Genomic DNA, 112541 nt, shown 5'->3' with positions numbered 1-112541 from the left:
GCGTTTGGCCGCCCACGGCGACATAATGGTGCCGAGATAGCGGGTAGGGACGCCATACTCTTTCTGAAGGATCTGCGCATCCTCCTGCGGATTGAACAGGCACAGCGGGTGATCGTTAACCGGGCTGCGCTCGCCGTTGGCGCTCAGCACATAGATAGGCACGCGCTGCATCAGGGCTTTCAGCCGTTCAGCCAGCGATGATTTACCACCGCCCACCGGTCCCAGCAGATAGAGGATCTGTTTCTTCTCTTCCAGCCCCTGGGCGGCATGCTTGAGGTAGGAAACGATCTGCTCAATAGCGTCTTCCATACCGTAAAACTCTTCAAACGCCGGATAGCGTGCGATGACCCGGTTTGAAAAGAGACGGGATAGCCGCGGCTCGAGAGCCGTATCAACCATGACGGGTTCACCAATGGCCATCAACAGACGTTCTGCCGCATTGGCATAGGCACTGCGATCTTGCCGGCAGATGGTAAGAAACTCCTGCAGTGTGAACTCTTCGTCCTTGGCAGCTTCATAGCGCTGGCGATAGTGATCGAATATATTCATGGCATGCCGTCCTTTCGTTTTTTAGCACAGGTTGAGAGCCGTTCATATGAATAGTGGGGGCCCCCGGAAGACATAAGCTGAACATCGCTCTCCTGGTATCCAGCAACCCTTATGCCAGGTTGCGGGTGGGGTAGCGTGAATGTGCCCTGCAATTACACCTTCTAAATTTAAGCGTAGATGCATTTAGAAATCTTGCATGCCGCAGAAAATCAATTTCAATGACATATCAATAACTCATCCTGAAAAAGACGCTTTTTGATTCGCCGGGACGTGAAGCTGTCATCGGGCTGTCACCAGATGGTAAGAGAAGGGTGGGAAAGTGAACGATTTGTGTCATATCGGGTAAAGAATTTGAGGCATGAGACCTACGACGGTAAACTGCACGGGCTGATTATTTGACAACGGGAATATGGATTGTGACTAAAATCAAACTTCTGGCACTCGGCGTGCTGATTGCGACCTCCGCCAGCGCGGCGCATGCCGATGGGAAGTTCACGCTTGGGGCTGGCGTCGGCATCGTTGAGCATCCGTACAAGCAGTATGATGCGGATGTTTATCCGGTGCCGGTCATTAGTTATGAGAGCGATAACTTCTGGTTCCACGGTCTGGGCGGGGGTTACTACCTGTGGAATGATACCAACGATAAGCTGTCGATAACGGCCTACTGGTCGCCGATGTACTTCAAGCCGGGCGACAGCGATAGCGAACAAATGCGTCGCCTGGATAAACGTAAATCGACCGTGATGGCCGGTCTTTCTTATGTCCACAACACGCCCTATGGCTTCCTGCGCACGACGATTGCCGGCGATACGCTGGATAACAGCAACGGTATCAACTGGGATCTCGCCTGGCTGTACCGCTACACCAACGGGAACCTGACGCTGACGCCGGGCATTGGCGTCGAGTGGAACAGCGACAATCAGAACGAATACTACTATGGCGTCTCGCAGCATGAGTCCCGTCGCAGCGGGATGCGCAGCTACGATCCGGACAGCAGCTGGAACCCGTATCTGGAGCTGGCGGCCAACTATCGCTTCCTCGGCGACTGGAGCGTATACGGTATTGCGCGCTACACGCGTCTGTCGGATGAAATCACCGATAGCCCGATGGTGGACAAATCCTGGAGCGGTCTGATCTCAACCGGGATCACCTACACCTTCTGATTGTGCATTATTACAGTGCGCTTTATGCATCAAAACAGGGCTTCGCGCCCTGTTTTGCTTTATGGTGGTGCAGGGCGCGAAGAAGGAGACGATGGTGAAAAAAACAGTATGCTTTGGCGAGCAGGCGGCAGTTCCGGCCATCGGGCTGGGAACCTGGTATATGGGCGAGAACGCGGCGCAGCGTCAGCAGGAGGTGGCTGCACTGCGCGCGGGCATCGACCATGGCCTGACGGTAATCGATACCGCGGAGATGTATGCCGACGGCGGGGCGGAGGAGGTAGTGGGCCAGGCGATCCGCGGCCTGCGCGACCGGGTGACGCTGGTCTCTAAAGTCTATCCCTGGCACGCCGGCGGAGCGGCGATGCGCCGCGCCTGTGAAAACAGTCTGCGCCGGCTGCAGACCGACTATCTGGATATATATCTCCTGCACTGGCGGGGCGATATCCCCCTGCAGGAGACGGTCGAGGCGATGGAAAGGCTGGTGGCCGAGGGCAAAATCCGCCGTTGGGGCGTCTCCAATCTGGACACCGACGATATGCAGGCGCTGTGGCGCACGGCGGGCGGCGAACGCTGCGCCACCAACCAGGTGCTCTATCATCTCGCGTCGCGGGGCATTGAATACGATCTTCTGCCCTGGTGTCAGCAGCACACCCTGCCGGTGATGGCCTATTGCCCGCTGGCGCAGGCGGGGCGCTTACGCGATGGACTTTTTCAGCATACCGATATCATCAATATGGCTAACGCGCGGGGCGTGACGGTGGCGCAGCTGCTGCTGGCCTGGGTGATTCGTCATCCGGGAATGCTGGCGATCCCGAAAGCGGCGACTATCGAGCATGTGGTGCAGAATGCCGCCGCGCTTGATATCGTTCTCAGCCCGCAAGAGCTTGCGCAGCTGGACCGCCTCTATCCGCCGCCGCCGCGGAAAACCCGGTTGGATATGGTTTAACCCACAGCGCATCCAGGTGGAGAAGAGAAAAAGCCCCGTGATAAACGGGGCTTTTTGCGGTTAGCGTTTTTTCACGCTGATGGTTTGCGCCAGGCGAGACGGGGTCTCTTCACTGGCTTTCTGCGGCTGGGTCACGCAGCAGGTTTCGACGCAAACGAAGGTTTTATAGCCATCGTCCGGCATGTCGCCCATGCTGACGGACAGCGCCGGGCCCGGGTTCCAGGCCACCACGTTGTGCTGATGATGATGCACCACGTCGATCGTGCGGCTGAGCGCGTCGTCGTGGATCACGCTGCAGCCTTCGGCGTCGAGATAGACGCGGTCGGTACGATCCGGGAAGGTCTGCACGCCGTTGTTCAGAACGCCTTCTTCGGCGTTCTTCACTTTATCGATATAGCGCTCGCCAAGACCGCTCACTTTCACCGCCGCGATATCGCCAACGTTGAAGTAGCTGTGCAGGGCAGAGGTGGTCTCGAATTCGCCGTGGGCTTCCAGCTCGATTTCGCAGGTCTTGCCCAGCTTGAAGCGGGCATAGAGGGTGAACTCATGCGGCCACAGCTTCATGGTTTCAGCGCTGTTCTGCAGCGCAAAGGTCAACATCACGCCGCTGTCGTCTTCATCATGCCCTTCCAGGGTCCACGGCAGGTTGCGGGCAAAGCCGTGCGACGGCAGGCCCTGCTGCGCCGATGGGCCAAACCACGGCCAGCAAATCGGCACGCCGCCGCGCAGGGCGACGCCCTGTTTAAATGGGGTGTTGTTGCTCAGCCACAGGACTTCTTCTTCACCGGCGGGTTTCCAGGAGAGCAGGTGCGCCCCCTGCAGCGCCACAGAGGCTTTCACCTGCGGATGGTCGATGACAATCAGCTCCAGGTCGTCCAGCTGGCGACGGGAGATAACGGGCGAAATGGTTTCATTCACCGGGAGAGCAAAAATTTTATTTATCATTGTGCAATCCTATCTCTGCAGACAAAAAAAAGAGCGACCGAAGTCGCTCTTACAGATTACTTTTTCATCTCAACTTATTTGGAGATGTGGGCAATCAGGTCCAGAACTTTGTTGGAGTAGCCAGTTTCGTTGTCGTACCAGGAAACCAGTTTAACGAAGTTGTCGTTCAGTGCGATACCTGCTTTAGCATCGAACACGGAAGTGCAAACTTCGCCGTTGAAGTCGGTAGAAACAACGTCGTCTTCGGTGTAACCCAGAACGCCTTTCATTGCGCCTTCAGAAGCGGCTTTGATAGCTTTCTTGATTTCTTCGTAGGACGCTGCTTTTTCCAGACGAACGGTCAGGTCAACAACGGATACGTTCGGAGTCGGAACGCGGAACGCCATACCGGTCAGTTTGCCGTTCAGTTCTGGCAGTACTTTACCTACTGCTTTAGCAGCGCCGGTAGAGGACGGGATGATGTTCTGAGCTGCGCCGCGGCCGCCGCGCCAGTCTTTGTGAGACGGGCCATCAACGGTTTTCTGAGTAGCGGTGGTTGCGTGGACGGTGGTCATCAGGCCTTCAACGATACCGAAGTTGTCGTTGATGACTTTAGCCAGCGGTGCCAGGCAGTTGGTGGTGCAGGATGCGTTGGAAACGATGTCCTGGCCAGCGTAAGTGTCGAAGTTAGCGCCGCGAACGAACATCGGGGTGTTGTCTTTGGACGGGCCAGTCAGAACGACTTTTTTCGCGCCAGCGGTGATGTGTTTACGAGCGGTTTCGTCGGTCAGGAAGATACCGGTTGCTTCAGCAACAACGTCAACACCAACTTCGTCCCACTTCAGGTTAGCCGGGTCACGTTCAGCGGTAACACGGATTTTTTTACCGTTAACGACCAGATGACCGTCTTTCACTTCAACGGTGCCGTCGAAACGACCGTGAGTGGAGTCATACTTCAGCATGTAAGCCATGTACTCTGCGTCTAACAGGTCGTTGATTGCAACGATCTCGATGTCAGAACGTTTCTGAGCAGCACGGAAAACAATGCGACCGATACGGCCAAAACCGTTGATACCTACTTTGATAGTCATATATTCCACCAGCTATTTGTTAGTGAATAAAAGGTTGCCTGTAAAATTACAAAAACCTTACGCAGCGTCAAGCGGAATCGTGTCAATCATTGCGACAAATCAATCCTGAGCACACCTTGCGCGATTGATTTGCCTCACTCTCCCTTTGAGCCCAATTCCATATGGGGGCTGCGCGCGGAATTTTAAAGGGCATTTAAGATAAAAACGTGATTTAAGTCACAATTATCTGGCTGCCTGTGGGCACCGGATAAGTTTAGAACAAAAGTGTACGCTTCATTGTTAATGTTTTGTTAGAATTGGGGCGAAAGTTGTCCATTGCAAAGCGAGATGTAAGCCCATGGCAAATAAACCCTCCCCGGAAGAGCTGAAAAACGGCTTGAGCGAAATGCAGTTTTACGTAACCCAACATCATGGCACCGAACCGCCTTTCACCGGACGGCTGCTGCACAACAAGAAAAATGGCGTGTATCACTGCCTGGTGTGCGATGCGCCGCTGTTCAACTCCCAGACCAAATACGACTCCGGCTGCGGCTGGCCGAGCTTCTACGAGCCGGTAAGCGAAGAGGCCATTCGCTATCTGGACGACAGCTCCCACGGCATGCAGCGCATTGAGATCCGCTGCGGAAATTGTGATGCCCATCTCGGTCACGTGTTTCCGGATGGCCCGCAGCCGACCGGCGAGCGCTATTGTGTCAATTCGGCGTCGCTCTGCTTCACCGATGAGCAGAACGGCGAGCAGATCAAGGGTTGAAGAAACGATTCAGCAAATTATTCCAGGTGGAGGTGAGCGGAAGATGGATATTGAGCAAATTATCGACAGCATGACCCCGGAAGTGTATCAGCGTCTGGCGACGGCGGTAGAGCTGGGAAAATGGCCGGATGGCGTGGCGCTGACGCCGGAGCAGAAGGAAAACAGCCTGCAGCTGGTGATGCTGTGGCAGGCCCGGTATAACACCGACGCCCAGCATATGACCATCGACACCCGCGGGCAGATGGTGATGAAGAGCAAACAGCAGCTGAAGGAAGATTTCGGCATCGTGCCGAAGCCGATCGCCACCGTGAAGTTGCAATAAACCGCCGGCCGGCGGGGAGACGTTCCGGCGTCGGGTGATCCGGCGCCGGACAAGGGTAGCGTCAACGACCGCGCCCGGCGGTCAGTCGCTTCGCTTACTTTTTATTCATCATCGCTTTCAGGTCGGCAAACGGGTTGTAGGTGGCCTCGCCGACGCTCTTTTGCGCATCTTCGCCCGCTACCACCGTGGAGCCATACTGATCGGCTTCGGTGTACTTGGAGTGTTCGTGATCGTGACAGTAAAGGCACAACATCTCCCAGTTGCTGCCATCTTCCGGGTTATTGGAGTGGTCGTGATCGATATGGTGCACCGTCAGCTCGCGCAGATTGGAGTAGACAAACTCCCGTGAGCAGCGTCCGCATACCCAGGGAAAGAGCTTGAGCGCCTTTTCGCGGTAACCCACTTCCAGACGTGCGTAATTTTTGGGGATATAGGCCATGGCCCCCTGCCTCCTGTCAAACGGTTAAGCTGCGCCAGCCCCTGGCGCAGCGGATAACAGGCATCATAACCTATCCCGGGCGGCGCGATATACCTGCATTGCCGGCGATGCTGCCTGCGTCACGCCGCCCGGCGGCGGCGATGCGGCGGAACAGCCGCGATTAGTGTTTGATCCCCAGCGATTCCGCCAGCTGGCGGGCCAGCTGGTTCTGGTCATCGGCGCCATACTCCCAGAACATCGCTCCGGCGAGGCCTTTCGCCTTGATGTAGTCCGCTTTAATGGCCACCGAGCGCGGGTTCTCATAGGAGAGGGCGAACAGCGGCTTGCCCTCCGCGGACTGCACCGACAGCCACGGGACTTTCGCCTCATCGTCCCAGTGCTCGGTAAAGCGTTTCTGCGGATCGTTGAGCAATTTGCCCACGATATCATTGTATTTCACGTAAGTGTCTTTGCTCAGGTCATAGCCCAGCGAGGCAAACAGCGCGATCTGCTGTGGACCAAAATAGGGTTGGGTGACCGGGTTCTTTTGCGCATCCGCTTTACTCCAGTCAATCCCCGGCTCGACCGCCCGTTTCGGCACCCGGCCATAAAAACCAATCCCGAGGTTCATCTGGCTGGGTTTAAGCCCGGCGGCCAGGTAATTGTTGACCACAAAATCGGCGCTGTATTTATCCGCCGCGGCGACCGTCGGCCAGTGGCTGGAGTCATACAGGTTCGAGTTGAAGTACTGCGTGCCGTAGGCCATGTCGTAGGTCATCAGGTTGATGTAGTCGAGCGATGACGCAATCGCTTTAACGTCCACCCAGCTTTTCGGGCTTTCGGCGTTGGCGCCCACGGCGATAGTGACCAGTTTCCTGGTACCAAACGCTGCGCGCAGCTCTTTTAACAGCGCGGTAAAGTTATCGCGATCGGCCGGTTGACTGGCAACCAGCCCCCAGGCGCCGTTGACCGGAAACTCCCAGTCGAGGTCAATCCCATCCAGACCATATTTTTCAACAATTTCCTGCGCAGACTGAATAAACACCTTCCGGGTTTCTTTGCTTGCCGCCGCGCCGGAGAAACCGCGCGCCCCCCAGCCGCCGACCGACAGCAGGACTTTGAGGTCCGGGTTCTGTTTACGCAGAGCCGGGAGCTTTTGCAGATCCGCCTGCACCTTCGGCGACAGCCAGATCTCATGCAAATGAGCAGGATCCTTCAGGGCTGCGTTGGTCTCGTCTTTTTCATCGTTATAGATAAGGCCAAACGAGTAGTTGAGATGGGTGATCTGCCGGACGTCCAGCTTGTCGATATCCCCGCCCGGCCCGGCAGTGACATCGCCGCCGCCGTTGAAATAGCCGACGGACATCAGCGGTTGGGCAGAGAGCGCGGAAGCGCAAAGCAGGGGCAAGGCTGCCAGCAAGGGCAAACGTTTCATAGTGGTTCCTCTTTGACATAAAAAAATAACCGCGCCACGGAAATGGCGTGGCGAAAAAACAGCCTTGCCAGACTACCAGCAATAACCTGTTGAAACTGCGAGAGAGTTCAATTTATGGACGATAACGAAGCGGCAGAAGAAGCCCCCGGCGCGGACGCGCCGGGGGAGGGATCAGGCGTGGGTTTCCCGCCAGTCGTCGAGGGTATAGAGCGTGGCGCCTGCGGCGGCCATCTCCATAAACGCCTGGCTGCTGTCCTGCGGCTGAAGATTCACCCCGCGGCAGCCGTCGGTGATGACGTTGACCGCGTAGCCCAGCGCCAGGGCATCCAGCACGGTGAACTTAACGCAGTAATCGGTGGCGAGGCCGAGCACGGTCAGCTCCACGATCCCCTGACCACGCAGCCAGCCGTCCAGTTCAGTTTTCTGCCGGTGACCGTTGTCAAAAAAAGCGCTGTAGCTGTCGATGACCCGGTTTTGCCCTTTGTGGAACACGGCGGCGATGGCCTGCTGCTTGAGCAGGGGATGCAGCGCCGCGCCTTCGCTGTGCTGAACGCAGTGATCCGGCCAGAAAGTTTGCGCCAGGCCATCCAGGTCGCCCTGGGTGTAGGGTTCCACCTGGTGCTGGCTGGCGAAGCTGCCGTGATCCGCCGGGTGCCAGTCCTGGCTGGCGACGATGGGCTCGCCGCGCGCCAGACTCCAGTCGATAAGCGCATTGGCCACCTCGACGGTGCTGTCGCCTTCGGGAACCGCCAGCGCGCCGCCGGCGCAGAAGTCGTTCTGCAAATCAACCAGTAACAGCGCTCGATGCGCCATACGTCCTCCTTAAGCTTCGTCAGGGGTCAGTTCGCCACGCAGATTCTGCTGCATCGCCGCGCGAATGGCGTCAACGTCCAGCTGCTGGCTCAGCAGATAGTGTAGCTTGGTCAGCGTCGCTTCCACCGTCATATCGAAACCACTGATGACTCCCGCCTGGGCGAGGGCATTGCCGGTGGCATAGCCGCCCATGTTCACTTTACCGGACATACACTGCGTCAAGTTGACCACCACAATGCCGCGCTGGCTGGCTTCCGCCAGCACCTGAATAAACTCGCCATTCTGCGGCGCATTGCCGACGCCGTAGGAGCGGAGGATCAGCGCTTTCACCGGCTGGCGCAGGAAATTACGCACCACGTCGGCGGAGATGCCGGGGTAAATCGTCACCACGCCAATCGGCTGCGGGGTGATGGGGTGCACGATAAGCTCTCCGCAGCCCTGCGGCGCCGGCGGGGTACCGAGACGGCGGATATGGATCCCGGCCTCCAGCAGCGGCGCGAGGTTTGGCGAGGCGAAGGCGTCAAAGCCGTCGGCATGGGCTTTAGTGGTACGGTTGCCGCGGAACAGCCGATTGTTGAAGAACAGCGCCACTTCGTTAATCGGATAGTTGGCGGCGACGTACAGGGCATTGAGCAGGTTGATCTGGCCGTCGGAGCGCAGCTCGGCCAGTGGGATTTGTGACCCTGTCACAATCACCGGTTTGCCGAGGTTTTCCAGCATGAACGACAGCGCAGAGGCGGTAAACGCCATGGTGTCGGTACCGTGGAGGATCACAAAGCCATCATACTCCTCGTAATGGCTGCGGATATCGTCGGCGATGTGCTGCCAGTCCTCAGGGGTCATATCGGATGAATCCATCAGCGGATGGTATTCATGGATCGTGAAGTCCGGCATCTCCGGGCGATGGAACTCAGGCATCAGCGCCAGCTGACGCTGGAGATGGCCGGAAACGGGTACATAGCCGTGTTCAGAGCGCTGCATACCGATGGTCCCACCGGTGTAGGCAACGTAAATCGATTTTTTTTGCATAGCATCGCTTAGGTTGGTCGTAGACAGGCGCAGTATAAAGAGACGGAGGAAAAAATACAGTGTTGGCCGCTCGCTTTGTGGCGGCGCTGGCAGGTGCGGAAAAAAGGCTGCCCCGGGAGACGGGGCAGCCGCTGCGTATTAACGGATGTTGGCGCAGGTCAGGCAGAAGGCATAGCGGTTCTGCGGGTCGTTAAACGCCGCCAGCTTGTCGCTTTCGGCTTTCACCGTCTCGGCTGCCGCGGCCACCGGCGCAGGCAGCCAGGCCTGAATGGCGGCCGGCAGCGAGGCGCGTACCGAACCGGTCAGGCTGTCCAGCACCATCGAGAAGAAGGTGGGCTCTTCCTGATAGTAGTTGAGGTGCCAGGTTTTCAGCTTCGCCAGCTCGGCGGCCTTGGCCACCGCGTCGTCGAAGTCGCCGAGGCTGTCGACAAGACCGTTGGCTTTGGCATCTTCCCCGGTCCAGACGTGGCCCTGGGCAATCTGGTCGATTTTCTCCGGCGTGCTCTTACGCGCGTTAGCCACCAGGGTGATAAAGCGTTGATAGCCGTTCTCAATGCTCAACTGCATCAGCTGCTGCACTTCCGGCGGCAGCGCTTTGGTGCTGGAGATATCCGCCAGCGGCGATGTGGCGACGCCGTCGGTATGGACGCCAATCGACCCAAGGGTGTTTTCCACGGTGTTGATCACCCCAAAGATGCCGATGGAGCCAGTGAGGGTGCTTGGGTTCGCGACAATGTAGTCCGCCGGCGTGGAGATCCAGTAGCCGCCAGAGGCCGCCATGCCGCCCATTGAAACGACCACCGGTTTACCCGCGGCTTTGGCTGCCGCCAGCTCTTCGCGAATGATTTCCGAGGCGGTCACGCTGCCGCCCGGGCTGTTGACGCGCAGGACGATGGCCTTAATTTTCGGGTCGAGGCGCGCATCGCGAATTTGCGCGGCGGTGGTGTCGCCGCCGACGTTGCCCGGGGTCTCCTCGCCGTCCATGATGGCGCCGTTGGCGAAGATCACCGCGATGGCGGAACCCTGGTCAGACGGTGTCTTCACGTTGTAGTCGTAATAGCTGATCGCCCGGTAATTGTTATCCGCTTTGCTCCAGCCAAACTGTTTGGTCAGCGCCTTTTCCACTTCCGTGGAGGTCGCCAGCTCATCCACCAGCTTATTGTCCAGCGCATATTTCGCCGTATCGCCGCCCACCTTACGCAGGCCATCGATAATGCCCTGGGCGCCCGGGAAGAGCTGCTGGGCGGTGATCTGCCGGTTGGCGGCGATGGTGTTGAGGTAGTTCTGCCACAGTTCGCCAATCCAGCGGCTGTCCGCTTCGCGGGCGGCAGGGGACATGTCATCGCGAATGAAAGGCTCGACGGCGGATTTATAGGTGCCGACGCGGAAGACATGGGTGGAGACTTTCAGCTTATCCAGCAGCGACTTGTAGTACAGCCCGTTGGTGGCGAAGCCGTGCAGGTCCACCTCCCCCTGCGGAGAGAGCCAGATTTTGTTGGCAAAGCTCGCCAGGTAGTACTGGCCCTGGCTGTAGCTGCTGCCGACGGCATACACCGGTTTGCCGCTGTCGCGGAATTCGCGCAGCGCTTTACCGATGTACTGCATGGAGGGCTGATCGCCGCCGACGAAGTTTTTCAGATCCAGCACAATACCGGTGATATTACGGTCATCCTTCGCCTGACGGATGGTCTGCACGATATCGAACAGAGAATTCTCCTGCAGACGGTCCGAGCTGGCGCCAAACAGCTGGCGGCCAATTACGCCGAGCTTGCTGCTGGCGGACGGTTTATCCACCACCACGCCGGTAATATCCAGCAGCAGCGCGCCGCGCGCGGCATGTTCGCTGGTGGTGCTGCTGAACTGGCTCCAGATGCCGATACACACCAGCACCAGCACCAGGAAGATCGCATTGAGGGCCAGTTTGCGAATAAAGTTGAGTATCCGCCACGTCCATTTAAAAAAGCTGGCAATCAGTCGCCAAAGGGTTCGCATGTATTCTCCCTAACGTTATCTAAAAATGGGCAGGCCGCAGGGGCCGCCGCGTCTGGCTATCCTAAAGAGTGAGCCGTCGGTTGTCAGCAGGAATCACCGACCGCGCTGTAACAAAATCCTTGTGCATGTTAATTTTATGAAAAATGACATCACAGGAGTTATACAGATGGATGCTCTCGACCTACTGCTTAATCGCCGCAGCGCTTCCCGCCTGGCGGAACCGGCCCCGGCCGGCGAACAGCTGGAAAACATTCTGCGCGCCGGGCTGCGCGCCCCGGATCATGGCGCCCTGCAGCCGTGGCGCTTTTTCATTATCGCCGATGACGGCCGCGAACGCTTTAGTCAGCTGCTGGAAAAGGGGGCCCGGGAGGCCGGCCAGGATGAGAAGGGCATAGAGAAAGCCCGCAATGCGCCGTTTCGCACGCCGCTGATCATTACCGTAGTGGCGCGCTGTGAAGACCACCCGAAGGTGCCGCGCTGGGAGCAGGAGATGTCCGCTGGCTGCGCGGTGATGGCGATGCAGATGGCGGCCCTGGCCCAGGGATTCAACGGCATCTGGCGCAGCGGAGCATTGACCGAGAGCCCGGTGGTGCGGGCCGGCTTCGGGTGCCGCGAGCAGGATAAAATCGTCGGCTTCCTCTATCTGGGCACGCCGCAGCTGAAAGCCTCAACCACCATTGCCCTGCCGGATACCGCGCCGTTTGTGACGCGATTCTGAGTCAGCGCGTGTTACGCCGGGTGGCGGCTGCGCCTTACCCGGCCTACATTCGTACGACCTGTCGTTAATTTTTTCACCATTGTTGCTGAAACTGCCGGTGCTGGCCGGAGCCCGGGGGTACAGGGGGCGGCGGCGACTGGCCGCCCCCTGTGCGCTCCCTGCGCCATGCCAGACATAACGCAGAAGATATATCGGGAGCGCCATCTGCCCGGACATAACACAGGAGTGGTAGCCCTGCTAAGCGCAGCGCGAGCAGGGAAATTTACGATTGTGCCGTTATTTCGCCGGGTGGCGGCTGCGCCTTACCCGGCCTACATAACCATCCTTATATCAGACGGATACCCCTTAATGTAGGCCCGCGCAAGCACAGCGCCGCCGGGCGATGGCAGCAGGCTCGGAGCCGCATCTATGCCGGGCGGCGGCGTGCGCCGGACCCGGCCTGCAGCCCCAAAGGTAGCCCGGATAAGGCGCGCCAGGCGCCGTATCCGGGAGTTCAACGGCGGTGACGTTACTTCTGCGTTTTGGCGAATTCGTCTTTGGCTTTCTGCAACTGCTGCTGGAAGGCCGGGTTGGTGTGCAGCGTGGCGACCACCGCGGAGCCGACGATGCGCGCCGCATCGACATCGCTCTGCCAGTGATAGCCGCAGATCACCCGGCTCTCGCCGAGCTCATAGCCGCGCTTCAAAATTTCGTTCTGCCGCTGCGGGTTGATCTCCGCCAGCACCAGGGCGGTGGCCCAGCCGATGGAGGTATGCCCGGATGGGTAAGAGCCGTTTTTCGCCAGCTTGTCCTGCTCGGTGGTGTTGCAGGTGGAGACACCGTAGAAGGCAAACGGGCGAATGCGCATATACTTCTCTTTCGCGCCGCGGGTCGCCAGATCGCCGGCGTCTTCAATCATATTGGTCAACAGCTTATGGAGCTGCGGCGCGTCCTTTTCGGTGATCGGCGAGCCAAAGGCGCTGGAGAAGGCGTTAGCCACGCCGCCCGCGCTGAGGTTGGCATCCTCTGCCGCCAGCTTCCCGCGCTCGGTGTTGCGCAGCAGGCGCCCCTGCTCATACATCGCCTGATCGTTTAAGAACGCGATACTGCCCACCGCCGGCGGCGGCGGCAACAGCGCCAGGCTGTCGATAGCCTGGGCATTGGTCAGATAGTAGAGATCGGGCTTGGTGGTGACATCGTTACCGGGGGGAACCAGCGCGAAGGCGTTAACGGAGAAGAAACTGGCCAGGCAAAGGGCAAGAACACGCTTTTTCATTAGAATTTCCTTACGTCATAATCATTCCAGAGAAGACAGTCCTGGGTTGTCACATTTCTGTCATCTTTAAGTAAAAGTGAAAATGGTCGGGAAAAAATTGCCGCGTCTCGCAAAAACGGCTTTTTGTCTGCTTAATGAGCAACCATACGCGATTTCAGACTGTCGTACTTACCACCCTGACGTTTGGGCGCTAACATAGCGGGATTGCAATGACAGGAGATGTCCATGAGCGAGCAAGCCATTCGTTTAACGCAATACAGCCACGGAGCCGGTTGTGGTTGTAAAATTTCCCCGAAAGTGCTGGAAACCATCCTGCATAGCGAGCAGGCGAAGTTTGTCGACCCGAACCTGCTTGTCGGCAACGAAACCAGCGATGATGCCGCCGTTTACGATCTTGGTAATGGCACGTCAATCGTCAGCACCACCGACTTCTTTATGCCGATTGTCGATAATCCGTTCGACTTTGGCCGCATTGCCGCCACCAACGCCATCAGCGATATTTTCGCCATGGGCGGGAAACCGATTATGGCGATTGCCATTCTCGGCTGGCCGATCAACACCCTGGCGCCGGAAATCGCCCGCGACGTGGTGGAGGGCGGGCGCTTTGCCTGCCAGCAGGCCGGGATCGCGCTGGCGGGCGGCCACTCCATTGACGCTCCTGAGCCGATCTTTGGTCTGGCGGTCACCGGCGTGGTGCCCACCGAGCGCATCAAGAAAAACAGCACCGCGCAGGCGGGCTGCAAACTGTATCTCACCAAACCGCTGGGGATCGGCGTGCTGACCACCGCGGAGAAAAAATCGCTGCTCAAGCCAGAGCATCAGGGGCTGGCGACGGAGACCATGTGCCAGATGAACCTCGCCGGCGCCGCGTTTGCCGCTATCGACGGGGTGAAGGCGATGACCGACGTCACCGGCTTTGGCCTGCTCGGCCACCTCAGCGAGGTGTGCCGCGGGGCCGGCGTGCAGGCGCAACTGCGCTATGCCGATATCCCGAAACTGCCGGGGGTGGAGGAGTATATCGCCGCCGGCGCGGTGCCGGGCGGCACCGGGCGCAACTTCGCCAGCTACGGCCATTTGATGGGCGAGATGCCGACGGCGTGGCGCGATCTGCTGTGCGACCCACAGACCTCAGGCGGTCTGCTGCTGGCGGTGACCCCGGAGGCGGAGGCGGAAGTCCAGGCCGCCGCGGCGGAGTTCGGTATTAAGCTGGCCGCCATCGGCGAGCTGGTGACCGCCCGCGGCGGGCGACCGATGATCGAGATCCGTTGATTCGATGCGGTTGTTTATTGCAGAAAAACCGAGTCTCGGTCGGGCTATCGCCGATGTGTTGCCTAAACCGCACCGCAAAGGCGATGGCTATATTGAGTGCGGCAACGGGCAGGTGGTCACCTGGTGTATCGGTCACCTGCTGGAGCAGGCGCAGCCGGACGTCTATGACAGCCGCTATGCCCGCTGGAATCTCACCGACCTGCCGATTGTGCCGGAGAAATGGCAGCTGCAGCCCAAACCTTCGGTCACCAAACAGCTGAATGTGATCAAGCGCCTGCTCGGCGACGCCGAGGAGGTTATCCACGCTGGCGACCCCGACCGTGAAGGGCAACTGCTGGTGGACGAGGTCCTCGACTACCTGCAGCTGGCGCCGGAGAAGCGCCAGCAGGTGCAGCGCTGTCTGATAAACGATCTCAACTCGCAGGCGGTGGAGCGGGCGATCAACCGCCTGCGCGCCAACAGCGAGTTTGTGCCGCTTTGCGTGTCGGCGCTGGCGCGGGCGCGCGCCGACTGGCTGTACGGCATCAATATGACCCGGGCCTATACTCTGCTGGGGCGCAACGCTGGCTATCAGGGGGTGCTCTCCGTGGGACGGGTGCAGACCCCGGTGCTCGGCCTGGTGGTGCGCCGCGATGAAGAGATTGAAAACTTCGTCGCCAAAGATTTCTTCGACGTCAAAGCGCATATCGTCACGCCGCAGGAGGAGCGCTTTGTCGCGACCTGGGTGCCGAGCGAAGCCTGCGAACCTTACCAGGATGAAGAAGGGCGCCTGCTGCATCGTCCGCTGGCCGAGCACGTGGTTAAGCGTATCGAAGGCCAGCCGGCGCTGGTGACCGGCTATAACGATAAGCGCGATTCCGAACCCGCGCCGCTGCCGTTTTCGCTGTCGGCGCTGCAGATTGAGGCGGCCAAACGTTTCGGCTTCAGCGCGCAAAACGTGCTGGATATCTGCCAGAAGCTGTATGAAACCCACAAGCTCATCACCTATCCGCGTTCGGACAGCCGCTACCTGCCGGAAGAGCATTTCGCCGGCCGCCATGCGGTGCTGAATGCGATTGCCGTCCATGCGGCGGATCTGCTGCCGCAGCCAGTGGTGGATCCGGAGATCCGCAACCGCTGCTGGGATGATAAAAAGGTCGACGCGCACCATGCGATTATCCCGACCGCCCGCAGCAGCCAGGTCAAACTCACCGATAACGAAGCGAAGGTCTACACCCTGATCGCCCGGCAGTATCTGATGCAGTTCTGCCCTGACGCGGTGTTCCGTAAATGCCAGATTGACCTTGAGATCGCCAACGGCAAATTTGTCGCCAAAGCGCGTTTTCTGGCCGAGGCGGGCTGGCGGACGCTGCTTGGCAGCAAAGAGCGCGATGAAGAGAACGACGGCACGCCGCTGCCGGTGGTGGCCAAAGGCGATGAACTGCTGTGCGAGAGGGGCGAGGTGGTGGAGCGCCAGACGCAGCCGCCGCGCCACTTTACCGACGCCACGCTGCTGTCGGCGATGACCGGGATTGCCCGCTTCGTGCAGGATAAAGATCTGAAGAAGATCCTCCGCGCCACCGACGGACTCGGCACCGAAGCGACCCGCGCCGGGATTATCGAACTGTTGTTTAAGCGCGGTTTCCTGAGCAAAAAGGGGCGCTATATTCACTCCTCGGAGGCCGGAAGGGCGCTGATTCATTCCCTGCCGGAGATGGCCGGGCGACCGGACATGACCGCCCACTGGGAGTCGGTATTGACGCAAATCAGCGAGAAACAGTGCCGCTATCAGGACTTTATGCAGCCGCTGGTGGGGACGCTGTATCAGCTGATCGAGCAGGCGCGCAGCACGCCGGTGCGCCAGTTCCGCGGTCTGGTGGCGCCTGGCGGGGCGAAAAAATCCTTCAGTAAGGGCAAAGGCAAAGCGAAAGGCAAAAAAGCGGCAGACGATGCCGCGCCGCCGCCGCAATAACCCGTCCGGCGGCCGCGAGGATGCGATTCCCCGCGGCCGCCGTTTCTCCCCCCGCCAGGTCAATGGTCTACACTAAACAGCCGGGAAGGGGTTGACGACCCTCTCAAAACAGGGATGCCCATTGCCCTTCCCGATGCCGTTGCTCATTTCTCTCCCAGGCGATAAGGAGGACCCGTGAAATATATCGCTATCAGCCAACCGGGCGGCCCGGAAGTATTGCAGATCCGCGAAGGTGAGATCCCCACCGTCGGGGAGCATGAGGTGCTCATCGAGGTGAAAGCGGCGGGCGTCAACCGGCCGGATATTCTGCAGCGCCAGGGGCTGTATCCCATGCCTGAGGGCGTCACCCCCGTGCCTGGCCTCGAGGTGGCGGGCGTGGTCGTGAAGGTCGGCGCGCAGGTCACAACCTTTGCCCCCGGGGATCGCGTCTGCGCGCTGACCAACGGCGGCGGGTATGCCGAATACTGCGCCGTCCCGGCAGGCCAGACGCTGCCGATCCCGGCGGGCCTCAGCTTTAGCGAAGCGGCCGCCATTCCGGAAACCTTCTTCACGGTGTGGGCGAACGTTTTCCAGCTCGGTAAGCTGCAGTCCGGCGAGAGCATTCTGATCCACGGCGGCGCCAGCGGGATTGGCACCACCGCGGTCCTGCTGTGTCACGCGCTGGGGATGAGCGTCTATGCCACCGTCGGCCAGGACGAAAAAATTGCCGCGCTGCGACCCTACGCCACGGCGATCAACTACAAAACCGAAGATTTCGCAGAGAAAATTCACCAACTGACCAACGATGAAGGGGTGGATGTCATTCTGGATATCGTGGGCGGCCCTTACTTTAACCGCAACCTGGGGCTACTGAAAAAGGATGGACGGCTGGTGATCATCGGCTTTATGGGCGGGCGAATCGCTCATGAGGTGGATGTTCAGACCCTGATGCTCAAGCGGGCCACCGTCACCGGCTCCACCATGCGCGGCCGGACGGCGGCGGAGAAACAGGAGATTGCCGAGGCGCTGCGGCGCCACGTCTGGCCGCTGCTTGAGGCAGGGAAATGCAAGCCGATGATCTACGCCAGCTACCCGATGGCGGAGATTGCCGAGGCGCATGCCTGTCTGGACAGTGGTCAACATCTGGGGAAAGTGGTGATCACGATGACGTCGTGAGACGCCTCCCGGCGGGCAGCCGCCGGGAGGGCGTCAGGGGAGGTTAAATCACGCCCTGGGCGAGCATGGCATCCGCCACCTTCACGAAACCGGCGATATTGGCGCCGCGCACGTAGTTGGTCTGCTTCGCTTCACCGCCGTACTGCACGCAGGCGTGGTGGATATCCAGCATAATGTGATGCAGGCGGGCATCCACTTTTTCCGCTTTCCAGCCCATGCGCGCGGCGTTCTGCGCCATCTCCAGACCGGACGTCGCCACGCCGCCGGCGTTGGCCGCTTTGCCCGGGGCAAACAGCACGCCAGCTTCAAGGAACAGATCGGTCGCGGCGATGGTGGTCGGCATGTTGGCGCCTTCCGCCACGGCCTTCACGCCGTTGGCAATCAGCTGGCGGGCGGCATCGACGTCCAGTTCGTTCTGAGTGGCGCAAGGCAAGGCGATATCCACTGGCACTGACCATGGCTGCTGGCCTTCGAGATAGGTGAGGCCAAACTCGCGGGCGTAGTCGGCCACCCGGCCGTGGGCACGCTCTTTGATGTCGATCAGGCGGGCCAGTTTTTCTTTGGTGAAGCCCGCCTCGTCAACGACGGTGCCGTTGGAGTCGGAGGCGGTGACCACCCGCGCGCCAAGCTCCATCGCTTTCTCAATGGCGTATTGCGCGACGTTGCCGGAGCCGGAGACCGCCACGCGAGCGCCTTCGAAGCCGAGGCCGTGACGTTTGAGCATTGCTTCGGTGAAGTAGATCAGGCCGTAACCGGTGGCTTCCGGACGGATTAGGCTGCCGCCGAAGGAGAGGCCTTTACCGGTGAAGACGCAGGCGCTGTTGTTAGAGAGTTTGCGCATCATGCCGGCCATAAAGCCGACCTCGCGGCCGCCGACGCCGATATCGCCTGCCGGTACGTCGGTATCCGGGCCAAGATGGCGATAGAGCTCGGTCATCAGCGCCTGGCAGAAGCGCATCACTTCGCCATCGCTCTTGCCCTTAGGATCGAAATCGCTGCCGCCTTTCCCGCCGCCCATCGGCAGGGTGGTCAGGGCGTTTTTGAAGGTCTGCTCGAAGCCAAGGAATTTGAGAATCGACAGATTCACCGACGGATGGAAGCGCATCCCGCCCTTATACGGGCCGATGGCCGAGTTGAACTGCACGCGCCACGCGCGGTTGACCTGGACCTGATTGCAGTCGTCCACCCACACCACGCGGAACTGGATCACGCGCTCCGGTTCCACCAGACGTTCCAGCAAAGCAAGCTGACGATAGCGCGGATTTTCCTCAAGGAAAGGCCACAGGGTGGTCATGACCTCCCGGACGGCTTGAGCAAATTCGGTTTGATGAGGATCGCGCTGTTGAACGCGGGTGAGAAAGCCTTCCAGAGTGCACGTCTGATCCATAGATATAAGTTCCCCTTATGGTTGTGGTTGCGTGTATTTATTATGATTCGGTCCTTGAAAAAACCGATTTTCCGACTATAACACCGCTAATCCTTAGGCAAGCAAGGAAAAATTAAGCCGTCAGCAAAATTTATAATTGTCCGCCCGTCATAACTAAAAACGATGACGAGGCGGCGAGCGGATCAGCGGGGAGAAAGGGACGGGCGCTGGGCGATAAAGGCGTGCAGGAGGGGGATATCGGCCGGGGCGAGATCGAGGGTTAAGGCGTCGGCAGGAAGGCACCAGCGCAGCTGGCTGTGATAGTGGGCCAGCGGCGCGCCCTGAAAGTTCGGTACCCACCAGGCGTGCAGATGGATCTGGCGACCGGAGACTTCCCGCTGATGGCTGGCGATATAGCATGCCGGGTGGGCGATGATGCCCATCTCCTCCCGCAGCTCCCGGGCCAGCGCCTGCGGCTGGCTTTCACCCGGCTCCACTTTGCCGCCGGCGAATTCCCACATTCCCGGCTGGTCGGCGTGGGGCGGGCGCTGCGCCAGCAGAATTTTGCCATCCTGTTCAATAATGGCGGCGACAACTTCAATCATTTTTAGCATAAGCATCAACGTTAATAAGACCAAACTGGCCTATTATCACCGCCATAGACCTTCACTGACAACCGCCAACTCTGCTGGAGACCCCCGTGCTTGATAGCCACCTGCATCCTCGCCTCAAACCTCTGCTTAACACTGCCGCCGGCGCGCTTGACCGCCCGGGCATTTCGCCAGACGGGCTGACGCTGCTCGGTTTTGCCATCGGCGCGCTGGCTCTGCCATTTCTGGCATTAGGGTGGTATGGCGCGGCGCTGGCGGCCATTCTTCTCAACCGCCTGCTGGACGGCCTGGACGGCGCCCTGGCGCGGCGGCGCGGGCTTAGCGACGCCGGCGGTTTTCTCGATATCTCACTGGATTTTCTCTTCTATGCCCTGGTGCCGTTCGGTTTTATCCTGGCGGATCCGCAGAATAACGCGCTGGCGGGGGGCTGGCTGCTGTTTGCCTTTATCGGCACCGGCAGCAGCTTTCTCGCCTTTGCCGCGCTGGCGGCAAAGCACCAGATCGCCAATCCCGGCTATGCCCATAAATCGCTGCACTATCTCGGGGGGCTGACGGAGGGGACGGAGACTATCCTGCTGTTTGTCCTCAGCTGCTTGTTTCCGGCGCATTTCGCCTGGCTGGCGTGGCTGTTTGGCGCGCTATGCTGGCTGACGACGGCGACGCGTATCGCCAGCGGCTACCAGACCTTAAAGCGGGTGGCGTGAGCGGGAAATCGCGCGTCGCCGGCAGGGGACGACGCGCGCGGGTGGGACGCGTTACTGGCTGCTTTCCGGGCCGCGTTCTCCGCGGGCGACCGGATTGTGCGGGTTGCTGCTCCATTCGTACCAGCCGCCGTCATAGACGGCGACGTGCGGCCAGCCCATGGCCCGGGCATACATGAAGGTTTCCGAGGCCCGCCAGCCGGTTCCGCAATAGAACGCCACCTGCTGGTCAGGCAGGATGTTCCACTGGCGCCACAGGGCGGCGATATCGTCGGCGCTGCGCATGGTGCCGTCCGGGTTATGGAAGTCTTCCATGTGCGTGGAGTCGCTTCCGGCATGGCCCCAGCGGGCGCCGGCGATGTCGCCCTTCGGTTTGATATAGCTGTAGCCGCTGGTGGTGCCGATAAACTCCGGCCACGAGCGGACGCTGACCAGCGAGGCGTCCTGGCGGTGCAGCAGACCGCGGGCCTGCCCGGTATCCAGCATCAGCTGCGGCTGGCCGGGGATCGGCGCGCCAAAATCCGGTGCCGGCTGCGGCGTCGGCGGCATGCCGCGCGCCACCGGCAGACCGGCGTCGGACCAGGTCTGCCAGCCGCCGTCCAGCAGGCGCACGTCTTTGACGCCGGCGTACAGCATGATCTGCGCCACCCGCGCCGCGGCGTAGACGTCGCGACCGTAGAGGATCACCGTGGTGTCATGGCGGATGCCGTGCTTCGCCAGCATCGCCTTCAGCTGCGCATCGGACACTTTATTCCAAAGGGGTTCGCTCTCCACCTCATTGGTGTCGATATAGCCCGCGCCCGGGATATGGCTCAGCAGATAGAGCTTCGGCGCTCCCCAGGCGGCCTCAAACACCTTCCAGTCGCCGGCCGGGGCGGCAGCCACGCTTTTCCCTTGCTGCAGATCGTGCAGCCACTGCGGGTAGACCAGCTGTTCAAAGTGCGGCAGCTTTTGCAGACGGTCGCCCTGGCTCAGAGCGTCGCTCAGGACGTTGAGCCGGGTGAAGCCCGCTTGTTTCAGTCGCGCCGCGACGCTGGCGTTATCCTCAGGACTGCCGTACAGCGCGATGGGGGTATCGGGCTGGAGCTGGTGCTGCTTAGCCCAGCCCTGGAGCTGCTCGTCGCTCATGGCGCCGAGCCAGCGGGCGGAAAGGTTCAGCGCCTGCGGCTCATGCCCTTCCGGGCCGTTGACGTGCTGCGGCCAGCCGTTGTAATAAGCGCTCAGGCGGGTGTCGATGGCCACGCCGTGCTGCTGTTGCAGGTGGGAGAGGGTGAGCGCTGGCATGGTTTCAGCGGCGCAGGTGGTGGTAGCAGCAAGCCCCATGAGCAGGGCGAGTGCGGTCAATTGAGAAACACGTTTCATCGAAATGCCCGACGGTAAAAAGTGGAGGGCGTATTCTCCGCTTGCCAGGCGTTGATTTCTTTGCGGTAACGCAGGTTTGCACGCTATTGCGCTTCATTGCCAGCGCTCCATCGCCAGGCACCGCCCCGTCGGCGGACAGTCATCGCGATCGTGGGTCACCAGGATCGCCGGAATGGCCTGGCGGGCCAGTTCCTCAAATACCCAGCGGCGGAACGCGGCGCGCAGGGTGGCATCCAGGCGGCTGAAGGGCTCATCCAGCAGCAGCGCCTCGGGGCGCGCCAGCAGGGCGCGCAGCAGACTCACCCGCGCCCGCTGTCCGCCGGAGAGCGTGGCCGGGTCGCGCGCGGCGAATCCATGCAGCCCGGCGCGACTGAGCGCCTGCTCCACCGCGGCTTTTCGCGCCTCGCCGCGCACGCTTTCCGGTAGCGCCAGCTGTAAATTTTGCCCGACGCTGAAATGGTCGAACAGCAACGGGTCCTGAAACAGGATGCCGATGCGCCGGCGCTCCGTCGGCAGCGTATCGCAGCGCCGATCGTTGAGCCACAGCTCGCCCTCGGCGCGGAAGTCGCCGGCCAGAGCGCCAATCATCCATGCAAACAGCGTCGATTTTCCGCTGCCGGAAGGGCCCATCAGCGTCAGCACTTCACCCGGGGACACCGAGAAGGCGACCTCCCGCAGCAGCGGCTGACGTTTCACGCTCAGAGTCAGATGGTTTACGGTTAGCACTAGCGAAGTCCTCGTCGATAGCGGCCCGCCAGCCAGGCCAGCAGGGACGTCAGGGTAAAGCATACCGCCGGCAGCAGTAATTGCCACAGCGCCTGGGCGGCGAGCGTCTGCGCCTCGCCGCCGCTGCTGAGCGCCACCGCCTGGCTGGTAAGCGTCGGGATACGGCCTGCCCCCAGCCATAGCGTTGGCAGATACTGCGCAATGCTCACCGAGAAACCCACCGCCAGGGCGGTTAGCAGCGGGCGGGTCAGCGAGGGCAGGGTCAGCAGCCAGAAAATACGCGTGGGATCCCAGCCGAGCGTGCGGGCGATCACCGCCATCCGCGGATCGCGCTGGCGCCAGGCCGGGCGCAAAATAAACAGCATCCACGGCACCACCCACAGCAGATGGCCCCACAGGACGGTCCACCATTCGCCGTCTAGCCAGGCGTACAGGGCCAGCCGGTACTGGCCGTCGGCCAGCGGCAGGGCCGGCAGCACCAGCGGCAGCCAGACCCAGCCATCTCTCCGCGCCGGACCGCAGGCCAGCCACAGCAGGCAGACGGCCGCGCCGAGGGCGCAGGCCGCCAGCGCCAGACCAAGGCTGTTAATCAATGCCTCGGTCTGCGGCGGCGCCGAGCGCGCCAGCCCCGCCAGCAATAGCGCGCACAGCAGGCCGCTCAGCGGCAGGGCGCTCGCCAGCAGGCGGCCGGGCAGGGCGTGAGGATGGGGATGCCGAACGCCGCGCAGATCGGGCAGACGTCGACGCTGTAACCGCCATCCGCCCCAGGCGACCAGCGCTAGCCCGCCGAGGATCGCCAGCAGCAGCAGGCTGGCCAGCGCCCCTTTCGCCTGCTGCAGGTCATCGCCCTGGCTTAACCACTGCCACGCCAGCACGGCGAGGGTGGGCGGATTGCCGGGCCCCAGCACCAGGGCGACGTCTACCGTCGACAGGCTCCAGGCCGCGGCGGCCAACAGCACCATGCCGAGGGCGGGCAGCAGCCCAGGCAGCACCAGCCAGCGCAGGCACTGCCAGCGGCCGTAGCCGAGGCTCTTTAGCGCTGTCGCCTGGTCGGCGAGGCGCGCCTCCCCCAGCAGGCCGTAGATCACCCACAGCACAAAGGCGCTCTCTTTCAGGGCCATCGTCAGGCCAAGCCCGATGCCGTACCGGTCAACCGGCGGCGTCAAAAACGGCAGCCGCTGCCAGATCCAGCCGCCTTCGGCAAACAGCAGCAGCGCCGCCGTCGCCAGGGCTAGATGGGGCACCGCCAGCAGCAAGGGCAGGCGGGAAGCTAGTCGCCGCCAGCGGGCCGAAGGCCAGAGGGCGGCGACGATGGTCAGGGCGATCAGTAACGCGCCGCCGACGGACAGCAGCGTGGAAACAAGGGTGGCGGCCAGCGCCTGGCCCAGCTGCGGGTCGGCGAACAGCGCCCGCCAGTGGACCGGGGAGAGCGCCGGCCACACCAGCCCTGCGGCGGCGGGGAATAAGGGCAGATAGATTGCCGCCATCGTCCCCCAGGCCAGCAGGATCAGTGGGTACCGTAGCGGCGCAGCCATTCCTGCTCCAGTGCGTCAACCCACGCCGCGTGCGGCTCGGCAAGCACCGGCGGCAGATCCTGCGGCAGGGTGGCCGCCAGCGCCTGTCGCTGCTTGTCAGGTAGACGCTGCGGGTCCAGGACGCTTGGATCGCCCCAGACGGCGGCATCCGCCTTGCGCAATTGCGCCTCAGGGGAGAGCAGGAAATTGGCCACCACTTTGGCGGCGGCGACGGCGCGCGCGTTGGCCGGAATAGTCACGAAATGGACGTTGCCAAGGGTCCCTCCGGTAAAGCCGAAGCTGTAGCTGTCCGCCGGTAACTCCCCGCTGGCGGCCTTCTGCCGGGCATGGAGCGGATTAAACGTCAGCGACAGGCGGAGGGTGCCCTGGTTGAGCATGGCGTCCATCCGTGCCGGCGACGCCGGGAAATCCTTGCCCGCCCGCCACAGCGTAGGGTGCAGCGCATCGAGATAGCGCCACAGCGGGGCGGTGACCGCCGCGAAAGTCGCCGTCTGCGGCGGCTGGCGCAGGGCGGCAGGCTGGTCGGTGAGGGCGATCAGCAGCTGCTCCAGCAGGGCGGTACCGGTGAAGTCCGGTGGCCGCGGGTAGGTTACGCTGCCCGGATGGGCTCTGGCGAAGGCCAGCAGCGCCTGCGGGCTGGTGGGAGGCTGCGGGGTTTGTTCGCGGCGGGCGATAAACGTCAGCTGGGCGCTGCCCCACGGCGACTCGGCGCCCTCGGTGGCGACAGAAAAATCTTCCTGAACCGGCTTTTGCCGATCGACATAGCGCCAGTTGGGCAGCGATTCGGCCCAGCCGGTGAGCAGCAGGTTGGCCTGTTTTAGGGTGTGAAAGTTTTCGCCGTTGATCCACAGCAAATCCACCGAACCGCCGCGGCGACGGCCAGCCTGCGCCTCAGTCTGGATGCGTTTCACCGCATCGGCGGCGTCGGCGATGGGGACAATACGCAGGTCGATCGCGTAGTGTCGTTTGACCTCCTCGCTGACCCACGTCAGATAGCGGTTAACGGCCGGGTCGCCGCCCCAGGCGTTAAACCAGACGGTCTGGCCACGGGCTTCCGTCTGGGTCTGCCGCCAGCTGTCGTCGGCATTCACCACCAGCGGCCAGAGCAGCAGCAGGTACAGACAGAGGCTGAAATCACGCAAACGGCGCATCGTTACTCCTTATTATGCGGGGAAGAGGGGGGTATCTTGCACAGCCCCTGGGCCGGGATCGCCATCGCGGCGTTGAACCGCGCTGATAAATTTTGCAGGCCAATCAGGGCGGTCAGCTCGGTGAGCGCCCGGGCGTCAAAATGCGCCGCCATCGCGCTGCGCAGGGCATCATCCACCTCCGGCGGCGTCTGACTGGCGGCTTCGGCATAGGTCAGCGCCAGACGCTCTTGCTCGCTAAACAGCGTACTGTTGCGCCAGTCGGCGACCGCCAGCAGTTTGTCGCGACCTCCGCTCCGCGCCGCGAGGGTCATGCTGGTGATATCGATGCAGAATTCGCAGTGGCACAGCTGGGCGATGCGGGCGCTGACCAGCGAGCGCAGCACCGGATCCAGCGGCGAGCGGCGGCGTTCAATATAGCCCACGAACAGCGAGACCAGGTAAAACAGCCACGGGATCCGTCCCCACCAGCGAATGGGGCTCAGCACCTGGCCGTAATGACGACGGTGCAGCCAGGCCTGCGGACGAAGGATCAGGGGGACAGTATCCAGCGGGGGTAAGCTCATGGCGACGATCTCTTATGACGTTCACGGTAAATATTTTTGGCGATGGAGATGACCACCGCCAGGGCAAAAAGCAGCGAAAGGCCAGTGGCCAGCCAGAAGGCGCCTCCGGTCAGCAGGCTCCCGGCCCAGGAATAGACGATGGTCGCCGGCAGCTGTCCCAGGCCGGTGGCCAGCATAAAGGGCCAGAAGCGCAGCGAAGTCAGTCCGGCGGCATAGCTGACCGGATCAAAAGGGACAAACGGCAGCAGGCGACAGACCAGGATCGTCTGCGGGCCAAAGCGGGCAAAATAGCCGTCGACGCTGCGCAGCACCGTGCGGCCGGTGAGTTTCTCCACCACCTCGCGCCCCAGCGCTCTGGCGATGCAGAAACAGAGCCCGGCGCCGACCATGGCGCTGAACCACGACAGCGCGCCGCCCCAGAAGGCGCCGAACAGCGCGGCGTTCGCCAGGGTGATCAGGAAGGCCGGCAGCGGGGCGACGATCGCCTGGAGGATCATCAGCGCAAAAGAGACCAGCGCCGCCTGCGCCCCCCAGGCGGCGATAAAGTCTTTAACATGCTGGGGATCCAGCGACGCTAGCGCCGTCAGGCTGTGCTGCAGAAAGGCTCGCCCGCCGGGGAACCACAGCCAGGCGGCCAGAGCGGCAACGGCCACCACGGCGAGGGCCAGCCGGGCGCGGCGCAGGTGACGGCGATCAGGTCGGGTCATGGCGCACCTCCTCGCCGGGCGTTGCCACACGGCGGGCGCGGGCAAACCGTTTGCCCATCTGCACCAGGGCAAACAGCAGCCCGCCGGCGAGGCTCAGCTTGAGCGCGAAGGCGAAGGTCGCCCCCTCGCGAGCCAGTTCGCTGGCCATCACCGAATAGATCACCAGGCCCGGCAGGGTGGTCACGGCGGAGATCAGGGTAAAAGGCCAGAAGGGGATCGCCGTCAGGCCGTAGGCGTAATTCTGAATGTTGTAGGGAAAGAGCGGCACCAGGCGGGTGAGGATCAGAAAATCGCTGCCGCTGCGGGCGATACCGCGCTCAATGGCCTGGAAGACGGCGGTATGGCCCACATAGCGCTGCAGCAGATCGCGCCCAAGCCAGCGGGCGATCAAAAACGATAGCGAAGAGGCGACAGTGGCGGCGGCAAACGAGAGCAGAGAGCCGGTCAGCGGGCCGAAGAGTATTCCGCCGGCGATCACCAGCAGGCTGCCGGGGATCAGGCACAGGGTGGCAATGATAAACAGCGCTGCATAGACCAGATAGCCCCAGGCGCCCTGATGGCGCAGGGTCTCCTGCAGCAGATGCAGGTGAGTCAGCAGATCGTGGAGACCGACGCGGTGGCTGATAACGGCCAGCGTGGCCGCCAGCGCGATGAGTCCCAGCCCTTTACCAATGGCCGGATGATGGCTTCTTTTTCATGAAGGGGTCTCCTGTACAGCCTGGACGCGGTGGACATTAAAAAGTGCGCGCGACAGTATCCTGTTCAGACGACGGCCACAATGGTTTACCGTCGCTTTGTTGATTTTGCTCAGGAAATTCTGCCCCCCGCGCGGCGGGAGGCAGGTCAGGACGTGGCTTACGGCCGGAAGGTGGCCCACACCGGCGCGTGGTCGGACGGTTTTTCCATCCCGCGGATCTCATAATCGATTCCGGTCTCCACGCAGCGCTGGGCCAGAGGCTGGCTGGCCAGCAGCAGGTCGATGCGCAGCCCGCGGTTATCGTCGAAGCCTTTGGAGCGGTAATCAAACCACGAGAAGTGCTCCTGATTGTCCGGGTTAGCCTGACGCCAGGTATCCACCAGGCCCCAGCCCAGCAGGCGGTCCATCCATTCCCGCTCTTCCGGCAGGAAGGAACATTTGCCGGTGCGCAGCCAGCGTTTGCGGTTCTCTTCACCGATACCGATGTCGAGATCGGTAGGGCTGATGTTCATATCGCCCATGATCAGCACCGGATTCTCTTTATTGAGCTCGGTCTCCAGATAGTTCTGCAGATTCTGATAGAACGCCGCTTTGGCCGGGAATTTGGTCTCATGATCGCGGCTTTCACCTTGCGGGAAATAACCATTAATCACCGTAACGTTACCGAACGGCGACGGGATCTCGGCCATGATGATGCGGCGCTGAGCCTCTTCGCCATCGTCCGGGAAACCGCGGCGGACGGCAATCGGCGTCTCTTTGGTCAGCAGAGCGACGCCATAATGGCCTTTCTGGCCGTGATAAAAGACGTTATAGCCTAGTCTGGCGACCTCTTCGAGAGGGAACATATCGTCGTGAACTTTGGTTTCCTGCAGGCCAATCACGTCCGGCTGGTGCTTTTCGACGATGGCGGCCAGTTGGTGTGGGCGGGCGCGCAGGCCGTTGATATTAAAAGAGACGAATTTCATAGTCGCTGCCACTGTGCAAGGTGAATAGTGCAGGGATGGTAGCAGAAATTCGCCAGGCTGGCTGCCATCCGATGCGTCATTCTGCCAATCGCTGCGTATGAGCGTGCCGTGGGTGCCCCTTTTGCGGGCACGCCGCGCCAAAAAAGGGCAAATAGCTACGATAAATTTCGCAGAAGATCACAATTACAGAATTATATCTTACCTTTGCATAACTTATCTTCTTTAATCACTGTTCATCCCCCTTTATCGGATACTTATTCACTAAGTATGCATTTTATGTGAATCGCGCCAGGTTGTAACTCATTGATATTGCGTTATCTCATCCGGTTTATGCATTTTTATCGCTGGCTGGCACGAACCGTGCAATCTACATTTACAGCGTAATAACTCATATTTATTAACATTATTGCTACTTTTAATTTACCGGAAGAGGTCGATATGTCTCAGTCAATTACGCGTAACCACTTTGATGAATGGATGATGCCGGTCTACGCGCCAGCGGCTTTTATTCCGGTGCGGGGCGCCGGGTCGCGGCTGTGGGATCAGCAGGGCAAAGAGTATATCGATTTTGCCGGAGGCATCGCCGTGAACGCGCTGGGGCATGCGCATCCGCGTCTGGTGCAGGCCCTCACCGATCAGGCTGGCAAGTTCTGGCATACCGGCAATGGCTATACCAATGAGCCAATCCTGCGTCTGGCCAAAATGCTTATCGATGCCACCTTCGCCGACCGGGTCTTCTTCTGTAACTCCGGGGCCGAGGCCAATGAGGCGGCGCTCAAGCTGGCGCGTAAATATGCCCACGATCGCTTTGGCAGCGAGAAAAGCGGCATTGTCGCCTTCCAGAACGCCTTCCACGGGCGGACGCTGTTCACCGTTTCGGCAGGCGGTCAGCCGGCCTACTCCCGGGATTTTGCCCCGCTGCCGCCGCAGATCCAGCATGCGGTGTTTAACGATCTCGCGTCGGCAAAGGCCTTAATCAATGACCAAACCTGCGCGGTGATCGTCGAGCCGGTGCAGGGCGAAGGCGGCGTGGTGCCGGCCAGCGTCGAGTTTTTACGCGGCCTGCGCCAGCTTTGCGACCAGCACAACGCCCTGCTGATTTTCGATGAAGTGCAGACCGGGGTCGGGCGCACCGGCGAACTGTATGCCTATATGCACTACGGCGTGACCCCCGATGTGCTGACCACCGCCAAAGCGCTGGGCGGCGGCTTCCCCATCGGCGCGCTGCTGGCGACAGAGGCCTGCGCCAGCGTGATGACCGTCGGCACCCACGGCACCACCTACGGCGGTAACCCGCTGGCGGGGGCGGTGGCCGGCGAGCTGCTGTCGATCGTCAATACCCCGGAAGTGCTCTCCGGCGTCAGACAGCGCCATCAGTGGTTTTGCGAACGCCTGCAGGCGATCAACGCCCGCTATGGTCTGTTCAAGGAGATCCGCGGCCTGGGGCTGCTGATCGGCTGCGTGCTGAACGACGCCTGGGCCGGGAAGGCGAAAACCCTCAGCAACCTGGCGGCGGAAGAGGGCGTGATGATCCTGATCGCCGGCGCCAACGTGGTGCGTTTCGCGCCGGCGCTGAACGTCAGTGAAGAAGAGGTGAACAGCGGGCTGGATCGCGTTGAGCGGGCCTGCGCGCGATTCCTGGCGGGAGTTTCATCATGATGGTTATTCGACCGGTGGAGCCGGGCGATCTGCCCGGGCTGCTGAAGCTGGCGGCGGAGACCGGCGGCGGGCTGACCTCGCTGCCGGTGGATGAAGCCACCCTCGCGGCGCGGATCGCCCGCTCACAGCAAACCTGGCGCGGCGAGCTGCCGAAAAGCGAGCAGGGCTATGTCTTTGTGCTGGAAGAGAGCGAGAGCGGCGCAGTGGTGGGCATCTGCGCGATAGAGGTGGCGGTGGGGCTCAACGATCCCTGGTACAACTACCGGGTCGGCACCCAGGTCCATGCCTCGAAGGAGCTTAACGTCTATCAGGCGCTGCCGACGCTGTTTCTCAGTAACGACCACACCGGCAGCAGCGAGCTGTGTACCCTGTTCCTCGACCCGCAGTGGCGCAAAGAGGGCAATGGCTATCTGCTGTCGAAATCGCGCTTCTTATTTATGGCCGCCTTTCGCGAGCGCTTTAATGAGAAGGTGGTTGCCGAGATGCGCGGGGTGATTGACGAGCACGGCTATTCCCCGTTCTGGGAGAGCCTGGGCAAACGCTTTTTCGCCATGGAGTTTTCCCGCGCCGACTACCTGTGCGGCACAGGACAGAAGGCTTTCATTGCCGCCCTGATGCCCAAGCACCCGCTGTATATCGATTTCCTCACCCCCGAGGCGCAGGCGGTGATCGGCAAGGTCCACCCGCAGACCGCCCCGGCCCGGACGGTGCTGGAGAAAGAGGGATTCCGCTACCTGAACTACATCGATATTTTCGACGGCGGCCCGACCCTGGAGTGCGATATTGACCGGGTGCGGGCGATCCGCAAAAGCCGTCTGGTGACCACCGAGGCCGGCGAAACGCCGCCCGGCGACGGACCGCTGTGCCTGGTGGCGAACGAACAGTACCACCAGTTCCGCGCTCTGCTGGTGCATGCCGACCCGGATGGTGACACCCTGACCCTCAGCGCCCGCGAGCTGGATATGCTGAAGTGTCATGCCGGCGACCAGGTGCGCATGGTGCGCCTGATCCCTGAGGAGAAAACCGCATGAGTCTGTGGATTAACGGCGAGTGGCGGCCCGGCGATGGGCCGCGCTTCAGCAAACAGGATCCGGTCAACCTGAAGGTTGTCTGGCAGGGAGAAGCGGCGGACGCCGGGCAGGTCGCCGAGGCGGTGGCGGCTGCCCGCCAGGCGTTCCCGGCCTGGGCGCGGCTGCCGTTTGCCGACCGCCAGGTCATCGTCGAAAAGTTTGCCGCGTTGCTGGAGGCCAGCAAGGCGGAGCTGACGGCGATTATCGGCGCCGAGACCGGAAAGCCGCGCTGGGAGGCGGCCGGGGAAGTGACGGCGATGATCAACAAGGTGGCGATCTCGGTGAAGGCGTACCACACCCGCACCGGCGAACAGCACAGCGATCTGCCCGATGGCGCCGCGACGCTGCGTCACCGGCCGCATGGCGTGCTGGCGGTCTTTGGCCCCTATAACTTTCCCGGCCATCTGCCGAACGGGCATATCGTGCCAGCGCTGCTGGCGGGCAATACCGTGGTGTTTAAACCCAGCGAACTCACCCCGCACAGTGGCGAAGCGGTGGTGAAGCTGTGGGAGCAGGCCGGCCTGCCCGCCGGGGTGCTCAACCTGCTGCAGGGCGGTCGGGAAACCGGCGAGGCGCTCAGCGGCCAGGCGGATATCGACGGGCTGCTGTTTACCGGCAGCTCGACCACCGGTTTTCATCTGCATCGCCAGCTGGCCGGACAGCCGCAGAAGATCCTCGCGCTGGAGATGGGCGGCAATAACCCGCTGATCGTCGACGATCCGCGGGACGTCGATGCCGCGGTGCATCTGACCATCCAGTCCGCCTTTATTACCGCCGGCCAGCGCTGCACCTGCGCCCGGCGTCTGCTGGTCCGGCGCGGAGAGGCGGGAGATGCTTTCCTCTCCAGGCTGGTGACGGTGAGCCAACGGCTGATCCCCGCGGCATGGGACGCTGAGCCGCAGCCGTTTCTCGGCGGGCTTATCTCTGAACAGGCCGCGCAGAAAGTGCATCAGGCCTGGCTGCAGCGGGTCGCCGCAGGCGCAGTCACCCTACTGGAGCCGCGCTTATTGCAGGCCGGGACGTCGCTGCTGACGCCGGGGATTGTCGACATGAGCGACGTGGCCCAGGTCGAGGATGAAGAGGTGTTCGGCCCGCTGCTTGGCGTCTGGCGCTACGACACTTTCGAGGAGGCGATTGCCCTGGCCAATGCCACCCGCTTCGGGCTCTCCTGCGGGTTAATTTCCCCGGAACGGGAGAAGTTCGATCGGCTGCTGCTCGAGGCGCGGGCCGGGATAGTCAATTGGAACAAACCGCTGACCGGGGCGGCGAGTACCGCGCCGTTCGGCGGCACCGGGGCCTCTGGCAATCATCGCCCCGGGGCCTGGTATGCCGCCGATTATTGCGCCTGGCCGATGGCCAGTCTCGAATCGCCGACCCTGACGCTGCCCGCCAGTCTCAATCCGGGGCTCGACTTTCGGGCCGGGGAGGCGTCATGACCGCCCGCGAAGTCAACTTTGACGGTCTGCCCGGACTGACCCATCACTACGCCGGGCTCTCCTTTGGCAATGAGGCCTCCACCCGGCACCGCTTTCGGGTGTCGAACCCGCAGCTGGCGGCAAAGCAGGGGCTAAAAAAAATGAAAGCCCTCGCCGACGCCGGCTATCCGCAGGCGGTGATCCCCCCTCAGGAGCGGCCCAACGTGCCGCTTCTGCGTCAGCTGGGCTTTAGCGGCAGCGATGAACAGGTGGTGGCTCGCGCGGCTCAGCAGGATCCGGATCTGCTGTCTGCGGTGAGTTCGGCCTCGGCGATGTGGGTGGCCAACGCCGCGACGGTCTGTCCCTCCGCCGATTCGCTGGATGGCCTGGTACACCTGACGGTGGCGAATCTGCAGGATAAATTCCACCGCGCCAGCGAAGCCCCCACCACCGGGGCGTTGCTGCAGGCGATCTTCCCGGACCGCACGCGATTTGCCATCCATCCGGTGCTGCCTGCCTCGGCATGGTTTGGCGACGAAGGGGCGGCGAACCATAACCGTCTCGGCGGCGAATATGGCGCCCCCGGCGTTCAGCTCTTTGTCTATGGCCGCCGCCGGGGAAGCGAAGAGGCGCCGCGTCGCTATCCGGCGCGGCAAACTCTTGAGGCCAGCCAGGCGGTGGCGCGCCTTAATCAGGTCAATCCCCGCCAGCTGATCTTCGCCCGCCAGCATCCGGCGGCGATCGACATGGGGGTTTTTCATAACGATGTCATCGCGGTGAGCAATCGTCAGGTCCTGTTCTGCCATGAGCAGGCCTTTGCCGACCAGAACGCGGTTTTGCAGCAGCTGGCGCAGCAGGTGCCGGGCTTCACCCCGCTGGTGGTTCCCGCCAGCCGGGTCACGGTGGAAGAGGCGGTTGCCACCTATCTGTTCAATAGCCAGCTGTTGAGCCGGGCGGACGGCAGCATGGCGCTGATCCTGCCCCAGGAAGCCCAGGCGCATCCGGGAGTGTGGAACTATCTCAATGAGCTGCTGGCCGGGGATAACCCCATCGCCGCGCTGCAGGTTTTTGATCTGCGCGAGAGTATGGCCAACGGCGGCGGTCCGGCGTGCCTGCGCCTGCGGGTAGTGTTGACGGCCGAGGAGTATCAGGCGGTCAATCCGCACGTCCTGATGAACGATACGCTGTTTGCCACCCTCAATGATTGGGTGGATCGCTACTATCGCGATCGTCTCACCCAGGCCGACCTCGCCGACCCCCAGCTGCTGCGGGAAGGGCGCGACGCGCTGGATCGGTTGACCCAGATCCTGCAGCTCGGTTCGGTTTATCCATTTCAGCAATAAGGGGGCGCGGTGGAACACTTTCTGGCATTAACCCTGGCGGGGCGTTTGCCCCATCACTTTCACGGCGAGACGGCCCATTTCCGCTGGCACTGGCTTGGGGAGGGGATCCTTGAGCTGACGCCGCATGCGCGCTGCGAGCGCGGGCTGGTGCTCTCCTGCGCCATCCATGGCAACGAAACGGCGCCGGTGGAGATTGTCGACCGGCTGGTGCAGCGGCTGGTTCGGGAGGAACTCCCCCTGCGCTGGCGGCTGCTGGTGATCGTCGGTAACCCGCCGGCGCTGCGGGCGAATAAACGCTATCTGCACAGCGATATGAACCGGATGTTTGGCGAGCGCTGGCGGCAATTCCCGGCCAGCGAGGAGACGCAGCGGGCGCAGCGGCTGGAGCAGGCGGTGGGCCGCTTCTATCGCGACCACGATGGTCCGCGCTGGCACCTCGATCTGCATACCGCGATCCGCGGGTCGCTGCATCCGCGCTTCGGGGTGCTCCCGGCCCGCGATACGCCCTGGGAGGAGGATTTTCTTCACTGGCTGGGCGGCGCCGGGCTGGAGGCGTTGGTGTTTCATCGCCAGCCAGGCGGGACCTTCACCCACTTCAGCTGCGAGCGGTTCGCGGCGCTGGCCTGCACCCTTGAGCTGGGCAAAGCGCTGCCGTTGGGGGAAAACGATCTGACGCAGTTTGCCGCCGCCGAGGGGGCTATCTCCCGGCTGCTGGTGGGGGATCTGGCCATTGCCGACGCCCCGGCGCCGTTGCGCTACCGGGTGGTGCAGCAGATCACCCGCCATAGCGATGATTTCCGTCTGCATATGGCGGATCGGACGCTGAACTTCACCCCCTTCGCCCCAGGCACGCTGCTGGCGGAGGAGGGGGAGATGCGGTATGTGGTGGGGGCTGAGCCGGAGTATGTTCTGTTTCCCAATCCGGCGGTGGCGAGGGGGCTGCGCGCTGGCCTGATGCTGGAAAAATTACCCTGAGGGCAAGCCGTCCGCCGGGCGGCCTGCTTAATTTCGCGCGTCGTTTTACATCTTCTTATTTTTTCGTGCGCCAGTGTAAATTTGCAGATTATTCCTGGTAAAATGCTTTGTTTTTAATCTCTCCTCCTTTATACTCTCCATAATTTCTCTGCAAAACAGTAGGTTATTTATTTTTTATTGCAATTCCTCGTTCAAATTCCTTATTTTCTCCATAATTGGTGAGAAACTGTTTTTTACACTTTCATTGTTTTACTCTTGCTCTGACTAATTGACGATTAACGTCGTAAAGTTAATCTCGTCAACACGGCAACGCGCCGTAAGAATAACGTAAAGTAAGGATTGAATGATGAAGAAACTCACTGCACTGTTTGTTGCCTCTACTCTGGCTCTGGGCGCGGCTAACCTGGCACACGCCGCCGATACCACCACCGCGCCGAGCGACAGCAAGCCGATGATGATGCATCATAAAGGCGGCCCGGGTCAGCATGACATGATGTTTAAAGGCCTCAACCTGACCGATGCGCAGAAGCAGCAGATCCGCGACATCATGAAGAGCCAGCGCGAAAACATGAAGCGTCCGTCCCTTGACGAACGCCGCGCGATGCACGAGCTGATCGCCAGCGATACCTTCGACAAGGCGAAAGCGGAAGCGCAGATCGATAAGATGGAGGCGCAGCATAAAGCGATGGCGCTGTCCCGCCTGGAAACGCAGAACAAGATCTACAATATTCTGACCCCAGAGCAGAAAAAACAGTTCAATGCTAATTTTGAGAAGCATCTGACAGAACGCAACGCGCCGGCAGGTAAAATGCCTGCACCCGCTGAATAATGTAGCGTACTGAATCAAGACCGCCGGTCTTGCCCAATAATGCCATCAGGCGTTGGGCAGGGCCGGCGGTTTTTTCTTTCTGGCTTCTCAGCTAAGCGGGTGCAGCGGGTAGTTGCCGCTGAGCAGAGGCTTACAGAGAATTTTGTAACCATCCTGGTCGAATCCGGCGGGCAGGCGAGTGAGCTCAGCGGCCTGGTCGAGCGAGTCGACGGCCCCCAGCCACAGCCAGTTATGAATGACATGATACTGCGTCATATCAGGGCCGCGCTCCTCCAGCGCCACCGGTCCTGCCCAAGGCCAGCACACCAGCTGCAGCTTGCTCATCTGCGCCAGCAGACGCTGGCGGTGCGCCTCCACGCTCTCCTTTCCACAGCAGGCGCCGGCGCAGCGGCCCAGCGCGGATCGAAAGCAGGCGCGACCGCGGCTGAGCGGCTCCAGACCGAGCAGGCCATAACAGAGGCGCTGTTCGTCAGCGAGGCTCTGCAGCATCTGCAGCGCCGCCCGCCGGTTGGCGAACAGACCATAGAGATGCTGCTGATGAGAGAAATCAACCTCGCGGGCATAGACAATCTGCGGCCGGTCGTCCGCAAGCAGCCAGGCGCAGAGTTGCTTGTTACGCCGTAGCCGCTTGTTAAACAGCGGCTGCTGCTCTTTAATTAACCGCGCCTCCAGCAGCAGCGCCCCCAGCTCGCCAGCGGTGCGCTGCCAGGTAATACGCCGGGACTGACGCAGCATCGCGGCCTCTTCAGGCGTGCGCAGGTGGGAGAGCACCCGGCTGCGCAGGTTAACGCTCTTGCCGATATAGAGCGGCATCGTGTCGCTGTCGCCGTGAAACTGATAGACGCCCGGCAGCTTCGGCAGCGCCTCCAGCCACGGGCGAAGGTGTTCGGGATATTCATAGATCGCCGCCGCCTCAAACTCCAGACGCGGGGCAGATTGCTTTCTGGCCACAATAACTCCTGATACTGTCTATCCATCCAGTATAGCAGGCGGTTTTTGCGGCGAAAAGCGCAAAAAATAACCCCGGCGCGGGCCGGGGCGGGGGAGGGACTATTTTTTCCAGAAATCGTCAAAGACGGTGATGGGCGGCCGACGCTTGTGTTCGGTTTTCAGATACCAGCCTTCGATCGTTTTGGCGATGCTGGGGTCCAGCGTTTTGCCTTCCAGATAGTCGTCGATATTCTCATAGGTGACCCCCAGCGCCACTTCATCCGGCAGGGAGGGGCGATCGTCTTCCAGATCGGCGGTCGGCAGCTTCTTATACAGATGTTCCGGGCAGCCGAGATGGGCCAGCAGCTGTTTGCCCTGACGTTTGTTCAGGCGGAAGATCGGGTTGATGTCGGTGCCGCCGTCGCCATATTTAGTGAAGAAGCCGGTAATCGCTTCCGCCGCATGGTCGGTGCCGACCACCACCCCTTTGGTCATCCCGGCGATGCTGTACTGGGCTTTCATGCGCTCACGGGCTTTTTCGTTGCCGCGAACGAAGTCGCTCAGTTCGATCCCCGCTTCGCGCAGGGCCTGTTCGCTTGCCAGCACCGAGGCTTTGATATTCACCGTCAACACGCGGTCAGGCTGAATAAAGGCGATGGCATCCTGGCAGTCCTGCTCATCCGCCTGCACGCCGTAGGGTAAACGGACGGCGATAAACTGCAGGCTGCTGTCGCCAGTTTCGGCGCGCAGTTCATTGATCGCCATCTGGCACAGTTTCCCCGTCAGGGTCGAGTCCTGGCCGCCGCTGATACCCAGCACCAGCGATTTAATAAAAGGGTAAGTCTGCAGATAGGATTTCAGGAAATCGACGCTGCGGCGGATCTCGCCTGCGGCATCAATCTGCGGCTTCGCGCCCAGCGCCTGAATAATCTCTTGTTGTAGCGTCATCGCGCCCTCCGAAAGTGAATCTGTTTGGCAACCTGTTGGCTTAAAGCTACCTCTTTGCCGCTGAAACGACAAGGACCGGGGTTTTGACTGCCGGAAAAGAAGGCAATCAATGACATAGGATTTCATTATAGATGCCCGCGCGCAGGAGAAAGCGCCGGTCGTCGGCGGAGCGTCAATCCTGTTTACGCAATAACACAATCAGACATGATTTCGCTGTTCGGCTTGAAAAATAACACTATTTATTCCAGGCTTATCGTTACACAGTGGAAGAGAGGAACCAAAATGAACAAAAGCTTAGCAGGAATACTGGGCGTCACCGTCGCGTTAACCTTACTCGCGGGCTGTACCGCTTACGATCGTACCAAAGACCAGTTTACCCAGCCGGTGGTGAAAGATGTGAAGAAAGGAATGTCGCGTGAGCAGGTGATGCAGATCGCTGGCAAACCTTCAACGGAAGTGACGATGGTCCATGCCCGCGGCACCTGCCAGACCTATATCCTCGGTCAACGAGATGGTAAAGTGGAGACCTACTTTGTGGCCCTCGACGAAACGGGGCACGTGATGAACTCCGGCTACCAGACCTGCGCTGAGTATGATACGGATCCGCGCAACGCTAAGTAAGCGCCCTACTGTTGACTGAGTTGTACGTAAGCCCGACCACTGGTCGGGCTTTTTTGTGAGTCCTGATGCTTATTTAATTGCGCGAATTATTTGGATGAAAATGTGAGGGTAGTCAAAACCGGAGGTCAATGAGAGACAATTCTGTTCAACAGGGAATTATCACGACGGCTCAGGTTGCCGTATACTCAACCCATAAACAGAATTAACCGGATGTTACCAGTCTTACCGGCTCTCAGCGGTTACTGAAGGCCCTGGTCTCACACATTGAGGAAGCGTTCATGGAAAAGAAACACATTTATCTGTTCTGCTCGGCAGGCATGTCCACGTCACTGCTGGTCTCCAAAATGCGGGCGCAGGCGGAAAAATACGAAGTCCCGGTCATTATTGAAGCCTATCCTGAGACTCTCGCGGGTGAAAAGGGACCGGAAGCCGACGTTGTATTATTAGGGCCACAAATTGCGTATATGTTACCGGAAATTCAGCGCCTGCTGCCGAATAAACCGGTAGAAGTCATCGATTCTCTTCTGTATGGCAAGGTGGATGGTTTAGGGGTATTGAAAGCCGCCGTCGCGGCCATTAAGAAATCTGCAGCACAATAATTTTAAATTTTAAAACTCGATATATTTTGACGCCTGGCGGCATCCCGTTGCCGGACGTCAAAGAATAAAGAGTTTATTTTCCCGTCAAAGAGTAATTTCATACATCATCGCCGTAATAGTTTATTGCGGCTTTTAAGGGTATTGACTATGAGTAAAGTGATCGACTCGCTTGAAAAGGTACTCCTTCCTTTTGCAGTGAAAATAGGAAAGCAGCCGCATATTAATGCGATTAAAAATGGATTCATTAAATTAATGCCGTTGACCCTCGCCGGGGCCATGTTTGTATTAATTAACAACGTTTTTCTGAGCTTCGGCGAAGGCTCTTTCTTTTATTCCATGGGCATTCGCCTGGATGCCTCCACCATTGAAACCTTAAACGGTTTTAAGGCTATCGGCGGTAACGTCTATAACGGCACCCTCGGCATTATGTCGCTGATGGCGCCATTCTTTATTGGCTCCGCGCTGGCGGAAGAGCGCAAAGTCGACCCGATGGCCGCAGGCCTGTTGGCGGTCGCGGCCTTCATGACCGTGACCCCGTATAGCGTGGGCGAAGCCTATGCCGTCGGCGCCAACTGGCTGGGCGGGCAGAACATCATCTCCGGCATGATTATCGGTCTGGTCGTCGCGGAGCTGTTCACCTTCGTGATCCGTCGCAACTGGGTGATCAGACTGCCGGACAGCGTGCCGGGGTCGGTATCGCGCTCTTTCTCCGCGCTGATCCCTGGCTTCTTGATCCTCTCCATCTTCGGCATTATCTCGTGGGCCCTGTCGAGCTACGGCAGCAACTTCCACCAGATCATCATGGACTCCATCTCTACGCCGCTGGCGGCGATGGGCAGCGTGGTCGGCTGGGCATACGTCATCTTTAACTCCCTGCTGTGGTTCTTCGGGGTGCACGGTTCGCTGGCGCTGACCGCGCTGGATAACGGCATCATGACGCCGTGGGCGCTGGAAAACATCGCGCTGTACAACCAGTACGGATCGGTTGATGCGGCGATCGAAGCGGGTAAACAGTTCCACTTCTGGGCCAAGCCGATGCTCGACTCCTACATCCTGCTGGGGGGGTCCGGGGCGACGCTGGGTCTGATCATCGCCATCTTTATCGCTTCCCGTCGCGCTGACCATCGTCAGGTTGCGAAGCTGGCGCTGCCGTCAGGCATCTTCCAGATTAACGAACCGATTCTGTTTGGCCTGCCGATCATCATGAACCCGGTCATGTTCATCCCGTTCGTGCTGGTCCAGCCGATTCTGGCGGCCATTACTCTCGCGGCCTACAGCCTGGGGATTATCCCACCGGTGACCAACCTGGCGCCGTGGACCATGCCAACTGGCCTGGGGGCGTTCTTCAACAGTAACGGCAGCGTCGCCGCTCTGCTGGTCGCCCTGTTCAACCTTGGCGTCTCCACCCTGGTCTACCTGCCGTTTGTGGTGCTGTCGAATAAAGCGCAGACCGTCATCGAGCAGGAAGAGAGCGAAGAAGACATCGCTAACGCACTGAAATTCTGATACCGCGCGGTACGGGCAGCGTCCCGTACCGCCTGAGAAATGAGGGAAATATTATGTTTGATCTGGACAACATCGACGCGGTAGAGACCCCGGAAAACGACCTCGAAGAGGTGGTGATGGGGCTGATTATCAACTCCGGACAAGCCCGTAGCCTGGCCTATGCCGCGCTAAAACAGGCCAAGCAGGGGGATTTTGCCGCGGCGAAATCGATGATGGAGCAGTCGCGTCAGGCGCTGAGCGAGGCGCATCGCGTGCAGACCCAGCTTATCGAAAGCGACGAGGGCGAAGGGAAAATGAAGGTCAGCCTGGTGCTGGTGCATGCTCAGGATCACCTGATGACCTCCATGCTGGCCCGCGAGCTGGTTGCGGAATTGATTGAGCTGCACGAGAAGGTACAATAGGCCATCACGACGATGAGGCAGCCCAGGATGATGACCACCGAGATCAGTACCGCCAGAGAACAGCAGTTGTTCAACGGGAAGAACTTTCATGTGGTCATCTATAACAAAACGGAAAGCGTGAGCGGGCTCCACCAGCATGATTACTACGAATTTACCGTCGTATTAACCGGGCGCTATTACCAGGAGATCAATGGCAAACGGGTGCTGCTGGAGCGCGGGGATTTTGTCTTTATCCCGATGGGCTCGCACCACCAGAGCTTCTACGAATTTGGTGCGACGCGCATCCTTAACGTCGGCATCAGCAGGCGCTTCTTTGAGAAACACTATCTGCCGCTGCTGCCGTTTGGCCTGGTGGCGTCGCAGGTCTACGCCGTGCAGAGCGCTTTTCTCGGCTATATTGAGTCGGTCATCGCCTCACTCAATTTTCGCGAAACGGAATTTGACGAATTTATCGAGCTGGTCTCCTTTTATGTCATTAACCGTTTACGTCACTATCGCGAAGAGCCGGTTGCAGACGTCGTCCCACAATGGTTAAAAAATACCGTTGAGGCCATGCACGATAAACTGGAGTTTGGCGAGAGCGCCCTCGAGAATATGGTTCGGCTATCGGGCAAAACGCAGGAGTATTTAACCCGGGCGACCCAGCGCTATTATGGTAAAACGCCGATGCAGATAATTAACGATATCCGTATCAACTTTGCCAAAAAGCAGCTGGAAATTACCAACTATTCGGTGACGGATATTGCCTATGAATCAGGGTACAGCAGCCCGAGCCTGTTTATTAAAACCTTTAAAAAGCTGACCTCGTTTACGCCGAGCAGTTATCGCAAACATTTGACCAGTATTAATTAAACCCGCGCGGTATTAGCCGCCCGGCTTACACCGTAACTAATTTAAGTTAACTGTCCGCATTTATGCGGAGAGCGGCCTGCGCCCAGGCGCAGCGCCTAAGGGAGAAAAAAATGAGCCAGAAATTAAAAGTCGTCACCATTGGCGGCGGTAGCAGCTATACCCCGGAATTACTGGAAGGTTTCCTGAAACGTTATCATGAACTGCCGGTGACAGAGCTGTGGCTGGTGGATGTGGAAGAGGGCCAGGAGAAGCTCGATATTATCCATGCGCTGTGCGAGCGGATGGTGGAAAAAGCCGGCGTGCCGATGAAGGTTTATAAAACGCTGAACCGCCGCGAGGCGCTGCAGGGCGCGGATTTCGTTACCACCCAGCTGCGGGTGGGCCAGCTGAAGGCGCGTGAAAAAGATGAGCGCATCCCGCTGAGCCACGGCTATCTTGGCCAGGAGACCAACGGGGCGGGCGGGCTGTTTAAAGGGCTGCGCACCATCCCGGTGATTTTCGACATCGTGAAAGATGTGCAGGAGATCTGCCCGGACGCATGGATCATTAACTTCACCAACCCGGCGGGCATGGTCACCGAGGCGGTCTATCGCCACACCAGTTTCAAACGCTTTATCGGCGTGTGCAACATTCCCATTGGCATGAAGATGTTCATCACCGACGTGCTGCAGCTCAGCCCGAGCGATGAGCTGAACATTGACCTGTTCGGTCTGAACCACCTGGTGTTCGTCCGCGACGTGCTGGTTAACGGCGTCTCGCGCTTCGATGAACTGCTGGACGGCGTTGCCTCCGGCCGCCTGACCGCGAACTCGGTAAAAAATATCTTCGACCTGCCGTTTAGCGAGGGGCTGATCCGCTCCCTGCGCCTGATCCCATGCTCCTATCTGCTCTATTACTTTAAGCCAAAAGAGATGCTGGCGATTGAGATGGGCGAGTACTATAAGGGCGGCGCGCGCGCCCAGGTGGTGCAGAAGGTGGAGAAGCAGCTGTTCGAGCTGTATAAAAATCCGGATCTCAAGGTCAAGCCGAAGGAGCTGGAGCAGCGCGGCGGCGCCTATTACTCCGATGCCGCTTGCGAAGTGATCAACGCTATCTATAACGACAAGCAGACTGAGCACTATGTGAATATCCCGCATCATGGCCATATCGATAATATCCCGGCGGACTGGGCGGTCGAGATGAGCTGCACCTTAGGTCGCGATGGCGCGAAGCCGACGCCGCGCATCACCCATTTCGACGAGAAGGTGCTGGGGCTTATCTACACCATCAAAGGGTTTGAAATGGCGGCCAGCCGGGCGGCGATCAGCGGCGAGCTGAACGACGTGCTGCTGGCGCTGAACTTAAGCCCGCTGATCCATTCCGATCGTGACGCCGAGCAGCTGGCGCGGGAGATGATTCTGGCTCATGAAAAATGGCTGCCGAACTTTGCGGCGACGATCGAAAAACTGAAAGCGTAACGGGAGCGGCAAATGGAACGCGTATTGATCGTCAACGCCGACGACTTCGGCCTCAGTAAAGGGCAGAACTACGGCATTATCGAAGCCTGCCGCAACGGCGTGGTGACATCGACTACGGCGCTGGTCAACGGCGCGGCTATTGACCACGCCGCCCAGCTGAGCCGCAGTACGCCGGAGCTGGCGGTCGGGATGCACTTTGTGCTGACGCTGGGCGAACCGCTGTCGGCCATGCCGGGGTTAACCCGCGACGGCCGGCTGGGCAAATGGATCTGGCAGCAGGCGGAAGAAGATACCCTGCCGCTGGAGGAGATTGCCCATGAGCTGGCGTGTCAGTACCGTCGTTTTATCGATCTCTTCGGCCATGAGCCGACGCATCTCGACAGCCATCACCATGTGCATATGATCGCCCCGATCTATCCCATCGTCGCCGCTTTTGCCCGCGACAAGGGCATCGCGTTGCGCATCGATCGCCAGGTGGCGGCGCAGAGCGGTCTCGATCAGCAGGCGGCGCGCAGCAGCGCAGGCTTCAGCAGCGAGTTTTATGGGGAAGCCGTCTCTGAGGCGCTGTTCCTGCAGACGCTGGACGCCTCAATCGCCCGCGAGGAGCGCTCCCTGGAGGTGATGTGTCATCCGGCCTTTGTCGACCAGACCATCATGGGCAGCGCCTACTGCTACCCGCGGCTGGGCGAGCTTGATGTGCTGACCTCTGCCTCGCTGAAAGCGGCGGTGGCCGACCGGGGTTATCGCCTGGGAACCTACCGCGACGTGTAAGCCCGACGGGGGAAAGGAAAGTGAGTCAAGCCCGGCACACCGTGCCGGGCTTTTTGCTACGCCGGAATAGCGGCGATTTTCGGGCTTCTCGACCACACCCGGTGGGCCGTCATCAGGGCGAGCAGTTTATCTGCCGCCGGGGTGTCGAGAGCATCGGTAACGATGACGCCCTCTTCGCCCTGGGCCGGGACCTGGAGAACCGACGTTAACTGCCGCGCATCGCCTGCCAGCAGGATCGGCTTCAGGTGCTTATAGGCCTCCAGCAGGTAGTAGCGCGCATCGCCGCTCTGGCTCAGGGCGCTGAGGTCGCCGCCGGGCACCACCACGGCATCCACCGTCAGCGATGGGGAACCGGCGAAGGTGCCGGCGATCGGCACGGGAGAACCATCGTCGGCGATGACCTCGCCCATCCGCGAATAGAGCAGTTTACTGTGCACGCCCTGGGCCTGTAGCGCCTGCAGGAGATGGACCAGGTCCTGCGCCGAGGTACGCTCATTGAGCAGCACCGCCACCACGCGACCTTTCACATCCCCTTCGGCGTCCGCATAGAGGCTGAGGGTGGGATCTTTCTCCACGCCGTTGACCGGGGAGGGCAGAGTGAGGCTGCGCTGCTCATCGCTCAGTTCAATACCTAAATTCGCCCCGACCGCTTCCGCCAGCCGGGTATCAATATGGGCCAGGTGATCGACCACCCGCTCGCGGATCCAGGTGCGGACCACTTTGCTGAGCTCGAAGCTGAAGCCATCGATAATATGCTGCTGCTCAATCGGCGTCTGGCTCAGCCAGAACAGACGCGGCTGGGCGTAATATTCGCCGAATGAAGGGCTGCGCTGGCGGATCTTCTCACCGTCGACGCGCTCGGCAAGGGACTCGAAACCGCCGCGTTTGGCGGCTGGCGGCGTCTCGCGCGGCCAGTTGTCGTTGATCGAGTTGGGTTCGTAGTTGGCCGGGTTGGTGTCAATTTCCATCCGGTGCATACCGTCGCGCTGGAAGTTGTGGTACGGGCAGGTTGGCCGGTTGATCGGGATTTCATGGAAATTCGGTCCGCCGAGGCGGCTAATCTGCGTATCGGTGTAGGAAAAGAGACGCCCCTGCAGCAGCGGATCGTTGCTGAAATCGATGCCCGGTACGATATGCCCGGGATGGAAGGCCGCCTGTTCGTTCTCGGCAAAGAAGTTGTCCGGGTTGCGGTTGAGGACCATTTTGCCGACCCGTTGCACCGGCACCAGCGCCTCAGGGATCAGCTTGGTGGGATCTAACAGGTCGAAGTCAAAATCAAATTCGTTCTCCTCGGGGATCAGCTGCAGCCCGAGCTCAAATTCCGGGTAGTCCCCGGCTTCAATGGCCTCCCACAGGTCGCGGCGATGAAAATCGGGGTCACGGCCGGTCAGCTTCTGCGCTTCATCCCACACCAGCGACGCCTTGCCGGCGACCGGTTTCCAGTGGAAGCGAACAAAGGTGGCTTTGCCCTCGGCATTGATCAGGCGGAAGGTGTGGATCCCGAAGCCTTCCATGGTGCGATAGCTGCGCGGGATGCCGCGATCGGACATCGCCCACATCACGTTGTGCAGCGTTTCCGGCTGCAGGGAAACGTAGTCCCAGAAGGTGTCGTGAGCGCTTTGTCCCTGGGGGATGGCCCAGTGGGGCTCAGGCTTCACGGCGTGGACAAAGTCGGGAAACTTCAGCGCGTCCTGAATGAAGAAGACCGGGGTGTTGTTGCCGACGAGGTCAAAAATCCCCTCGTCGGTGTAAAACTTGGTGGCGAAGCCGCGAATATCGCGAACGGTGTCCGCCGACCCCGCGCCGCCCTGCACGGTGGAGAAGCGCACAAAGACCGGGGTGATTTTATCGGCTGCCGAGAGAAAATCGGCTTTGGTCAACGCTGTCAGACTTTTGTAGGGCTGGAAGTAACCGTGGGCCGCTGAGCCGCGGGCATGTACGATACGCTCCGGAATTCGCTCATGGTCGAAGTGGGTGATCTTCTCCCGCAGAATGAAATCTTCCAGCAGCGTTGGGCCGCGGGCGCCGGCGCGCAGCGAGTTCTGATCGTCGGCAATGCGCACGCCCTGGTTGGTGGTCAGCGGATAGTCTTCTCCGCCTTTGCGCTGCGGCTCCAGGGCGTCAAGTTTGCTGCTGTGGGTATCAGGCGCTTTCAGGCTGCCAGGGGCGGTCGGTTCAGCGCCAGGGGCGGTGGGTTTCGGCGTGGGGCGCCACTCCCGATCATCCGGCGCCAGCGAGTCGAGACCCGGCTGCGCTTCCTCGCTGCCGTGAACCGGTGCCTGCTGGTGGTGCGGGTTTGGGTGCTTATCAGACATTGCTCGTCTCCTGCTTTCATTGCTAAAAGTGGTCGTTGATAAACCAAAACCCTTCTAACTATAGAACATTACGCTGGCTGCGCCCGGCGAGGGGGCAGGGAGTTATCCTAAAATGCGCATCGGCGGCAGGGGGGCGACGAACGGGGCCACGATCGGCTATGATAGAGGTTTCTGTTTCCCGCTTTGCTTAGTGAATCCATTTGTTATGAAACCATTGCGCCAACAAAATCGCCCTGTCATTAGCTACGTGCCGCGCGTGGAGCCTGCGCCCCCGGAACATGCCGTGAAAATGGACCATTTTCGCGATGTCTGGATTTTGCGCGGGAAGTATGTCGCCTTTCTGCTGATGGGGGAGCATTTCCGCCGTTCACCGGCGTTCAGCGTGCCGGAGTCGGCGCAGCGCTGGGCTAACCAGGTGCGTCAGGAAGGTGAGATTGAAGCCTGAATCTGCTGCAGAAATAAAAAAACCGCTGATTATCAGCGGTTTTTTTGTGCTTACCGTTTAGCGATGCGCCAGTTCGGCCTCTTCTTCGCTATCGAAAATCGACTTGTCGGTCTGGCGCAGCCACTGGCTGGTCAGCGTCCCGGCGGTCATGGAGCCGTTAACGTTCAGCGCGGTACGCCCCATATCGATCAGGGGTTCGACGGAGATCAGCAGCGCCACGAGGGTCACCGGCAGGCCCATCGCCGGCAGGACGATCAGCGCGGCGAAGGTGGCCCCGCCGCCCACCCCGGCGACGCCCGCCGAGCTGACGGTGACGATGCCCACAAGGGTGGCAATCCACATCGGATCCAGCGGGTTGATGCCTACGGTCGGTGCGACCATCACCGCCAACATGGCCGGGTAGATACCGGCGCAGCCGTTCTGACCAATGGTGGCGCCAAAGGAGGCGGAGAAGCTGGCAATCGACTCCGGTACGCCGAGACGACGGGTCTGCGCTTCCACGTTCAGCGGAATGGAGGCGGCGCTGGAGCGGCTGGTGAAGGCGAAGGTGATCACCGGCCAGACTTTACGGAAGTACTTCAGCGGGCTGATGCCGTTAATCGCCAGCAGCAGGCCGTGAACGACAAACATGATGCCCAGCGCGATGTACGAGGCCACCACGAAGCCGCCAAGCTTGATGATATCCTGTAGATTCGACCCGGCAACCACTTTGGTCATCAGCGCCAGCACGCCGTAAGGGGTCAGCTGCATCACCAGACGAACCAGCTTCATCACCCAGCCCTGCAGGGTATCGATGGCGGTCAGTACGCGCTGGCCTTTTTCCACATCCTCTTTCAGCAGCTTCAGGGCTGCGACGCCGAGGAACGCCGAGAATATGACGATGCTGATGATCGAGGTCGGGTTAGCCCCGGTGAGGTCAGCAAACGGGTTCTTCGGCACGAAGGAGAGGATCAGCTGCGGGACGCTGAGATCGGCCACTTTACCCACATAGTTGCTCTGAATGGCGTTCAGACGGGCGGTCTCCGCGCTGCCCTGGACCAGCCCCTCGGCGGTGAGGCCGAACATGTTGGTCACCAGCACGCCAACCAGGGCGGCGATCAGGGTGGTGAACAGCAGAGTACCGATGCTCAGGAAACTGATTTTCCCCAGCTGCGAGGCATTGTGCAGGCGGGCCACGGCGCTAAGGATTGACGCGAAGACCAGCGGCATAACGATCATTTGCAGCAGCTGGACATAACCGTTGCCGACGATATTGAACCACTGGATGGAGTCTTTCAGCACCTGGCTGTCAGACCCATAGATCAGCTGTAGCGCCAGACCGAAGATCACGCCAATCGCCAGGCCGACCAGGACCTTCCTGGCCAGGCTCCACTGTTTATGGCGAGTTTGCCCCAGCGCAAACAGCAATACGGCGAACACGACTACGTTCGCTATTAATGGAAAGTTCATCCCCGTTCTCCTGATATTTTTATAACCTGGGCTGGTGGATAACCAGCTCTTATGACCGCAAGGTTAGCAGAAGGCGTTATCAAGGACTTATATTCAAATGGAATGGGTTATAACCAAATGGCGTTTTCTGCCGGTTTATCGCCCACTCTGATGACTTATGAAGCGATTGAAGGTGATCTGCAGGGAATTAATCACCCCGGAAGACCAGCGTATCGCGCTGTTGTCCGCCAGCGTCTGCGGCATCCAGACGGCATAGACGAATAGCGCCATGCATAAGGCGCGCTCCAGCTGGTTGCCTTTGCGCGGCGCAAGGATCGGCAGCCGGAAGCGCCAGCGACAGGGCCATAGCAGCGGCACTCCGGCGGGGGTGAGCATATCGGCGAGAATGTGGCTGAGATAGCCCAGCACCAGGCCCTGGAGGGCGTCCGCCGGGACAATCCAGCTGTCAGGCACCTTGAGGTAGAATAGCGTCAGCGCGCCAAACACCGCCAGCAGGCTGTGGGTGAAGCCGCGGTGGCCAAAGGCCCGCGCCACGGGCCTGGAGATCCAGCTCAGCCGCTGGCCAAGAAACGACTTTGGGTGATCGATGTCCGGCAGCAGGCAGGTCAAGACCGCGGAGGGCACAATATGCCACCAGTCGCCCTGCGCCAGCACCGGCGTTAACTCTGCGTTTTTGGCAAATACTGCGCAGGCGATTGAAAAGAAGAGATGGCCTTCCGCCGTCATGATAACACACCCTAAACTGTCGATTCATACAGTATAGGGTTTTTATACAGTGCACGGAAGAGGTGACGGTGTAACTCTTTGTCACAAATTCTCAGCGCGCCAGCCATCCGCCGTCGACGGCCAGGGTATAGCCATGAATATAGTCGGCGGCGGACGAGGCGAGAAACACCGCCGGCCCCTGCAGGTCACCCGGCACCCCCCAGCGACCGGCGGGGATACGCTCAAGGATTGCCTGGTTACGCTCTTCATCTTCGCGCAGCGCCTGGGTGTTATTAGTGGCCATATACCCGGGCGCAATGGCGTTGACGTTGATACCCTGGCCAGCCCATTCGTTGGCCAGCAGGCGGGTCAGACCCAGCACGCCGCTTTTCGAGGCGGTATAAGAGGGGACGCGGATCCCGCCCTGAAACGAGAGCATCGAGGCGATGTTAATAATTTTCCCGCCTTCACCCTGGCGAATGAACTGCCTGGCGACCGCCTGGCAGAGGAAGAAAACCGCTTTCAAATTCAGATCGATGACCGCGTCCCAGTCGCTTTCCGTGAAGGTCAGGGCGTCATGGCGGCGGATAATCCCGGCGTTGTTAACCAGAATATCGACCCGGCCCATCGCCGCCACCGCCTGGTCGACCAGAACGGTCATATCATCCTGATGGCTGAGATCCGCCTGAATGGCATGAAAGCGGCGGCCCAGCGCCTCAACCTGCGCGGCCGTGTCGTGGGGGATTTTGCGATTGATGCCGACGATATCGCATCCGGCCTGCGCCAGGCCCAGCGTCATTCCCTGTCCCAGGCCGGTATCGCAACCGGTCACGATGGCGACCTTACCCGTCAGGTCGAAGGCGTTCAGTACCATATTCACCTCTGCGTGCTGATCTTCAGGCGTACGATGACGCCACCTGTGCCCAGCATAGAGGCAGGAAAACAAAATTACAATTAAAATGAAACGGTGTTTTGATTTTATTGCCGGCGGCGTGACGGCGATCGCGTCAGCCGCCAGCGGCCTTACCCGAGCAGCGCCTCGACGGTCAGGGCCTGCAGTGACGGCAGCTTGACGTCCGCCAGCACAAAGCGCGGGTCGCGGCTGTTCTCCGCTTCCGGCACCACGATAGCGCGCATGCGTGCAGCTTTGCTGGCGATCATGCCGTTGACCGAGTCCTCCAGCGCGACGCAGCGCTGTGGGTCGACCCCGAGGGCGGCGGCGCAGTTGAGATACACCTGCGGGTGCGGTTTGCTCCAGGGCAGATGCTCCGCCGAGGCGAGGGCATCAAACTGATCGCGCAGCTCGAACATATTGAGCACTTTCTCCAGCATCACCAGCGGCGAGGCTGAGGCCAGCCCAACCTTCAACCCCTGGGCTTTACACAGGGCCACGGCCTCGCGCACCCCCGGCAGCAGCGGACGTGAGGCTTCCACCAGTTCGATGGCGCGACGGATAATGCGCGCGGTGGCTTCCGCGCGGTCCACGCCGCGCCACGGCTGCTGCGCGTACCACAGATCCACCACCAGGTCGATTCGCAGACCCAGCAGGTCGGGCAGTTCATCGCGGCGGCGGGTATCCACCCCCAGGCTCTCCATGACCTCGACCTCCGCCTGATCCCAAAGCGGCTCAGAGTCAATCAGCAACCCGTCCATATCAAAAATCGCAGCCTCAATGCGGCGCTTCGCTGACATATGTCCTTCTCCTGTTGCGTAATCAGATAAACGAATCGGCATTCATGGTATATCATACCGCGCGTTATTGGGCGAAATTCGCCGTGGAAGATAGACTTATACCCGACACATTCGGGTAAGCGAGGAGCGCCTGCGCCACGCAACGGGCGGCAGGCGAACCACTAACGCGTCTTTAACAAGGGGAACTCATGACGTACCAACAAGCTGGACGCATTGCGGTTATCAAACGTATTTTGGGATGGGTCATCTTTATTCCCGCCGTGCTGTCGACGCTGATTTCTGTCCTCAAATTTATGTATGAGCACAGTGAAAAGAAACCCGGCATTGACGCGGTAATGATGGATTTTGCGCACGTCATGATTGAGATGATGCGCTTTAACACGCCGTTCCTGAACTTTTTCTGGTACAACTCACCGCTGCCGGATTTCCACCACAGCCTGAACATCGGCTTCTGGATTATCTTCATTCTGGTGTTCGTCGGTATGGCGCTGCAGGCCTCCGGCGCGCGGATGGCGCGGCAGGCGAAATTTCTCCGCGAGGGGATTGAGGATCAGCTGATCCTCGAGCAGGCGAAAGGCGCGGAAGGGTTAACTCGCGAGCAGCTCGCCGAACGCATTGTGGTGCCGCGACATACGATCCTGGTGCAGTATTTCCCGCTGTACGTGCTGCCGGTGATCGTAATTGTGATCGGCTACTTCTTCTTCTCGCTGCTGGGCTTTCTCTAAGCCAGGTGCCCGGTTAGCCGGGCGCCATCTTATTCCGCCGGCAGAGGGCGTGGTTTACCCTGATTATCGACGGCAACGTAGATAAACAGCGCTTCCGTCGCCTTGTAGCGCTGGCCAATCGGTTCTGAAGAGACTTTTTTCACCCACACTTCGATGTTGATGGTTACCGAGGTATTGCCGCGCTTCACACAGCGGGCATAGCAGCACACCACGTCGCCCACGGCCACCGGGCGTAAAAAGGTCATCCCATCCACGCGCACGGTCACCACGCGACCCTGGGCGATCTCTTTGGCCATAATGGCGCCGCCGATATCCATCTGCGACATCAGCCAGCCGCCAAAAATATCCCCGTTGGCATTAGTATCCGCCGGCATTGCCAGGGTGCGTAAAACCATTTCGCCCTTCGGGGCGAGATCTGTTGTTGTCATGCTCTACTCTGTTGTGGTCAAAGACGATCAGCGGGATGCTACTATGAAAACGGCGGAGAGAGAATAGGGGATAGCGCCCGCGGAGGCGGGCGCAGGCTGCCGGGGAATTAGTGGTGGTCGTCCTGCGGCATATGACGGTAGATGTAGATCCCGCTCAGCAGGGTAAAGACCAGCGTGAGGGCGGTTAAGCCGAAGACCTTAAAGTTAACCCAGATATTCTGCGGTAACCAGAAGGCGATATAGATATTAGCCAGCCCACAGAGGATAAAAAACGCCGCCCACGCCAGGTTTAGACGCGACCAGACCTGCTGCGGCAGGGTCAGCTCTTTACCCAGCATGCGCTGGATAAGCGGCTTTTTCATTACCCACTGGCTGAACAGCAGCGCGCCGGCGAACAGCGCATAGATCACCGTCACCTTCCATTTAATAAACTCATCATTGTGGAAGAAGAGCGTTAATCCGCCGAAGACGGCCACCAGCACGAAGGTGATCAGCGCCATTTTTTCGATTTTACGGTAGCGCACCCAGCTGTAGATCAGCACGATGGCGGTCGCCACAATCAGCGCCGTGGTAGCGGCGTAGATATCGTAAAGCTTGTAGAAGGCGAAGAAGACCACCAGCGGTAAAAAATCCAGAAACTGCTTCATACATCGATCCCGTCTGTCAGGACGGACCGGGAAATTTCCCGGTCCAGGTTAAAATTAGCTACGGATAAGCATATACACGCGGAATAAATAGATCAGCAACAGAGCGGAAATCAGGTTGCTGATGGTGTTGATGACCACCGCGCCGACGTTCGGCGTCAGCACGGCAAAGCTGGAAGCGAACAGCAGCAGCAGGGTTTTCGCCACCAGCCAGCCGATAATGGCCGGCGCCACCAGCCGCAAATTGGCCCAGGCCAGACGCATGCTGCTGCGCATGGCGCTGAGGATGCCCATTTTGTCCTGCACCAGCATGATCGGCGCAAAGGCCAGCACAATGGCCAACAGGACGCCGGGCACCAGCACTAACATCATCCCCATCTGCACCAGGAAGGTGGTGAAGAGGATCAATAGCAGCAGCTTCGGCAGCACCGGCGCCGAGGCGCCGATAGCGCGCAGAGCGCTGACGCGATGACCGGCAGAGACCAGCTGGATGAGCAGCAGGACGCCGCCGGCGAGGATCGCATTGCCCACCAGACCCGAGAAGGTCGATGCCGCCGAGGCGCGCAGCAGAACCTGCTGCTGCTCCGGCGTCATATTCTGCACCAGCTCGAACAGGCCTGCGCTACCGGCGAGGTTATCGCCTTCGCTGAGTATCGACAGCTGCTCGTCGCTGGGTGAAAAGGCATGGCCAAGTACTACCGTAATGAACGCGCACAACAGCGCAATCAGCAAAATGGTAATGAACTGATTACGAAAAAAATTCCCGGTGTCACGGTAGACGGACTTCGCCGTGATAGACATGCATTCTCCTTGAGTGTCGCAGGTGTTAACTAGCCGGCGATTGTACCGCAAATCGTTCCGTCGTAGCACTCTCTGCGCCGGTCAGGGCAGGTATATCTTTGTAAAGAGGCCGCAATGGCGGCAGGCCATAGCGCGCTCGCGCCCGGTTGCAGGCGTCGTTTTCCTCGCCATCTTCCCCGGACATGGCGAATTCGCGACATGGCGAGGGACGGTTTTCATAGATAGTGCAGTGGACGGCGTCGCCGATCTCGCCCGATAGCGCCGCGCAGCGGCCCTGGCGTTGATTGGTGCCGCTCATGCAGCGCAGGAAAGGGGTTAGCGGCTCGGTCAGCGCGGAGGGCACCAGGCCACCCGCGTCGTCGGCTTCCGCCCAGTAGAAAGAGACACGAAAATACGCACAACAGGCACCGCACGTCATGCACGGGTTGATTTCACTCATAATTACACCTGAAAAAAACGCATCAACACAGATTGTCGGCAGTTAACTTATCCAGCCGCCTCAGCGGCGGCAAGAGGGGCAGAAATAATTTTTTTCGCGAAAAGTGAAAATTGATGTGTGAAGGATTCAGCGTATTGCGATCGGTATCAAAAATTAATCTGGATCAATAAATGTTAAATCTAAGGTTTTAGTGTGATCTAAAACAGATCAAACGTAACTCGTTATAGGTATATTTGGCCGCGCTGAAAAACCATAATGAGGAAGTGGATATGAAGAAGTTAGCAGCGGCGGCATTAATTCTAAGCACTCTTTCCACCGGCAGCGTCTGGGCGCATGAAGCGGGTGAATTTTTCATTCGCGCCGGGACCGCCACCGTCCGACCGACGGAGGGCTCTGACAATGTGTTAGGCAGCCTTGGCGGTTTCAACGTCAGTAACAACACTCAGCTGGGTTTAACCTTTACCTATATGGCGACCGATAACATCGGCGTGGAACTGCTGGCGGCAACGCCGTTCCGCCATAAGGTTGGTACCGGGCCAACCGGCACCATCGCCACCGTCCATCAGTTGCCACCCACCCTGATGGCGCAGTGGTACTTTGGCGATGCGCAAAGCAAGGTGCGCCCGTACGTGGGAGCGGGGATTAACTACACCACCTTCTTTAATGAAGACTTTAACGATAACGGCAAGGCGGCCGGGCTTTCCGATCTGAGCCTGAAGGACTCCTGGGGCGCGGCAGGGCAGGTCGGCCTCGATTACCTGATTAACCGTGACTGGCTGCTGAATATGTCGGTGTGGTACATGGATATCGATACCGATGTGAAATTCAAAGCCGGCGGCGTGGACCAGAAAGTCAGCACCCGCCTGGATCCGTGGGTGTTTATGTTCTCCGCAGGCTATCGGTTCTAACGCCTGCTGCAAACTGGCCAGCGGACGGCCAGTTTGTTGCCTCCTCACTCCTCCCTGCGATACCCCTTCGCCTGCGGATCACACTTCCGTCCACTGGCGCAGCAGGTTGTGATACATATTGAGCAGGGAGAGCACCTCTTCTCCGTCGCCAAAGCGAGTTTTGAGCGACTGAATCGTCCGGTCCAGGTCGTAGAGCATCGCGCGCTGCTTATCGTCGCGGACCATCGACTGGATCCACAGGAAAGAGGCCTGGCGTACGCCGCGGGTGACCGGGGTGACGCAGTGCAGGCTGCTGGCGGGATAGAGCACCAGATGCCCGGCCGGGAGCTTCACCCGATGCTGGCCATAGGTGTCTTCAATGACCAGTTCGCCTCCCTCATAGCTTTCCGGTTCGCAGAGAAACAGCGTCGCCGATAAATCGGTCCGCATCCAGCCCGCTTCGCCGTTCTGACGCACCGCGCCATCGACATGAAAGCCATAGGTCTCCCCCGGCCCGTAGCGATTAAACAACGGTGCGGAAATCGTCCGCGGCAGCGCGGCGGAAAAAAACTGCGGATGGCCGCGCAGCGCGTCGAGTACGGCGGCCTGCAGACGGGCGTACAGCGGCGTGCGGGTATCGATCTGTTGGTTTTGTTTGACGGTCGCCCCCTGGCTGCCGACGGTAACCCGCCCGTCAACCCATTCGGCCTGCGCCAGCAGGCGGGCATATTCAGCCACCTGGTCCGCCGTTAGCACGTCAGGAATGTGATACATCATTGCGGTGTCCTCTCAAAAAGGTGGGGCGCGATGGCCCCACATACAGACTCAGAAATGGACGTTCGCCGTCAGCATAAAGGTACGGGGTTCGCCCGGATGATAGCGATAGCCGCTCTTGTTGATGGAAGCCACGTAATCGGTATCAAACAGGTTGTACATATTGAGCTGCAGATCGAGGTTGCTGTTGACCCGATAGCCCAGTTTGGCGTCGGCGACCCAGTAGCCCTCGGTGTGATCCGGGGTACCGACCGCGCCATCGCTGCCCCGGCGCAGGCTTCCGACATAGCGCACGCCGCCGCCGACGGACAAATCGCTGGTGGCCTGATACTGCGTCCACAGCGTAAAGGCATGTTTCGGGGTGTAGGCCAGCGCGGAAGAGCCATCCTGCGCCACATTCTGCCCCTCTGTCACCTTGGCATGCTGCTGGGTGTAGCCGGCGATGATCGTCCAGTCCGGGGTCAGGTTCCCGGTCGCGGAGAGCTCATACCCCTCCACGCGTTTTTTGCCGTATTGCGACCAGGTTCCGTCATCGTTAGCGGCCACTTCGTTTTCAATATCGGTACGGAATAACGCCGCGCTGAGCAGCAGGCGCTTGTCGAGGATCTGCCACTTGGTGCCCAGTTCGCTGGATTTCGCCTTCTGCGGTTTAAAGTCGGTCCGGTTGGCGCTGTTGCCGCTGCCGCTGGCGGCCAGCGCGAAGCTGCTGCCCCCCGGCGGTTGCTGCGAGATGGCATAGTTGACGTAGATATTGCCCTGCTCGGTTAAGCGATACAGCGCCCCGGCCTTCCAGTTAACCAGGTTACCGGATTTGGCGGTATCGACTGTGGTGACCGGGCTGCCGGTCGACTGTCCTGGCGGGCAGGCGACAGCCCCGCGTCCGCTGCCGCCGCAGGCGGTGGCGCTGTCATATTTGGTATGGTAACTGTCGAGACGCAGCCCACCGTTGACCTCAACCCGATCGGTCAGCGCCAGCGTATCGAAGGCATAAATGCCGAAGGTATCGGTCTGGCCGTTGGCGTTCGCCCCGTTTCTGTCCAGCCCGCCAATCGACAGGCTGCTCACCGGATGATAGAGATTCACCGCCGGGGCGGTCAGGGCGTTGACGCCATAGTTGGTCTGGTTTTCCCGGGTAAACTCCACGCCGGCGCTAACGTCATGGCCTATCGAGCCGGTATTGAAGGTCGAGGTGATATTGGTCTGGTTGGTCAGAATGCGGTTGCTGACATCTTTGGTATTAACCAGCCGTGACCAGCTCCAGGTGTTGACGTCATTGATGTCGGGGGCGGTGATATTGCTCGCGCCGCCCATCACCGCAGTCAGGAGATACTCCTGCTTCACCCGCGACCAGCGGGTGGTATTGCGCACGGTGGTATTGTCCGTCAGATCGTGTTCGAAGCGCAGGGTGCCGCTGTCGGTGGTGGATTTATCGTAATCGGAGTCGGTGCCATAGAAATTGTTGGTATTGACCTTACCGGCGGAATTGAGCGCGGCATACTTCGGCGAAGGCGCCGAATAGCCCGGCAGGCCGACGGTGGGGATGCCGCCATCCGGGGTGTTGTTCTGCCGGACGTGGAGATAGTTCAGATACAGACGGGTGGGCGTATCGAGGCCAAAGGCCAGCGACGGAGCGATGCCGTAGCGCTCGTTCTCAATCTTATCCCGGCCGGCGTCGTGGGTTTTTTCGCCCATCAGGTTGAGGCGAAACGCGGCGTTGTCGCCGAAGGCCTGGTTAAGATCAAGGGTACCCCGGCGCGACCAGGCGCTGCCGATGCTGGCCGAACCGTCGATCCCGGAGTCAAGACGCGGCTGTTTGCTGATCATATTGATCGAGCCGGAGGGCGCGCTGCGGCCATAGTCCGTGCCGGCGGGCCCTTTGATGACTTCCACCTGCTGGGTATTGAAGGTATCCCGCGTCACGCTGCCGATATCGCGAATGCCGTCCACATAAATACTGTTGGAGGTGTCCACGCCGCGCATAAAGATGGCGTCCCCGGTGGTTGAGCTGCCATTCTCCCCGGCGTAAAACGCCCCGACGCCAGGGACGTTCTTGAGGGCGTCAGTCAGGTTGGTGACGCCCTGATCTTTAATGACCTGTTCGGGGATCACGGTGATGGTGCGAGTGGTATCCACCAGCGGTTTATTAAACTTGGGATCGGCGGAGGCCCCGGGAGAATAAAGCGAAGGCGGGGCGGCCTCCACCACCAGCGTCTCTTCATTATTTTTGACTGATTTTTCCGCTGCCATGCCGGTTGCCGGCGCGGCCCCCAGACACAGACCCGTAAACAATGCCAATGAGTTGAAACTGCCAAACGGCAGAGAAGCGTTTTTTTCCATGATAAATGCAGGCTTATTTTTTGTTATTCGCACATATCACGCCGCGCAAAAGCGACGTTATTCGTCGTCTGGCTTGCGCTGACCCGGCGTGACTCTATAAATGATAAAAAGAATGGTTATCATTCGCCTTAATATTTACACAGAAAAGTTGACGTTTAAACTGATTTCTTCACCACCGTTTACAAATTTCATAAATTTTGAACAAAAAAGGCGAGTTAGCTCGGCAAAGGCGGCGGGACAAAGCGGTACATGGCGTGGTGATCTGGGAGCAATGACGCCGGGCGGGCGCCGGAGGACGCCCGGAGGCAGGCGTCCCGGCGGGCTTACCAGGGCACCGTGCGGCCCTGGTAATCCGGAAACTCCAGTCCCGGGCGCCGCTGCTTGTCGAGCAGGACGTTCACCAGGCGCGGGATGGTCTCTTCGATGGTCAGGGGGATGTCGGCCCCGCCGAGCTCGGTGCGGATCCATCCCGGAGCCATCACTACCAGCGGGTGGGAGGCCGAAGTGGGGCGAGCGGCGAAGCTGCGCATGAACATATTCAGCGCGGCTTTACTTCCGCGGTAGAGCTCCCGCTGGCCGCCGAGCTTGTTCGTCAGACTGCCCTGGCCGGAGGACATCACACCCAGCAGCCCCTGCGGCTTGACCGCCGGCTGCGGCAGCTGGTGCGTGAGGTGTGTTGTGAGTAAAAAAAAGCCCGCACAAGTGCGGGCAAAAATACTGGAAGCAATGTGAGCAATGTCGTACTGAATACCTGAGTTATTTACTCAACTATTCAGTAATGAGAAAGATAATATTTCTCATTTAAGATATCAACCCCATCTTTTGTGCGGAAGCGATTTTTATCCAAGGGTAAAGACCGTGCGCTGCTGGATATCATCAGCGTGATGAACCAGCCGGTGTGCGATAAGCCGATCCTCCAGGCGGCTGGCGTCCAGCTGGAACAGATGCTGTTTCCGCTGCTGGTGGCGGTAGGGCGCCATGGCCCGGTGGGGGGGAGCTGGCGGATCATTTAGGGCGCGATAACACCACCGTCAGTCGCCAGGTGAAGAAACTGGAAGCCCAGGGGCTCGCCTGTAAGCAACCGAACTAAATTCTCGCGTGTTGCCGCCCCGGCGCAACAATCATCTTTTTCCGTCACAAATCACGGGTCAGCTCGTCGATGTTGTCGGAAAGTATCTCCAGTAGGGATCGCAAATAGATAGTGTTATTTCCCTGATGCCACATCGCGCTGAGGGGAAGGCCTTCGATATGTTTTTTGGGCGCGAGCTTAAGGTATTTCACGCCGTCCGCATTCATATCTTTATATGACGCAGGCACCAGAGCGATGCCCAGTCCAGCGGCAACAAAACTCAGGATAGTCTGCTTCTCTTCGGCATACTGCGCGATGACAGGCATGCTGCCACCCTCCTTGAAAATATTCATTGTCAGGTCATGGCTGTGACGCCGGGTGCCTCTTTCCGGCACGATAACCGGCTCGTGTCGGAAGTCATCGATACTGACTTCGTCATAACTGACCAAGCGGTGGTTAGCGGGCACGGCGAGCACGCAGGTTTCATTGGCGATAAAACGTGTTGTCAGCGTGGCATCAATATGTTCCGGCGGACGTACAAAGACCACATCCAGCCATCCTGAAATGAGTCGAGGGATAAGTTTGTGAGATTTATCTTCCGTAAGATGAATGTCTGCCTCCGGAAAACGCCTGACGAAAAGATTAAGGAGTTCAGGAAGTAATCCTTTGGCTGCGCTATCGATAGCTCCGATCCGCAACGTCCTTTTCTGCAACAGGCTATTTTTCCGGAATCGCTGCCGTAGCGCATCGAAATCAGCAATGACCGTTTTGGCCTCATTTAAAAAGGCGGCACCTTCAGGCGTTAGCGACACATTGCGGGTCGATCGATTCAGTAGTCTTATCCCCAAATCATCTTCCAGCAGTTTTATGAAGCGACTCAGTGACGCAGGCATCATTTCAAGTTTACGGGCAGCACGGCCGAAGTGAAGCTCATCACCCAATACCACAAAGCAACGTAGCTGATTTATATCCATTTTTTCACCAAAACCTGATTATGCAAATTATTTATATAAAGCCATGCCGATGATAAAGCGGTTCAAAACTTCATACTGGGTTTATTACAAAACGATAACAACCCTACATCACTATGGAGCATCCGTCATGAAAAACGACCTCGAAAAGAAGGTGATGCGCAAGGTTACCCTGCGCATTATTCCTTTCATCATGCTGCTGTACTTCATTGCCTTCCTCGACCGTGTCAACATTGGCTTTGCCGCCCTGACCATGAATCAGGATCTGGGTTTTTCACCCACCGTTTTTGGGCTGGGCGCCGGCATCTTCTTCCTGGGGTACTTTCTGTTTGAGGTGCCGTCAAACTTAATTCTCCATAAAGTAGGCGCCCGCATCTGGATTGCCCGCGTCATGATCACCTGGGGCCTGGTCTCTGGCTGCATGGCTTTTGTGCAGGGTACGACGAGCTTCTACATTCTGCGTTTTCTACTCGGTGTAGCGGAAGCCGGTTTCTTCCCGGGAATTATCCTTTATCTCAGTTATTGGTTCCCGGCAGCCAGACGCGCGCAGGTTACCGCCATCTTTATGGCCGCAGCCCCGCTCTCTACAGCATTGGGATCGCCTGTTTCTGCCGCCCTGCTGGAGATGCATGGCTTTCTCGGCTACGCCGGCTGGCAGTGGATGTTTGTGCTGGAAGCCTTGCCAGCGCTGATACTCGGCGTTGTGGTTCTGTTCTTTCTTACCGATCGTCCGGCCAAAGCCAAATGGCTGACTGACGAAGAGCGTGCATGGCTGGAAAACACCATGCAGGCCGAGGAGCTGGCCCGGGCGGCAAAACAGAACCACAGCAGCGCATGGAAAGGACTGGCGGATAAGCGGGTACTGGCTCTGGCGCTGGTCTATTTCGGTACTTCTGCCGGCTTGTACACACTTGGCATCTGGTCCCCGCAAATCATCCGCAGCTTCGGTGCTACCTCACTGGAGATTGGCTTCCTCAACGCCTTCCCGGCGGTCATCGGCGTCATCGCCATGATCCTGTGGGCGCGGCATTCTGACCGCACCAGAGAGCGCAGCTGGCATGTGATTGGTGCCTGCCTGCTGGCAGCAGCCGGTCTGATTTACGCCGGTAACGTCAGCACACTGTTTACCGTGATTGTTGCCTTAACCTTGGTCACCGCAGGCATCAGCGCCTCGAAACCGCCCCTCTGGAGTATGCCTACCGTGTTCCTCAGCGGCCCGGCTGCGGCCGCGGGTATTGCCACGATTAACTCCATCGGCAATCTGGGCGGCTTTGTCGGCCCGATGATGATTGGCGTGATCCGCGAGCAGACCGGTAGCTACACCTGGGGCCTGTACTTTGTCGCCGGACTACTGGCTATTTCGGCCCTCATTGTCCTGATCCTTTCTGCCAGGGCGGGTAAACCGCAAACGGCAGAACTCACTCATCCTCATACTCATTAACCGGAGAATTTACTATGCGTAACTATAAAATTGCCGCCATACCTGCCGACGGTATTGGTCCTGAAGTCATCTCGGCAGGTGTTGAAGTGCTGCATGCACTGACACGCCACGATCCGCAGCTGAAGTTTGATGTGGAGACCTTTGACTGGGGGTCGGACTATTACAAAAAACATGGCGTGATGATGCCGGAAGAAGGGCTGAACACACTAAAAAAATTTGATGCCATTTACTTCGGCGCGGTGGGCGCACCGGATGTCCCTGACCACATCACACTCTGGGGTCTGCGCCTGCCAATTTGCCAGGGGTTTGACCAGTACGCCAACGTGCGTCCAACCAAAATCCTGCCGGGTGTCACCTCACCGCTGCGCAACCGCGGGCCCGGCGATCTTGACTGGGTGATTGTGCGCGAAAACTCCGAAGGTGAGTATTCCGGTAACGGCGGCCGTGCACACCGTGGCTTACCGGAAGAAGTCGGCACCGAGGTGGCCATCTTCACCCGCGTCGGGGTTACGCGCATTATGCGCTATGCCTTCAGACTGGCGCAGTCTCGTCCACGTAAACTGCTGACCGTGGTGACTAAATCCAACGCCCAGCGCCATGGTATGGTGATGTGGGATGAGATTGCCGCCGAAGTGGCGCAGGAATTCCCGGATGTGCAGTGGGACAAGATGCTGGTCGATGCGATGACGCACCGCATGACGCTGCATCCCCAGACCCTGGATACCATCGTTGCCACCAATTTGCATGCCGATATCCTCTCCGATCTGGCCGGCGCGCTGGCGGGCAGTCTGGGCGTAGCGCCGACCGCCAATATTGATCCGGAACGCCGCTTCCCTTCCATGTTCGAACCTATCCATGGTTCAGCTTTTGATATCACCGGCAAAGGCATTGCTAACCCGATAGCAACCTTCTGGACTGCGGTACAGATGCTTGAACATCTGGGAGAGCGTAACGCCGCGGCGATGATTATGGAAAGTATCGAATATGTTTGTGAGAAAGGCATTCTGACGCCAGATGTCGGTGGAACGGCCAGTACCGCGGACGTCACCCGCGCTGTAGTGGAATTTATCGAAGCCAGAGCAAATATCGCCGAGACCGTATAACCATGATAAATGAACAGCCTACAGAGATCCTGCAGGATATTTTTCAGCATGCTGTCGACAGCGCCCGAGCCGGGCCTGCGATTCTGTCTAACCTGCCGGAAAAACCGCGTGGCCGCTGCGTGGTAATCGGTGCCGGTAAAGCCTCGGCGGCAATGGCAGCGGCTGTGGATGCAGCCTGGCCGGATGTGGATGTGTCTGGCGTGGTGGTGACGCGTTACGGTTACGCGGTGCCTGCTGGTCGCATCCGGATTATCGAGGCTGCTCATCCGGTATCGGATTCGATGAGCGAAGTTGCCGCCATGCTGATTGTGGAAGCGCTGCGCGGATTGACCTCTGATGACCTGGTGCTGGCGCTCATTTCCGGTGGCGGGTCGGCGTTGATGGCGCTGCCCGCACCAGGATTAACATTGAAAGATAAGCAGGCCATTACCCGCGCGCTACTCCACAGCGGTGCCAATATCAAAGAGATGAATCTGGTACGTCGTCATCTCTCCGCGGTGAAAGGCGGCAAGCTGGCAAGAATGGCGCAACCGGCCCGTATTGTGTCACTGATTATCAGCGATGTGCCGGGGGATAACCCGGCAGATGTGGCATCAGGTCCTACTGTCGCCGATGACAGTACGCCGCTTGATGCGCTTCGGGTACTTCAGCGCTACGGTATTCATACCCCGGAACCTGTTCATAAACTGCTAAGCCAGCCGGCAGGCCCGGTTGAAAGCACAGCGAACAGCGAAGTAAAACTCATTGCCACGCCGCAGCGGGCTTTGCAGGCTGCCGCGCTGGCTGCGTGCAGACACGGACTGACGCCGCTTATTCTCGGCGATGCGTTAGAAGGCGAAAGTCGTGAAGTGGCCATTGTTATGGCCGGGATTGCTAAATCCGTGAAGCAATATGGTCATCCGGTTTCCGGTCCGGCAGTGCTGTTGTCGGGTGGCGAAACCACCGTGACGGTAAGTCAGGGTCAGCACGGGAAGGGTGGTCGTAATACTGAATTTGCGCTCAGTCTGGCCTGTGCGTTGCAGGGAGAAAGCGGTATATGGGCAATCGCCGGCGACAGTGATGGTATCGACGGAACGGAAGATGCAGCAGGTGCGCTGGTATTCCCGGACACGCTAACACGCGGCAAAATGGGTGGTCTAAATGCGGCTAGTTATCTTGATGCACACGATAGCTATAGCTATTTTCATGCGCTCGATGACCTGGTAATGACCGGCCCAACGTTAACCAACGTCAATGATATTCGGGCAATATTGATTGCCTGACCTATCGCTCTCCTGTACCAGGGAGGGCGATATTTTTACTTTCAACATGGTGCAAATCTTCGGTATCCGCCCGCCATCAATTTCCACGTTAAAGCGCATCGCCTGGCGTCAAGGTGTCGATCATCGTTCAGTCTGATGTGCAGGCGTGCAAGATGACGTGGAGGGGGAGAGAACGCGAGGAAATCGCCGCCCGGCGCAAGGCCAGGCGGCTGACGGTCAGGCGGTTTTGGTCGCCGCCTTCAGGCTCTGGACGAAGGCTTTCAGCTCCTCGAGCATGGCCTGCGGCTCATCAAGATGGCGTTCGATGATTTTGACGATGGCGGAACCGGAGATCGCCCCGGCGGCGCCGGCGTCAATGGCGGCGCTCACCTGCTCCGGCGCGGAGATGCCAAAGCCCTGCAGCGGCGGCGCGGCGTGATATTCCGCCAGCTTCTCCACCAGATGGTGCAGCGGCAGCGCAGCGCGATTTTCCGCACCCGTCACCCCGGCGCGCGACAGCAGATAGGTGTAGCCGCGGCCATATGAGGCAATCTGGCGCAGTAAATCGTCATCCGCATTGGGCGGGCAGATGAAAATCGGCGCGATGTTATGGCGCATCGCCGCCTGGCGGAACGGGGCGGACTCTTCCACCGGCACGTCGGCGACCAGCACCGAGTCGACGCCGACGCGGGCGCACTGGGCATAGAACTCATCGATACCCGGGCTGAAGACGAGGTTGGCGTACATCAGCAGGCCGATTGGGATCGTCGGATGCTTCTGGCGGATCGCCGCCAGCATCTCAAAGCACTGCGCCGGGGTCACCCCCGCGGCGAAGGCGCGCAGGGCCGCGCCCTGGATGGTCGGGCCGTCCGCCAGCGGGTCGGAGAAGGGGATCCCCAGCTCAAGGGCATCGGCGCCGCCTTCGATCAGCGCATCGATAATTTTCAGCGACTGCTCCGGTCCCGGATCGCCAAGGGTCACAAAGGGGACGAAGGCGCCTTCCTGGCGGTTTTTTAGTTGGGCAAACAGCGTCTCATAGCGTTCCATCAGATTTCCCCTCGCGCTTTCAGGATGTCGTGTACGGTGAAAATGTCTTTATCGCCGCGGCCGGAGAGGTTAACCACCAGCAGCTGCTCTTTTTCCGGGTTTTCGCGCATCATCTTCAGCGCGTGGGCCAGGGCGTGCGAGGACTCCAGCGCCGGGATGATCCCTTCGTGGCGGGAGAGCGCTTTGAACGCGTCCAGCGCTTCGTCGTCGGTGATCGACACATAGTCGGCGCGCCCGGTGCTGTTCAGAAACGCGTGCTGCGGCCCAACGGACGGGAAGTCCAGCCCGGCGGAAATGGAGTAAGATTCCTCGATCTGGCCGTCGGCGGTTTGCATCATCGGCGACTTCATGCCGAAGTAGATCCCAACGCGACCATGCTTCAGCGGCGCGCCGTGCTCCCCGCTTTCGATACCGTGCCCGGCAGGCTCTACGCCGATCAGGCCGACGTGGGTTTCCTCGATAAAATCAGCGAACATGCCGATGGCGTTTGACCCGCCGCCGACGCAGGCGATCACCGCGTCCGGCAGGCGTCCCTCTTTTTCGAGGATCTGCGCTTTGGTCTCTTCGCCAATCATGCGCTGGAATTCACGCACGATGGTTGGGAACGGGTGCGGACCGGCGGCGGTGCCCAGCATATAGTGCGCCTTCTCGTAGCTGCCGGACCAGTCGCGCAGCGCCTCGTTACAGGCATCTTTCAGCGTGGCGGAACCGCTGTGCACCGGGATCACTTCGGCGCCCATCAGGCGCATACGGAAGACGTTCGGCGACTGGCGCTCGACGTCCTTAGCGCCCATGTAGATACGGCATTTCAGGCCGAGCAGGGCGCTGGCCAGCGCTGAGGCGACGCCGTGCTGGCCGGCGCCGGTCTCGGCGATAATTTCGGTTTTGCCCATCCGTTTGGCCAGCAGAGCCTGGCCCAGTACCTGGTTGGTTTTGTGCGCGCCGCCGTGCAGCAGATCTTCGCGTTTCAGGTACAGGGTGGTGCGGGTCCCTTCGGTCAGGTTCCGGCATTTGGTCAGGGCCGTCGGACGACCGGCGTAGTTTTTCAGCAGGTCGGTGAATTCCGCCTGAAAGGCCGGGTCCTTCTGCGCGCTGACAAAGGCTTCTTCCAGCTGGCGCAGGGCGGGCATCAGGATCTGCGGCACATACATGCCGCCGAATTCGCCGAAGTAGGGGTTCAGTAAAGTGCTCATTATTACTCCTTAATATGCGCGCAGCGTCTGGAAAACGGAGGCCAGCTTGCTGGCGTCTTTAATCCCGGGTTGCGACTCTACGCCTGAATTGAAATCGAGTCCGGCACAGCCGCTTTTGGCCGCTTCCACACAGTTATCGGCGCCGAGGCCGCCGGCCAGCATAACGTTGCGCAGATCCTGGCCCTGCAGCAGGCTCCAGTCAAAACGCTGGCCGCTGCCGCCCTGGCCGTTGTCGAGCAGATACTTATCGACATGGCGGAGTGTACGGGCCGGCAACGTTTCACCAACGCTCAACGCTTTCCAGATGCGGACGTTATCCGCGAGGGCGTCGCGCAGCGCGTCGATATAGGCCTGGTCTTCATCACCGTGCAGCTGCACGGCGGCCAGCCCCAGGGCCTGGGCGCGGGCGACCACCTCGTCCAGCGGCGCATTGCGGAAGACGCCGACGTACTGCAGCGGCGCGGCGGCGATCACCGCTTTGGCCTGGGCGTCATTTACCGCCCGCGGCGAGGTCGGGACGAAGATCAGGCCGCCGTAAATGGCGCCGGACTCCCAGGCCACCTGGGCATCCTGTGGGCGCGTCAGGCCGCACACTTTGTTCTCGCCGAGCAGCACGCGTTTGACCGCCGCTTCCAGATCCGCCTGCTCCATCAGGGCGGAGCCGATCAGGAAGCCGTTGGCGAAGTGGCTCAGCTCACGCACTTCGGCATAGGTATGGATGCCGGATTCGCTGATCACCGTGACATCCGGGCCGAGACGCGCCGCCAGCTGACGGGTGCGGTTAAGGTCAATCGACATATCGCGCAGGTCGCGGTTGTTAATGCCCACCACCTTCGCCTTCAGAGCGATGGCGCGCTCCAGCTCCTCTTCATTGCTGACTTCGGTCAGCACGCCCATATTCAGGCTGTGAGCCACCGCGGAGAGCTGACGATATTGTTCATCGTCGAGCACCGAGAGCATCAGCAGGCAGGCGTCGGCCTGATAGTAGCGCGCCAGGTAGATCTGGTAAGGGTCGATGGTGAAGTCCTTACACAGGATCGGCTGCGGCGCGACCTTGCTGACGATCGGCAGAAAATCGAAGCTGCCCTGGAAATATTTCTCATCACACAGCACCGAGATCGCCGAGGCGTAGTGTTTGTAGATGCTGGCGATCGCCGCCGGATCGAAATCTTCGCGAATCAACCCCTTCGACGGCGAGGCCTTTTTGCACTCGAGAATAAACGCGGTGCGGGTGCCGGCCAGCGCGTCATAGAAATTGCGCTGCGTCGGGACGACCTCATTCTGAAAACTGGCTAACGGTTGTTGTTGTTTGCGGGCTTCCACCCAAATCGCTTTGTCGGCAACGATTTTTGCTAAAACGGTCTGCATTCTTTACCCTCTTGCCGCTAAGGCGGTCACTCTGTCATAGGCCGCGCCGCTGTGCAGCACATCCAGTACCTGCTGAGCGTTAGCTTTCAGATCTTCATGCCCGTGTAAACGCATCAACATGGCGACGTTGGCGGCGACGGCGGCTTCGTGAGCGGCTTCACCTTTACCTTGTAGCAAGCGCGTCAGAATGTCACGGTTTTCTTCCGGCGTACCGCCCGCCAGCTGCGCCTGATGGTAAGGCGTCAGGCCGAAGTCGTCGGCGGTCAACTGATAGCTTTTGATTTCTCCGGCATGCAGCTCGGCGACCACCGTGGGCGCATGCAGCGAGACTTCATCCATCCCGCCGCTGTGCACCACGGCCGCGCGCTGATAACCGAGTACGCGCAGGGTTTCCGCAATCGGCAACACCAGCTCCGGGCTGTAGACGCCAATCAGCGCCAGCGGCGGATGCGCCGGGTTGATCAGCGGTCCCAGCACATTAAACAGGGTACGGGTCTTCAACTGCTGACGGACCGGCATCGCGTGGCGGAAACCGGTGTGATACTTGGGCGCGAACAGGAAGCAGACGCCCAGCTCATCGAGCGCCGCGCGGGATTTATCGGCGTTCATATCGAGATTAATGCCGAAGGCCGCCAGCAGGTCGGAAGAGCCTGATTTACTGGAGACGCTGCGGTTGCCGTGCTTCGCCACTTTCAATCCACAGGCGGCGGCGACAAACGCGCTGGCGGTGGAGATATTAATGCTGTTGCTGCCGTCGCCACCGGTGCCGACGATGTCGGCAAACAGGTAGTCCGGACGCGGGAACGGCGCGGCGTTTTCCAGTAGCGCGGTGGCGGCGCCGGCAATTTCCTGCGGCTGCTCGCCGCGCACTTTCATGCTGACCAGCGCGGCGGCCAGCTGTTCAGGCTTCACTTCGCCGCGCACCACGGCGGAGAACAGCTGGTGGCTCTCCTGCTGACTCAGGGTTTCCGCCTGGTACAGTTTCTCCAGGATCGGCTGGAGGGTATTGGTATGCTCCAGCTTCTGCAGCGCCCAGGCCAGAGTCTGCTCCAGCAGTCGCGCGCCCTGGGTGGTGAGGATGGATTCCGGGTGGAACTGAAAGCCGCACACCCGGTCCGCATCGTGACGCACCGCCATCACCATGCCGTTGAAATTGGCGTTAATCGTCAGCCCGGCGGGAATATTGCTGCCGACCAGCGAGTGGTAGCGCGCCACCGGCAGCGGGTTAGCCAGACCGGCAAACATCGCCTGGCCGTCGTGCTCAATGCTGGAGGCTTTGCCATGGAGGATCTCGCCCGCCTGGCCGACATAGCCGCCGTAGGCTTCGACAATGGCCTGGTGGCCGAGGCAGATGCCGATGATCGGCAGCTTGCCCCGCATGCGGGTCAGCAATTCCGGCATGCAGCCGGCTTCGCTTGGCGTACCCGGGCCAGGGGAGAGCATCAGCACCGGGTTGTCCATGGTGCCCAGACGTTCAATCAGCGCCTGCGCCGGAACGGAGTTACGGTAAATCACCACGTTATGGCCGTTGGCGCGCAGCTGGTCTGCCAGGTTATAGGTGAAAGAATCGATATTATCGAGCAGCAGAATGTCAGCCATCAGAAAATCTCCTTCGCGTGATGGGCCTGGGCAATGGCGCGCAGCACCGCGCGGGCTTTATTTCGGGTCTCATCCGCTTCCGACTGGGGAACCGAGTCGAGCACAATGCCGGCTCCGGCCTGGACGGTAGCGATACCCTCCTGTACGTAGGCGGAACGGATGACGATGCAGGTGTCGAGGTCGCCGTGGGCGGTGAAATAGCCCACCGCGCCGCCGTAGCTGCCGCGTCGTTTACCTTCGGCGGCGGCAATCAGCTGCATGGCGCGAACCTTCGGCGCGCCGCTGAGAGTGCCCATGTTCATGCATGCGCGGTAGGCGTGCAGCACATCAAGATCCTGACGCAGTTCACCCACCACCCGGGAGACCAGATGCATGACAAAGGAGTAACGGTCAACCTTGGTTAAATCGGCGACATAGCGGCTGCCCGGGGTGCAGATGCGGGCCAGATCGTTGCGCGCCAGGTCCACCAGCATCAGGTGCTCGGAAAGCTCTTTGTGATCGGTGCGCATTTCCAGTTCGATACGGCTGTCGAGATCGCGATCCAGCGAACCGTCGGCGCGGCGGCCGCGCGGCCGGGTGCCGGCGATGGGGTAGATCTCAATCTGACGGCTGACGGCATCGTACTTCAGCGAGCTCTCCGGCGAGGCGCCGAACAGGGTGAAATCGTTGTCCTGCATAAAGAACATATACGGGCTGGGGTTACTCTTCTTCAGCACATCATAGGCGGCCAGCGGCGACGGGCAGGGCAGCGAGAAGCGGCGGGAAGGGACCACCTGGAAGATTTCCCCGGCGCGGATCGCGCGCTGCATTTTGCGCACCACCGCGCCGTACTCTTCATCGCTCTGGTCAACGTCGCAGCGCATTTCGGCCACGGTGGTGACCGGCAGCGGCAGCGGCGGCTCGTTCAGCTGCTGGCGCAGCTGGCTCAGGCGCTGCTCCAGGCGCTGTTTTTCACTCTCCAGCGGCGTGAACAGGCTCGCCTGAATGCGGGTATGCTTGGTCTGATGGTCGATGACCAGCAGGGTCTCCGCCAGATAGAAACAGTAGTCCGGGCAGGCGGTGTCGCTCTGCAGCGGCGGCAGATCTTCAAAGCCGGCCACCAGGTCATAGGCGAACAGGCCGCCGAAGAACATCGCTTCACGCTCGTTGGCCGGGACGGTCACCAGCTCCTGCAGGAGACGGAAGGCGTCAAACACTGACAGCGAGCAGAGGCGGGCGTCTTCATCGAGCAGGGAGCTGACCGCCGGGAAGGTCAGAATGCGGCCATTGGGCTGGCGCTGATTGGCGATCCCGGAGGGCAGCGCGCCGTCCAGCAGCTCCAGCAGCGCGGCGCCGTTGGCGGAGAGGGCCTGAATGGTGACAGTGTCACCGAGGGCAGTGATGCGCAGCGCGCTGTCGACCAGCAGCAGGCTTTTTAAGTCATCTTTGCTGTCGATGTCAGCCGATTCCAGCAGCAGGGTGGCCGGACGGGCGCCGCACAGTTGGTGGAATAACGCCGTCGGGTTCTCCCGGTAGATGGCGTCGCTGGTGAGAAGCTCGAGTGCCGGTTTGGATGTTTGCATTATTGTTCTCGCCTGTTCGTATTATTTTTGTCCAATAAAAAGCCCGCTCATTGGCGGGCCGGGTATCTGTATGCTGAATGCAAAACGCGATCACGCCGCCCGTTATCAGGAGGTGCGCCACCAGCTGTGCAGAGTGATAAAGTGCATTTTCATCGTGATACCCCTTCATGTGAACTTGCGTACTAGTTAACTAGTTCGATGGAATAAAGTCAACCCTTGTTTGCAGATTTTCTCTGCCTGTCGGTATGATAATGCGCTTATTTACGTTGATGTCCAGCAGGAGTCCTTTTGAGCGATAGCCAATACGCAGTGATTTACGATCTGCACAGCCATACCACCGCCTCTGACGGGCGGCTGACTCCGCAGGAACTGGTCCATCGCGCCCATGAGATGCGCGTTGGCACGCTGGCGATCACCGACCATGACAGCGTGGCGGCTATCCCGGCGGCCCGGGAAGAGATTGCCCGCGCCGGATTACCCTTGACCCTGGTGAACGGCGTCGAGATTTCCACCCTCTGGGAGAATCACGAGATTCATATTGTGGGTCTCAATATTGATATTGCGCACCCGGCGATGACCGCCCTGCTGGAGGAGCAGAAAGCGCGGCGCCAGCAGCGCGGCCAGATGATTGCCGAGCGTCTGGAGAAGGCGCGCATCCCCGGCGCCTGGGAAGGGGCGCTGCGGCTGGCGGACGGTGGCGCCGTCACCCGCGGCCATTTTGCCCGTTTTCTGGTGGAGGCCGGCCACGCGAAGAACATGGCGGAGGTCTTCAAAAAATACCTTGCCCGTGGGAAAACCGGTTACGTGCCGCCGCAGTGGTGTACAATAAAACAAGCAATTGATGTCATTCATCATTCTGGCGGCAAGGCGGTGATAGCCCATCCCGGACGTTACGATCTTTCCGCCAAGTGGCTGAAGCGGCTGTTGGCCCACTTTAGCGAGCAGGGCGGTGATGCCATGGAAGTGGCCCAGTGCCAGCAGGCGCCCCACGAACGCGCTCAACTGGCCGCCCTGGCCGTGCAGTTTGGTCTTCTGGCGTCGCAGGGATCCGATTTCCATCAGCCCTGCGCGTGGATCGAGCTTGGCCGTAAGCTCTGGCTCCCTGCCGGCGTCGAAGGCGTCTGGCACAGCTGGGAAGCGGCCGCCGAATAAAAATTGAGAGGGAAGTATGAGCCAGTTTTTTTATATCCATCCGGATAACCCGCAGGCGCGGTTGATTAACCAGGCGGTGGAGATTGTGCGTAAGGGCGGGGTGATCGTTTATCCTACTGACTCCGGCTACGCGCTGGGCTGCAAAATTGAAGACAAGGGCGCGATGGAGCGGATCTGCCGCATCCGTCAGCTGCCGGACGGACACAACTTCACCCTGATGTGCCGCGACCTGTCCGAACTGTCAACCTACGCCTTTGTGGACAACGTGGCGTTTCGCCTGATGAAAAACAATACGCCGGGCAACTACACTTTTATCCTCAAAGGAACGAAAGAGGTGCCGCGCCGGCTGCTGCAGGAGAAGCGTAAAACCATTGGTATGCGCGTCCCGTCCAACCCTATCGCTCAGGCGTTGCTTGAGACCTTAGGCGAACCGATGCTCTCCACCTCGCTGATGCTGCCCGGCAGCGACTTTACCGAATCCGACCCGGAAGAGATCAAAGATCGTCTGGAGAAAGTCGTGGACCTCATTATCCACGGCGGCTTCCTTGGACAGCAGCCGACCACGGTTATCGATCTCACTGAAGACGCTCCGGTGGTGCTGCGCGAAGGCGTCGGCGACGTGAGGCCGTTTCTGTAATCTGACGAAAAGTGGGCTGAAGCAACGCTCGAAGGTCAGGAGCCTGTCTGGCTCCTGAAAGTCTCATGGGAGAACCTGGTTATGCTTCATGAGCTGATATCGTTAATCAATGTTGTTATTTGGCCCGCTATTGTTCTGTTTTTTCTATGTCGATTTGGAACTGCAATCAACCGGTTTCTTGAAAACCTCAGCCGCCTTTCCATTAAAGGTCCCGGCTTTGAAGTCGAGACCTTCAATAAAGGGGCTGAGTCTAGTGCCAATCTTGCCGCTGCATTGGCCAGCAAAGGTACCATTGCTAAAGGCGAGGGTAATGTAGAGCAAAGCGTTCTGGATGACGTCAACGTAGTGACTCAGGCTGTAACGCCGAGAGTATTGCGAAGAGCGGGTGATGCCGTCATCTTATGGGTTGATGACAGACCCAATGGTAATCGCTTTGAACGTCAGTCCATGGAAGCTCTGGGCATAAGGTTTGTTAATGTAGTATCTACCGACGAGGCTCTCGAAAGACTAAAAAATCAGTCGTTTGATGTGATTATTTCCGATATGAAGAGGCCTGGGGATGATCGTGCGGGATATACTCTCCTGGATGAGCTAAGAAGAAAGGGCAAAGACATTCCATACATTATCTATGCGAGCTCCAATACTGCTCAGCATAAGGAACAAGCAAAACAGCATGGCGCTTTAGACGCGACCAATAATCCGCCGGAATTATTTCGCCTGGTCATGGGGGCGTTAAAAAAATAATTATCCATCAAATCCAGAGGATGGCTTCTGCATTCCACCTCTTGCTATATCCACGCTGGAGGCGGGTTATCTGTAAATTTCCTTTCCCGGATTGATAATCAATGACCCACCAGGTCTTTTCAGGTTCAGGCTGCTCGCAAATTTAAGCGTCCGCGCAAAATCTGTTCCATACTCAAGGCGCAATGTGGCGAACAGAAGCTTTCCCGACGAAGTTAGTGTAGTATGTTCGGCCACGATTACGGGCTCGCGGTGAATGTTTTGCGCATGCCAGCGAGACTTTACGTAAAAAGTATATACTTAACAATGAGTTGTTGATAAAGGCCTCATTGTTTCATAAAGCATACCAGACGCCTGGGAAGGCGACACCTTAAGGAAGCTCAATGAGCGAGAAACTGCAAAAAGTGCTGGCCCGCGCCGGCCACGGCTCCCGCCGTGAAATTGAAGCGAAAATCGAAGCTGGCCGCGTCAGCGTCGATGGCAAAATCGCCACCCTCGGCGACCGTGTGGAAATCGTCCCCGGTTTAAAAATTCGTATCGATGGTCATCTGATCTCGGTGAAAGAGTCCGCTGAGCAGATCTGCCGCGTGCTGGCTTACTACAAGCCGGAAGGCGAACTGTGCACCCGTAACGATCCGGAAGGGCGCCCGACGGTGTTCGATCGTCTGCCTAAACTGCGCGGCGCGCGCTGGATTGCCGTTGGTCGTCTGGACGTCAACACCTGCGGCCTGCTGCTGTTCACCACCGACGGCGAACTGGCAAACCGTCTGATGCACCCGAGCCGTGAAGTCGAGCGTGAGTACGCCGTTCGCGTTTTCGGCCAGGTGGATGAAGATAAGCTGCGTCAACTGTCTCGCGGCGTGCAGCTAGAGGATGGTCCGGCAGCGTTTAAAACCATTAAATTCACCGGCGGTGAAGGGATTAACCAGTGGTACAACGTCACCCTGACCGAAGGGCGTAACCGCGAAGTGCGTCGCCTGTGGGAAGCGGTCGGCGTGCAGGTCAGCCGCCTGATCCGCGTGCGCTATGGCGATATTTTGCTGCCGAAAGGCCTGCCGCGCGGCGGCTATACCGAGCTGGACCTGGCGCAGACCAACTACCTGCGCGAGCTGGTGGAACTCACTCCGGAAACCAGCTCTAAGGTCGCCGTTGAAAAAGATCGTCGCCGGTTGAAAGCCAATCAGATCCGCCGGGCGGTGAAGCGCCACAGCCAGAGCAGCGCTAACCCGCGCCAGGGTAATAACAGCAACCGCCGTTCCAGTACCCGCAATAAGACCAACGGTTAATGTTGCGCGTTCCGGTGGTTTTGCGCCGGAACGCGGACTTCCTTTCGCCGTATCCGGCCCTCAGTAGTCAATCCCCATCTGTGCTTTAATGCCGGCATCAAAGGCATGTTTCACCGGGCGCAGCTCGCTGACGGTATCCGCCAGTTCAATAATATCGCGATGACAGCCGCGACCGGTGATGATCACCGACTGGTGGGCAGGACGCTCACGTAGGGCGCTCAGCACCGCCTCCAGCGGCAGGTAATCGTAGGCCACCATGTAGGTCAGTTCGTCCAGCAGCACCAGATCGAGCTGGTCGTCGGCAAGCATACGGCGGGCATGCTCCCAGACCGCCAGACAGGCAGCGGTATCGCTGTCGCGGTCCTGGGTGTTCCAGGTAAAGCCTGTCGCCATTACCTGGAATTCGACGCCGTGTGGCTCCAGCAGATTACGCTCGCCGTTAGGCCAGGTCCCCTTGATAAACTGGATCACGCCGACTTTTTTGCCGTGGCCGACGGCGCGGGTCGCGGTGCCAAAGGCGGCGGTGGTTTTGCCTTTGCCGTTGCCGGTAAAGACCATCACAATGCCGCGTTCGTCCTGGGCCGCCGCCACCCGGGCGTCAACTTTATCTTTCAGCCGCTGCTGGCGTTCGCGGTAGCGTTCATCACTCATTGGGCAATTCCTGGTTTACGCCCCGGTTGGGCGTCGAAGGTCATTCCCGTCTTGCGACGACTGTCGTCGCCCATCAGCCACAGATAGACGGGCATAATGTCAGCGGGGGTTTTCAGTTTCAGCGGATCTTCCGTCGGGAATGCGCTGGCGCGCATGCCGGTGCGGGTGCCGCCAGGGTTGATGCAGTTCACGCGCAGGTGGCGGCTTTGGTACTCGTCGGCCAGCACCTGCATCATCCCTTCGGTGGCGAATTTGGAGACGGCATAGGCGCCCCAGTTGGCGCGACCCTGACGACCGACGCTGGATGAGGTAAAGACCAGCGAACCTGATTCAGAACGGAGTAATAAAGGAAGAAGCGCCTGGGTCAGCATAAAGGTGCCATTGACGTTCACCTGCATCACCTGCTGCCAGACCTCCGGTTTCTGCTCATCCATCGGGCAGATATCGCCGAGCAGGCCAGCATTGTGCAGCACGCCGTCAAGGCGGGGATAGTGCATGCTGATCTGCTGCGCCAGCTGCTGACACGCCTGCGGCGTGCAGGTTAGCAGGTCGAGAGTAAACCAGCGGGGGGAAATACCTCCCTCGCGTTCAATCTCCTGGGCGACGGCGCGCAGTTTTTCGTCGTTGCGGCCAAGCAGAATCACGCTGGCGCTGTAGCGGGCGTAGGTCAGGGCCGCTTCACGGCCAATTCCGTCGCTGGCCCCGGTGACCAGAATGATGCGATCTTTCAGCAAGTGGCGTTGCGGTTGATAATGCACGGCGACTCCTTTGGCGATCGGCTCTCGATCGCGCTTCATCTTTGGTATCTCACTTTTGCGCTGTTATGCCTGAAAGCGCCCGCCATTGCAATCGGCGAAGCGGAAAGTATTCACAAAATTAATATCTTGCAACGATTTCAGCCTCGCTGAAAAAAAACGGAATCCGCTGCGCAGACGACACAAAGCACAAAGACTTCTCGCCAGGGGCTGATGTACACTGTGCAGCAACGTCAGTGCTTTACACAAGGTGAAAACGTGGAATTACTTGCTCAATATGGCTTGTTTTTAGCCAAGATCGCGACCGTTGTCGTCGCTATCGCGGTGATTGCCGCTATTATCGTCAACCTGGCCCAGCGCAAGAAGCAGCGCGGCGAGCTGCGGGTGACGAATCTTAGCGAGCATTATAAAGAGATGAAGGAGTCGCTAGCGGTGGCCCTGCTGGATGGCCCGCAGCAGAAGCAGTGGCATAAGTCGCAGAAGAAAAAGCAAAAGCAAGAGGCGAAGGCGGCGAAAGCGCGGGCGAAGCTGGGTAACGTGGAGCCGGAAGGCAAGCCGCGCGCCTGGGTGCTGGATTTCAAAGGCAGTATGGATGCCCATGAGGTCACCAGCCTGCGCGAAGAGATCACCGCGGTGCTGGCCGCGGCGAAAGCGCGCGATCAGGTGGTGATTCGTCTGGAAAGCCCCGGCGGGGTGGTGCACGGCTACGGGCTGGCTGCCTCTCAGCTGCAGCGCTTGCGTGACAAACAGATCCCGCTGACGGTGGCGGTCGATAAAGTGGCGGCCAGCGGCGGCTATATGATGGCCTGCGTGGCGAACAAAATTGTCTCGGCGCCGTTTGCGATCCTCGGCTCTATTGGCGTGGTGGCGCAGATCCCAAACCTGCACCGTTTCCTGAAGAACAAAGATATTGATATCGAACTGCACACCGCCGGACAGTACAAACGAACGCTCACTATGCTGGGTGAAAACACTGAAGAAGGACGGCGCAAGTTCCGCGAGGATCTCAATGAGACGCACCATTTGTTCAAGGATTTCGTCCATCGGATGCGCCCGGGCCTTGATATTGAGCAGGTGGCCACTGGCGAGCACTGGTACGGGGTACAGGCGCTGGAAAAAGGGCTGGTGGATGCGGTTGAAACCAGCGATGAGCTGCTGCTGGGATTAATGGAAAGCCACGAGGTGATCGGGGTGCGTTATCAACAGCGTAAGAAAATGCTCGATCGCTTCACCAGTAGCGCGGCGGAGAGTGCCGATCGACTGCTGCTGCGCTGGTGGCAGCGCGGACAGAAGCCGCTGATGTAGATGATAAAACGCGAGGCTCTGCCTCGCGTTCTCGTTTAGAGCGGTCTTAATCTACGCCGGTCTTAATCGACAAGGTGATATTTGTCCGACAGCTCATGGGCGAGGTACTTAAACATATTAAATACCGCTGTACTCTTTGGCGTCGGCAGACCCTGCTCATCAAGATAAAACTCACCGCTAAACACCAGGACATTGTTGCGCTGAACGACGTCGGTGGCTTCGATACCGGCTAACGTATCCTCATGTTCGCGAATAAGTTTGTTGGCTTTTTCGAGCAGCGTCTGGCGATCGATTGGTTGGGTTGTACCTTGCATAACGGACTCCTCTTTTTCTCCGGGCGTAGTTTACGCCGCGCGGCGGCGCGGGGCAAATTTTCCATGGACAAAACAGGGGTAATCGTAACCAGTGGAGAAACAGCCGTTTACTGGCGTGATTCGCTTTTGCATGCTAATAAAGTTGCGTAACGAATTTTATCAGGTACAGTGTGACGCTTTCGGCGATCTGGCAACAGATTTGCTTGACATTCGGCCAAAAATTCTTCGTGCTATGTCACCTGACGAAAAAAGGTCAGTAAACTCAAGCGCCTGGTTTTACGGAGTTGAAACAGGTGTTCTGGGTTGATATTCACCGACGGTGCCGCAACATATGAGGCAGTCGCCAGTGGAGGGTGTATGAATGTGCGATGTATTCCTGGATGAATCAAATTAGGTAAAGGTGAATATGGGTAAAGCTCTCGTTATCGTTGAGTCCCCGGCAAAAGCCAAAACGATCAATAAGTATCTGGGTAATGACTACGTGGTGAAATCCAGCGTCGGTCATATCCGCGATTTGCCGACCAGTGGATCAGCTTCCAAAAAGAGCACCGACTCTACCGCCACCAAAGGGGCTAAAAAGCCTAAAAAGGACGAACGTGGTGCTCTGGTTAACCGCATGGGCGTGGACCCATGGCATGACTGGAATGCGCATTATGAAGTACTTCCGGGTAAAGAAAAGGTAGTTTCCGAACTCAAACAGTTGGCGGAAAAAGCTGACCACATCTATCTCGCAACCGACCTTGACCGCGAAGGGGAAGCCATTGCCTGGCACCTGCGGGAAGTCATCGGCGGCGATGAGCAGCGTTACAGCCGCGTGGTGTTCAATGAGATCACCAAAAACGCCATTCGTCAGGCTTTCGAAAAGCCGGGCGAGCTGAATATCGATCGGGTTAACGCCCAGCAGGCGCGTCGCTTTATGGACCGCGTGGTGGGTTATATGGTTTCGCCGCTGCTGTGGAAAAAAATCGCCCGTGGTCTTTCTGCCGGGCGCGTGCAGTCCGTCGCGGTCCGCCTGGTGGTGGAGCGTGAGCGTGAAATCAAAGCGTTCGTCCCGGAAGAGTACTGGGAAGTTGATGCCAGTACCACCACGCCGGGCGGCGACGCGCTGCCGCTGCAGGTGACCCATAAGGATGATAAGCCATTCCGTCCGGTCAGCCGTGATGAGACGATGGCGGCGGTATCGCTGCTGGAAAAAGCCAGCTACAGCGTACTGGAGCGGGAAGACAAGCCGACCAGCAGTAAGCCGGGCGCACCGTTCATCACCTCCACCCTGCAGCAGGCGGCCAGCACCCGTCTCGGCTTCGGCGTGAAAAAGACCATGATGATGGCTCAACGTCTCTATGAGGCGGGGCACATCACCTATATGCGTACCGACTCCACCAACCTGAGTCAGGACGCGCTGAACATGGTTCGCGGTTATATCAGCGATAAGTTTGGTAAAAAATATTTGCCGGAAAGCGCGAATCAGTACGCCAGCAAAGAAAATTCACAAGAAGCGCACGAAGCGATTCGTCCGTCTGATGTGAACGTGCTGGCGGAAACGCTGAAAGATATGGAAGCGGATGCGCAGAAACTGTATCAGCTGATCTGGCGCCAGTTTGTCGCCTGTCAGATGACGCCGGCGCAGTACGACTCCACGACGCTGACCGTGGCGGCGGGCGATTTCAAACTGAAAGCGCGCGGTCGTACCTTACGCTTCGACGGCTGGACCAAAGTGATGCCGGCCCTGCGCAAGGGCGATGAAGACCGGACCCTGCCGCTGGTCAAACAGGGCGACCAACTGAGCCTGGTCGAGCTGACGCCTGCGCAGCACTTTACCAAGCCGCCGGCGCGCTTCAGCGAAGCCTCGCTGGTTAAAGAGCTGGAAAAACGCGGCATCGGCCGTCCGTCGACCTATGCCTCGATTATCTCCACCATTCAGGATCGTGGTTACGTGCGAGTGGAAAACCGTCGTTTCTACGCGGAGAAAATGGGCGAGATCGTCACCGACCGACTGGAAGAGAACTTCCGCGATCTGATGAACTACGACTTCACCGCGCAGATGGAAGATCGTCTCGATCAGGTGGCTAACCACCAGGCCGAGTGGAAAGAGGTACTGAACCACTTCTTCGGCGATTTTACCACCCAGCTGGAGACGGCGGAGAAAGATCCGGAAGAGGGCGGCATGCAGCCGAACCCGATGGTGCTTACCAGCATCGACTGCCCGACCTGCGGCCGTAAAATGGGTATCCGTACCGCCAGCACTGGCGTTTTCCTCGGCTGTTCGGGCTATGCCCTGTCGCCGAAAGAGCGCTGCAAAACCACCATTAACCTGGTGCCGGAAAACGAAGTCCTCAACGTGCTGGAAGGCGATGACGCCGAAACTAACGCGCTGCGCGCCAAACGCCGCTGCCAGAAGTGCGGTACGGCGATGGACAGCTACCTTATCGATCCCAAGCGTAAACTGCACGTCTGCGGTAACAACCCGACCTGCGATGGCTATGAGATTGAAGAGGGCGAGTTCCGCATCAAGGGCTATGACGGTCCGGTAGTGGAGTGCGAGAAGTGCGGCTCCGAGATGCACCTGAAGATGGGGCGTTTTGGGAAGTACATGGCTTGTACCAACGACGAGTGTAAGAATACGCGTAAGATCCTGCGCAATGGGGAAGTGGCGCCGCCGAAGGAAGATCCGGTGCCGCTGCCGGAGCTGCCGTGCGAGAAGTCTGACGCCTATTTCGTACTGCGTGACGGGGCCGCGGGCGTCTTCCTGGCGGCCAACACCTTCCCGAAATCACGGGAAACGCGCGCGCCGCTGGTGGAAGAGCTGTACCGCTTCCGCGATCGTCTGCCGGAAAAACTGCGTTATCTCGCCGATGCGCCGCAGCAGGATCCGGAAGGCAATAAGACGCTGGTGCGCTTTAGCCGTAAAACGAAGCAACAGTACGTAGCGTCCGAAAAAGAGGGCAAAGCGACCGGCTGGTCTGCCTTCTTTATCGACGGTAAATGGACGGAAGCTAAAAAGTAACTGACCATTATCAGGCAGGAAAAGGGCGCTTTTCCTGCTCTGGCGGCCGGCAGGGGCCATGGATGCCTCTGCCGTGTCGTTTTCCTTTCTCTCCGCGCTTTTCACCCTCTTATAACCACCTATATTATTTTTCGTTACCGTCTATACAGTGTTGATATAAATGATATAGTGGTTATAGTTAATGCCTTTTTTATTATTAAAACGTCTTATACATCATCGCTTTCAGGATGCGTTGCGGCGCCACTATGGTCAACTGCCGGGAGGCCTGGCCTTCACCGGCGACAAGTTGCCTGAACGTAAAGTGTATTAAGCGGCTTCATTTTACGCGCAAACGGATATCAGCATGAAACTACAACAGCTTCGCTACATCGTTGAGGTGGTTAACCATAACCTGAATGTTTCATCCACCGCCGAAGGGCTTTATACCTCTCAGCCAGGCATCAGTAAGCAGGTGCGTATGCTGGAAGATGAGCTGGGCATCCAAATCTTTGCCCGCAGCGGCAAGCATTTGACTCAGGTGACGCCTGCCGGGCAGGAGATCATCCGTATTGCCCGCGAGGTGTTGTCGAAAGTCGATGCCATCAAATCTGTCGCCGGGGAGCATACCTGGCCGGACAAAGGGTCGCTGTACGTGGCGACCACCCATACCCAGGCGCGCTATGCGTTGCCCGGGGTGATCAAGGGCTTTATTGAACGCTATCCGCGGGTGTCGCTCCATATGCATCAGGGTTCGCCAACCCAGATCGCCGAAGCCGTGTCGAAAGGCAACGCCGACTTCGCCATTGCTACCGAAGCGCTGCATCTGTATGACGACCTGGTGATGCTGCCATGCTATCACTGGAACCGGTCGATCGTGGTGACGCCGGAGCATCCTCTGGCCTCCAGGGGCTCGGTATCAATCGAAGAGCTGGCGCAGTACCCGCTGGTGACCTATACCTTTGGCTTCACCGGCCGCTCCGAACTGGACACCGCGTTTAACCGTGCGGGCCTGACGCCGCGCATTGTCTTTACCGCTACCGATGCCGACGTCATTAAAACCTATGTTCGCCTGGGGCTGGGGGTTGGGGTGATTGCCAGCATGGCGGTAGATCCGGTCTCCGATCCGGACCTGGTGAAGCTGGATGCCAACGGTATTTTCAGCCACAGCACCACTAAAATAGGTTTCCGCCGTAGCACCTTCTTACGAAGCTACATGTATGATTTTATTCAACGTTTTGCACCCCATCTGACCCGGGATGTCGTGGATACCGCAGTGGCGCTACGGTCGAATGAAGATATTGAAGCGATGTTTAAAGATATAAAACTTCCGGAAAAATAACCCCGTTAAAATTAATGGCATTCCGTGTAAGGAGTGCCATTAACTATCATGGCCCTTATTTAACAACTTAAACCTCGAACCAATCACAAAATTAAGAATTTCTGATAACACGTTTTTCATAATGCCCGCCGCGATCAAATAACCGGTCAAATATATTCCATCAGGCCTAAATTCACTGGATTAATCGTTTATCCATAATTAAGATTTATCTGTACCTGATGATTTGAGCAATTGGTGGTGACAATATGATAAGTAATATCGATTACATGAAACTGGCGATGTCATACGAAAATGACAAAACCGAAATCGATCCCGTTCTGCGTAGTCGCGTATGGGGCGTAGTGTTGGTAGGGCTGGCGATGTTCTGGAGCATCATCGCGCTCACCATCTGCAACATCTGGATTGTCAGCTAAAGCTGTAGGTCATCGTTGTAGATACATGTCATTTTTATGACAGTGAAAGGAAACTGTAATATAAAATCAGTGACCGGCAATACAGGGAGAATATATTTTGCCGCGGGATTCATCCAACCTGAAATCAATCACAAGAGCTAATCGGCCAGCAGGTAATGATTAGCTCTTTTTTTGTCCTCGTGTACTAATACAATATCGCTTAAAAGACCTCTCTGCACTATTTTGGTGCTATTTCCTCTGCGCGTAGATAATTCCCTTTTAACCCCTCTCCGTCACATCAGATTTAGCAATTTGGGTTGTTATCAAAGTGTTATGCCCAGCATGTGTTATCTTTAATGGAGACCCTGAGGAGAATCGGGGTATGCCATCCCTGAGATAAAGGAGGAGCTATGTCGTCAACCCTACGAGAAGCCAGTAAGGATACGCTGCAGGTTAACGCGAAAACCTGGCATTACTACAGTCTGCCGCTGGCGGAGAAGCAGCTGGGCGATCTCAGTCGACTGCCCAAGTCGCTGAAGGTGCTGATGGAGAACCTGTTGCGCTGGCAGGACGGTGACTCGGTGACTGAAGAAGATATTCGCGCCCTTGCCGGTTGGCTGCAGCAGGCCCATGCCGACAGGGAGATTGCTTATCGTCCGGCCCGCGTCCTGATGCAGGACTTTACCGGCGTACCGGCGGTGGTGGATCTGGCCGCCATGCGCGAGGCGGTGAAACGCCTGGGCGGCGATACCGCGAAGGTGAACCCGCTGTCGCCGGTCGACCTGGTGATCGACCACTCGGTGACGGTCGACCGCTTCGGCGATGACGAAGCCTTTGAAGACAACGTCCGCCTGGAAATGGAACGTAACCACGAACGCTACGCTTTTCTGCGCTGGGGGCAGCAGGCCTTCAGCCGCTTCAGCGTGGTGCCGCCGGGCACCGGGATTTGCCACCAGGTCAACCTGGAATATCTCGGACGGGCGGTGTGGAGCGAAGAGGTGAACGGGAAGTGGATGGCGTGGCCGGATACCCTGGTGGGCACCGACTCCCATACCACCATGATTAACGGGCTCGGCGTGCTGGGCTGGGGCGTGGGCGGGATTGAAGCGGAAGCCGCCATGCTTGGCCAGCCGGTGTCGATGCTGATCCCCGATGTGGTAGGCTTTAAGCTCAGCGGCAAATTGCGCGAAGGCATTACCGCTACTGACCTGGTCCTGACGGTCACCCAGATGCTGCGCCAGCACGGCGTGGTCGGAAAATTTGTTGAGTTCTACGGTGACGGTCTGGATACCTTGCCCCTGGCCGACCGCGCCACCATCGCCAATATGGCGCCAGAGTATGGCGCCACCTGCGGTTTCTTCCCGATCGATGACGTGACGCTCAGCTATATGCGCCTCAGCGGACGTAGCGAAGAACAGGTGGCGCTGGTGGAAGCCTATGCCAAAGCGCAGGGCATGTGGCGCCAGCCGGGCGATGAGCCGGTCTTTACCAGTACCCTGGCGCTGGATATGGGCAGCGTTGAAGCAAGCCTCGCCGGGCCGAAGCGGCCGCAGGATCGCGTGGCGCTCGGCGATGTGCCGAAAGCCTTTGCCGCCAGCGGCGAGCTGGAGGTTAACCACCTTCAGCGTCAGCGCCAGCCGGTGGCGTATACGCTGAACGGGCATCACTATTCGCTGCCGGATGGCGCTGTGGCCATTGCGGCGATCACGTCCTGTACCAACACCTCCAACCCCAGCGTGCTGATGGCCGCCGGCCTGCTGGCGAAAAAAGCCGTCGAACGCGGACTGCAGCCGCAGCCGTGGGTGAAAGCTTCTCTGGCCCCGGGCTCGAAAGTGGTGTCGGATTATCTGGCCCATGCCGGCCTGACGCCTTACCTCGACCAGCTCGGCTTCAATCTGGTGGGGTATGGCTGTACCACCTGTATCGGTAACTCCGGCCCGCTGCCGGAACCTATTGAAGAAGCAATCAAAAAAGGCGACCTCACCGTCGGGGCGGTGCTCTCCGGTAACCGTAACTTCGAAGGGCGTATCCACCCGCTGGTGAAAACCAACTGGCTGGCCTCGCCGCCGCTGGTGGTCGCTTACGCGCTGGCCGGGAACATGAACATCGATCTTACCCGCGAGCCGCTGGGGCAGGGCAGCGACGGCGAGCCGGTCTATCTGAGAGATATCTGGCCGAGCGGGGAGGAGATTGCCCGCGCGGTGGAACAGGTCTCCACGGAGATGTTCCGCAAAGAGTACGCGGAAGTGTTTTCCGGGACAGAGGAGTGGAAGGCGATCAAGGTGGAGGCGTCAGATACCTACGACTGGCAGGAAGATTCGACCTATATTCGCCTGTCGCCGTTCTTTGACGAGATGGGCATCGAGCCGCTGCCGGTGGAGGATATTCACGGCGCGCGGATCCTCGCCATGCTGGGCGATTCAGTGACCACTGACCACATTTCGCCGGCGGGAAGCATCAAAGCCGATAGTCCGGCAGGCCGCTATCTGCAGGAGCATGGGGTTGCCCGGCGCGACTTTAACTCCTACGGCTCCCGTCGCGGTAACCATGAGGTGATGATGCGCGGCACCTTCGCCAATATCCGCATCCGCAACGAAATGGTGCCGGGGGTGGAAGGGGGCATGACCCGCCATCTGCCGGACCGCGAACCGGTGGCGATCTACGATGCAGCGATGCTATATAAAGCTGAGGGCATACCGCTGGCGGTGATTGCTGGTAAGGAGTATGGCTCAGGTTCCAGTCGCGACTGGGCGGCGAAGGGGCCGCGCCTGCTGGGGATCCGGGTGGTGATCGCTGAGTCCTTCGAACGTATCCACCGCTCCAACCTGATCGGGATGGGGATTCTGCCGCTGGAGTTCCCGCAGGGCGTCACCCGTAAAACGCTACAGTTGACCGGCGAAGAGCGGATTGATGTCAGTAACCTGCAGTCACTGCAGCCCGGCGCCACGGTGCCAGTGACCCTCACCCGCGCTGACGGTTCGCAGGAGGTGATCGCCTGCCGGTGTCGTATCGACACGGCGACCGAACTCACCTACTACCGCAACGACGGCATTTTGCACTACGTCATCCGCAATATGCTGTAAAACGAAGGGCCAGCATCGCTGGCCCTCTCTTAACGCTGCCGCCGGTATTATTCCGCCGGCTTGCTGTTCAGCAGATGGCCCATCTTGGCGGCTTTGGTGTCCAGATAGTGGGCGTTTTTCGGGTTGCGCCCGACGATCAGCGGAACGCGCTCCACAATGTTAATCCCGGCTTCGCTGAGGATTTCCACTTTTTTCGGGTTGTTGGTTAATAACCGCACTTGCTCAACGTTGAGCAGCTTGAACATATCGGCGCACAGGGTGAAGTCGCGTTCATCGGCGGCGAAGCCTAGCTGATGGTTCGCTTCGACAGTGTCATAACCCTGATCCTGCAGCGCGTAGGCGCGGATCTTATTCAATAAACCAATGTTGCGACCTTCCTGACGATGATAGAGCAGGATCCCCCGGCCTTCTTCGGCGATATGCGACAGGGCCGCCTCCAGCTGAAAGCCGCAATCACAGCGCAGGCTAAACAGGGCATCGCCCGTCAGACATTCTGAATGGACGCGGGCGAGCACCGGCGACTGCCCTGAAATATCGCCGTATACCAGCGCGACATGATCCTGTCCGGTTGCCAGTTCTTCAAAACCCACCATCAGGAAATCGCCCCAGGGGGTTGGCAGTTTGGCTTCTGCCACACGTTTAAGCTGCATGTGATTCTCCAGATTCTGTCAGCACCTGAATGTGCTTTCTGTTTACCGCTATTTTGCCACAACGCCGGGACGTTCTCCTAATCACGAACGGTTAGCCGCGCGGAAAGCGCACAAACGATCTACTTTCCGCTATGATGTTCATCTACAAGGAGAAGGAGAGAAAATGCTGTTGATTGCCCGACGAACCGCTCTCGCGGCGGCGCTGCTGCTGGTCATGCCCCTCACGGTCTGGCTGTCTGGTTGGCTGTGGCAGCCAGGACTGCCGGTGGTATGGCTGAAAAGCCTCTGGTGGGTGACGGAAACGGTGACCCAGCCGTGGGGAATTATCACCCATGTTGTGCTGTGCGCCTGGTTTCTCTGGTGCCTGCGCTTTCGCCTGCGCGCGGCGCTGATCCTGTTCCTCATTCTTGCCGCCGCCATCCTGGTGGGACAGGGGACCAAATCCTGGGTCAAGGCGCGGGTTCAGGAGCCGAGACCGTTTGTCATCTGGCTGGAAAACACCAGGCAGGTGCCGGTGACGCAATTCTACGCGTTAAAGCGCAAAGAACGCGCTAAACTGGTGCATGAGCAGCTGGCGCAGGCGCAGGACATCCCGCCGTTTTTACGCAAACACTGGCAGAAAGAGACCGGGTTTGCATTCCCGTCAGGCCATACGATGTTCGCCGCCAGCTGGGCGCTGCTCGCTGCCGGGCTGCTGTGGCCGCGTCGGCGCTGGGGCACGATCGCGGTGCTGCTGGCGTGGGCGACGGCGGTGATGGGGAGTCGCCTGGCGCTCGGTATGCACTGGCCGCTGGATCTCATCGTCGCTACGCTGATCTCCTGGCTGCTGGTCACGGTGGCCTGCTGGCTGACGCAGCGTCTTTGCGGGCCGCTTTCGCCGCCGGGGGAAGAGGCGCAGGATATTAAAAAACGGATGCCTGAAGCGGAATAATGTTGATTTTAGCGGCATCCGACCGCATATCCTGTCGAGTTGCCGTGCTTTTTCGTTCCACCGCTGCGGCGAAAATGATACTTTATAGGGCTGAAAGCGGGCTTTTTACGCGCAACCCACAGAACGGGAAGTCATGTGAAATATTTACTCATTTTCTTACTGGTGTTAGCAATCTTCGTCATTTCAGTGACGCTGGGGGCGCAGAATGACCAACAGGTCACTTTCAACTATTTGCTCGCTCAGGGTGAATTCCGCATTTCGACGCTGCTGGCGGTGCTGTTCGCTGCGGGCTTTGCCATCGGCTGGCTGATCTGCGGCCTGTTCTGGCTGCGGGTGCGCGTCTCGCTGGCGCGCGCGGAGCGGAAAATTAAGCGCCTTGAGCACCAGATTGCTCCTGTCAGCCCGGCGGCTGTCGAGGCAGGCGTGCCTGCGGTGAAGGAATAACCTCTTATGCTGGAGTTGTTGTTTCTGCTTTTACCCGTTGCCGCCGCCTACGGCTGGTACATGGGGCGCAGAAGTGCACAACAGTCCAAACAGGACGACGCGAGCCGCCTGTCACGGGATTACGTGGCGGGGGTAAACTTTCTGCTTAGCAACCAGCAGGATAAAGCCGTCGATCTGTTCCTTGATATGCTGAAAGAGGATACCGGCACCGTTGAGGCCCACCTGACCCTCGGCAACCTGTTCCGCTCGCGCGGCGAGGTCGACCGCGCGATCCGTATTCACCAGAGTCTGATGGAAAGCGCGTCGCTCACCTACGACCAGCGCCTGCTGGCGGTGCAACAGCTGGGGCGCGACTATATGGCCGCCGGGCTGTATGACCGCGCGGAAGATATGTTCAAACAGCTGGTGGATGAGACCGATTTTCGCCTCGGCGCGCTGCAGCAGCTGCTGCAGATCTACCAGGCGACCAGCGACTGGCAGTCGGCTATCGAGGTGGCTGAAAGGCTGGTGAAGCTGGGGAAAGAGAAGCATCGTGGCGAAATCGCCAACTTTTGGTGCGAACTGGCCCTGCAGCAGATGGCGGCCAACGATCTGGATAAGGCGATGGCGCTGTTGAAGAAAGGCGCTGCCGCGGACCGCAACAGCGCCCGGGTTTCGATCATGATGGGCCGGGTGTGGATGGAGAAGGGCGACTACGCCAAAGCGGTGGAGAGCCTCGAGCGGGTTATCGATCAGGATAAAGAGCTGGTGGGTGAGACGCTGGAGATGCTGCAGACCTGCTACCAGCAGCTCGGCAAAGCCGATGAATGGGAAGTTTTCCTGCGCCGCTGTGTGGAGGAGAACGCCGGGGCGACCGCCGAACTGATGCTGGCGCAGATCCTTGAGCAGCGGGAAGGGGTCGAAGCGGCGCAAAACTACGTGACCCGGCAGCTTGAGCGCCACCCGACCATGCGCGTTTTCCATAAGCTGATGGACTACCATCTCAACGAAGCGGAAGAAGGGCGGGCGAAAGAAAGCCTTGGGGTGCTGCGAAACATGGTCGGCGAACAGGTGCGCAGCAAACCGCGCTACCGTTGTCAGAAATGCGGCTTTACCGCTCATACTCTCTACTGGCATTGTCCGTCCTGCCGCTCATGGGCGACCATCAAACCTATTCGCGGCCTCGACGGCCAGTAAGGTCAAAAAAAACAGGCGCTTTAGTTACAACATACTTATCATTTCTTCCCCGTCACCGCCTGCAGCCCCGGCAACGCCATCGGCCGCGCAGGGCAAAACAGCAGCCTGTTATTTTGTTAGCTTCACAGGTAGAATGCTGCCCGTTTACCTTTTTTGCGCCCTCTGGCGCCCATCAACACTAAGGTCTGGTCATGACGTCAACAGCTATCCCATCTTCCCGCGCTGTCACTTCCTCTCCCGTTGTGGTTGCGCTCGACTATGATAATCGCGATAAAGCGCTGGCATTTGTCGACCGCATCGACCCGCGAGACTGCCGCCTGAAGGTGGGCAAAGAGATGTTCACCCTGCTGGGACCGCAGTTTGTCCGCGATCTGCATCAGCGTGGGTTTGAGGTGTTCCTGGACCTTAAGTTTCACGATATTCCCAACACTACCGCCCGCGCGGTGGCGGCCGCTGCCGAGCTTGGCGTATGGATGGTGAATGTCCATGCCTCCGGCGGCGCGCGGATGATGACCGCGGCACGCGAAGCGCTGCTGCCCTTTGGTCAAGACGCGCCGCTGCTCATCGCCGTTACCGTCCTCACCAGCATGGAGTCCAGCGACCTGCAGGATCTGGGCATTACCTTATCCCCGGCTGACTACGCGGCGAAGCTGGCGGCGCTGACCCAACGCTGCGGCCTCGACGGGGTGGTGTGTTCAGCTCAGGAGGCGGTACGCTTTAAGCAAGAGCTGGGGCAGGCGTTCAAGCTGGTCACCCCGGGTATCCGTCCGCAGGGCAGCGACGCTGGCGATCAGCGGCGGATCATGACTCCCGAGCAGGCTCAGGCGGCAGGGGTGGACTATATGGTTATTGGCCGCCCGGTTACCCAGTCGACCGATCCAGCCGCGACGCTGCGGGCGATCAACGATTCTCTGCGCAAGGGGGCATAATGAGCGATTCCAACAGCCGTCTGGTCTACTCCACCGAAACCGGGCGTATCGACGAGGCGAAACCGGCGCCGGTGCGCCCGAAAGGCGACGGTATTGTGCGGATCCAGCGCCAGACCAGCGGCCGCAAGGGCAAAGGCGTCTGTCTGATTAGCGGAATTGATGCCGACGATGCGGCGCTCACTGCGCTGGCGGCAGAGCTGAAGAAGAAATGCGGCTGCGGCGGTGCGGTGAAAGATGGCGTGATCGAGATCCAGGGCGACAAACGGGATTTACTGAAGTCGCTGCTCGAGGCGAAAGGGATGAAGGTGAAGTTAGCCGGCGGCTAATTGTTATTTCAACCCTAATTAATGGCCTGGTGAAATAACAAGGCCGCGGTGAATGCCGCGGCCTTGAATGTTTTAACGTGCGTAAGTCAATTCGTGTGAATTATTCTTTTATTTCGTCAGATAAATATATTATTTGCCGACCTGGTGACCAATAATACCACCGACTGCTGCGCCACCCAGGGTACCGAGTGCGCTACCGTCAGTTAACACCGCACCGCCGATGGCGCCGGCACCTGCGCCGATAGCAGTGTTACGATCGCGTTTAGACATGTTAGAGCAAGCGCTCAGAGACATTGCTACAGTGACAGCCAGAACAACAGCAGCCATTTTTTTGCTCGTTGAAGTCATCATTTTTTTCTCCTGAATAATCTATTCATGGATTACAGCGCTCCTGTAAGCATAGCCTGATAAAGCAGCTTTAGGGCAATTCCATGAAGTTAGGGTGCGCAGGTATCACGAAAATCACGCAGGTGATAGTCACTTCCTGTTATATCGCTAATAATAATTTTACTTTTTTTAAAATTTAGCGTCAGGTAAAAAGTCTTAATTACCGGCTCGGAATACTCTCAGAGCGTTAACGCGCCCGTCCGACGCTTGGCTGGGACGGGGCGGAGACACATCAGACGTAGGGTACAATATCCACAGTCAGGCCGCTGCGCAGCAACTGCTCACGGCAGTCGTTCGGCAGACGATCGTCGGTGATAACACGATTGAAGCGGCCGGCTGGCCCAAGCGGATAGGGATGCACCGCGCTGAATTTTGAGCTATCGCTGAGGATAATCGCTTCGCAGTGCTTCTCCAGAACGGCGTTAACCACGTCCGCACGCATCATATCGCGACCGGTAAAGCCGGTTTCCGCCTGCCAGCCATCGATCCCGATAAAGGCTTTACTGAAATGCACCTGCTGGATGAACTGGCGGGTCAGTGGGCCAACCATACTTTCACTGCGTTTCTGGTAAATCCCGCCCAGCAGGATCACCTCTCCCGGCGTCTCTTTCAGCAGATGGGCGATATAGCTGCTGACGGTGATGATGGTGATATCGCCGCGTTCGGCCAGGGTGCGCGCCAGCAGGGCGTTGCTGCTGCCGTTTTCGATAAATACCGTTTCGCCGGCATTCACCAGCGCCGCGGCGCGGCTGGCCAGTTCACGCTTAATGGCGAAATGGGTCATCATGCGGGTTTCGACATCTTCACTGTCCAGTGGGACGGCGTAGCCATGGGTACGGCGCAGATAGCTCTGCTTCTCCAGCAGGTTCAGATCCTGACGGATGGTGACCTCTGAAACTCCGGTCATCTTCGCCAGATCGGCGACGCTCATGCGGCCTTTATCGATGACCACTTGCAAAATACTTTGTTGTCGGGCGTTCATAGCAACATCACTGTTAGGGGGCTATACGGCGAGCAACCGGTCAGCATCGCCGGTTGCGGCATGTGGGCGATAATCAGATTTCCCAGGGCGCTTTGGGTGGTTTGTTTTGCTCGGCGTCGTCTGCCGCCAGCGCCAGCAGCTCCGCTTTGAGGATCTCCAGATTATGGATCGCAGAGTGGTAATCACCGGCAACCAGAATATCCAGCACGGTATCGATACGTTGGGCGAGCAGGTGGGCATTCACATCTGACATGGCATTATCCTGGTAACAAAAACGAATGAAATCAATGATGCTAAAAATGGGTGAAAAAGAGAAGCGAAAAAAACGCACAACCTTAATCGGCGCGACGGAAATGGCGGGACAGGGAGGAAAGAAGGAGCGGTTCCCGGAGGAACCGCTGTGATGAGACGTCAGGCAGCCGGACGAGCAATGATGCTACGAGTTTCCATGCGGACTTCAGCGATAGTGACATCGATAACATCGGTCACTTTGTAGACCACTTCTCCCTTGATCTGCACGGTGCCGTTTTCCTGGCTGCAGACCAGTTCGTCGCGCACGGCGTGAAGGAACGGGGCCGGAATAAAGGCGACCGCGCCATTGTCCACCAGACGCACGCGCATCCCGCCGCGGCTGATGTCGATGATCTCCGCCGCAAAGCGGGTATCGGTGCCGGCTTTATCGTTGAGGAAACGGGCATACAGCCAGTCGGCGACATCGCGTTCGGCCATGCGGTTGAGACGACGGCGCTCCGCCATCTGCACGGTGGCTTCATCCTGCGGGCGCGCAATGGTTTCGCCTTTGATGATGGCCTTAAGCAGACGGTGGTTGATCATGTCGCCATACTTACGGATCGGCGAGGTCCAGGTGGCGTAGGCCTCAAGACCGAGACCAAAGTGCGGGCCCGGCTCGGTGCTGATTTCAGCAAACGACTGGAAACGACGTATGCGGCTGTCGAGGAAACCGGTCGGCTGGGCGTCCAGTTCGCGGCGCAGCTTGCAGAAACCTTCCAGGGTGAGCACTTCCGTCGGATCAACGTGTACGTCGTGGGTCTTCAGCAGGGCAGCCAGCTGTTCGGTATTCGCCGGGTCGAAGCCGGTGTGGACGTTATAAACGCCGAAGCCGAGCTTGTCGCGCAGAACGCGGGCGGCACAGATGTTGGCGGCGATCATCGACTCTTCGACAATACGGTTGGCAATACGACGCGGTTCCGCGACGATGTCCAGCACTTCGCCTTTTTCGCCGAGGACGAAACGGTAATCCGGGCGGTCTTTAAACACCAGCGCGTGGGTCTGACGCCATTCGCTGCGACGCTGACACACGTCCTTCAGCAGCGTAATTTGCTGCGCGATCGCCTCGCTGCCCGGCTGCCAGCTGCCGCGGCCTTCCAGCCAGTCAGAGACGTCGTCATAGGCCAGCTTGGCTTTCGATTCGATGGTGGCGGCAAAGAACTCGATGTTGTCTTCAATGGTGCCATCGGCCGCCAGGGTCATCCGGCAGGCCAGCACCGGGCGCACTTCATCGGCACGCAGGGAACACAGGTCGTCTGACAGTTCGCGCGGCAGCATCGGGATGTTGAAGCCCGGCAGATAGTTGGTAAAGGCGCGTACTTTTGCGGCGTTGTCCAGCTTGCTGCCTTCGGCAATCCATGCGGTCGGGTCAGCGATCGCCACCGTCAGCAACAGTTTGCCGTCGGCGCCAGATTCGACATACAGCGCATCGTCCATATCTTCGGTGCTGGCGCTGTCAATGGTGACGAAGTCGAGGGCGGTCAAATCGCGGCGTGTCAGCCCTTCGTCAAGCATCTCGGTGGCGACGCCGTCCGGTGCCTCTTTTTCCAGATTATGGCGCGCCAGTGTCACCCACCACGGGACGAAGTGGTCGTCGCTGAAGGTGATGAACTGGGTCAGCTCCGCGTAAAATCCGCGGTCGCCTTTTAACGGATGACGGCGCATTTCAGCGACGGCCCAGTCACCCTGTTTGAAATCATGCTCAACGCCACGGGCGGCGCGGCAGGGAATGGCGTCTTTCAGCAGCGGATGGTCAGGAACGATAGCGAGGCGATCGTCTTTTTTCTGGATTTTACCGACGAAACGGGTCAGGAAAGGCTCAACCAGCGATTCCGGCTCGGCGCTTTCGCGTTCTTTTTCAGAATGGATCACCGCAACGATACGGTCGCCATGCATCACTTTTTTCATCTGCGGCGGCGGAATGAAGTAGCTCTTCTGAGCGTCCACTTCGAGGAAGCCAAAGCCCTTTTCCGTGCCCTTAACGACCCCTTCCGCGCGCGGCGTCTGGGAATGCAGTTGCTGTTTAAGCTGCGCTAGCAGCGGGTTATCCTGAAACATAATTAGGTATTTTCGTGGCTAAAAGAGCGGCTGACATTTTTACGCGATTATGCCTGTCGCAGCAAGCGCTGTTTCAGCAATTTACGTCTGCTGACGCACATTGCCGAGGGCGATTTTCAGACGATTCATCCAGCCGCATAGTCCGCTCCAGGTTAACAGATCGATCGCTTGTTCCGCTGAGAGTCCATATTCGCCGAGGGGTGTTAACTGGGCGGCGCTAAACCGATCCGGGGAGCGGGTTAACAACTGTACCGCGGTAACGAGCGCGCGCGACTGAGGATGCTGCCCAAGCCAGCGATGGAGAGCCTGATCGCCCTCCCGTAAATGGCTGACGAACGCTTCTTCACCGTGCCAGTGGGGGAGCCAGGCGTCAAAACAGGTGGCGCTGCCATTGGTGCGCGCGGTGAGTAAGGCGACCTGCGGGCCAAAGGTATCGTTGCCGCTGAGCTGGCGTAACAGCGTCTCCAGCGGCGCCATCAACTGCGGGTCGCAGGCCAGCAGCGGAGCCAGCGGGCCCAGGCCGGGCAGCGACTGCCAGCTGGCGATGCGCCGCTGGCGCTCGTCATCGGCATACTGCAGATCGGGATCTTCAATGTCGGTTTGCCACTCTCCCGGCGGGATGGCGAACAGGCCGGCGGGCGCCTCCTCTTGCTGCGGCATGCCGGGGATCCAGCGCACCGGGAAGCCCTGCGCCGCCTGCAGCACGGCAATCGCCCGCGCCTGGAAGCCGACGAAACCGATAATCTGGTTGATCAGGATAATATCCCGGCTGGTCAGGCCCACTTCGTCCAGCTGGCTGCGGGAAAGGGCGTTAATGACGGAGGGTGAACCGGCGAGCTGACGAGCGTATTGGGTGATCTGCGCCAGACGACGGTTGCTCTCGCGTGAAGAGTCGGGCCCCGGCAGGGGCGCCAGGCGGGCGGCATAGTGGTTACACAGCCGCTGGACGCCGTAGACCTGGGCGACGGTCAGCGCAGTGCTCAGGCGATCGTAGGCGGTAAAGGTTTGCAGGCGGCTTACCGGCACCTGGTCGGGAAACAGCCGCTCGGCGAGCTGGCGCGCGGGGCGTAGCCAGCCTGTGTGGGCGTGTAGCCAGGCGTCCGGCAGCGTCAGGTCCAGCAAAAAGCGGTCTTCAACATGGGCGGCTTCAGGGACGAGCGGCAGGACATCCACCGGGCAGATTGTTGACTGGGTTTCGTGATACCAGTGGTTTTTGCCATTCACGCGGCGTGGCTCCATGGGCTTTCCTTGTTCGGTATGTGGCGAACCGCCGTTCCGCGGATCGTTTATGCAGAACTATCCTGGCGTAACCCGGAAGCAGGAGAAAATATTGATACGTGCTAACAAATAGCCGATTGGAATAACAGGGGGAGCGCAAGGCCTGGGAAGGGAAAACCCTCCTCACCGGGGCGAGGAGGGGAAGGAACTTATTTCAGTTCCAGCTCGTTCATAGCGGCGATGCTGAACCCGCCATCAACGTGAACGACTTCACCGGAGATACCCGCAGACAGGTTGGAGCACAGGAAGGCTGCGCTGTTACCCACGTCTTCAATGGTGACGGTGCGACGGATCGGGGTGACCGCTTCGCAGTGCGCCAGCATTTTACGGAAATCTTTGATACCGGACGCGGCCAGGGTACGGATCGGACCGGCGGAGATAGCGTTGACGCGAACGCCTTCCGGACCCATCGCGTTCGCCATATAGCGCACGTTCGCTTCCAGAGAGGCTTTCGCCAGACCCATCACGTTGTAGTTCGGGATCGCGCGCTCGGCGCCCAGGTAGGAGAGCGTCAGCAGAGCAGAATCCGGGTTCAGCATCGTGCGGCAGGCTTTAGCCATCGCCACGAAGCTGTAGGCACTGATGTCGTGCGCGATTTTGAAACCTTCGCGGGTGACCGCGTTGACGTAGTCGCCGTCTAACTGGTCAGCCGGGGCATAACCGATAGAGTGGACGAAACCATCGAATTTTGGCCAGACTTTTTCCAGCTCGGTGAACAGCGCGGTGATGCTCTCATCTTCAGCAACGTCGCACGGCAGCACAATGTCAGAACCCAGCGCGGCAGCAAACTCTTCAACGCGACCTTTCAGTTTTTCATTCTGATAGGTGAATGCCAGTTCCGCGCCTTCGCGGTGCATTGCCTGCGCAATACCGTAGGCGATGGACAGTTTGCTGGCGACGCCAGTGATCAAAATGCGCTTACCGGAAAGAAAACCCATAGCTTTAATCCTTATCGTTATTGCTTATTTTTACTTTAACAATCATAACGTTAACATTGTTATTTCAAAATAACTCAAATTTAGCCGGGAATTATATCCCACTGACGACCCCTTGTGTCACGATATTTTTCAGCCGGCCCGCGCCGCGCGGGGTAAAAGCCGATCGCGATGGCTCAAGTATACCATTTTTCTCTGCTGACTATTTGAGCGCAATGGCCGCCAGCAGCAGACGCCCATCGGCGCTGAGAGGCCGCAACTCCCCCGGAGCGTCGCCGTGCCAGCAGAGCCCGCTGCCGACGGCGCAGCGCCGTCCGGCCAGATCCCATTCACCCTGCAGCACATAAGCAACCCCGTCAGTGGCCGGTCGCTGCCTGTCGCTCACCACTTCAACCTGCGCGAGGGCTCGCCCGCGCTGGGTCATGACATTGAAGTCCAGTCCAGGCTCAACGATCCCGACGCTGGACAGCGCCCATTCGCCGGGAAACGCCCACGGCTGCCAGCGCGCCAGCGGATGGTCGATCTCCTCCCCGCGCAGCCGTAGCGGTTGCCCCACCAGCAGGACGATCGTCCGATCGACGCCGGGAAAAGGGGAGAATGGGCCATCGGCCTGCAGGGTGGCAATGCTCGCGCGCCAGAGAAAAGGCGCATCTACGGAAGGAACGGCGATAATTTCCCGGGTGGCGCCAGCGCCGTTCTTCCATGGCGTGACGGGCAAGGTAGCGTAATCAAAATAGGTGATCATAGTTTGCTCGGCGGAAGTCGGAAGTGGATAGTATTTGTTACACACTTGTCTCAATGTTATTACAAATTATTTACAACAGGGCTCACAAATCCATCATTGAGCGCGTGTGCGGGTTTGTCAAGGCTTGTATATACATGAGCAGTCATCTGCGAATTATCTTATCGCCTTGACCAGAGCCATCATGACAAAACGCGATCGGGAGAATGAAAATGCAACAGCGTATTACTTTCCGCCAGGCCTGCCTGGTCACCCTGTTTTCGGGGCTACTGCTGTCTGGTGGCTCAACATACGCTAAAGAGTGGAAATCGATCACCATCGCTACGGAAGGCGGCTATGAACCCTGGAATCTGACGCTTCCCGGCGGGAAACTCAGCGGTTTCGAGCCCGAGCTTATGGCGAATTTATGCCAGCGGATGCAGATCGAATGCAAACTGGTGGTGCAGAACTGGGATGGCATGATTGCCGGACTTAACGCCGGAAAATATGACGTGATCATGGATGCTATCGTCGTCACCCCAGAGCGCTCGAAGGTCGTGGCGTTTACCCAGGCATACGCAGCCACGCCGGCCTCTTTCATTGCGGTAAAAGGGTCGCTGCTACCGCCTTCGCCGGCGGTCAAGCTTCATGATAATGAGAAAGAGATTCAGGCGGCGATTGCGCCGCTGCGCGCGGCGTTGAAAGGGAAAACCATCGGCATCGCGTCCGGCACCGTGTACACCCCATTTATTGATAAGTATTTCAAGGATATCGCTGATGTCCGGGAATATAACAACTCAGCGGATGCGATCCTCGACCTGCAGGCTGAGCGCATCGACGCGGTGTTTGATGATATTACCTTTGGCAACACCACCCTGTCTCGCCCGGAGAATAGCAATCTGGCATTGAGCGGTCCGCTGATGAGCGGCCCAATCTGGGGAGGCGGTGAGGCGATGGGCGTGCGCCTCGCCGATACCGAACTCAAAGCGAAACTGGATAGCGCCATTCAGGCGGCGCTGGCCGATGGGACGGTAAAAAAACTGAGTGAGAAATGGTTTAAAAGCGACGTGACTCCCTGAGCGAGGCAACCATGTTAAATCTTCTGAGTTTGGGTGAAAACGGGTGGGGGACGCTGATCCTCAGCGCAACGCTGACTACGTTGCTGCTGTCGCTCGCGGCGCTGGCCGTCGGTGCGGGGGTGGGCGGCGTTATCGCCGCCGCGAAGCTGTCCCGCCACGCGCCAGCGCGCTGGTTCGGCGCCGCCTGGTCGGTGGTATTCCGCGGTATCCCTGAATTACTGGTGATCTATCTGTTTTATTTTGGCGGCTCAGGGATGATTTCATGGCTGGGGCGCCTGTTTGGCGCAGACGGCTTTATTGAGGTTCCGCCATTTCTGATTGGCGCCCTGGCGATTGGCTTGATCTCCTCCTCGTATCAGGCGGAAGTCTACCGTGCTGCTCGTCTGGCGCTGATGCCCGGTGAAGTGGAGGCGGCTTCCGCCATTGGCATGCCGCGCTGGCGGATCCTGCAGCGCATCCTGTTGCCGCAGATTGTCCGTTATTCGCTGCCGGGTTTGTCCAACGTCTGGCAAATGAGCCTCAAAGACTCGGCGCTGGTATCGGTGACCGGGATGGTTGAACTGATGCGCGCCAGCCAGATTGCCGCTGGCTCTACCCGCGATTATTTCCTGTTCTATCTCATCGGCGGCGGCTGCTATTTGATCCTGACGCTGCTCTCTAACCGCGCGTTTACCCGGGCGGAGAGCCGTCTGAACCGCGCCTGGCTGCGTCGCAGCGCCGCGCAGGCGTAAGGAGCCCATATGATTATCGATTTTGCCTTTCTCGGTGAGACGTTGTTGAAACTCGGCGCGGCGCTGCCGGTGACGCTGGGACTCTTTATCTGCTCTTTTTTGCTCGGCGGCGTGTTGGCTCTTGGCGTTCTGGCGTTGCGAATGAGCCGCTGGCCGCTGGCAAGCGGTTTCGCCAAAGGCTATATCCTGATCTTTCGCGGTTCGCCATTGCTGATCCAGTTGTTTCTCATTTATTACGGGCTGGGTCAGTTTGGGGTGATCCGCCACAGTTTCCTGTGGCCGCTGCTGCGCGAACCCTTTATCTGCGCCGTTCTGGCGCTGGCGCTCTGTACGGCGGCCTATACCGCGGAAATTCTGCGCGGCGGGTTGCTGGCGATACCGCCGGGCCAGATTGAAGCCGGCCAGGCTTGCGGTATGTCGCGCTGGCTGCTGCTGCGGCGGATCATTGCCCCGGTGATGCTGCGCTATGCGCTGCCAGCCTACTCCACGGAGGCCATTTTATTGGTCAAGTCGACGGCGCTGGCAAGCCTGGTGACCGTCTGGGACGTCACGGGGGTGGCCCAACAGATTATTCAGCGTACCTACCGGACGATGGAGGTATTCCTCTGCGCGGCGGCCATCTACCTGCTGCTCAATTTCATCATTGTGCAGCTGTACGCCCTGCTTGAACGGCGTTTAACCCCGCATACCCGGCAAAATCCGGCGACCGTGTCGCTCAAGCCGATAACCAAAGGAGAGTAAGATGCTAGATTCACGTCCGGTGACCTTATCGGTCAGCGATATTCATAAGTCCTTTGGCTCCCTGGATGTTCTGAAGGGGATCACCATCCAGGCGCAGCAGGGCGATGTCATTTCGATCCTCGGCGCCAGCGGCTCCGGTAAAAGTACGCTGCTGCGCTGCATTAACCTGCTGGAAACGCCCGATGCCGGAGTGGTCAGCGTCGGCGGCGAGACGATTGAAATGAAGCATCATGCCCGTGGGCATCGGCTGGCGGCGAACCCCCGGCAGATAGAGCGCCTGCGCTCGCGGCTGGGGATGGTCTTCCAAAGTTTTAACCTCTGGTCGCATATGACGGTTCTGCAGAATGTCATTGAGGGGCCGCATTATGTGCTCAAACGGGACAAACGAACCTGCATTGAACAGGCTGAGCAGTTGCTGGAGCGAGTGGGGATGTTGAACCGAAAGGATTTCTATCCTGCGCAGCTCTCCGGCGGCCAGCAACAGCGCGTGGCGATAGCCCGCGCGCTGGCCATGGAGTCGGACGTCATGCTCTTTGATGAACCTACCTCAGCGCTGGATCCCGAACTGGTCGGCGAGGTGCTAAAGGTGATGCGCAGCCTGGCGGAGGAGGGACGGACGATGCTGGTGGTCACCCACGAGCTGGGATTCGCCCGCCATGTTTCCAACCGGGTGGTCTTTATGCACCAGGGGACGATTGACTGCGACGGTGCGCCAGAGGCGCTGTTTGGCAGCCAGGGATCCGCGCGCTTCAAGCAATTTATCTCCAGCCACCAACAGCCAGGACAGGTCGTATGAAAATGATCCAGTGGGGTGATGCGCCGATACGCTGGCAGGAGGTGGCTTGCGTTGCCCGGGGCGAGGCGACCTTGAGCCTCAGCGACAGCGCCTGGTCGCGTATCGCGCAAGGGCGGGCGATTGTCCAGCATATCGTTAAAGCCGGCCAGGTAGCCTATGGGATCAACACCGGGCTGGGGGCGCTGTGCAATATTACGCTGCCGGAAGCGCAGCTACACCAGCTGTCGCGCAATACGTTGCTCAGCCACGCCTGCGGGGTGGGACCGTTGCTGGAGGTCGCCCCAACCCGGGCAATTATGTGCGCCGCGGTGGCCAATTTCAGCCACGGTAAATCCGGGATCTCCGCCGGGATAGTGCAGCAGCTGTTGGCGTTTTTGCAGCATGGCGTCACCCCTCAGGTGCCCTCCCAGGGGTCAGTTGGCTATTTAACGCATATGGCGCACATTGGCCTGGCCCTGATGGGGGTTGGCGATGTGCTCTGGCAGGGGCGAACGTGGTCAGCGGCAGAGGTCCTGTCGCAGCTAGATCTGCAGCCCATCGCGCCGGGAGCGAAAGAGGGGCTGAGCCTGGTCAACGGTACGCCGTGCATGACCGGTCTGGCCTGTCTGGCGTTAGACGACGCCGAGCGCTTAATGAACTGGGCCGATGTAACCGGCGCGATGAGCTTTGAAGCGCTTCGCGGCCAGCTTGTGGCATTCGATGCCGAGATCCTGGCGCTGAAAGCCAGCCCCGGGATCCAGACCAGCGGCCAGCGGCTGCGTGAGCTGCTGGCGGACAGCCGTCTGCTGGCCGAAAGTGAAGGACTTCGCACCCAGGATGCGCTAAGCCTTCGCTCGATGCCTCAGGTGCATGGCGCCTGCCGCGATCAGTTTAGCCACGCGCAGACGCAGATAAATATCGAACTCAACGCCTGTACTGATAATCCGCTGATCCTGGGAACCGTTGAGCAGTGGCGGGTGGTCTCCCAGGCGCATCCGCACGGCGAATCGGTGGCGATGGCCTGCGATTTGCTGGCTATTGCTATGGCTGAGCTGGGCGCCATCGCTGAACGACGCCTTGACCGGCTGGTGAATCCTCTGGTGAGCGGGTTGCCGGCGTTCCTGGTCGCCCGACCGGGCGTGAATTCAGGCATGATGATTGCCCAGTACGTCGCCGCGTCGTTGTGCGCGGAAAACAAGCAGCTGGCGCAGCCGGCGGTGCTGGATAATTTTGTTACCTCGGGTCTGCAGGAGGATCATTTAAGCCTGGGCACCGGCGCAGCGCTGAAACTGCAGCGCCTGCTGGGCAACCTCTATCAGATCCTGGGCATCGAATATTTACTCGCCGCCCAGGGGCTCGATTTTTACGAGCCGCAGAAGTTGGCGGCGGGCACGCGCCGGGCGCGAGACCTGCTGCGCGAAAGCGTGCCTGGCTGGGAGGACGATCGCTGGCTGGCGCCGGACATCGCCAGCGCGGTGGCCATCCTTAAGCGAACCGTTGGCCACGCGCCGGCGTGAGGTCTGCGGGCGAGGTGAATGAGACGGCGCTATTTGCCGTCTTTGCGCCAGGCGTCGGCGGTGAGAGCCTCACCGAAGTGGCCGGCGATCAGGCGTCGGGTCAGGTCATGCAGCGGTGAGGCCAGCACATCGGCGGTGCTGCCGCGCTCAACCACTTCCCCGTTATGCATCACCAGCACCTGATCGCTGATGTGCTTCATCATTCCCAGGTGCTGGGTGACATAGATGTAAGAGATGCCCTGTTTCTCCTGCAGCTCCAGCATCAGGTTGATGAGCTGGGAACGCATCGACATATCCAGCGAGGCCAGCGCCTCATCGCAGACGATGACCTTCGGGCGCAGGATCAGCGCCCGGGCGAGGCCAAGACGCTGCTTCTGACCCGGGGCCAGCATATGGGGATAGTAGCTGACGTGGTCCGGCAGCAGGCCGACCATGCGCAGGGTGTCGATGATCTGTTTCTGCCGCGCTTCGGCGTCAAGGTCGGTATTCAGCCGCAGCGGAAAATCGAGGATCTGCGAGATGCGCTGGCGCGGGTTTAGCGACGTCGACGGATCCTGAAAGATCATGCGAATCTTCTGGCTGCGGTAGGAGTAATCCCCGAAGGTCAGCGGATGGTCATCGATCAGCACCTCGCCGCTGGTGGGCTCCACCATGCCCGCCAGCATCTTCGCGAGGGTGGATTTTCCGGAGCCATTCTCGCCGATAATCGCCAGCGTCTGCCGTTCGCGCAGAGTAAAACTCAGCGGCTTAACCGCCTCCACCGTCTGGCGGTGAAACCAGCCGGTGCGATAGCGAAAGGTCTTACTGAGTTGGCGCACTTCCAGCAATGTTTCGACCATTTCACTCTTTCTCCATGTTCAGCGGGAAATGACAGGCGTACAGGTGATTGCGCGCCCCGGTAAGACGCGGGGTTTCAATACACTCGCGCTGGGCGTACGGGCAGCGCGGCCCCAGCCGACAGCCGATGGGCAGCTGCTCCAGCAGCGGTATCGCCCCCGGCAGGGTGTTGAGACGGCTTTTATGCGGCATGGCGCTGCCAAAATCCGGGATCGCGCGGATTAACGCCTGGGTGTAGGGGTGATGCGGCAGGGTGATCAGCTCTTCGCTGGGCCCGCTCTCCACCGTCTGCCCGCAGTACATGACGTTGATTTTATCCGCCCATTTGCTGAGCATCTGCAGATCGTGGCTGATCAGCAAAATGGTGGTGTTGTTGTTCTGGTTGAGCCGCGTCAGCAGGCGGATAATCTGCGCCTGCGTCGTGGGCTCCATAGCGTTAGTCGGTTCATCGGCGATCAGCAGGCGCGGCTGGTTGGCCAGGGCAATGGCAATCATCACCTTCTGGCACTCGCCTTCGGTCAGCTGATAGGGGAAGCTGCGCATGGCGTCTTTGTGATCTTTAATCCCGACGCGGTGCAACAGCTCGATGGCCCGACGTTTACGCCAGCCCAGCCGCTGCCACCAGCGGCCCTTGTAGGTCCAGCCAGGGATACTCTGGATCAGCTGCTGGCCGATGCGTTCAGAGGGGTCGAGGCACGACTGGGGCTCCTGGAATATCATCGACACGTTGTGGCCGATCAGTTTCCGGCGCTCGCGGTTCGACAGCCGCAGCAGATCGATGTCGTCGAAACGCATGCGGTCGGCCGTGACCCGCCAGTTGTCTTTTGTCACGCCGCAGATAGCTTTGGCGATCAGGCTCTTCCCGGAGCCGGATTCCCCCACCAGGCCACGGATTTCGCCTTCGGTCAGGGTCAGGCTGACGCGGTCGACGGCTTTTACCCAGCCTTCGTTGGTTTTAAATTCGATGGTTAAGTGACGAATATCGAGTAACGGCATTATTCTACCCCGGCAATGATCGCCCGGCGAATACCGTCGCCCAGCAGGTTGACCAGCAGTACGCTGAGCATAATCGCGGCCCCGGGCAGCATCACGGTCCACGGCGCAACATAGATAAGCTCCAGCGCATCGCCCAGCATCGCTCCCCATTCCGGCGAAGGCAGCTGAGCGCCGAGGTCAAGAAAGCCCAGCGCGGCGATATCCAGAATAGCCATCGACAGGGCGCGGGTGATCTCGGTCACCAGGCCGGAGGCGATATTGGGCAGGATGGCGAACAGCAGAATATTCAGCGTCGACGCCCCGTCGAGGCGGGCGGCGATGATGTACTCTTTCTCCAGCTCATCGTGGACCATGCTGTAGACGGAGCGCACCATGCGCGGCAGCAGCGCCAGCCAGACGGCAAACATCGCATGGCTGAGGTGCGGCCCGGCAAAGGCGACGACGATGATCGCCAACAGCAGCGAGGGGATGGAGAGCAGGGTATCGAGGATATGGTTCATCACCGCCGAGCGCAGGCCGTGGGTCGATCCGGCAATGACGCCCAGCACCAGGCCAAACAGCGTGGCGCCGAGGGTGACGACAAAAGCGCCGCCGACGGTCGGCGCCGCGCCGCTCAGCAGTCGGCTGAGCACATCGCGCCCCAGGTCATCGGTTCCGAGGAAGAAAGAGACTTCCCCATAGCGCGACCACGATGGCGGCAGCAGCTGGTAGCCGAGGAACTGCTGGTCGATGCCGTAGGGGGCGAACCAGCCGCCGAAGACGCAAAGCAGCAGCAGCCCCGCGCAGCCGTACAGGCCGATCATCGCCGTGGTGTCGCCATAGAATTTACGCCATACGGTGCGCAGCGCGCCGGGCGGACGCTTTTCCAGATAAACGCTATCGTAGGGCATATGAATCCGTTTTAAGTTTGTTAGTCATGCTTTAAGTCTTTTCAAAAATCCCGCTAATAACAACATCTTGCCAACATAGAGTGCTTTAATTTTGTGTGTTCTGCATTGATTTGAAGGTTATCAATTTAAGTAAAATGTGTACACTGATGTGTATATCGTCTTCCGGAGTGTACACATTGCTTACCGACACAAAATTAAGAAAAGCTCTTGGCAAAAAGAGAGACCAGATCGAGGTCATTTCGGACGCTCATGGTCTGAATGTCCGGTTGTCTACTTCCGGCAGTATAACATTCTTTTACCGCTACAGATGGAACGGGAAAGCCGCTCAGCTAACGATTGGCGATTATCCAACCACCTCCTTATCTCAAGCTCGCGAACGTAGACAGCAGTTCAGGGCCTGGTTGACAGAAGGACTCGATCCGAGACGGCAAACAGTTCTGGAGAAACAGAAAAAAGTCGAAGCACTCACCGTTAAAGAGGCTTTCGATTACTGGGAAAAGTATTACTGCATCCCTGAAGGTCTTGTGAAAATCAAGGTTAACCGGCGGGACTTCAATAACCATATAGCGCCTGTGCTGGGGAACATGATTGTTGATCAGACCACTAAAGCGCACTGGCTTAACCTTTTTGATGGCATGGGGCGAAGAGTTGTCACTGGTCAGATGCTTGGGCTGATGCAGCGTACGTTCCGTTTTTGCTCCAATCGAGGGGTAATTAATGTGAACCCAATTGAGAGCCTTAGGCGCTCTGACGTAGGTCTCACAGCATCCGTAAAAGATCGCAGATTGAGTGATGAGGAAATCAAAACAGTTTGGAACATCCTTCCTGAAATGAAGTACCGACAACAGCTGATAATGAAGTTTCTCATCATGACTGGCTGCCGGAGTACAGAGATCAGAACAGCAAGATGGGAGTGGTTTGATTTCCATGAGCAAACGTGGACCATTCCGGCAAGCGATTATAAAACCGGGAAATCGGTCAGAAGGGCACTTCCCGAGGCAGTAGTAAGAATGATGTTAGCAGAGAAGGAAACGTCAGTTTCAAAACATGTTGTGACACTGTCACGTTACAGGGGGCCAGAAGATGACAGACCGCCACTACAACCAAACGTCGCTCTGTTTTCTGCTCAGATTATAGCTAAAACAGGCATGAAGCCCTGGTCTCTCCATGACCTCAGACGAACAGTGGCGACACGCCTTTCTGAATTAGGTGCGCCGCCACATGTTGTGGAAAAACTGCTTGGCCATCATATGGCAGGTGTCATGGCACGTTATAACCTGCATGATTATCTGGATGATCAGCGTCACTGGCTTGCTGTTTGGCAGGATCACCTTGAGAAGCTGGTTGGTCAGCCTCTGGTTTGATCCCCACGTTATCTTCCCAGGCCAGCAGGTCTGAAAGTCTCCACCTTTTAGGGCTGCCATTTATTTTAGGCTGCGGGAATGGCTGAGCAAAGTAAGAGGGCATCCGGGATGGGGTGCTCCAGAAATAGAGTGTGCTGCGCGATATTTTGTATCTGGACAGAACGTCATCGGTTATCAAAATTTCATCTGATTTATGAGATGTATTAGTCATAAAAACCCCTTAGTTACTTTGTCCAGGCAGATGGTGTAGCCGGCGCGCGCAGCTCATGGCTGTGGCCACATAGCTACTTTTTCTGTTAACAACTTCTACAGTGATCTTTGAGCCTTGAACCACCACCGTATAAGTTCTTTTCGTTTTCTGTCGCCCGTAGGCTCCATAAAGCTCAACGTGTTTTGCCAGTGCCGCATCGCACGCCTGGCGGCCCAGCGGTGATTGCTTGCTTCGGTTAATCAGTTGCATATTCACCTCACACAAAAACATCAACTGGATCGCCAGCTGCGCGCGCGTTGTCGTTCGCTTCCCGGCGGAGGCCGAGAACATAGCCAACGGGATCCCAACTGGACAGAATTGCATTGAGCTCTTTATGGCTGTGCCAGGTAGTCAGGCGCTTTTTAAGCTCGGTGGCGCAGGCGCGCACGTTAGCCCGGGTGGGGCCGGCCATCTTCATGCACAAGCACAAAGTCAGAAGCAGATCCGAATATTCGTCGGCGGCTGCGCGCAATGCTGCCGGGTCGATGCTGGCTTCCAGCTCGGGCAGGCGGTGTTTCAGGCTCATTTGGCACCTCCCTTACGACGAAGAGCCATTCTCAATCTGTTTTTCGCCAGTCTGGCTTTGCGTTGTGCGGGCGTTTCACGTTCGCGAGCGCGCGCATTTGATTCACGATTACGGCGGCGCCTGGCGTTGAGTGATTCGTCTTCGCTTCGTAAATGCATCCGAGGTTCCCCGTCCTTTGGCTCGGGCCACTGGCGCGCCTTATTTACCGCGAGCTTATCGATCATCGCCTGGGTAATCTGCTCGTCAGTGATTCCCGCTCTGCGCTGGGCATCCCACATCAGGAACTGCATATCAGCCCATTCGCTGTGGTCGTTAGGTTCCGCGGCAGCTTCAAGCGCTTCTATGCTGAGGTGTTTCAGTGGGCCAGCCGGACCAACATTGCCGAAGGTGGCATGCGACCATTTAGCGTGTTCGCGGCGAACCTGATTGCGAGCAAATGAGAACTCCCCCATCAGCGCAGCCAATGCGATTTCAGTAATACGCAAATACATGGCTGCGCGGGACGGATTGCTGAATTCACCCTCTTTTAAAAACTTCGACATTTCCGCCACGTCAGCACGGCACACGGCGATTAATTGCTCATTAGTGAAGGTGGCGATATCAGTCATTCCAGGCCTCCAGCTCGTTCTGAATTTCTTCATCAATAGCTTCGTTGCAGGCAAACGCATCAAGAATGAGCTTTGCGTCTTTGCGATAGTGCTCCCGACGTTCGTCGTACCAGTCTGAGAAAACCGACGACCAACCCTTAATACCAAAATCAGCTCGGGCGTTATCTTCTGCCATTCGTTCAACCATGCAGTTAGCCGTGGTGAGTGCAGCTTCGCGGATATACCCACGCAGATCGCGCTTACGCCAGACAGTGCTAAATTTTGAATCGCAGCGCCCTTTGAACTCAACTTCCCAGCGACGGATGCAACGTGCATTCAGTGATTTGCTCATATCGTTACCGGGAGGGCGAACCCTCCCGCCTCCCTTAGCCCACGTATTCCGGTTTCATGTCGTCCAGGGTGATGCGGAACTGGTCATACAGTTCATCACCGAGGTGGCGGCGCGATGAGGTCAGGGTGCTTTCTGCCTTCGCGAATAATGCTTCTGCCTCCGGATCCCCCGGGTTAGGGAGTGAATTTATGGCGGCCTCAACTTTGTTCTTTGCATCAACAAGGTAGTAGCGTTTCACTGCCTTACTCTTCAGTTCGGTATACAAAGCAGTACCCAGCAGAGCTTTCTGTGATTCGATGTCTACACGAATGGCTTTGGCCCGATCCACTGAGTCAGCTGTATCAATCCGGTCTCGGAGTTCGTCAGCAACAGAGTCAACGTTAGATGCAGGCTCTTGCGTGCTGGTGGAATCGCCAACGGAGTGTGTTATTTCATTCAGCGAGACTTTTTCTGCCTGCGCCGGGTTGATAACCCTTTCTTCGCGTTCGTCAATTTCATCGGCGGTATAGACCCCGAGGATCACATCCGGGCAGTACAGTCGCGCCCAACGTTTAACGGCGAGATAGGCCAGTTGCTGACGGGGGTCGCTCGCCCACAGTGTAGAGTTGCGGACTTGTGCCTGCGAAAGCATCAGCACAAGCTCGCGAGGTTCTGATTCTCCTTTGAGGGTTGCCCAGGCGCGGACGCCCACGCCAGCTTCATCTTGCAAATCCCAGCCCGGCGCGATGTAGTCGTTACCTTTGCCGCTGGTTTTTTTAATAAAGCGACCAACGATATTTTCCCATGCACCAAACCATTCAAAATGGATCCGGTCTTTGGTTGGAGCCATGGTGTTAATTACCGCATTCACCAGTTGAGCCTCATAGCCAAGCACACCTGAGTTACCCACGATGAAGGTTTTCTGTGCCACTGCAAACGGATCCATACCCCAACGCGCTGCCTGCATCACTACAGCCATGCACGCATCTGGTTTCCCACGATAATGCTCAGGCACGAAGTTTCCACTATTGGCCATTACTTCCGAGAGCGTGCGCAGGCGGTTGAACAATTCACCGTTCGTCAGGATAGAAACGTTGTCGATCTTCTGGGTCTGGTTTTCAGTAGTTGCGACTAAATTGGACATTGTTATTCCCCCTTATGCCTGTACGCGCAGCGCTTCGAGGCGGCGCACATCAAAATCGTTAAGCTCTTCGGTGTAGTCTTCGGTAATCGGCGCAGGCCAGTCGCCAGTGTCGAAACCGTTCGCAATGGCGCGCATAGCTTTGCGGTATTCCAGCATGCCGAGTTCCAGTAGTTCTTCGGATGCCTCGATGATGGCGATCCAGTGGTAGTTCTCGTCTTTGTTAACGAATATCCAGAAGAACTGGTCAAGGGCTGCGGTTTCGCAGTACATAGCCGCGCTCAGGTGGTAGTCGCGCTCGATGATTTCCCTGTGCAGCTTCGCGCGCAGGCCTTCCTGCTTGATGTTCCACATACTGATGGTTTTCAGGTCCGCTCCGATGCGCAGGCCGCCCATGTCTATCTCAAGGTCAGGACGCACGCGAACTTCCAGCCCGGTTTCCTCATCAATGCCGAAATAGCTCACCTCGACGGCACGGCTCGGGTGCGTCAACAACTTGCCAGCGGTCGGGTGATTCAACAGTGCTTTCTGAATGGCCAGTGCCGTAGCCAGTTGCTGGCGGGTAACCAGCACTTTTTCTTCAGGGTTTTCGCGCCATGCATCCAACAACTCATCGGCAAACACGGCATCCGGTTTAACCGATTTCACGGCCTGAATCAGATCCGCCTTAGTACCTGATACTTTCAGCGGCTGCGCCTTCTTTGCTTCCTGAGCAACCATGTCAGGATTGATAATCGCCAGTTGTTCCAGCATGGCATCACGGCTGCCGCTGGTTTTAACAGTCGCTGGCAGGGTGGCGTTGTATTCTTTGATGCAGGCCTTCATTGCTGACGCGGTAAAGTTTTTATCGTCACCAACGATTCGCTTGAACTCGTCAGGTAATTCCAGATATGCAATGCCAATTGCATCTTTGTCGCCGCTCAGCGGTACAGGAGCGGGCAGGGTGGCGTTGTGCGCCTCCAACTGCGCCTTGATATCGTCAGCACTCAACAGCGGCGGAAGCCCGGCGTTGTACTCGTCGATAAACGCACGGATCGTCGCCGTCGTCGTGAAGGCGCCTTCCGGGATTTCCGGCTCGATGCTGAATTCTTTTTCCAGCTGATCAGGCTGCAGCGCCAGCGCATGCACCAGATTTCCCATATCCAGAACAGGGGAGCGCACCTTCTGGATGGTTTTGGATACGTGGCGTGCCTCGAAATACATCAGCGATACCCGGGCATCTTTAACCATCGTGGAGCTGATGCCGTTAGCGGCGTGGTAGACCTCATTTGGCACGCCTTCATATCGACCAGGCTCGAAATACTCCGGCCATGCTGGCGCTGCTTGTTCAGCCTCATCCTCTTCATCGCTATGAGCACTCTCGGAAACCTGGCTTTTCAGCACTTCGGCGGTAAGATCCGGACAGCGTTCAGCCAGTATTTCGCTCATGTTCACGGCAGTTGTTTGCGCAGGAGGTTCATCAGCGCCTTCGCCTGTTGATACCGAACTATCAATTTCGTTTTTGACTGACTGATCCGCTTCCATCTGCACATTGCTGGTGGTTCCTTCTTCGGTGGCATTAGTAGCCGGTGAAGTCATAAGGCCTTCAATTGAAAACATTCCGCCGCCGAGATTGGCAATTTCCAGGGATCGGGGTTTGGTCAGGTCTTCGGTTATCCACTTCGGATCCGTGGGGTCACTGATACCTTCGACATATTCGCCGCGTTCGGCGGCCAGAACCGGATTAGCGTCAGGGCGTTTCTTTTGAGCTTCTTTCACCAGTTCGGTGCCAATTACCTGAAAGTCTGTTGGGAGAGTTTCCAGGTCAGGCACACCTTCATCTCCATCGATAGCCTTTTTCACAGCGTCCAGAGTGACGGCGGCAGATGAAACATGACCAGCTTTCTCAAGCGTCTCAGCAGAAGGGGCGTTATGCTTATGCTCGGTCAGGTTCGCATTGATATAGGTCTGCAGACTTACCGGGAAATGATGAATATCGCTGGTGGCGCCACGAATAAGGGCAAAAATGGCTGCGCGGGAATAATCCAGGATGCCTGCGACCTTGCGCAGCGCTGCCGACCATTCCTTGAACGGACTTTCTTTCTTCTGGACGATCTCTTTGGCCCGGCGGTGAATTGATGCCGGGAAATTGTAGATATCGAAATCCATTGGCATTGTGGCCAGGGCTATTTCTACATCGAGCGTATCAAGGGTATGGGTGTAGTCAGGGGTGCGATCGGTTTTATTACCGCCGCCAGCATTCGTACCTGCATCGGTTTTCAAAACCGAAGAAATGCAGTTACCGGCAGCCCATTCCCTGGTGAGAATGCCGCGGTCGATCGCGTTCGTGGCGAACCACAGCTTTGCAAACTGAATACGTTTGCCGAGCTCATGCCGTTTCCCTTCCGGGAAGACTTTTTTATTGGCGCTGGTGAATTTCCAGAGCGCCGGCATATCGTATTTTTTGATTTCAGGGACATTCTCGGCGGCCAGAATCAGATCCTGGACGGCTGCGTTATCAGTGTCCATTTCAAGAGCTGACAGCTCCTGCCGGTGAGGCATGCTGATATGATAAACGTGACGTTCTTCGGCCATGTACTGCGCCAGCAACTGAGCGCGAAAGGGGAGTTCTGCCACGTTAAAAAGCGCGCTCGAATCGTCCTGGTATTCATCACTACCGAAAGCTTCCACAGTCTCATCTTGTAACGCGTCGACAGTGGTATTGGCATCAACCTGCTCTACAGTAACGGCCTCAGAGGTTACTCCGGCATCATCGCCGTGATGAAGATCAGCAGGCGCCTGTCCAGGCTTCTGAGTCCAGGTGCGGCTATCGTCGCCGAGCTGGTAGCGTTCGCACCATGAGTAATCGAGAACACCCTCCGCCGGCAGGTCGTTGAATACCGGAAAATCGGTGCGAATTGGTTTTTGATAGTCTTTGCCGCGGCCTGTTTCGATCCCAGCGTCTTCCAGATCGACGTCCAGTTGCAGAAGGGCGCGAGCTTCTGATTTATTAGTGCGCCAGATTACGGCATCAGCTTTACCCGATTTTTGAGTCGCTTTTATCAGATAAAAATATTCCATGTGATAGCCTCTATTTTGGATGTAGAATCCCCCGGGCCATTGGTAGCGCCCATTCAGGGTGGTCATTGGTTTTGGTAATTTCCGGTGTAACTTTGGTCGGTGGCACCGGACGTACAGCCCGCTTCGGCGGGTTTACGTTAGCCCTCGTGAGCCATCTGGTCGTGAGAAGCGCAACGTTCTGAGCAATACTCTCTTTCTTTCCGTGCGAGCTGGTTCCCCTGGAGGTACAACAGGGTGCTAACCACTGGTTTTCCCTCGATTGCTTTACGGCAGTAACCGCATTTCTTCTGCATTCCTCCCCCTACATTTGCACCGTGAACCCGGCCGGATGTTCATCCAGTACACCTTTCAGCGGATAACATTCAGCTTTCACGTGTTGCTCTTCTGCGGCTGCCTTGCAGTCATTCTCAGTGTCGTAAACGCCGAGCAGGACATCCTGATTACCGCCCGTCAGCATGCTGACGGTGAGAACCAGGGCAAACATCGTGCTCATGAAGTGTCTCCTTTTTGCGCGAGCATGTAGCTCACCCGGCGGATGAAAGCTGACAGCGGACTTAAACGAATAGCCTGCTGACGAGCGGGTTTGCGTGCGAAATCAATCATGTAAATAACTCCCTCAGTACGCAGAAAAGCGCGATCCAGATGAAGAGCCCAATTACTGCTGAAATGACCATGGCTCTGATGCCTTGCTTACTCATTTCAACCTCAGCCATTACGTGGCCAGCGGAACGTTTAAACCTACTGCGCGTTGATCTCTCCACCTCATCCGGTGTTTCGTATGCCGCCGGCAGCTACTTCGTGGGCGTCCTGCCTGGGTGGTTTGTTGCTACGAGATAATTAAACACTTTGTTTATTATTGTGTCAACTAAATGGGTTTATAAATATAAACAAAAAGTTTAATTTTGAGTGTGTATAGGCCTTTGCAGCATCTTTTTAAAGCAGTTGGCGGTTAGAAAATCAGCGGGGAGCAGGTTGTATGGATTACGATGAAGATAAGGCGGAGCTTATACTGATGCATTTAGGATGGTTGTGGTGGATCTACTAGTGGATGGTCACTTGGTCACACAACATGGGGAAAGCTGGAAACGTCATAGGGAAGGGGTCATAAAAAACCCGGCACTATGGCCGGGCTAGTATTCTAAATGTTAGAGCCAGATTTCCACTCTGGTTGAGACACTAATGTATATCTAGGTCTCCCATTACCAACGGTTTTTCTAACAAATACCGCAGAAGCAGTAACACCTAAATGTTTGTTAATGATACCAGGATCACCAATTGCTTTATCGATACTTGCTGTCTTAATGTCGGTGTTACCCAGCACAATAAACTCACACTGGCGTTTGTTAGGAAGAGTGCCTAAAAATATCACTGTTTCAACAATCTTTTCCTGCTTAATGTTATCGCTACTTAGTTGATTGTAGACAACTTCGAGTTGCTTTGGCTCTCTAAAAACAATATTGAAGTCATTGTTTTTTAAAGTAAAAACAGTTTTATTTTCATATAGATAATGTATGAAACTACGGATTTTTTCTATTGCACGAAAATCTAAATTTTCTAAAGCGTCGGAAAGCTCTTCATCATCATTATCTAAGCTGGCCTGCAATATTTTTCTTGTCTTATCAATAGCTTTAGAGACTGGTGTTTCTTCATCGAATGTAAGTGGCGCATCAGGTCGGAACTCTTCAAGTACAAATCCAAAAGAACCCCTTGCTGATGCTGTGATCATCAGGCGGTTATTTTCAATGTTTGGTATCCTTCCTGATGCTGGTAGAGGGCCGTTAAATGCACTTGCCACATAGGCTATTGCATCATTAAAACAGGATACAGCTTTCGACCCAAACACTGCTGAAATCCCGTGAGTACCAATGACTGTAGGACCTCTAAAGGTTAACACCGCATGCGTCGGTTCATGCTCTCGAACGTCAGCTTGAGAAATTATTCTTTCAACATTTTTTAATCGATCTTCTAAGCTTTTCCTGCTGATGGACTGACCGATTGGCATGTTTTTTAATAAGTTACTTATTTGCTCGCGTTCACTGAGAGCGAAAACATAATCATTACGATTCATTGTTTGCCTCCCCAGTAGTGGCAGAATTAAGTATAGTCATTGCCACAACATCAAGCTGTGGGTTCAATGGGATTTGAATAAAACCTTTCCATGACAAGTCACGTTTATGAGCCCACATACTGTACCAAT

Annotated in this window: 111 protein-coding genes, 3 pseudogenes and 1 other annotated feature (1 of these 115 running past the window's edge); of the genes and pseudogenes, 52 read left to right on the top strand and 62 right to left on the bottom strand. The window is 58.5% G+C overall.

Translation table 11 applies throughout. The features are described 5' to 3' along the window. Positions 1-549: the start of a protein kinase YeaG gene (gene yeaG / locus ACOI6Z_RS23505; RefSeq protein WP_004203779.1), read on the bottom strand. 1386 nt of this gene lie to the left of the window's left edge; the window shows 549 of its 1935 coding nt (coding positions 1-549); its start codon is at positions 547-549; its stop codon lies beyond the left edge, outside the window. 416 nt (positions 550-965) lie between these two features. Between yeaG and ACOI6Z_RS23500 the strand changes: the two genes are divergently transcribed. Together ACOI6Z_RS23500 and ACOI6Z_RS23495 are read left to right on the top strand one after the other, a co-directional pair. Further along, on the top strand, positions 966-1712 hold the full coding sequence (locus ACOI6Z_RS23500) for a MipA/OmpV family protein (RefSeq protein WP_023289272.1): 747 nt from the start codon (positions 966-968) through the stop codon (positions 1710-1712). Positions 1713-1803: 91 nt separating this feature from the next. Further along, positions 1804-2658 (top strand): aldo/keto reductase, encoded by an 855-nt coding sequence (locus ACOI6Z_RS23495; protein WP_044522302.1) that lies wholly within the window; start codon positions 1804-1806, stop codon positions 2656-2658. A gap of 60 nt (positions 2659-2718) precedes the next feature. Here the strand turns inward: ACOI6Z_RS23495 and ACOI6Z_RS23490 are convergent, their stop codons facing one another. Both ACOI6Z_RS23490 and gapA read right to left on the bottom strand, forming a co-directional pair. Beyond that, positions 2719-3603, bottom strand: coding sequence for a D-hexose-6-phosphate mutarotase (locus tag ACOI6Z_RS23490; protein ID WP_023289274.1), 885 nt, complete (start codon positions 3601-3603; stop codon positions 2719-2721). A gap of 74 nt (positions 3604-3677) precedes the next feature. Beyond that, complete coding sequence (gapA, locus tag ACOI6Z_RS23485) at positions 3678-4673, bottom strand: glyceraldehyde-3-phosphate dehydrogenase (RefSeq protein ID WP_004203784.1); 996 nt, start codon at positions 4671-4673, stop codon at positions 3678-3680. A 337-nt stretch (positions 4674-5010) separates the two neighbouring features. On the opposite strand from gapA, the gene msrB reads away from it, so the two are divergent. Together msrB and ACOI6Z_RS23475 are read left to right on the top strand one after the other, a co-directional pair. Further along, positions 5011-5424 (top strand): peptide-methionine (R)-S-oxide reductase MsrB, encoded by a 414-nt coding sequence (msrB, locus tag ACOI6Z_RS23480; RefSeq protein WP_064154869.1) that lies wholly within the window; start codon positions 5011-5013, stop codon positions 5422-5424. Positions 5425-5467: 43 nt separating this feature from the next. Beyond that, the gene (locus ACOI6Z_RS23475) at positions 5468-5746 is read left to right on the top strand and encodes a YeaC family protein (RefSeq protein WP_004203787.1); all 279 of its coding nucleotides are present in this window, start codon (positions 5468-5470) and stop codon (positions 5744-5746) included. Between the two features lie 94 nt (positions 5747-5840). On the opposite strand, the gene yajD is transcribed toward ACOI6Z_RS23475, so the two are convergent. The 5 genes from yajD to sppA all read right to left on the bottom strand — a co-directional run bounded on the left by yajD (position 5841) and on the right by sppA (position 11433). Continuing rightward, complete coding sequence (yajD, locus tag ACOI6Z_RS23470) at positions 5841-6185, bottom strand: HNH nuclease YajD (protein WP_002901254.1); 345 nt, start codon at positions 6183-6185, stop codon at positions 5841-5843. A 160-nt stretch (positions 6186-6345) separates the two neighbouring features. Beyond that, entirely contained in the window at positions 6346-7599 is a 1254-nt protein-coding gene (locus tag ACOI6Z_RS23465) for a glycoside hydrolase family 18 protein (protein WP_032452507.1), read from the bottom strand. A 171-nt stretch (positions 7600-7770) separates the two neighbouring features. Continuing rightward, complete coding sequence (pncA, locus tag ACOI6Z_RS23460; protein ID WP_048334778.1) at positions 7771-8412, bottom strand: bifunctional nicotinamidase/pyrazinamidase; 642 nt, start codon at positions 8410-8412, stop codon at positions 7771-7773. Between the two features lie 9 nt (positions 8413-8421). Continuing rightward, entirely contained in the window at positions 8422-9441 is a 1020-nt protein-coding gene (gene ansA / locus ACOI6Z_RS23455) for an asparaginase (RefSeq protein ID WP_032452508.1), read from the bottom strand. Positions 9442-9579: 138 nt separating this feature from the next. After that, complete coding sequence (sppA, locus tag ACOI6Z_RS23450) at positions 9580-11433, bottom strand: signal peptide peptidase SppA (protein ID WP_004203792.1); 1854 nt, start codon at positions 11431-11433, stop codon at positions 9580-9582. A 166-nt stretch (positions 11434-11599) separates the two neighbouring features. On the opposite strand from sppA, the gene ACOI6Z_RS23445 reads away from it, so the two are divergent. Next, complete coding sequence (locus ACOI6Z_RS23445; protein WP_420687527.1) at positions 11600-12151, top strand: NAD(P)H nitroreductase; 552 nt, start codon at positions 11600-11602, stop codon at positions 12149-12151. 508 nt (positions 12152-12659) lie between these two features. Here ACOI6Z_RS23445 and phoC read toward each other — a convergent pair. Continuing rightward, the gene (gene phoC / locus ACOI6Z_RS23440; protein ID WP_004203793.1) at positions 12660-13406 is read right to left on the bottom strand and encodes an acid phosphatase PhoC; all 747 of its coding nucleotides are present in this window, start codon (positions 13404-13406) and stop codon (positions 12660-12662) included. A gap of 225 nt (positions 13407-13631) precedes the next feature. Between phoC and selD the strand changes: the two genes are divergently transcribed. The 3 genes from selD to ACOI6Z_RS23425 all read left to right on the top strand — a co-directional run bounded on the left by selD (position 13632) and on the right by ACOI6Z_RS23425 (position 17781). Beyond that, on the top strand, positions 13632-14675 hold the full coding sequence (gene selD, locus ACOI6Z_RS23435) for a selenide, water dikinase SelD (protein ID WP_044522394.1): 1044 nt from the start codon (positions 13632-13634) through the stop codon (positions 14673-14675). Between the two features lie 4 nt (positions 14676-14679). After that, positions 14680-16626, top strand: coding sequence for a DNA topoisomerase III (locus ACOI6Z_RS23430; RefSeq protein WP_241508750.1), 1947 nt, complete (start codon positions 14680-14682; stop codon positions 16624-16626). Positions 16627-16800: 174 nt separating this feature from the next. Then, the gene (locus ACOI6Z_RS23425; protein WP_420687526.1) at positions 16801-17781 is read left to right on the top strand and encodes an NAD(P)H-quinone oxidoreductase; all 981 of its coding nucleotides are present in this window, start codon (positions 16801-16803) and stop codon (positions 17779-17781) included. 43 nt (positions 17782-17824) lie between these two features. Here ACOI6Z_RS23425 and gdhA read toward each other — a convergent pair whose 3' ends face one another. After that, positions 17825-19168, bottom strand: coding sequence for an NADP-specific glutamate dehydrogenase (gene gdhA, locus ACOI6Z_RS23420; protein ID WP_112201678.1), 1344 nt, complete (start codon positions 19166-19168; stop codon positions 17825-17827). 182 nt (positions 19169-19350) lie between these two features. Further along, complete coding sequence (locus ACOI6Z_RS23415; protein ID WP_023289283.1) at positions 19351-19761, bottom strand: pyrimidine (deoxy)nucleoside triphosphate diphosphatase; 411 nt, start codon at positions 19759-19761, stop codon at positions 19351-19353. An 86-nt stretch (positions 19762-19847) separates the two neighbouring features. On the opposite strand from ACOI6Z_RS23415, the gene ACOI6Z_RS23410 reads away from it, so the two are divergent. Next, positions 19848-20462, top strand: a complete 615-nt coding sequence (locus ACOI6Z_RS23410; protein ID WP_072422037.1) for a CDP-alcohol phosphatidyltransferase family protein — start codon at positions 19848-19850, stop codon at positions 20460-20462. Between the two features lie 51 nt (positions 20463-20513). Here the strand turns inward: ACOI6Z_RS23410 and ACOI6Z_RS23405 are convergent, their stop codons facing one another. The 7 genes from ACOI6Z_RS23405 to ACOI6Z_RS23375 form a co-directional block, all read right to left on the bottom strand. Next, positions 20514-21821 (bottom strand): sulfurtransferase, encoded by a 1308-nt coding sequence (locus ACOI6Z_RS23405; RefSeq protein WP_064158342.1) that lies wholly within the window; start codon positions 21819-21821, stop codon positions 20514-20516. A 93-nt stretch (positions 21822-21914) separates the two neighbouring features. Then, a complete protein-coding gene (locus tag ACOI6Z_RS23400) occupies positions 21915-22547 on the bottom strand; it encodes an ATP-binding cassette domain-containing protein (RefSeq protein ID WP_101991853.1) in 633 nt (210 codons plus the stop codon). After that, positions 22547-24082 (bottom strand): ABC transporter permease subunit, encoded by a 1536-nt coding sequence (locus ACOI6Z_RS23395; RefSeq protein WP_101991854.1) that lies wholly within the window; start codon positions 24080-24082, stop codon positions 22547-22549. The genes ACOI6Z_RS23400 and ACOI6Z_RS23395 overlap by 1 nt, the downstream gene beginning before the upstream one ends. Further along, positions 24055-25233 (bottom strand): ABC transporter substrate-binding protein, encoded by a 1179-nt coding sequence (locus ACOI6Z_RS23390; RefSeq protein ID WP_044522407.1) that lies wholly within the window; start codon positions 25231-25233, stop codon positions 24055-24057. The genes ACOI6Z_RS23395 and ACOI6Z_RS23390 overlap by 28 nt, the downstream gene beginning before the upstream one ends. Positions 25234-25235: 2 nt before the next feature. Next, positions 25236-25796, bottom strand: a complete 561-nt coding sequence (locus ACOI6Z_RS23385) for a carboxymuconolactone decarboxylase family protein (RefSeq protein ID WP_032452523.1) — start codon at positions 25794-25796, stop codon at positions 25236-25238. After that, a complete protein-coding gene (locus tag ACOI6Z_RS23380) occupies positions 25793-26503 on the bottom strand; it encodes a TVP38/TMEM64 family protein (RefSeq protein WP_044522410.1) in 711 nt (236 codons plus the stop codon). The genes ACOI6Z_RS23385 and ACOI6Z_RS23380 overlap by 4 nt, the downstream gene beginning before the upstream one ends. Next, positions 26490-27128 carry a TVP38/TMEM64 family protein gene (locus ACOI6Z_RS23375; RefSeq protein ID WP_223822588.1) on the bottom strand — a complete coding sequence of 213 codons (639 nt, stop codon included), beginning with the start codon at positions 27126-27128 and terminating at the stop codon, positions 26490-26492. The genes ACOI6Z_RS23380 and ACOI6Z_RS23375 overlap by 14 nt, the downstream gene beginning before the upstream one ends. Here ACOI6Z_RS23375 and ACOI6Z_RS23370 point away from each other — a divergent pair. Then, the gene (locus ACOI6Z_RS23370) at positions 27060-27203 is read left to right on the top strand and encodes a hypothetical protein (protein ID WP_023289292.1); all 144 of its coding nucleotides are present in this window, start codon (positions 27060-27062) and stop codon (positions 27201-27203) included. The genes ACOI6Z_RS23375 and ACOI6Z_RS23370 overlap by 69 nt on opposite strands. 155 nt (positions 27204-27358) lie before the next feature. Here the strand turns inward: ACOI6Z_RS23370 and xthA are convergent, their stop codons facing one another. Next, the gene (gene xthA, locus ACOI6Z_RS23365; protein ID WP_023289293.1) at positions 27359-28165 is read right to left on the bottom strand and encodes an exodeoxyribonuclease III; all 807 of its coding nucleotides are present in this window, start codon (positions 28163-28165) and stop codon (positions 27359-27361) included. 438 nt (positions 28166-28603) lie between these two features. On the opposite strand from xthA, the gene astC reads away from it, so the two are divergent. The 6 genes from astC to spy all read left to right on the top strand — a co-directional run bounded on the left by astC (position 28604) and on the right by spy (position 35456). Further along, a complete protein-coding gene (gene astC, locus ACOI6Z_RS23360) occupies positions 28604-29824 on the top strand; it encodes an aspartate aminotransferase family protein (RefSeq protein ID WP_023289294.1) in 1221 nt (406 codons plus the stop codon). Next, the gene (gene astA / locus ACOI6Z_RS23355) at positions 29821-30855 is read left to right on the top strand and encodes an arginine N-succinyltransferase (protein ID WP_023289295.1); all 1035 of its coding nucleotides are present in this window, start codon (positions 29821-29823) and stop codon (positions 30853-30855) included. Before astC ends, astA begins: the two co-directional genes overlap by 4 nt. After that, complete coding sequence (gene astD / locus ACOI6Z_RS23350; protein WP_044522415.1) at positions 30852-32330, top strand: succinylglutamate-semialdehyde dehydrogenase; 1479 nt, start codon at positions 30852-30854, stop codon at positions 32328-32330. The genes astA and astD overlap by 4 nt, the downstream gene beginning before the upstream one ends. Beyond that, on the top strand, positions 32327-33652 hold the full coding sequence (gene astB, locus ACOI6Z_RS23345) for an N-succinylarginine dihydrolase (RefSeq protein WP_420687525.1): 1326 nt from the start codon (positions 32327-32329) through the stop codon (positions 33650-33652). The genes astD and astB overlap by 4 nt, the downstream gene beginning before the upstream one ends. Positions 33653-33661: 9 nt before the next feature. Beyond that, a complete protein-coding gene (gene astE, locus ACOI6Z_RS23340; RefSeq protein ID WP_023289298.1) occupies positions 33662-34627 on the top strand; it encodes a succinylglutamate desuccinylase in 966 nt (321 codons plus the stop codon). Between the two features lie 343 nt (positions 34628-34970). Continuing rightward, complete coding sequence (spy, locus tag ACOI6Z_RS23335; protein ID WP_072096650.1) at positions 34971-35456, top strand: ATP-independent periplasmic protein-refolding chaperone Spy; 486 nt, start codon at positions 34971-34973, stop codon at positions 35454-35456. Positions 35457-35543: 87 nt separating this feature from the next. Here spy and cho read toward each other — a convergent pair whose 3' ends face one another. Further along, on the bottom strand, positions 35544-36407 hold the full coding sequence (gene cho / locus ACOI6Z_RS23330) for an excinuclease Cho (protein ID WP_023289300.1): 864 nt from the start codon (positions 36405-36407) through the stop codon (positions 35544-35546). A gap of 99 nt (positions 36408-36506) precedes the next feature. Next, complete coding sequence (gene nadE / locus ACOI6Z_RS23325; RefSeq protein WP_023289301.1) at positions 36507-37334, bottom strand: ammonia-dependent NAD(+) synthetase; 828 nt, start codon at positions 37332-37334, stop codon at positions 36507-36509. A 282-nt stretch (positions 37335-37616) separates the two neighbouring features. Here nadE and osmE point away from each other — a divergent pair, with 282 nt between their 5' ends. From osmE to chbG, 8 genes are all read left to right on the top strand, one after another. Further along, positions 37617-37955 (top strand): osmotically-inducible lipoprotein OsmE, encoded by a 339-nt coding sequence (gene osmE / locus ACOI6Z_RS23320; protein WP_023289302.1) that lies wholly within the window; start codon positions 37617-37619, stop codon positions 37953-37955. 278 nt (positions 37956-38233) lie between these two features. After that, a complete protein-coding gene (gene chbB, locus ACOI6Z_RS23315; RefSeq protein ID WP_065812732.1) occupies positions 38234-38554 on the top strand; it encodes a PTS N,N'-diacetylchitobiose transporter subunit IIB in 321 nt (106 codons plus the stop codon). Positions 38555-38573: 19 nt separating this feature from the next. Next, on the top strand, positions 38574-38690 hold the full coding sequence (locus ACOI6Z_RS23310) for a hypothetical protein (RefSeq protein WP_032429133.1): 117 nt from the start codon (positions 38574-38576) through the stop codon (positions 38688-38690). An 11-nt stretch (positions 38691-38701) separates the two neighbouring features. Beyond that, positions 38702-40060 (top strand): PTS N,N'-diacetylchitobiose transporter subunit IIC, encoded by a 1359-nt coding sequence (chbC, locus tag ACOI6Z_RS23305; RefSeq protein WP_004203823.1) that lies wholly within the window; start codon positions 38702-38704, stop codon positions 40058-40060. Between the two features lie 53 nt (positions 40061-40113). Continuing rightward, positions 40114-40461, top strand: coding sequence for a PTS N,N'-diacetylchitobiose transporter subunit IIA (gene chbA, locus ACOI6Z_RS23300; protein WP_023289303.1), 348 nt, complete (start codon positions 40114-40116; stop codon positions 40459-40461). A gap of 27 nt (positions 40462-40488) precedes the next feature. Continuing rightward, positions 40489-41313, top strand: a complete 825-nt coding sequence (gene chbR, locus ACOI6Z_RS23295) for a transcriptional regulator ChbR (protein ID WP_004203825.1) — start codon at positions 40489-40491, stop codon at positions 41311-41313. A 110-nt stretch (positions 41314-41423) separates the two neighbouring features. After that, positions 41424-42770 (top strand): 6-phospho-beta-glucosidase, encoded by a 1347-nt coding sequence (locus ACOI6Z_RS23290; RefSeq protein ID WP_135732948.1) that lies wholly within the window; start codon positions 41424-41426, stop codon positions 42768-42770. A gap of 12 nt (positions 42771-42782) precedes the next feature. Further along, positions 42783-43541, top strand: a complete 759-nt coding sequence (gene chbG / locus ACOI6Z_RS23285) for a chitin disaccharide deacetylase (RefSeq protein ID WP_032452530.1) — start codon at positions 42783-42785, stop codon at positions 43539-43541. A gap of 56 nt (positions 43542-43597) precedes the next feature. Here the strand turns inward: chbG and katE are convergent, their stop codons facing one another. Further along, entirely contained in the window at positions 43598-45856 is a 2259-nt protein-coding gene (gene katE / locus ACOI6Z_RS23280; protein ID WP_023289306.1) for a catalase HPII, read from the bottom strand. Between the two features lie 190 nt (positions 45857-46046). Here katE and cedA point away from each other — a divergent pair, with 190 nt between their 5' ends. Then, complete coding sequence (gene cedA / locus ACOI6Z_RS23275) at positions 46047-46301, top strand: cell division activator CedA (protein WP_008807754.1); 255 nt, start codon at positions 46047-46049, stop codon at positions 46299-46301. Positions 46302-46358: 57 nt separating this feature from the next. Here cedA and ACOI6Z_RS23270 read toward each other — a convergent pair whose 3' ends face one another. From ACOI6Z_RS23270 to hxpB, 4 genes are all read right to left on the bottom strand, one after another. After that, positions 46359-47750 carry an L-cystine transporter gene (locus ACOI6Z_RS23270; protein ID WP_023289308.1) on the bottom strand — a complete coding sequence of 464 codons (1392 nt, stop codon included), beginning with the start codon at positions 47748-47750 and terminating at the stop codon, positions 46359-46361. A gap of 135 nt (positions 47751-47885) precedes the next feature. Next, positions 47886-48476 (bottom strand): metal-dependent hydrolase, encoded by a 591-nt coding sequence (locus ACOI6Z_RS23265; RefSeq protein WP_023289309.1) that lies wholly within the window; start codon positions 48474-48476, stop codon positions 47886-47888. Positions 48477-48567: 91 nt separating this feature from the next. Then, the gene (gene kduD / locus ACOI6Z_RS23260; RefSeq protein WP_032452531.1) at positions 48568-49329 is read right to left on the bottom strand and encodes a 2-dehydro-3-deoxy-D-gluconate 5-dehydrogenase KduD; all 762 of its coding nucleotides are present in this window, start codon (positions 49327-49329) and stop codon (positions 48568-48570) included. Between the two features lie 149 nt (positions 49330-49478). Next, positions 49479-50147, bottom strand: coding sequence for a hexitol phosphatase HxpB (hxpB, locus tag ACOI6Z_RS23255; RefSeq protein ID WP_017898668.1), 669 nt, complete (start codon positions 50145-50147; stop codon positions 49479-49481). A 188-nt stretch (positions 50148-50335) separates the two neighbouring features. On the opposite strand from hxpB, the gene ACOI6Z_RS23250 reads away from it, so the two are divergent. Then, the gene (locus ACOI6Z_RS23250; protein WP_023283571.1) at positions 50336-50872 is read left to right on the top strand and encodes a YniB family protein; all 537 of its coding nucleotides are present in this window, start codon (positions 50336-50338) and stop codon (positions 50870-50872) included. A gap of 29 nt (positions 50873-50901) precedes the next feature. Here the strand turns inward: ACOI6Z_RS23250 and yciA are convergent, their stop codons facing one another. The 4 genes from yciA to ACOI6Z_RS23230 all read right to left on the bottom strand — a co-directional run bounded on the left by yciA (position 50902) and on the right by ACOI6Z_RS23230 (position 53184). Then, positions 50902-51300 (bottom strand): acyl-CoA thioester hydrolase YciA, encoded by a 399-nt coding sequence (gene yciA, locus ACOI6Z_RS23245; protein WP_002901629.1) that lies wholly within the window; start codon positions 51298-51300, stop codon positions 50902-50904. Positions 51301-51407: 107 nt separating this feature from the next. Next, a complete protein-coding gene (locus ACOI6Z_RS23240) occupies positions 51408-51947 on the bottom strand; it encodes a septation protein A (RefSeq protein ID WP_004203842.1) in 540 nt (179 codons plus the stop codon). A 54-nt stretch (positions 51948-52001) separates the two neighbouring features. Then, a complete protein-coding gene (locus ACOI6Z_RS23235) occupies positions 52002-52745 on the bottom strand; it encodes a YciC family protein (RefSeq protein WP_023289311.1) in 744 nt (247 codons plus the stop codon). 25 nt (positions 52746-52770) lie between these two features. Then, entirely contained in the window at positions 52771-53184 is a 414-nt protein-coding gene (locus ACOI6Z_RS23230) for a YkgJ family cysteine cluster protein (protein WP_023289312.1), read from the bottom strand. A gap of 269 nt (positions 53185-53453) precedes the next feature. Between ACOI6Z_RS23230 and ompW the strand changes: the two genes are divergently transcribed. After that, entirely contained in the window at positions 53454-54092 is a 639-nt protein-coding gene (gene ompW / locus ACOI6Z_RS23225; protein WP_023289313.1) for an outer membrane protein OmpW, read from the top strand. Between the two features lie 78 nt (positions 54093-54170). On the opposite strand, the gene ybiX is transcribed toward ompW, so the two are convergent. From ybiX to ACOI6Z_RS23210, 3 genes and pseudogenes are all read right to left on the bottom strand, one after another. Next, on the bottom strand, positions 54171-54848 hold the full coding sequence (gene ybiX / locus ACOI6Z_RS23220; RefSeq protein WP_032428774.1) for a PKHD-type hydroxylase YbiX: 678 nt from the start codon (positions 54846-54848) through the stop codon (positions 54171-54173). A 48-nt stretch (positions 54849-54896) separates the two neighbouring features. Further along, positions 54897-57182 (bottom strand): catecholate siderophore receptor Fiu, encoded by a 2286-nt coding sequence (locus ACOI6Z_RS23215; protein WP_060591035.1) that lies wholly within the window; start codon positions 57180-57182, stop codon positions 54897-54899. A gap of 323 nt (positions 57183-57505) precedes the next feature. Beyond that, positions 57506-57835: pseudogene (locus tag ACOI6Z_RS23210) on the bottom strand (short-chain dehydrogenase); the annotation flags it as partial. Positions 57836-58006: 171 nt separating this feature from the next. Between ACOI6Z_RS23210 and ACOI6Z_RS23205 the strand changes: the two are divergent. After that, a pseudogene (locus tag ACOI6Z_RS23205) lies at positions 58007-58269 on the top strand (MarR family transcriptional regulator); the annotation flags it as partial. Between the two features lie 47 nt (positions 58270-58316). Here the strand turns inward: ACOI6Z_RS23205 and ACOI6Z_RS23200 are convergent. Beyond that, positions 58317-59225, bottom strand: a complete 909-nt coding sequence (locus ACOI6Z_RS23200; RefSeq protein WP_004203855.1) for a LysR family transcriptional regulator — start codon at positions 59223-59225, stop codon at positions 58317-58319. A 127-nt stretch (positions 59226-59352) separates the two neighbouring features. Here ACOI6Z_RS23200 and ACOI6Z_RS23195 point away from each other — a divergent pair, with 127 nt between their 5' ends. From ACOI6Z_RS23195 to ACOI6Z_RS23185, 3 genes are read left to right on the top strand one after another with little or no spacing between them, the layout of a single operon-like run. Further along, positions 59353-60663, top strand: coding sequence for an MFS transporter (locus tag ACOI6Z_RS23195; protein WP_004203856.1), 1311 nt, complete (start codon positions 59353-59355; stop codon positions 60661-60663). A 14-nt stretch (positions 60664-60677) separates the two neighbouring features. Next, positions 60678-61766, top strand: a complete 1089-nt coding sequence (locus ACOI6Z_RS23190; RefSeq protein WP_004203857.1) for a tartrate dehydrogenase — start codon at positions 60678-60680, stop codon at positions 61764-61766. A gap of 2 nt (positions 61767-61768) precedes the next feature. Then, on the top strand, positions 61769-63028 hold the full coding sequence (locus ACOI6Z_RS23185; RefSeq protein ID WP_065812735.1) for a glycerate kinase type-2 family protein: 1260 nt from the start codon (positions 61769-61771) through the stop codon (positions 63026-63028). A gap of 216 nt (positions 63029-63244) precedes the next feature. Here the strand turns inward: ACOI6Z_RS23185 and trpA are convergent, their stop codons facing one another. From trpA to ACOI6Z_RS23160, 5 genes are read right to left on the bottom strand one after another with little or no spacing between them, the layout of a single operon-like run. Then, a complete protein-coding gene (trpA, locus tag ACOI6Z_RS23180) occupies positions 63245-64054 on the bottom strand; it encodes a tryptophan synthase subunit alpha (protein WP_065812736.1) in 810 nt (269 codons plus the stop codon). Beyond that, complete coding sequence (gene trpB / locus ACOI6Z_RS23175; protein ID WP_032452535.1) at positions 64054-65247, bottom strand: tryptophan synthase subunit beta; 1194 nt, start codon at positions 65245-65247, stop codon at positions 64054-64056. The genes trpA and trpB overlap by 1 nt, the downstream gene beginning before the upstream one ends. A 9-nt stretch (positions 65248-65256) precedes the next feature. Continuing rightward, the gene (gene trpCF / locus ACOI6Z_RS23170; RefSeq protein ID WP_023289324.1) at positions 65257-66615 is read right to left on the bottom strand and encodes a bifunctional indole-3-glycerol-phosphate synthase TrpC/phosphoribosylanthranilate isomerase TrpF; all 1359 of its coding nucleotides are present in this window, start codon (positions 66613-66615) and stop codon (positions 65257-65259) included. Between the two features lie 3 nt (positions 66616-66618). Then, positions 66619-68214: a bifunctional anthranilate synthase glutamate amidotransferase component TrpG/anthranilate phosphoribosyltransferase TrpD gene (gene trpD / locus ACOI6Z_RS23165; protein WP_023289325.1), complete on the bottom strand. Its 1596-nt coding sequence runs from the start codon at positions 68212-68214 to the stop codon at positions 66619-66621. Beyond that, entirely contained in the window at positions 68214-69776 is a 1563-nt protein-coding gene (locus ACOI6Z_RS23160; protein WP_023289326.1) for an anthranilate synthase component 1, read from the bottom strand. The genes trpD and ACOI6Z_RS23160 overlap by 1 nt, the downstream gene beginning before the upstream one ends. A gap of 33 nt (positions 69777-69809) precedes the next feature. After that, positions 69810-69905, bottom strand: a sequence feature (Trp leader region). 159 nt (positions 69906-70064) lie between these two features. Here ACOI6Z_RS23160 and rnm point away from each other — a divergent pair. The 4 genes from rnm to rluB all read left to right on the top strand — a co-directional run bounded on the left by rnm (position 70065) and on the right by rluB (position 73592). Then, positions 70065-70928 (top strand): RNase RNM, encoded by an 864-nt coding sequence (gene rnm / locus ACOI6Z_RS23155; protein ID WP_023289327.1) that lies wholly within the window; start codon positions 70065-70067, stop codon positions 70926-70928. 16 nt (positions 70929-70944) lie between these two features. Continuing rightward, the gene (locus ACOI6Z_RS23150) at positions 70945-71565 is read left to right on the top strand and encodes an L-threonylcarbamoyladenylate synthase (RefSeq protein ID WP_023289328.1); all 621 of its coding nucleotides are present in this window, start codon (positions 70945-70947) and stop codon (positions 71563-71565) included. Positions 71566-71646: 81 nt separating this feature from the next. Continuing rightward, on the top strand, positions 71647-72309 hold the full coding sequence (locus ACOI6Z_RS23145; RefSeq protein WP_065812737.1) for a response regulator: 663 nt from the start codon (positions 71647-71649) through the stop codon (positions 72307-72309). A gap of 380 nt (positions 72310-72689) precedes the next feature. Continuing rightward, complete coding sequence (rluB, locus tag ACOI6Z_RS23140) at positions 72690-73592, top strand: 23S rRNA pseudouridine(2605) synthase RluB (RefSeq protein ID WP_023289330.1); 903 nt, start codon at positions 72690-72692, stop codon at positions 73590-73592. A 60-nt stretch (positions 73593-73652) separates the two neighbouring features. On the opposite strand, the gene cobO is transcribed toward rluB, so the two are convergent. Together cobO and ACOI6Z_RS23130 are read right to left on the bottom strand one after the other, a co-directional pair. After that, positions 73653-74243: a cob(I)yrinic acid a,c-diamide adenosyltransferase gene (cobO, locus tag ACOI6Z_RS23135; RefSeq protein WP_023289331.1), complete on the bottom strand. Its 591-nt coding sequence runs from the start codon at positions 74241-74243 to the stop codon at positions 73653-73655. Next, positions 74240-75001: a YciK family oxidoreductase gene (locus tag ACOI6Z_RS23130; RefSeq protein ID WP_032452539.1), complete on the bottom strand. Its 762-nt coding sequence runs from the start codon at positions 74999-75001 to the stop codon at positions 74240-74242. The genes cobO and ACOI6Z_RS23130 overlap by 4 nt, the downstream gene beginning before the upstream one ends. Positions 75002-75256: 255 nt before the next feature. Here ACOI6Z_RS23130 and sohB point away from each other — a divergent pair, with 255 nt between their 5' ends. Further along, positions 75257-76303 carry a protease SohB gene (gene sohB, locus ACOI6Z_RS23125; RefSeq protein WP_032452540.1) on the top strand — a complete coding sequence of 349 codons (1047 nt, stop codon included), beginning with the start codon at positions 75257-75259 and terminating at the stop codon, positions 76301-76303. A gap of 62 nt (positions 76304-76365) precedes the next feature. On the opposite strand, the gene ACOI6Z_RS23120 is transcribed toward sohB, so the two are convergent. Beyond that, entirely contained in the window at positions 76366-76617 is a 252-nt protein-coding gene (locus ACOI6Z_RS23120) for a YciN family protein (protein WP_002901761.1), read from the bottom strand. A gap of 406 nt (positions 76618-77023) precedes the next feature. Between ACOI6Z_RS23120 and topA the strand changes: the two genes are divergently transcribed. The 4 genes from topA (at position 77024) to acnA (ending at position 84414) form a co-directional block, all read left to right on the top strand. After that, positions 77024-79621, top strand: a complete 2598-nt coding sequence (topA, locus tag ACOI6Z_RS23115) for a type I DNA topoisomerase (protein ID WP_023289334.1) — start codon at positions 77024-77026, stop codon at positions 79619-79621. A 343-nt stretch (positions 79622-79964) separates the two neighbouring features. Beyond that, positions 79965-80939: an HTH-type transcriptional regulator CysB gene (gene cysB / locus ACOI6Z_RS23110; protein ID WP_004203875.1), complete on the top strand. Its 975-nt coding sequence runs from the start codon at positions 79965-79967 to the stop codon at positions 80937-80939. Positions 80940-81184: 245 nt separating this feature from the next. Then, a complete protein-coding gene (locus ACOI6Z_RS23105) occupies positions 81185-81352 on the top strand; it encodes a YmiA family putative membrane protein (RefSeq protein WP_002901776.1) in 168 nt (55 codons plus the stop codon). 389 nt (positions 81353-81741) lie between these two features. Further along, the gene (gene acnA / locus ACOI6Z_RS23100; RefSeq protein WP_023289335.1) at positions 81742-84414 is read left to right on the top strand and encodes an aconitate hydratase AcnA; all 2673 of its coding nucleotides are present in this window, start codon (positions 81742-81744) and stop codon (positions 84412-84414) included. 47 nt (positions 84415-84461) lie between these two features. Here the strand turns inward: acnA and ribA are convergent, their stop codons facing one another. Continuing rightward, the gene (ribA, locus tag ACOI6Z_RS23095; protein ID WP_023289336.1) at positions 84462-85064 is read right to left on the bottom strand and encodes a GTP cyclohydrolase II; all 603 of its coding nucleotides are present in this window, start codon (positions 85062-85064) and stop codon (positions 84462-84464) included. Positions 85065-85227: 163 nt separating this feature from the next. Between ribA and pgpB the strand changes: the two genes are divergently transcribed. The 5 genes from pgpB (at position 85228) to yciH (ending at position 88870) form a co-directional block, all read left to right on the top strand. After that, positions 85228-85995 (top strand): phosphatidylglycerophosphatase B, encoded by a 768-nt coding sequence (gene pgpB / locus ACOI6Z_RS23090; protein ID WP_060591020.1) that lies wholly within the window; start codon positions 85228-85230, stop codon positions 85993-85995. A 135-nt stretch (positions 85996-86130) separates the two neighbouring features. Then, the gene (locus ACOI6Z_RS23085) at positions 86131-86439 is read left to right on the top strand and encodes a LapA family protein (RefSeq protein WP_023289338.1); all 309 of its coding nucleotides are present in this window, start codon (positions 86131-86133) and stop codon (positions 86437-86439) included. Between the two features lie 6 nt (positions 86440-86445). Next, complete coding sequence (gene lapB, locus ACOI6Z_RS23080; RefSeq protein ID WP_004203879.1) at positions 86446-87615, top strand: lipopolysaccharide assembly protein LapB; 1170 nt, start codon at positions 86446-86448, stop codon at positions 87613-87615. A 191-nt stretch (positions 87616-87806) separates the two neighbouring features. Then, positions 87807-88544: an orotidine-5'-phosphate decarboxylase gene (pyrF, locus tag ACOI6Z_RS23075; RefSeq protein WP_023289339.1), complete on the top strand. Its 738-nt coding sequence runs from the start codon at positions 87807-87809 to the stop codon at positions 88542-88544. Then, entirely contained in the window at positions 88544-88870 is a 327-nt protein-coding gene (gene yciH, locus ACOI6Z_RS23070) for a stress response translation initiation inhibitor YciH (protein ID WP_002901782.1), read from the top strand. Before pyrF ends, yciH begins: the two co-directional genes overlap by 1 nt. A 129-nt stretch (positions 88871-88999) precedes the next feature. Here yciH and osmB read toward each other — a convergent pair whose 3' ends face one another. From osmB to ACOI6Z_RS23055, 3 genes are all read right to left on the bottom strand, one after another. Then, positions 89000-89218, bottom strand: a complete 219-nt coding sequence (osmB, locus tag ACOI6Z_RS23065; RefSeq protein WP_002901783.1) for an osmotically-inducible lipoprotein OsmB — start codon at positions 89216-89218, stop codon at positions 89000-89002. 271 nt (positions 89219-89489) lie between these two features. Further along, the gene (locus ACOI6Z_RS23060) at positions 89490-90239 is read right to left on the bottom strand and encodes a DNA-binding transcriptional regulator YciT (RefSeq protein WP_023289340.1); all 750 of its coding nucleotides are present in this window, start codon (positions 90237-90239) and stop codon (positions 89490-89492) included. A gap of 73 nt (positions 90240-90312) precedes the next feature. Further along, positions 90313-90492 carry a hypothetical protein gene (locus ACOI6Z_RS23055; RefSeq protein ID WP_004203883.1) on the bottom strand — a complete coding sequence of 60 codons (180 nt, stop codon included), beginning with the start codon at positions 90490-90492 and terminating at the stop codon, positions 90313-90315. Between the two features lie 25 nt (positions 90493-90517). On the opposite strand from ACOI6Z_RS23055, the gene ACOI6Z_RS23050 reads away from it, so the two are divergent. Then, positions 90518-90643, top strand: coding sequence for a hypothetical protein (locus ACOI6Z_RS23050; protein WP_254915175.1), 126 nt, complete (start codon positions 90518-90520; stop codon positions 90641-90643). Positions 90644-90650: 7 nt separating this feature from the next. Here ACOI6Z_RS23050 and ACOI6Z_RS23045 read toward each other — a convergent pair whose 3' ends face one another. The 4 genes from ACOI6Z_RS23045 to ACOI6Z_RS23030 form a co-directional block, all read right to left on the bottom strand. Continuing rightward, the gene (locus tag ACOI6Z_RS23045) at positions 90651-92585 is read right to left on the bottom strand and encodes an exoribonuclease II (RefSeq protein ID WP_065805819.1); all 1935 of its coding nucleotides are present in this window, start codon (positions 92583-92585) and stop codon (positions 90651-90653) included. Between the two features lie 81 nt (positions 92586-92666). Next, a complete protein-coding gene (locus ACOI6Z_RS23040; protein ID WP_072421998.1) occupies positions 92667-93824 on the bottom strand; it encodes a CMD domain-containing protein in 1158 nt (385 codons plus the stop codon). A 188-nt stretch (positions 93825-94012) separates the two neighbouring features. Next, positions 94013-94801 (bottom strand): enoyl-ACP reductase FabI, encoded by a 789-nt coding sequence (gene fabI, locus ACOI6Z_RS23035; RefSeq protein ID WP_023289343.1) that lies wholly within the window; start codon positions 94799-94801, stop codon positions 94013-94015. 199 nt (positions 94802-95000) lie between these two features. Further along, complete coding sequence (locus ACOI6Z_RS23030; protein ID WP_065812739.1) at positions 95001-95543, bottom strand: HutD family protein; 543 nt, start codon at positions 95541-95543, stop codon at positions 95001-95003. Positions 95544-95752: 209 nt separating this feature from the next. Between ACOI6Z_RS23030 and ACOI6Z_RS23025 the strand changes: the two genes are divergently transcribed. Genes ACOI6Z_RS23025 through ACOI6Z_RS23005 form a run of 5 tightly spaced genes read left to right on the top strand, consistent with a single transcriptional unit; the run spans position 95753 to position 100362 of the window. Beyond that, positions 95753-96598 (top strand): transporter substrate-binding domain-containing protein, encoded by an 846-nt coding sequence (locus tag ACOI6Z_RS23025; protein WP_065812740.1) that lies wholly within the window; start codon positions 95753-95755, stop codon positions 96596-96598. Positions 96599-96609: 11 nt separating this feature from the next. Further along, positions 96610-97329, top strand: coding sequence for an ABC transporter permease (locus ACOI6Z_RS23020; RefSeq protein ID WP_023289346.1), 720 nt, complete (start codon positions 96610-96612; stop codon positions 97327-97329). A gap of 9 nt (positions 97330-97338) precedes the next feature. Then, positions 97339-98070: an ABC transporter permease gene (locus ACOI6Z_RS23015; protein ID WP_023289347.1), complete on the top strand. Its 732-nt coding sequence runs from the start codon at positions 97339-97341 to the stop codon at positions 98068-98070. A 1-nt stretch (position 98071) separates the two neighbouring features. Further along, complete coding sequence (locus tag ACOI6Z_RS23010; RefSeq protein ID WP_102001364.1) at positions 98072-98866, top strand: ABC transporter ATP-binding protein; 795 nt, start codon at positions 98072-98074, stop codon at positions 98864-98866. Next, the gene (locus ACOI6Z_RS23005) at positions 98863-100362 is read left to right on the top strand and encodes an HAL/PAL/TAL family ammonia-lyase (RefSeq protein ID WP_065812741.1); all 1500 of its coding nucleotides are present in this window, start codon (positions 98863-98865) and stop codon (positions 100360-100362) included. The genes ACOI6Z_RS23010 and ACOI6Z_RS23005 overlap by 4 nt, the downstream gene beginning before the upstream one ends. Positions 100363-100391: 29 nt before the next feature. Here ACOI6Z_RS23005 and sapF read toward each other — a convergent pair whose 3' ends face one another. The 3 genes from sapF to sapC are packed head-to-tail and all read right to left on the bottom strand — an operon-like array spanning position 100392 to position 103085. Then, complete coding sequence (gene sapF / locus ACOI6Z_RS23000; RefSeq protein ID WP_004203898.1) at positions 100392-101201, bottom strand: putrescine export ABC transporter ATP-binding protein SapF; 810 nt, start codon at positions 101199-101201, stop codon at positions 100392-100394. A gap of 1 nt (position 101202) precedes the next feature. Then, on the bottom strand, positions 101203-102195 hold the full coding sequence (gene sapD / locus ACOI6Z_RS22995; protein WP_023289349.1) for a putrescine export ABC transporter ATP-binding protein SapD: 993 nt from the start codon (positions 102193-102195) through the stop codon (positions 101203-101205). Then, on the bottom strand, positions 102195-103085 hold the full coding sequence (sapC, locus tag ACOI6Z_RS22990; protein WP_004151901.1) for a putrescine export ABC transporter permease SapC: 891 nt from the start codon (positions 103083-103085) through the stop codon (positions 102195-102197). Before sapC ends, sapD begins: the two co-directional genes overlap by 1 nt. Positions 103086-103231: 146 nt before the next feature. Between sapC and ACOI6Z_RS22985 the strand changes: the two genes are divergently transcribed. Beyond that, positions 103232-104449 (top strand): tyrosine-type recombinase/integrase, encoded by a 1218-nt coding sequence (locus ACOI6Z_RS22985; RefSeq protein ID WP_023300902.1) that lies wholly within the window; start codon positions 103232-103234, stop codon positions 104447-104449. 220 nt (positions 104450-104669) lie between these two features. Here ACOI6Z_RS22985 and ACOI6Z_RS22980 read toward each other — a convergent pair whose 3' ends face one another. The 9 genes and pseudogenes from ACOI6Z_RS22980 to ACOI6Z_RS22940 all read right to left on the bottom strand — a co-directional run bounded on the left by ACOI6Z_RS22980 (position 104670) and on the right by ACOI6Z_RS22940 (position 112412). After that, the gene (locus ACOI6Z_RS22980) at positions 104670-104909 is read right to left on the bottom strand and encodes a DUF4060 family protein (protein ID WP_420687524.1); all 240 of its coding nucleotides are present in this window, start codon (positions 104907-104909) and stop codon (positions 104670-104672) included. Between the two features lie 7 nt (positions 104910-104916). Beyond that, positions 104917-105225 carry a hypothetical protein gene (locus tag ACOI6Z_RS22975; RefSeq protein ID WP_016160778.1) on the bottom strand — a complete coding sequence of 103 codons (309 nt, stop codon included), beginning with the start codon at positions 105223-105225 and terminating at the stop codon, positions 104917-104919. Positions 105226-105365: 140 nt separating this feature from the next. Beyond that, a pseudogene (locus ACOI6Z_RS22970) lies at positions 105366-105833 on the bottom strand (DUF550 domain-containing protein); the annotation flags it as partial. Further along, on the bottom strand, positions 105826-106164 hold the full coding sequence (locus ACOI6Z_RS22965; RefSeq protein WP_064154892.1) for a hypothetical protein: 339 nt from the start codon (positions 106162-106164) through the stop codon (positions 105826-105828). The pseudogene ACOI6Z_RS22970 and the gene ACOI6Z_RS22965, both read right to left, overlap by 8 nt. Before the next feature lie 34 nt (positions 106165-106198). Further along, positions 106199-107287, bottom strand: coding sequence for a RecT family recombinase (locus tag ACOI6Z_RS22960; RefSeq protein WP_420687523.1), 1089 nt, complete (start codon positions 107285-107287; stop codon positions 106199-106201). A 12-nt stretch (positions 107288-107299) separates the two neighbouring features. Beyond that, the gene (locus tag ACOI6Z_RS22955) at positions 107300-110344 is read right to left on the bottom strand and encodes a RecE family exodeoxyribonuclease (protein WP_420687522.1); all 3045 of its coding nucleotides are present in this window, start codon (positions 110342-110344) and stop codon (positions 107300-107302) included. Positions 110345-110481: 137 nt separating this feature from the next. Further along, positions 110482-110637: a YdaE family protein gene (locus tag ACOI6Z_RS22950; RefSeq protein ID WP_420687521.1), complete on the bottom strand. Its 156-nt coding sequence runs from the start codon at positions 110635-110637 to the stop codon at positions 110482-110484. An 8-nt stretch (positions 110638-110645) separates the two neighbouring features. Continuing rightward, positions 110646-110837 carry a YebW family protein gene (locus ACOI6Z_RS22945; RefSeq protein WP_004179600.1) on the bottom strand — a complete coding sequence of 64 codons (192 nt, stop codon included), beginning with the start codon at positions 110835-110837 and terminating at the stop codon, positions 110646-110648. A gap of 645 nt (positions 110838-111482) precedes the next feature. Continuing rightward, the gene (locus tag ACOI6Z_RS22940; protein WP_117028931.1) at positions 111483-112412 is read right to left on the bottom strand and encodes a hypothetical protein; all 930 of its coding nucleotides are present in this window, start codon (positions 112410-112412) and stop codon (positions 111483-111485) included. Positions 112413-112541: the final 129 nt, after the last annotated feature.

The sequence above is a fragment of the Klebsiella sp. C239 genome (assembly GCF_048822715.1).
GTDB lineage: Bacteria > Pseudomonadota > Gammaproteobacteria > Enterobacterales > Enterobacteriaceae > Klebsiella > Klebsiella quasipneumoniae.
The sequence above is the reverse complement of the archived record's forward strand: the minus strand, read 5'-3'. Positions and strand labels throughout refer to the sequence as shown.

Coding starts and splice junctions, on each gene's coding strand:
- ACOI6Z_RS23495 (WP_044522302.1), top strand. CDS start 1,804: ATGGTGAAAAAAACAGTATGCTTTGGCGAGCAGGCGGCAGTTCCGGCC.
- ACOI6Z_RS23490 (WP_023289274.1), bottom strand. CDS start 3,603: ATGATAAATAAAATTTTTGCTCTCCCGGTGAATGAAACCATTTCGCCC.
- gapA (WP_004203784.1), bottom strand. CDS start 4,673: ATGACTATCAAAGTAGGTATCAACGGTTTTGGCCGTATCGGTCGCATT.
- msrB (WP_064154869.1), top strand. CDS start 5,011: ATGGCAAATAAACCCTCCCCGGAAGAGCTGAAAAACGGCTTGAGCGAA.
- ACOI6Z_RS23475 (WP_004203787.1), top strand. CDS start 5,468: ATGGATATTGAGCAAATTATCGACAGCATGACCCCGGAAGTGTATCAG.
- yajD (WP_002901254.1), bottom strand. CDS start 6,185: ATGGCCTATATCCCCAAAAATTACGCACGTCTGGAAGTGGGTTACCGC.
- ACOI6Z_RS23465 (WP_032452507.1), bottom strand. CDS start 7,599: ATGAAACGTTTGCCCTTGCTGGCAGCCTTGCCCCTGCTTTGCGCTTCC.
- pncA (WP_048334778.1), bottom strand. CDS start 8,412: ATGGCGCATCGAGCGCTGTTACTGGTTGATTTGCAGAACGACTTCTGC.
- ansA (WP_032452508.1), bottom strand. CDS start 9,441: ATGCAAAAAAAATCGATTTACGTTGCCTACACCGGTGGGACCATCGGT.
- sppA (WP_004203792.1), bottom strand. CDS start 11,433: ATGCGAACCCTTTGGCGACTGATTGCCAGCTTTTTTAAATGGACGTGG.
- ACOI6Z_RS23445 (WP_420687527.1), top strand. CDS start 11,600: ATGGATGCTCTCGACCTACTGCTTAATCGCCGCAGCGCTTCCCGCCTG.
- phoC (WP_004203793.1), bottom strand. CDS start 13,406: ATGAAAAAGCGTGTTCTTGCCCTTTGCCTGGCCAGTTTCTTCTCCGTT.
- selD (WP_044522394.1), top strand. CDS start 13,632: ATGAGCGAGCAAGCCATTCGTTTAACGCAATACAGCCACGGAGCCGGT.
- ACOI6Z_RS23430 (WP_241508750.1), top strand. CDS start 14,680: ATGCGGTTGTTTATTGCAGAAAAACCGAGTCTCGGTCGGGCTATCGCC.
- gdhA (WP_112201678.1), bottom strand. CDS start 19,168: ATGGATCAGACGTGCACTCTGGAAGGCTTTCTCACCCGCGTTCAACAG.
- ACOI6Z_RS23415 (WP_023289283.1), bottom strand. CDS start 19,761: ATGCTAAAAATGATTGAAGTTGTCGCCGCCATTATTGAACAGGATGGC.
- ACOI6Z_RS23405 (WP_064158342.1), bottom strand. CDS start 21,821: ATGAAACGTGTTTCTCAATTGACCGCACTCGCCCTGCTCATGGGGCTT.
- ACOI6Z_RS23395 (WP_101991854.1), bottom strand. CDS start 24,082: ATGGCTGCGCCGCTACGGTACCCACTGATCCTGCTGGCCTGGGGGACG.
- ACOI6Z_RS23390 (WP_044522407.1), bottom strand. CDS start 25,233: ATGCGCCGTTTGCGTGATTTCAGCCTCTGTCTGTACCTGCTGCTGCTC.
- ACOI6Z_RS23385 (WP_032452523.1), bottom strand. CDS start 25,796: ATGAGCTTACCCCCGCTGGATACTGTCCCCCTGATCCTTCGTCCGCAG.
- ACOI6Z_RS23380 (WP_044522410.1), bottom strand. CDS start 26,503: ATGACCCGACCTGATCGCCGTCACCTGCGCCGCGCCCGGCTGGCCCTC.
- ACOI6Z_RS23370 (WP_023289292.1), top strand. CDS start 27,060: ATGGCGCAGGGTCTCCTGCAGCAGATGCAGGTGAGTCAGCAGATCGTG.
- xthA (WP_023289293.1), bottom strand. CDS start 28,165: ATGAAATTCGTCTCTTTTAATATCAACGGCCTGCGCGCCCGCCCACAC.
- astC (WP_023289294.1), top strand. CDS start 28,604: ATGTCTCAGTCAATTACGCGTAACCACTTTGATGAATGGATGATGCCG.
- astA (WP_023289295.1), top strand. CDS start 29,821: ATGATGGTTATTCGACCGGTGGAGCCGGGCGATCTGCCCGGGCTGCTG.
- astD (WP_044522415.1), top strand. CDS start 30,852: ATGAGTCTGTGGATTAACGGCGAGTGGCGGCCCGGCGATGGGCCGCGC.
- astB (WP_420687525.1), top strand. CDS start 32,327: ATGACCGCCCGCGAAGTCAACTTTGACGGTCTGCCCGGACTGACCCAT.
- spy (WP_072096650.1), top strand. CDS start 34,971: ATGATGAAGAAACTCACTGCACTGTTTGTTGCCTCTACTCTGGCTCTG.
- nadE (WP_023289301.1), bottom strand. CDS start 37,334: ATGACGCTACAACAAGAGATTATTCAGGCGCTGGGCGCGAAGCCGCAG.
- osmE (WP_023289302.1), top strand. CDS start 37,617: ATGAACAAAAGCTTAGCAGGAATACTGGGCGTCACCGTCGCGTTAACC.
- chbB (WP_065812732.1), top strand. CDS start 38,234: ATGGAAAAGAAACACATTTATCTGTTCTGCTCGGCAGGCATGTCCACG.
- chbC (WP_004203823.1), top strand. CDS start 38,702: ATGAGTAAAGTGATCGACTCGCTTGAAAAGGTACTCCTTCCTTTTGCA.
- chbA (WP_023289303.1), top strand. CDS start 40,114: ATGTTTGATCTGGACAACATCGACGCGGTAGAGACCCCGGAAAACGAC.
- chbR (WP_004203825.1), top strand. CDS start 40,489: ATGATGACCACCGAGATCAGTACCGCCAGAGAACAGCAGTTGTTCAAC.
- ACOI6Z_RS23290 (WP_135732948.1), top strand. CDS start 41,424: ATGAGCCAGAAATTAAAAGTCGTCACCATTGGCGGCGGTAGCAGCTAT.
- chbG (WP_032452530.1), top strand. CDS start 42,783: ATGGAACGCGTATTGATCGTCAACGCCGACGACTTCGGCCTCAGTAAA.
- katE (WP_023289306.1), bottom strand. CDS start 45,856: ATGTCTGATAAGCACCCAAACCCGCACCACCAGCAGGCACCGGTTCAC.
- ACOI6Z_RS23270 (WP_023289308.1), bottom strand. CDS start 47,750: ATGAACTTTCCATTAATAGCGAACGTAGTCGTGTTCGCCGTATTGCTG.
- ACOI6Z_RS23265 (WP_023289309.1), bottom strand. CDS start 48,476: ATGACGGCGGAAGGCCATCTCTTCTTTTCAATCGCCTGCGCAGTATTT.
- kduD (WP_032452531.1), bottom strand. CDS start 49,329: ATGGTACTGAACGCCTTCGACCTGACGGGTAAGGTCGCCATCGTGACC.
- hxpB (WP_017898668.1), bottom strand. CDS start 50,147: ATGTCAGCGAAGCGCCGCATTGAGGCTGCGATTTTTGATATGGACGGG.
- ACOI6Z_RS23250 (WP_023283571.1), top strand. CDS start 50,336: ATGACGTACCAACAAGCTGGACGCATTGCGGTTATCAAACGTATTTTG.
- yciA (WP_002901629.1), bottom strand. CDS start 51,300: ATGACAACAACAGATCTCGCCCCGAAGGGCGAAATGGTTTTACGCACC.
- ACOI6Z_RS23240 (WP_004203842.1), bottom strand. CDS start 51,947: ATGAAGCAGTTTCTGGATTTTTTACCGCTGGTGGTCTTCTTCGCCTTC.
- ACOI6Z_RS23235 (WP_023289311.1), bottom strand. CDS start 52,745: ATGTCTATCACGGCGAAGTCCGTCTACCGTGACACCGGGAATTTTTTT.
- ACOI6Z_RS23230 (WP_023289312.1), bottom strand. CDS start 53,184: ATGAGTGAAATCAACCCGTGCATGACGTGCGGTGCCTGTTGTGCGTAT.
- ompW (WP_023289313.1), top strand. CDS start 53,454: ATGAAGAAGTTAGCAGCGGCGGCATTAATTCTAAGCACTCTTTCCACC.
- ybiX (WP_032428774.1), bottom strand. CDS start 54,848: ATGATGTATCACATTCCTGACGTGCTAACGGCGGACCAGGTGGCTGAA.
- ACOI6Z_RS23215 (WP_060591035.1), bottom strand. CDS start 57,182: ATGGAAAAAAACGCTTCTCTGCCGTTTGGCAGTTTCAACTCATTGGCA.
- ACOI6Z_RS23200 (WP_004203855.1), bottom strand. CDS start 59,225: ATGGATATAAATCAGCTACGTTGCTTTGTGGTATTGGGTGATGAGCTT.
- ACOI6Z_RS23195 (WP_004203856.1), top strand. CDS start 59,353: ATGAAAAACGACCTCGAAAAGAAGGTGATGCGCAAGGTTACCCTGCGC.
- ACOI6Z_RS23190 (WP_004203857.1), top strand. CDS start 60,678: ATGCGTAACTATAAAATTGCCGCCATACCTGCCGACGGTATTGGTCCT.
- ACOI6Z_RS23185 (WP_065812735.1), top strand. CDS start 61,769: ATGATAAATGAACAGCCTACAGAGATCCTGCAGGATATTTTTCAGCAT.
- trpA (WP_065812736.1), bottom strand. CDS start 64,054: ATGGAACGCTATGAGACGCTGTTTGCCCAACTAAAAAACCGCCAGGAA.
- trpB (WP_032452535.1), bottom strand. CDS start 65,247: ATGAGCACTTTACTGAACCCCTACTTCGGCGAATTCGGCGGCATGTAT.
- trpCF (WP_023289324.1), bottom strand. CDS start 66,615: ATGCAGACCGTTTTAGCAAAAATCGTTGCCGACAAAGCGATTTGGGTG.
- trpD (WP_023289325.1), bottom strand. CDS start 68,214: ATGGCTGACATTCTGCTGCTCGATAATATCGATTCTTTCACCTATAAC.
- ACOI6Z_RS23160 (WP_023289326.1), bottom strand. CDS start 69,776: ATGCAAACATCCAAACCGGCACTCGAGCTTCTCACCAGCGACGCCATC.
- ACOI6Z_RS23150 (WP_023289328.1), top strand. CDS start 70,945: ATGAGCCAGTTTTTTTATATCCATCCGGATAACCCGCAGGCGCGGTTG.
- ACOI6Z_RS23145 (WP_065812737.1), top strand. CDS start 71,647: ATGCTTCATGAGCTGATATCGTTAATCAATGTTGTTATTTGGCCCGCT.
- rluB (WP_023289330.1), top strand. CDS start 72,690: ATGAGCGAGAAACTGCAAAAAGTGCTGGCCCGCGCCGGCCACGGCTCC.
- cobO (WP_023289331.1), bottom strand. CDS start 74,243: ATGAGTGATGAACGCTACCGCGAACGCCAGCAGCGGCTGAAAGATAAA.
- ACOI6Z_RS23120 (WP_002901761.1), bottom strand. CDS start 76,617: ATGCAAGGTACAACCCAACCAATCGATCGCCAGACGCTGCTCGAAAAA.
- topA (WP_023289334.1), top strand. CDS start 77,024: ATGGGTAAAGCTCTCGTTATCGTTGAGTCCCCGGCAAAAGCCAAAACG.
- cysB (WP_004203875.1), top strand. CDS start 79,965: ATGAAACTACAACAGCTTCGCTACATCGTTGAGGTGGTTAACCATAAC.
- ACOI6Z_RS23105 (WP_002901776.1), top strand. CDS start 81,185: ATGATAAGTAATATCGATTACATGAAACTGGCGATGTCATACGAAAAT.
- acnA (WP_023289335.1), top strand. CDS start 81,742: ATGTCGTCAACCCTACGAGAAGCCAGTAAGGATACGCTGCAGGTTAAC.
- ribA (WP_023289336.1), bottom strand. CDS start 85,064: ATGCAGCTTAAACGTGTGGCAGAAGCCAAACTGCCAACCCCCTGGGGC.
- pgpB (WP_060591020.1), top strand. CDS start 85,228: ATGCTGTTGATTGCCCGACGAACCGCTCTCGCGGCGGCGCTGCTGCTG.
- lapB (WP_004203879.1), top strand. CDS start 86,446: ATGCTGGAGTTGTTGTTTCTGCTTTTACCCGTTGCCGCCGCCTACGGC.
- pyrF (WP_023289339.1), top strand. CDS start 87,807: ATGACGTCAACAGCTATCCCATCTTCCCGCGCTGTCACTTCCTCTCCC.
- yciH (WP_002901782.1), top strand. CDS start 88,544: ATGAGCGATTCCAACAGCCGTCTGGTCTACTCCACCGAAACCGGGCGT.
- osmB (WP_002901783.1), bottom strand. CDS start 89,218: ATGACTTCAACGAGCAAAAAAATGGCTGCTGTTGTTCTGGCTGTCACT.
- ACOI6Z_RS23060 (WP_023289340.1), bottom strand. CDS start 90,239: ATGAACGCCCGACAACAAAGTATTTTGCAAGTGGTCATCGATAAAGGC.
- ACOI6Z_RS23055 (WP_004203883.1), bottom strand. CDS start 90,492: ATGTCAGATGTGAATGCCCACCTGCTCGCCCAACGTATCGATACCGTG.
- ACOI6Z_RS23050 (WP_254915175.1), top strand. CDS start 90,518: ATGAAATCAATGATGCTAAAAATGGGTGAAAAAGAGAAGCGAAAAAAA.
- ACOI6Z_RS23045 (WP_065805819.1), bottom strand. CDS start 92,585: ATGTTTCAGGATAACCCGCTGCTAGCGCAGCTTAAACAGCAACTGCAT.
- ACOI6Z_RS23040 (WP_072421998.1), bottom strand. CDS start 93,824: ATGGAGCCACGCCGCGTGAATGGCAAAAACCACTGGTATCACGAAACC.
- fabI (WP_023289343.1), bottom strand. CDS start 94,801: ATGGGTTTTCTTTCCGGTAAGCGCATTTTGATCACTGGCGTCGCCAGC.
- ACOI6Z_RS23030 (WP_065812739.1), bottom strand. CDS start 95,543: ATGATCACCTATTTTGATTACGCTACCTTGCCCGTCACGCCATGGAAG.
- ACOI6Z_RS23025 (WP_065812740.1), top strand. CDS start 95,753: ATGCAACAGCGTATTACTTTCCGCCAGGCCTGCCTGGTCACCCTGTTT.
- ACOI6Z_RS23020 (WP_023289346.1), top strand. CDS start 96,610: ATGTTAAATCTTCTGAGTTTGGGTGAAAACGGGTGGGGGACGCTGATC.
- ACOI6Z_RS23015 (WP_023289347.1), top strand. CDS start 97,339: ATGATTATCGATTTTGCCTTTCTCGGTGAGACGTTGTTGAAACTCGGC.
- ACOI6Z_RS23010 (WP_102001364.1), top strand. CDS start 98,072: ATGCTAGATTCACGTCCGGTGACCTTATCGGTCAGCGATATTCATAAG.
- ACOI6Z_RS23005 (WP_065812741.1), top strand. CDS start 98,863: ATGAAAATGATCCAGTGGGGTGATGCGCCGATACGCTGGCAGGAGGTG.
- sapF (WP_004203898.1), bottom strand. CDS start 101,201: ATGGTCGAAACATTGCTGGAAGTGCGCCAACTCAGTAAGACCTTTCGC.
- sapD (WP_023289349.1), bottom strand. CDS start 102,195: ATGCCGTTACTCGATATTCGTCACTTAACCATCGAATTTAAAACCAAC.
- sapC (WP_004151901.1), bottom strand. CDS start 103,085: ATGCCCTACGATAGCGTTTATCTGGAAAAGCGTCCGCCCGGCGCGCTG.
- ACOI6Z_RS22985 (WP_023300902.1), top strand. CDS start 103,232: ATGTGTATATCGTCTTCCGGAGTGTACACATTGCTTACCGACACAAAA.
- ACOI6Z_RS22980 (WP_420687524.1), bottom strand. CDS start 104,909: ATGCAACTGATTAACCGAAGCAAGCAATCACCGCTGGGCCGCCAGGCG.
- ACOI6Z_RS22975 (WP_016160778.1), bottom strand. CDS start 105,225: ATGAGCCTGAAACACCGCCTGCCCGAGCTGGAAGCCAGCATCGACCCG.
- ACOI6Z_RS22965 (WP_064154892.1), bottom strand. CDS start 106,164: ATGAGCAAATCACTGAATGCACGTTGCATCCGTCGCTGGGAAGTTGAG.
- ACOI6Z_RS22960 (WP_420687523.1), bottom strand. CDS start 107,287: ATGTCCAATTTAGTCGCAACTACTGAAAACCAGACCCAGAAGATCGAC.
- ACOI6Z_RS22955 (WP_420687522.1), bottom strand. CDS start 110,344: ATGGAATATTTTTATCTGATAAAAGCGACTCAAAAATCGGGTAAAGCT.
- ACOI6Z_RS22950 (WP_420687521.1), bottom strand. CDS start 110,637: ATGCAGAAGAAATGCGGTTACTGCCGTAAAGCAATCGAGGGAAAACCA.
- ACOI6Z_RS22945 (WP_004179600.1), bottom strand. CDS start 110,837: ATGAGCACGATGTTTGCCCTGGTTCTCACCGTCAGCATGCTGACGGGC.
- ACOI6Z_RS22940 (WP_117028931.1), bottom strand. CDS start 112,412: ATGAATCGTAATGATTATGTTTTCGCTCTCAGTGAACGCGAGCAAATA.